Annotated in this window: 92 protein-coding genes and 2 pseudogenes (1 of these 94 running past the window's edge); 54 read left to right on the top strand and 40 right to left on the bottom strand. The window is 73.5% G+C overall.

Going from position 1 to position 115,343, the window contains the following annotated elements; genetic code table 11:
• Both IEZ07_RS20945 and IEZ07_RS20940 read left to right on the top strand, forming a co-directional pair.
• A protein-coding gene (locus IEZ07_RS20945) for a DUF6157 family protein (RefSeq protein WP_191896295.1) crosses the window boundary here: on the top strand, nt 1–298 show its 3' portion. 131 nt of this gene lie to the left of the window's left edge; only the last 298 of its 429 coding nucleotides appear in the window; the start codon falls outside the window, past its left edge; it ends in the stop codon at nt 296–298.
• 271 nt (nt 299–569) lie between these two features.
• On the top strand, nt 570–1,901 hold the full coding sequence (locus IEZ07_RS20940) for a glycoside hydrolase family 6 protein (protein ID WP_191896294.1): 1,332 nt from the start codon (nt 570–572) through the stop codon (nt 1,899–1,901).
• A gap of 163 nt (nt 1,902–2,064) precedes the next feature.
• Here IEZ07_RS20940 and IEZ07_RS20935 read toward each other — a convergent pair whose 3' ends face one another.
• Nucleotides 2,065–3,540 carry an alpha/beta hydrolase family protein gene (locus IEZ07_RS20935; RefSeq protein ID WP_191896293.1) on the bottom strand — a complete coding sequence of 492 codons (1,476 nt, stop codon included), beginning with the start codon at nt 3,538–3,540 and terminating at the stop codon, nt 2,065–2,067.
• 79 nt (nt 3,541–3,619) lie between these two features.
• On the opposite strand from IEZ07_RS20935, the gene IEZ07_RS20930 reads away from it, so the two are divergent.
• A complete protein-coding gene (locus tag IEZ07_RS20930) occupies nt 3,620–4,183 on the top strand; it encodes an ArsR/SmtB family transcription factor (RefSeq protein ID WP_191896379.1) in 564 nt (187 codons plus the stop codon).
• Nucleotides 4,184–4,193: 10 nt separating this feature from the next.
• Here IEZ07_RS20930 and IEZ07_RS20925 read toward each other — a convergent pair whose 3' ends face one another.
• From IEZ07_RS20925 to IEZ07_RS20910, 4 genes are all read right to left on the bottom strand, one after another.
• Complete coding sequence (locus tag IEZ07_RS20925; protein ID WP_191896292.1) at nt 4,194–4,370, bottom strand: hypothetical protein; 177 nt, start codon at nt 4,368–4,370, stop codon at nt 4,194–4,196.
• 140 nt (nt 4,371–4,510) lie between these two features.
• Complete coding sequence (locus tag IEZ07_RS20920) at nt 4,511–6,220, bottom strand: hypothetical protein (protein ID WP_191896291.1); 1,710 nt, start codon at nt 6,218–6,220, stop codon at nt 4,511–4,513.
• A gap of 64 nt (nt 6,221–6,284) precedes the next feature.
• Nucleotides 6,285–7,319, bottom strand: a complete 1,035-nt coding sequence (locus tag IEZ07_RS20915; RefSeq protein WP_191896290.1) for a carbohydrate kinase family protein — start codon at nt 7,317–7,319, stop codon at nt 6,285–6,287.
• Between the two features lie 6 nt (nt 7,320–7,325).
• Nucleotides 7,326–8,264 carry a pseudouridine-5'-phosphate glycosidase gene (locus IEZ07_RS20910; protein ID WP_204054495.1) on the bottom strand — a complete coding sequence of 313 codons (939 nt, stop codon included), beginning with the start codon at nt 8,262–8,264 and terminating at the stop codon, nt 7,326–7,328.
• A gap of 236 nt (nt 8,265–8,500) precedes the next feature.
• On the opposite strand from IEZ07_RS20910, the gene IEZ07_RS20905 reads away from it, so the two are divergent.
• The 7 genes from IEZ07_RS20905 (at nt 8,501) to IEZ07_RS20875 (ending at nt 17,725) form a co-directional block, all read left to right on the top strand.
• Nucleotides 8,501–9,406, top strand: a complete 906-nt coding sequence (locus IEZ07_RS20905) for a LysR family transcriptional regulator (protein ID WP_191896289.1) — start codon at nt 8,501–8,503, stop codon at nt 9,404–9,406.
• 220 nt (nt 9,407–9,626) lie between these two features.
• A complete protein-coding gene (locus IEZ07_RS20900) occupies nt 9,627–11,180 on the top strand; it encodes a phytoene desaturase family protein (protein WP_191896288.1) in 1,554 nt (517 codons plus the stop codon).
• A gap of 144 nt (nt 11,181–11,324) precedes the next feature.
• Nucleotides 11,325–12,035 carry a response regulator transcription factor gene (locus IEZ07_RS20895; RefSeq protein ID WP_191896287.1) on the top strand — a complete coding sequence of 237 codons (711 nt, stop codon included), beginning with the start codon at nt 11,325–11,327 and terminating at the stop codon, nt 12,033–12,035.
• Between the two features lie 7 nt (nt 12,036–12,042).
• Nucleotides 12,043–13,503: a HAMP domain-containing sensor histidine kinase gene (locus IEZ07_RS20890; RefSeq protein ID WP_191896286.1), complete on the top strand. Its 1,461-nt coding sequence runs from the start codon at nt 12,043–12,045 to the stop codon at nt 13,501–13,503.
• Nucleotides 13,504–13,732: 229 nt separating this feature from the next.
• Nucleotides 13,733–14,935 (top strand): bifunctional glycosyltransferase family 2/GtrA family protein, encoded by a 1,203-nt coding sequence (locus tag IEZ07_RS20885; RefSeq protein ID WP_191896285.1) that lies wholly within the window; start codon nt 13,733–13,735, stop codon nt 14,933–14,935.
• Nucleotides 14,932–16,977 carry a mannosyltransferase YkcB-related protein gene (locus IEZ07_RS20880; protein WP_191896284.1) on the top strand — a complete coding sequence of 682 codons (2,046 nt, stop codon included), beginning with the start codon at nt 14,932–14,934 and terminating at the stop codon, nt 16,975–16,977. Before IEZ07_RS20885 ends, IEZ07_RS20880 begins: the two co-directional genes overlap by 4 nt.
• Nucleotides 16,978–17,086: 109 nt before the next feature.
• Nucleotides 17,087–17,725 (top strand): TetR/AcrR family transcriptional regulator, encoded by a 639-nt coding sequence (locus IEZ07_RS20875; protein WP_191896283.1) that lies wholly within the window; start codon nt 17,087–17,089, stop codon nt 17,723–17,725.
• A gap of 90 nt (nt 17,726–17,815) precedes the next feature.
• Here IEZ07_RS20875 and IEZ07_RS20870 read toward each other — a convergent pair whose 3' ends face one another.
• The 9 genes and pseudogenes from IEZ07_RS20870 to IEZ07_RS20830 all read right to left on the bottom strand — a co-directional run bounded on the left by IEZ07_RS20870 (nt 17,816) and on the right by IEZ07_RS20830 (nt 29,871).
• The gene (locus IEZ07_RS20870) at nt 17,816–18,076 is read right to left on the bottom strand and encodes a hypothetical protein (RefSeq protein WP_068895636.1); all 261 of its coding nucleotides are present in this window, start codon (nt 18,074–18,076) and stop codon (nt 17,816–17,818) included.
• A gap of 66 nt (nt 18,077–18,142) precedes the next feature.
• On the bottom strand, nt 18,143–18,994 hold the full coding sequence (locus IEZ07_RS20865) for a helix-turn-helix domain-containing protein (protein ID WP_191896282.1): 852 nt from the start codon (nt 18,992–18,994) through the stop codon (nt 18,143–18,145).
• 128 nt (nt 18,995–19,122) lie between these two features.
• Nucleotides 19,123–19,329 (bottom strand): hypothetical protein, encoded by a 207-nt coding sequence (locus IEZ07_RS20860; RefSeq protein WP_068896153.1) that lies wholly within the window; start codon nt 19,327–19,329, stop codon nt 19,123–19,125.
• A 171-nt stretch (nt 19,330–19,500) separates the two neighbouring features.
• The gene (locus IEZ07_RS20855; RefSeq protein ID WP_191896281.1) at nt 19,501–21,258 is read right to left on the bottom strand and encodes an acyclic terpene utilization AtuA family protein; all 1,758 of its coding nucleotides are present in this window, start codon (nt 21,256–21,258) and stop codon (nt 19,501–19,503) included.
• Between the two features lie 194 nt (nt 21,259–21,452).
• A pseudogene (locus IEZ07_RS20850) lies at nt 21,453–22,244 on the bottom strand (enoyl-CoA hydratase-related protein); the annotation flags it as partial.
• Nucleotides 22,245–22,338: 94 nt separating this feature from the next.
• Complete coding sequence (locus tag IEZ07_RS20845; RefSeq protein WP_191896280.1) at nt 22,339–24,570, bottom strand: acetyl/propionyl/methylcrotonyl-CoA carboxylase subunit alpha; 2,232 nt, start codon at nt 24,568–24,570, stop codon at nt 22,339–22,341.
• A gap of 94 nt (nt 24,571–24,664) precedes the next feature.
• Nucleotides 24,665–26,197: an acyl-CoA carboxylase subunit beta gene (locus tag IEZ07_RS20840; RefSeq protein ID WP_191896377.1), complete on the bottom strand. Its 1,533-nt coding sequence runs from the start codon at nt 26,195–26,197 to the stop codon at nt 24,665–24,667.
• Between the two features lie 220 nt (nt 26,198–26,417).
• Nucleotides 26,418–28,415 (bottom strand): serine/threonine-protein kinase, encoded by a 1,998-nt coding sequence (locus IEZ07_RS20835; RefSeq protein WP_191896279.1) that lies wholly within the window; start codon nt 28,413–28,415, stop codon nt 26,418–26,420.
• Nucleotides 28,416–28,509: 94 nt separating this feature from the next.
• Nucleotides 28,510–29,871, bottom strand: coding sequence for an FAD-binding oxidoreductase (locus IEZ07_RS20830; RefSeq protein ID WP_239320320.1), 1,362 nt, complete (start codon nt 29,869–29,871; stop codon nt 28,510–28,512).
• Nucleotides 29,872–30,170: 299 nt separating this feature from the next.
• Here IEZ07_RS20830 and IEZ07_RS20825 point away from each other — a divergent pair, with 299 nt between their 5' ends.
• The 4 genes from IEZ07_RS20825 to IEZ07_RS20810 all read left to right on the top strand — a co-directional run bounded on the left by IEZ07_RS20825 (nt 30,171) and on the right by IEZ07_RS20810 (nt 36,024).
• A complete protein-coding gene (locus IEZ07_RS20825) occupies nt 30,171–32,948 on the top strand; it encodes an immune inhibitor A domain-containing protein (RefSeq protein WP_191896277.1) in 2,778 nt (925 codons plus the stop codon).
• Between the two features lie 131 nt (nt 32,949–33,079).
• Entirely contained in the window at nt 33,080–34,018 is a 939-nt protein-coding gene (locus IEZ07_RS20820) for a diacylglycerol/lipid kinase family protein (protein WP_191896276.1), read from the top strand.
• Nucleotides 34,019–34,177: 159 nt separating this feature from the next.
• Nucleotides 34,178–35,776, top strand: a complete 1,599-nt coding sequence (locus IEZ07_RS20815) for a methyl-accepting chemotaxis protein (protein WP_191896275.1) — start codon at nt 34,178–34,180, stop codon at nt 35,774–35,776.
• 77 nt (nt 35,777–35,853) lie between these two features.
• Complete coding sequence (locus tag IEZ07_RS20810; RefSeq protein WP_191896274.1) at nt 35,854–36,024, top strand: hypothetical protein; 171 nt, start codon at nt 35,854–35,856, stop codon at nt 36,022–36,024.
• A gap of 124 nt (nt 36,025–36,148) precedes the next feature.
• Here IEZ07_RS20810 and IEZ07_RS20805 read toward each other — a convergent pair whose 3' ends face one another.
• On the bottom strand, nt 36,149–36,607 hold the full coding sequence (locus tag IEZ07_RS20805; protein WP_231647233.1) for a MarR family winged helix-turn-helix transcriptional regulator: 459 nt from the start codon (nt 36,605–36,607) through the stop codon (nt 36,149–36,151).
• Between the two features lie 75 nt (nt 36,608–36,682).
• Between IEZ07_RS20805 and IEZ07_RS20800 the strand changes: the two genes are divergently transcribed.
• On the top strand, nt 36,683–37,708 hold the full coding sequence (locus tag IEZ07_RS20800; protein ID WP_239320322.1) for a hypothetical protein: 1,026 nt from the start codon (nt 36,683–36,685) through the stop codon (nt 37,706–37,708).
• A 57-nt stretch (nt 37,709–37,765) separates the two neighbouring features.
• On the opposite strand, the gene IEZ07_RS20795 is transcribed toward IEZ07_RS20800, so the two are convergent.
• The 3 genes from IEZ07_RS20795 to IEZ07_RS20785 all read right to left on the bottom strand — a co-directional run bounded on the left by IEZ07_RS20795 (nt 37,766) and on the right by IEZ07_RS20785 (nt 40,940).
• A complete protein-coding gene (locus IEZ07_RS20795; RefSeq protein ID WP_191896273.1) occupies nt 37,766–38,392 on the bottom strand; it encodes a Uma2 family endonuclease in 627 nt (208 codons plus the stop codon).
• Between the two features lie 131 nt (nt 38,393–38,523).
• Nucleotides 38,524–39,894 (bottom strand): rhamnulokinase, encoded by a 1,371-nt coding sequence (locus tag IEZ07_RS20790; protein ID WP_239320334.1) that lies wholly within the window; start codon nt 39,892–39,894, stop codon nt 38,524–38,526.
• Between the two features lie 44 nt (nt 39,895–39,938).
• Nucleotides 39,939–40,940, bottom strand: coding sequence for a LacI family DNA-binding transcriptional regulator (locus IEZ07_RS20785; RefSeq protein WP_191896271.1), 1,002 nt, complete (start codon nt 40,938–40,940; stop codon nt 39,939–39,941).
• Nucleotides 40,941–41,079: 139 nt separating this feature from the next.
• Between IEZ07_RS20785 and IEZ07_RS20780 the strand changes: the two genes are divergently transcribed.
• From IEZ07_RS20780 to IEZ07_RS20735, 10 genes are all read left to right on the top strand, one after another.
• Nucleotides 41,080–42,141, top strand: coding sequence for a Gfo/Idh/MocA family protein (locus tag IEZ07_RS20780; protein ID WP_191896270.1), 1,062 nt, complete (start codon nt 41,080–41,082; stop codon nt 42,139–42,141).
• Between the two features lie 321 nt (nt 42,142–42,462).
• Nucleotides 42,463–44,469, top strand: a complete 2,007-nt coding sequence (locus tag IEZ07_RS20775; protein WP_204054497.1) for a beta-galactosidase — start codon at nt 42,463–42,465, stop codon at nt 44,467–44,469.
• A 79-nt stretch (nt 44,470–44,548) separates the two neighbouring features.
• Nucleotides 44,549–45,169: a YesL family protein gene (locus tag IEZ07_RS20770; RefSeq protein WP_191896268.1), complete on the top strand. Its 621-nt coding sequence runs from the start codon at nt 44,549–44,551 to the stop codon at nt 45,167–45,169.
• Nucleotides 45,169–46,719 (top strand): extracellular solute-binding protein, encoded by a 1,551-nt coding sequence (locus IEZ07_RS20765; protein ID WP_239320324.1) that lies wholly within the window; start codon nt 45,169–45,171, stop codon nt 46,717–46,719. The genes IEZ07_RS20770 and IEZ07_RS20765 overlap by 1 nt, the downstream gene beginning before the upstream one ends.
• A 160-nt stretch (nt 46,720–46,879) precedes the next feature.
• Nucleotides 46,880–47,851, top strand: coding sequence for an ABC transporter permease (locus IEZ07_RS20760; RefSeq protein WP_204054498.1), 972 nt, complete (start codon nt 46,880–46,882; stop codon nt 47,849–47,851).
• Between the two features lie 12 nt (nt 47,852–47,863).
• Entirely contained in the window at nt 47,864–48,739 is an 876-nt protein-coding gene (locus IEZ07_RS20755) for a carbohydrate ABC transporter permease (RefSeq protein WP_068895610.1), read from the top strand.
• A 95-nt stretch (nt 48,740–48,834) separates the two neighbouring features.
• Complete coding sequence (locus IEZ07_RS20750) at nt 48,835–51,426, top strand: exo-rhamnogalacturonan lyase family protein (RefSeq protein ID WP_191896267.1); 2,592 nt, start codon at nt 48,835–48,837, stop codon at nt 51,424–51,426.
• Nucleotides 51,427–51,704: 278 nt separating this feature from the next.
• Complete coding sequence (locus IEZ07_RS20745) at nt 51,705–52,022, top strand: L-rhamnose mutarotase (RefSeq protein WP_191896266.1); 318 nt, start codon at nt 51,705–51,707, stop codon at nt 52,020–52,022.
• 10 nt (nt 52,023–52,032) lie between these two features.
• Entirely contained in the window at nt 52,033–53,193 is a 1,161-nt protein-coding gene (gene rhaI / locus IEZ07_RS20740; protein WP_191896265.1) for an L-rhamnose isomerase, read from the top strand.
• A gap of 217 nt (nt 53,194–53,410) precedes the next feature.
• Nucleotides 53,411–55,459: a bifunctional aldolase/short-chain dehydrogenase gene (locus tag IEZ07_RS20735; RefSeq protein WP_191896264.1), complete on the top strand. Its 2,049-nt coding sequence runs from the start codon at nt 53,411–53,413 to the stop codon at nt 55,457–55,459.
• 145 nt (nt 55,460–55,604) lie between these two features.
• Here the strand turns inward: IEZ07_RS20735 and mads6 are convergent, their stop codons facing one another.
• A complete protein-coding gene (gene mads6 / locus IEZ07_RS20730; RefSeq protein WP_191896263.1) occupies nt 55,605–57,062 on the bottom strand; it encodes a methylation-associated defense system protein kinase MAD6 in 1,458 nt (485 codons plus the stop codon).
• 200 nt (nt 57,063–57,262) lie between these two features.
• Here mads6 and IEZ07_RS20725 point away from each other — a divergent pair, with 200 nt between their 5' ends.
• The 9 genes from IEZ07_RS20725 (at nt 57,263) to plsX (ending at nt 69,797) form a co-directional block, all read left to right on the top strand.
• A complete protein-coding gene (locus IEZ07_RS20725) occupies nt 57,263–59,209 on the top strand; it encodes an ABC1 kinase family protein (RefSeq protein ID WP_239320326.1) in 1,947 nt (648 codons plus the stop codon).
• 89 nt (nt 59,210–59,298) lie between these two features.
• Complete coding sequence (locus tag IEZ07_RS20720; RefSeq protein WP_068895598.1) at nt 59,299–59,700, top strand: phage holin family protein; 402 nt, start codon at nt 59,299–59,301, stop codon at nt 59,698–59,700.
• Nucleotides 59,697–60,485 carry a DUF3618 domain-containing protein gene (locus IEZ07_RS20715; RefSeq protein ID WP_191896262.1) on the top strand — a complete coding sequence of 263 codons (789 nt, stop codon included), beginning with the start codon at nt 59,697–59,699 and terminating at the stop codon, nt 60,483–60,485. The genes IEZ07_RS20720 and IEZ07_RS20715 overlap by 4 nt, the downstream gene beginning before the upstream one ends.
• On the top strand, nt 60,486–61,490 hold the full coding sequence (locus tag IEZ07_RS20710; protein ID WP_191896261.1) for a YihY/virulence factor BrkB family protein: 1,005 nt from the start codon (nt 60,486–60,488) through the stop codon (nt 61,488–61,490). It abuts the gene before it with no gap.
• A 125-nt stretch (nt 61,491–61,615) separates the two neighbouring features.
• Complete coding sequence (locus IEZ07_RS20705; protein ID WP_191896260.1) at nt 61,616–63,754, top strand: PAS domain-containing sensor histidine kinase; 2,139 nt, start codon at nt 61,616–61,618, stop codon at nt 63,752–63,754.
• 160 nt (nt 63,755–63,914) lie between these two features.
• A complete protein-coding gene (locus IEZ07_RS20700; protein WP_191896259.1) occupies nt 63,915–66,170 on the top strand; it encodes an NACHT domain-containing protein in 2,256 nt (751 codons plus the stop codon).
• 104 nt (nt 66,171–66,274) lie between these two features.
• Complete coding sequence (gene crtI, locus IEZ07_RS20695; RefSeq protein ID WP_191896258.1) at nt 66,275–67,741, top strand: phytoene desaturase family protein; 1,467 nt, start codon at nt 66,275–66,277, stop codon at nt 67,739–67,741.
• A gap of 122 nt (nt 67,742–67,863) precedes the next feature.
• The gene (locus IEZ07_RS20690) at nt 67,864–68,796 is read left to right on the top strand and encodes a phytoene/squalene synthase family protein (RefSeq protein ID WP_239320328.1); all 933 of its coding nucleotides are present in this window, start codon (nt 67,864–67,866) and stop codon (nt 68,794–68,796) included.
• A 32-nt stretch (nt 68,797–68,828) separates the two neighbouring features.
• Nucleotides 68,829–69,797, top strand: coding sequence for a phosphate acyltransferase PlsX (plsX, locus tag IEZ07_RS20685; protein ID WP_191896256.1), 969 nt, complete (start codon nt 68,829–68,831; stop codon nt 69,795–69,797).
• A gap of 50 nt (nt 69,798–69,847) precedes the next feature.
• Here the strand turns inward: plsX and IEZ07_RS20680 are convergent, their stop codons facing one another.
• Nucleotides 69,848–70,678, bottom strand: a complete 831-nt coding sequence (locus IEZ07_RS20680) for a spheroidene monooxygenase (RefSeq protein WP_239320330.1) — start codon at nt 70,676–70,678, stop codon at nt 69,848–69,850.
• On the opposite strand from IEZ07_RS20680, the gene IEZ07_RS20675 reads away from it, so the two are divergent.
• Entirely contained in the window at nt 70,641–71,252 is a 612-nt protein-coding gene (locus IEZ07_RS20675) for a glycerol-3-phosphate acyltransferase (RefSeq protein WP_191896255.1), read from the top strand. The two genes, IEZ07_RS20680 and IEZ07_RS20675, sit on opposite strands and share 38 nt — an antisense overlap.
• Here IEZ07_RS20675 and IEZ07_RS20670 read toward each other — a convergent pair.
• The 4 genes from IEZ07_RS20670 to IEZ07_RS20655 all read right to left on the bottom strand — a co-directional run bounded on the left by IEZ07_RS20670 (nt 71,200) and on the right by IEZ07_RS20655 (nt 76,013).
• The gene (locus IEZ07_RS20670) at nt 71,200–72,654 is read right to left on the bottom strand and encodes a glycosyltransferase family 2 protein (RefSeq protein WP_239320331.1); all 1,455 of its coding nucleotides are present in this window, start codon (nt 72,652–72,654) and stop codon (nt 71,200–71,202) included. The genes IEZ07_RS20675 and IEZ07_RS20670 overlap by 53 nt on opposite strands.
• The gene (locus IEZ07_RS20665) at nt 72,651–74,090 is read right to left on the bottom strand and encodes a phytoene desaturase family protein (protein WP_191896254.1); all 1,440 of its coding nucleotides are present in this window, start codon (nt 74,088–74,090) and stop codon (nt 72,651–72,653) included. The genes IEZ07_RS20670 and IEZ07_RS20665 overlap by 4 nt, the downstream gene beginning before the upstream one ends.
• Nucleotides 74,078–74,839: a carotenoid biosynthesis protein gene (locus IEZ07_RS20660; protein ID WP_239320332.1), complete on the bottom strand. Its 762-nt coding sequence runs from the start codon at nt 74,837–74,839 to the stop codon at nt 74,078–74,080. Before IEZ07_RS20660 ends, IEZ07_RS20665 begins: the two co-directional genes overlap by 13 nt.
• Before the next feature lie 241 nt (nt 74,840–75,080).
• Nucleotides 75,081–76,013: an NBR1-Ig-like domain-containing protein gene (locus IEZ07_RS20655; protein ID WP_191896253.1), complete on the bottom strand. Its 933-nt coding sequence runs from the start codon at nt 76,011–76,013 to the stop codon at nt 75,081–75,083.
• Between the two features lie 577 nt (nt 76,014–76,590).
• On the opposite strand from IEZ07_RS20655, the gene IEZ07_RS20650 reads away from it, so the two are divergent.
• Nucleotides 76,591–77,898 (top strand): aspartyl protease family protein, encoded by a 1,308-nt coding sequence (locus tag IEZ07_RS20650; protein WP_191896252.1) that lies wholly within the window; start codon nt 76,591–76,593, stop codon nt 77,896–77,898.
• Between the two features lie 190 nt (nt 77,899–78,088).
• On the opposite strand, the gene IEZ07_RS20645 is transcribed toward IEZ07_RS20650, so the two are convergent.
• Together IEZ07_RS20645 and IEZ07_RS20640 are read right to left on the bottom strand one after the other, a co-directional pair.
• On the bottom strand, nt 78,089–78,430 hold the full coding sequence (locus IEZ07_RS20645) for a hypothetical protein (RefSeq protein ID WP_191896251.1): 342 nt from the start codon (nt 78,428–78,430) through the stop codon (nt 78,089–78,091).
• Between the two features lie 150 nt (nt 78,431–78,580).
• Nucleotides 78,581–78,928 (bottom strand): hypothetical protein, encoded by a 348-nt coding sequence (locus IEZ07_RS20640; protein ID WP_191896250.1) that lies wholly within the window; start codon nt 78,926–78,928, stop codon nt 78,581–78,583.
• Between the two features lie 311 nt (nt 78,929–79,239).
• Between IEZ07_RS20640 and IEZ07_RS20635 the strand changes: the two genes are divergently transcribed.
• From IEZ07_RS20635 to IEZ07_RS20620, 4 genes are all read left to right on the top strand, one after another.
• Entirely contained in the window at nt 79,240–79,737 is a 498-nt protein-coding gene (locus IEZ07_RS20635; RefSeq protein WP_191896249.1) for a MaoC family dehydratase, read from the top strand.
• A 74-nt stretch (nt 79,738–79,811) separates the two neighbouring features.
• The gene (locus tag IEZ07_RS20630; RefSeq protein ID WP_191896248.1) at nt 79,812–80,972 is read left to right on the top strand and encodes an acyl-CoA dehydrogenase family protein; all 1,161 of its coding nucleotides are present in this window, start codon (nt 79,812–79,814) and stop codon (nt 80,970–80,972) included.
• Nucleotides 80,973–81,121: 149 nt separating this feature from the next.
• The gene (locus IEZ07_RS20625; protein WP_191896247.1) at nt 81,122–81,673 is read left to right on the top strand and encodes a TetR/AcrR family transcriptional regulator; all 552 of its coding nucleotides are present in this window, start codon (nt 81,122–81,124) and stop codon (nt 81,671–81,673) included.
• Nucleotides 81,674–81,790: 117 nt separating this feature from the next.
• Nucleotides 81,791–83,980, top strand: a complete 2,190-nt coding sequence (locus tag IEZ07_RS20620) for an MMPL family transporter (protein ID WP_191896246.1) — start codon at nt 81,791–81,793, stop codon at nt 83,978–83,980.
• Between the two features lie 228 nt (nt 83,981–84,208).
• On the opposite strand, the gene IEZ07_RS20615 is transcribed toward IEZ07_RS20620, so the two are convergent.
• Nucleotides 84,209–86,056 (bottom strand): glycoside hydrolase family 43 protein, encoded by a 1,848-nt coding sequence (locus IEZ07_RS20615; protein ID WP_191896245.1) that lies wholly within the window; start codon nt 86,054–86,056, stop codon nt 84,209–84,211.
• A 288-nt stretch (nt 86,057–86,344) separates the two neighbouring features.
• On the opposite strand from IEZ07_RS20615, the gene IEZ07_RS20610 reads away from it, so the two are divergent.
• The 9 genes from IEZ07_RS20610 to IEZ07_RS20570 all read left to right on the top strand — a co-directional run bounded on the left by IEZ07_RS20610 (nt 86,345) and on the right by IEZ07_RS20570 (nt 95,549).
• A complete protein-coding gene (locus IEZ07_RS20610; RefSeq protein ID WP_068895566.1) occupies nt 86,345–87,541 on the top strand; it encodes a sensor histidine kinase in 1,197 nt (398 codons plus the stop codon).
• Between the two features lie 81 nt (nt 87,542–87,622).
• A complete protein-coding gene (locus tag IEZ07_RS20605; protein ID WP_191896244.1) occupies nt 87,623–89,053 on the top strand; it encodes an MFS transporter in 1,431 nt (476 codons plus the stop codon).
• A 56-nt stretch (nt 89,054–89,109) separates the two neighbouring features.
• Nucleotides 89,110–89,883: a LytR/AlgR family response regulator transcription factor gene (locus IEZ07_RS20600; protein WP_191896243.1), complete on the top strand. Its 774-nt coding sequence runs from the start codon at nt 89,110–89,112 to the stop codon at nt 89,881–89,883.
• Nucleotides 89,884–89,984: 101 nt separating this feature from the next.
• Entirely contained in the window at nt 89,985–90,491 is a 507-nt protein-coding gene (locus IEZ07_RS20595; protein WP_204054499.1) for a hypothetical protein, read from the top strand.
• Nucleotides 90,488–90,646, top strand: a complete 159-nt coding sequence (locus IEZ07_RS20590; RefSeq protein WP_191896242.1) for a hypothetical protein — start codon at nt 90,488–90,490, stop codon at nt 90,644–90,646. The genes IEZ07_RS20595 and IEZ07_RS20590 overlap by 4 nt, the downstream gene beginning before the upstream one ends.
• Nucleotides 90,643–92,373, top strand: a complete 1,731-nt coding sequence (locus IEZ07_RS20585; RefSeq protein WP_191896241.1) for a sodium/solute symporter — start codon at nt 90,643–90,645, stop codon at nt 92,371–92,373. The genes IEZ07_RS20590 and IEZ07_RS20585 overlap by 4 nt, the downstream gene beginning before the upstream one ends.
• A gap of 53 nt (nt 92,374–92,426) precedes the next feature.
• Nucleotides 92,427–93,401, top strand: a complete 975-nt coding sequence (locus IEZ07_RS20580) for a hypothetical protein (protein WP_191896240.1) — start codon at nt 92,427–92,429, stop codon at nt 93,399–93,401.
• 220 nt (nt 93,402–93,621) lie between these two features.
• A complete protein-coding gene (locus IEZ07_RS20575; RefSeq protein ID WP_191896239.1) occupies nt 93,622–93,951 on the top strand; it encodes a DUF485 domain-containing protein in 330 nt (109 codons plus the stop codon).
• Nucleotides 93,948–95,549 (top strand): monocarboxylic acid transporter, encoded by a 1,602-nt coding sequence (locus tag IEZ07_RS20570; protein WP_191896238.1) that lies wholly within the window; start codon nt 93,948–93,950, stop codon nt 95,547–95,549. Before IEZ07_RS20575 ends, IEZ07_RS20570 begins: the two co-directional genes overlap by 4 nt.
• Nucleotides 95,550–95,702: 153 nt before the next feature.
• Here IEZ07_RS20570 and IEZ07_RS20565 read toward each other — a convergent pair whose 3' ends face one another.
• Entirely contained in the window at nt 95,703–96,626 is a 924-nt protein-coding gene (locus IEZ07_RS20565) for an aldo/keto reductase (RefSeq protein WP_068895552.1), read from the bottom strand.
• Between the two features lie 104 nt (nt 96,627–96,730).
• Here IEZ07_RS20565 and IEZ07_RS20560 point away from each other — a divergent pair, with 104 nt between their 5' ends.
• Nucleotides 96,731–97,789, top strand: a complete 1,059-nt coding sequence (locus tag IEZ07_RS20560; protein ID WP_191896237.1) for an alpha/beta hydrolase — start codon at nt 96,731–96,733, stop codon at nt 97,787–97,789.
• A gap of 65 nt (nt 97,790–97,854) precedes the next feature.
• Nucleotides 97,855–98,460: a TetR/AcrR family transcriptional regulator gene (locus IEZ07_RS20555; RefSeq protein ID WP_068895549.1), complete on the top strand. Its 606-nt coding sequence runs from the start codon at nt 97,855–97,857 to the stop codon at nt 98,458–98,460.
• 152 nt (nt 98,461–98,612) lie between these two features.
• Here the strand turns inward: IEZ07_RS20555 and IEZ07_RS20550 are convergent, their stop codons facing one another.
• The 4 genes from IEZ07_RS20550 to IEZ07_RS20535 all read right to left on the bottom strand — a co-directional run bounded on the left by IEZ07_RS20550 (nt 98,613) and on the right by IEZ07_RS20535 (nt 105,687).
• Nucleotides 98,613–100,220, bottom strand: coding sequence for a WS/DGAT/MGAT family O-acyltransferase (locus IEZ07_RS20550; RefSeq protein WP_191896236.1), 1,608 nt, complete (start codon nt 100,218–100,220; stop codon nt 98,613–98,615).
• 241 nt (nt 100,221–100,461) lie between these two features.
• Complete coding sequence (locus IEZ07_RS20545) at nt 100,462–101,586, bottom strand: sulfite oxidase (protein ID WP_204054502.1); 1,125 nt, start codon at nt 101,584–101,586, stop codon at nt 100,462–100,464.
• A gap of 79 nt (nt 101,587–101,665) precedes the next feature.
• Nucleotides 101,666–103,354 (bottom strand): DNA polymerase/3'-5' exonuclease PolX, encoded by a 1,689-nt coding sequence (gene polX, locus IEZ07_RS20540; protein WP_191896235.1) that lies wholly within the window; start codon nt 103,352–103,354, stop codon nt 101,666–101,668.
• Between the two features lie 17 nt (nt 103,355–103,371).
• Nucleotides 103,372–105,687 (bottom strand): MMPL family transporter, encoded by a 2,316-nt coding sequence (locus IEZ07_RS20535; protein ID WP_191896234.1) that lies wholly within the window; start codon nt 105,685–105,687, stop codon nt 103,372–103,374.
• Between the two features lie 239 nt (nt 105,688–105,926).
• On the opposite strand from IEZ07_RS20535, the gene IEZ07_RS20530 reads away from it, so the two are divergent.
• Nucleotides 105,927–106,595, top strand: a complete 669-nt coding sequence (locus tag IEZ07_RS20530) for a hypothetical protein (RefSeq protein WP_191896233.1) — start codon at nt 105,927–105,929, stop codon at nt 106,593–106,595.
• Nucleotides 106,596–106,612: 17 nt separating this feature from the next.
• Here the strand turns inward: IEZ07_RS20530 and IEZ07_RS20525 are convergent, their stop codons facing one another.
• From IEZ07_RS20525 to IEZ07_RS20505, 5 genes are all read right to left on the bottom strand, one after another.
• Nucleotides 106,613–107,728: a class I SAM-dependent methyltransferase gene (locus IEZ07_RS20525; RefSeq protein WP_191896232.1), complete on the bottom strand. Its 1,116-nt coding sequence runs from the start codon at nt 107,726–107,728 to the stop codon at nt 106,613–106,615.
• A 290-nt stretch (nt 107,729–108,018) separates the two neighbouring features.
• Nucleotides 108,019–108,993: an aldo/keto reductase gene (locus tag IEZ07_RS20520; protein WP_191896231.1), complete on the bottom strand. Its 975-nt coding sequence runs from the start codon at nt 108,991–108,993 to the stop codon at nt 108,019–108,021.
• Between the two features lie 199 nt (nt 108,994–109,192).
• A complete protein-coding gene (locus tag IEZ07_RS20515; RefSeq protein ID WP_191896230.1) occupies nt 109,193–109,777 on the bottom strand; it encodes an HD domain-containing protein in 585 nt (194 codons plus the stop codon).
• A 12-nt stretch (nt 109,778–109,789) separates the two neighbouring features.
• Nucleotides 109,790–110,413 carry a transcriptional regulator gene (locus tag IEZ07_RS20510; protein ID WP_191896229.1) on the bottom strand — a complete coding sequence of 208 codons (624 nt, stop codon included), beginning with the start codon at nt 110,411–110,413 and terminating at the stop codon, nt 109,790–109,792.
• Entirely contained in the window at nt 110,319–110,936 is a 618-nt protein-coding gene (locus tag IEZ07_RS20505; protein WP_239320337.1) for a helix-turn-helix domain-containing protein, read from the bottom strand. The genes IEZ07_RS20510 and IEZ07_RS20505 overlap by 95 nt, the downstream gene beginning before the upstream one ends.
• Nucleotides 110,937–111,179: 243 nt before the next feature.
• Here IEZ07_RS20505 and IEZ07_RS20500 point away from each other — a divergent pair, with 243 nt between their 5' ends.
• Nucleotides 111,180–111,443: a hypothetical protein gene (locus tag IEZ07_RS20500; protein ID WP_191896227.1), complete on the top strand. Its 264-nt coding sequence runs from the start codon at nt 111,180–111,182 to the stop codon at nt 111,441–111,443.
• A complete protein-coding gene (locus IEZ07_RS20495) occupies nt 111,440–111,703 on the top strand; it encodes a hypothetical protein (RefSeq protein WP_191896226.1) in 264 nt (87 codons plus the stop codon). The genes IEZ07_RS20500 and IEZ07_RS20495 overlap by 4 nt, the downstream gene beginning before the upstream one ends.
• Nucleotides 111,704–111,782: 79 nt before the next feature.
• Here the strand turns inward: IEZ07_RS20495 and IEZ07_RS20490 are convergent.
• The 3 genes and pseudogenes from IEZ07_RS20490 to IEZ07_RS20480 all read right to left on the bottom strand — a co-directional run.
• Nucleotides 111,783–112,548, bottom strand: a pseudogene (locus IEZ07_RS20490) (transposase family protein).
• Between the two features lie 175 nt (nt 112,549–112,723).
• Nucleotides 112,724–113,830 (bottom strand): DUF6461 domain-containing protein, encoded by a 1,107-nt coding sequence (locus tag IEZ07_RS20485; protein ID WP_191896225.1) that lies wholly within the window; start codon nt 113,828–113,830, stop codon nt 112,724–112,726.
• 69 nt (nt 113,831–113,899) lie between these two features.
• Nucleotides 113,900–115,343: NucA/NucB deoxyribonuclease domain-containing protein (locus tag IEZ07_RS20480; RefSeq protein WP_301549335.1), on the bottom strand; the 1,444-nt coding region annotated here is incomplete at its 5' end.

Below are 115,343 nucleotides of genomic sequence, written 5' to 3'. Positions count from 1 at the left end.
CGGTCCGGGCGAGCTGACCCAGGAGGACGTGCTGTTCGAGACCTGGCTGAGGCGGCAGGAGGGCCTCGGCGCGGTGCCGGAGGCCGAGCGCGCGGAGCTGCGGGCACGTTTCTTCGCGAAGCCCCAGGCGTGCCTGCGGGCCTCGCCCCTGCCGAAGAAGTACGGCTGGGGCCTGCTGTTCGACGCACGGGGCCGCATCACGCTGTGCCCGATGGAGTCGGAGGACTACCGGCGGATCGCCGGAGGCTCGGTCCCGGACGTCACGGTCCGCAGAGCCATGCGCTCCCGCCGGGGCTGATCCTCGCGCGGTCCGTGCTCGCCGGGAGACCGGGAGGATCGGGTCACGGCTGCGGAACCCGTGACCCGATCCTTCCGGCCGCGACGCGGCCGCCGCCGAACGGGCCGGAGTCCGCGTGCCGTCGTCCGCGGTGAAATTTTCATCCCTCATGAAAGCCGTTCGCACAGCTCAGAGGGTCGCGAGGTGAGCGGGAAACCGCGCGTGACTAGGTGGGGGAGGGGTGTGCGGCTACTTTGGGAGCGCTCCCACCAACCCCCTAAGGAGCCGTTCGATGTCAAGAAAGTCCATTCTGGCCACGGTGTGCGCGGCGCTGGTCGTGGCCACCGGTGCCGCGGTCTCACTGGCCGCCGGAGCGTCCGCGGCCGATTCCTCCTTCTACGTCGACCCGGAGACCAGTGCGGCCAGGTGGGTCGCGGCCAACCCCGGTGACTCCAGGGCGGCCGTCATCCGCGACCGGATCGCCTCCGTGCCGCAGGCGCGCTGGTTCACCACGACCAACACCTCGACGGTCCGCTCGCAGGTGTCGTCGTTCGTCGGCGCGGCCGCGGCCGCGGGCAAGACGCCCATCATGGTCGTCTACAACATCCCCAACCGCGACTGCAGCGGCGCCAGCACCGGCGGGGCGCCCAACCACACGGCCTACCGGCAGTGGATCGACGAGCTGGCCGCCGGCCTGCAGGGACGCCCGGCCTCGATCATCCTCGAACCCGACGTGCTCCCGATCATGACCAACTGCATGAGCTCCTCCCAGCAGCAGGAGGTCAACGCCTCCATGGCGTACGCGGGCAAGAAGCTGAAGGCGGCCTCGAGCCAGGCGAAGGTCTACTTCGACATCGGCCACTCGGGCTGGCTGGGCGCGGGCGAGGCCGCGGCCCGGCTGCGGGCCGCGGGCGTCGAGAGCAGCGCCGACGGCATCGCGCTCAACGTCTCCAACTACCGGTGGACCTCCACCGAGACGGCGTACGCCAAGAACATCATCTCCGCCACGGGGATCTCCCGGCTCCGCGCGGTCATCGACACCAGCCGCAACGGCAACGGCCCGCTGGGCAGCGAGTGGTGCGACCCGGCCGGCCGGGCGATCGGCACGCCGAGCACGACGGACACCGGCGACTCGATGATCGACGCGTTCCTCTGGATCAAGCTTCCGGGGGAGGCGGACGGCTGCATCGCCGGAGCCGGGCAGTTCGTCCCGCAGCGGGCCTACGACATGGCGATGGCGGCTCCGAACACGCCCACGGCGACGCCGACCGTGACCCCCACGGTCACGCCCACGGTGACCCCCAGCTCCACCCCCATCGCCGGCCGGGCCTGCACCGCGGCCTACAAACTGGTCAACTCCTGGCAGGGCGGCTTCCAGGCCGAGGTGACCGTCAACAGCACCGGTAGCGCGGCGCTCTCCGGCTGGACCGTGACCTGGTCCTTCCCCAGCGGCCAGACCGTCAGCCAGCTCTGGAACGGCCGGCACACCCAGAGCGGCGCGAACGTCTCGGTGCGGAACGCCGACCACAACGGGAACCTCGCCGCAGGATCCTCGGCGTCCTTCGGATTCACCGGGACCGGGAGCGGCGGCGCGCCGTCCTCCGTGAGCTGCTCCGCCGCCTGACGGGCGGAGCCCGGGACCCCGGTACGGCCCGCGTCCGACGCGCATCCCCGCGGGCCGTACCGGACCCCGTCCGCGGGGTGCGGCACCGGTACGGGGCCGCGTCTCGGACCGGTCCCGCGTACGCGTGAGCCGGTCCGCCGAATGAGGATCGGGGGGTCCCCGCTCAGGGGAGCAGCAGGCCCCAGTAGAGCGCCCACGGGAGGAAGGCGGCGCCTCCGGTGATCAGGAGGCCGAGGCGGACCCGCTCGCTCCTCGTCTCCGCCTTCCGCCACGCCCGGACCGTCCATACGGAGGTGGCCACCGTGGTCAGCGCCGAGGCCTGCAAGGCGAGCCAGACGACCGGGCGGCCGAGCAGCACCGGCCCCGGCGCGGCCAGCTTGCCTCCGGTCATGATCAGGTAGGCCAGGAAGGCGAAGGACCCGAGCACCGCGACCAGCCCGGCGGCGCTCAGCACGCGCGGCGCGGCCGGCCTGGCCGTACGGGGCCGCCCGCGCAGCCGGCGGACGAGGGCGGTCAACGGGTAGGCGGCGAACGCGACGACCAGCAGCAGCATCACGGCCAGCTGCACCGGCGCCGACTCCCACGGCGCCGGACGGTCCACCGGCACGGTCGGCGTCGCCTGCTCGGGTGCGGGACCCGACGTGCTCGCCAGCGGCGGCCGTCCCGAGACGACCTCCTGGACCCAGGAGCCGACCAGGTCGGCGTAGCCGGGAGCGAGGGCGGGCAACCGGGTGACACCGCCGTCGGGGGTGAGATGGGCGGCGTGGTCCGCCCCGGGGAAGAACCGGATCGTGTAGTGCCGGTTGCCGCCCTTCTCCAGCGCCCGGGCGAAGATCGGCGGAGTCTCCTTGGGCGGCGTCAGCAGGTCGTGGACCCCCCAGATGGCGAGCACCGGCTGCCGCACCGCGGCGAGGACCGGCTCGGGATCGTACCAGGGCTCGGGGAACATGCCGCCGTCGGCGATCGTCCGGTACAGATTCGGCTCGGCCCGGTCCACCAGCGACCCCGCCACCCCCGCCTTGCGCAGGCCCGCGGCGACGGCCCAGGTCTGCTGCCGCAGCGGCGCGAGCGCGTTGGCGCCGACGACCACGACGAAGGCGACGTCCTGCGAGCGGGAGGCCGCGAGGGGCACGACCCAACCGCCCTCACTGAGCCCCCAGACGCCCACCTTCGCCGGGTCCACACCCGGCTGCGCCCGCAACGCGGCCACCGCGCCCAGCGCGTCGTCCGCGAGCGTCGAGTAGGACCGCTGGAAGAGCGAGTAGCCCTCCGACCTCTTGTCGTAGACCAGCACGGACATGCCTCTGCGGGCGAACCCCACGGCCTCGCCCAGGAGCTTGGCGCGCGGTGTGCCGGTGCCGGCCCCGTGGACGAGCACCACGCCGGGCCGCCCCGGCGACGCCTTCACCGGCGACAGCACGGTGCCGTGCAGGGTGAGGCCGCCGCCGCCCGGGAAACTCACCTCCCTTCCGGTCAGGTCGGCGGGAACGGCGACCGTCGCCTCCCCGGGGACGGGCGCGGGCACGACGGCGGAGGGCGGCCGGGCGGCGACGGCGGCTGCGGGGGGCACTGCGAGAGGCACTGCAGGGGTGGTCGTCAGGGTGAGGGCGAGGCCGGTGGCCAGGGCGATTCGACGCATATCGCCGAGATTAATCTGCAGATAACTCTCGGCAAAGACTTCTCTGCAGATATCGTTCTGAAGGACTAGGGTGATCCTCATGAAGGACGAGGAGCCGTTCCTGCTCGACGACCCGGCCCGCCTCAAGGCGCTGGCCCACCCCATGCGGCGCCTCATCCTGCGCCACCTCAACATCCACGGGCCCGCGACCTCCACGACGATCGGCGAGCGGCTCGGCGCGAAGACCGGCACGACCAGCTACCACCTGCGGCAGCTGGAGAAGTGCGGCTTCATCGAGGAGATCCCGGAACGCTCGGCCGGCCGGGAGCGCTGGTGGCGCAGGACCGAGAGCCCACGCGACATGCGCGCACCGACCCCCGGGCAGCTCGCGCCCGAGGACCGCCCGGTGCTGGAGGAGTTCCACCGCGTCGGCTTCGAGGAGGACCGGGCGCTGCTGGAGCGCTTCCCCGAGGCGTACCGGCGCGATCCCGACTGGGCCAAGGGCTCGCGCGGTCTCGGCCGGATGACCAAGGAAGAGTTCGCCGAGTTCTTCGACGCCTACATCGCGCTGCTGCTCAAGTACAGCCCCCGGGTGCAGGACGCGCCGCCGGATGCGCGGCCCCTGTACATCCGGATGTTCGCCTTCCCTGCCGACGAACCCTGAGTCCCCGGCCTCACGCGGCCCCGCCAAGAGCCCTGCGACCGGCATCGCCGTGAGAATGCCGCCCGGTGTCGGCCGGCACCGCGTCGATCAGCTCGAACGGCGGGCGCTGGGTGGGTTCGCCCAGGTGGCCGGGGGCGAAGACACCGTCGGTGACGGTGGCGGCGCGGGTGACAGAGCCGGGACGCAACGGGACCTCGGGACACGGGGGATCTCGGCGGAGCGTTCAGCCCCGGCCATGGCGGGACGTGCGAGTGGGCCCGCCCGCCTGCCGTACCGGCGCCTCGGCCGGATTCCCGGTCCCCGCCCCGGGTCGAGCGGGCGCGGTGGTCAGCTGGGCAGCTGGGCCTCCAGGCGGTAGCCGTCCACGGTTACGTAGACCTGGTCGCCCGGCCGGGCGTTCAGGCGCATCAGCACGGGCTGCAGCGAGTCGAAGACCGGGTGGTCCCGCCAGACGAGGACCACCGCGTTGTCGCCGGGGCCGGTCACCGACAGCAGCGTGCCGGGGCGCATCCCGAGCCGGGTGGCATACCCCTCGGGCACGGCCACCGGCGCCCCGCGCAGGTGCTCGCTGGTGACCTCGATCCGCTGCCAGCGGCTGGGATCGGTGGCCGGGTTGGGCGGCGGGGGCATCGGGGCGCGCTCCCGCTGGCTGGTGATCAGGTGCGGCCGGCTGTTGCCGGACAGCGCCGAGAGCGCCGCCAGGGCGGCGCGGGGGTCGATCGAGCCGGCGTCGACCTGGGGGATCGGCTGGCCGCCGCGGTGGTGGCCGTTGGCCCCCGGCGTACGGCGGGGCAGCTGCTTGGTGCCCGTGCCGTCGGACGCGGCGGAGGACTCCCCGGGCGCCGCGGACGCGGCGAGCGCGTCCAGCCACGCCTGCGCGGAGTGGGTGCGGATGCCGAGCTGGTGCTCCATGAGCGCGAAGACGTCGGCGTCGTCCGGTTTGCTCGCGAGCAGCTGGGTGGTCCGCTCCCGCAGGCCGCCCAGGTCGCCGACGACGAGCCAGCCGTCCTGGAGCCGCCGGTCGGGCATGAGGGTGACCAGGACCCGCCAGAGCGGGGTGCCGAGCGCGGGGACCTCGACGGGGTGCGCGGGGTCGGCGCCGATGAGCTGGTCCTCGGTGGCGGCGGCGCCCAGCCACTCGGTGAGGCCGAACATGTGGCCGGTCAGCGGGGCCGACTCGGAGGAGCGCAGCCAGAGCAGGATGCGCTCCTCGGCGGCGCGCTGGGCCGCCGAGAGGGCGCCCAGGTCGGCGTTGAGCTTGTGCGCCAGCGCGCGCAGGCTGATCGGGTCGACGGCGAACAGGCGGTCCACGGCGACGGCCCGCTCCAGCGGGCTCCAGTCGCGGAACATGTTGTCCACCAGGCGCACCAGCGGGTAGTCGCTGATGTCGACCCGGGGCGGGGCCGCCGGGACGGGCCGCTGGGGCAGCGGGGCCGGGGCGGTCTGCGCGGGGGACGTGGCCTGCGCGGGCACCGGGACGGTCGGCGGGGCCTGGGCCGGCACCGGGACGGTCGGCGGAGAGGAGACGGCGGGCGAGGCGGGAGCGGCCTGTGCGACGGCCGGGGCGGCCTGTGCGGCGGCGGACGCGGCCGGTGCGGCCTGCTCGGTGAGACCCGGGATCCGGCCGAGCACCTCGCGGAACATCGCGGTGACCACCACCTCGGGGGAGGCGGGCACGGCGGATCCGGTGAGGTCGCCGGCGGTCAGGCGGCGCAGCCGGGACCAGCCGCCCAGACCGGCGATGGCCGAGCGCGCGGGCTCCGGCCAGCCGGGGAGGGTGGGGTCGACGGTGTGCACGTGCAGGGCGGGCAGCACGTCGCTCAGCGGCAGGTGCTCCCACCGGGCGACCGAGAGCCGGGCCAGCCGGTCGCAGACCCAGTCGAGCCCGGCGGTGCCGAGGGCCTTGGGGAGGGTGACGGAGGACCACCAGCCCGCCGGCAGGCGGGGGTCGGCCAGGGCTTCGGCGACCTGCTGCTGACGGCTCCAGCGCAGGGCCGGGACCAGATCACTCAGGCAGATCGATGACTCGGCATCCATCGGTTGACCGCAACCTCCCCAAAGTGACGCATGTGGCTAATGGTGCAGCCTACGCCGCAAGCTATCAATTGGTCTTAAGAGGGTAAAGCTGGTTGGAACCCAGATCAGACCGTAGGATACGCGGACGACCACCGATGACCGTAACAGCTTCGGCGCCGGCCCGGCTCCCGGCTTCCAACGCGGCCTCGTCATCGGCCCCCGTCAGCAGGGCCGTCAGCAGCCCGGCGGCGAACGCGTCCCCCGCCCCGGTGGAGTCCACGGCCTGGGCGGCGACACCCGGGACCCGGGCGACGAGACGTCCCCGCCGGGCCAGCACGGCCCCCTGTGAGCCGAGTTTCACCGCCGCCGCGCCGTACCGGAGGCTGAGCCGCTCGGCCGCCCGCTCGGCGGAGGTCTCGCCGGTCAGCAGCAGCGCCTCGTCCCGGTTGGGGATCACCAGCCCGGCCGGTGCGGTCTCGCGGACGAACCGCTCGGTCCCGAAGGCCCGCAGGAAACCCGTCGAGGCGGGGTCCACGCTGCTGGACAGGCCGCGCCGGCCGGCCTCGGCCAGGACCAGGCGGGCCAGCAGCAGGCCGGGCTCGGCGAAGAGGAGATAGCCGGACAGGTGCAGGTGGGCCACCCCGTCGAGCAGGACCGGGTCCCAGTCGGCCACGCCCAGGCGCCCGCCCGCGCCCCGGTTGGTGAGCATGGACCGCTCCCCGGTCCCGTCGACCACGGCGATCACCACGGCGGTCGGCCGTTCCGGGTCCGTGCGCAGGTGCGGCCGGACCCCGGCCCGCCGCAGCTCCGCCTCGTGCCAGCCGCCGGTGTCGGCGCCGACCCGGGCCAGGAACCGCACGTCCGCGCCCAGGCGGGCGGCCCAGGCGGCGGTGTTGGCCCCCGAACCGCCCGGGCGCAGCTCGATGTCGGCGGCGGTGTCCGTGCCGGCGGCCAGACCGGCGAACCCGGCCTGGCCGTGCAGCGCGACGACGTCGGTGACCACGTCGCCGACCACCAGCAGGCCCCTGCCGCCCGCGGCGCCCGCAGCGTCCCCGGCGCCCGCAGCGTCCCGGGCGTTCCCGGGCCCCTCGGTCCTCCCGGGCCCCTCGGTGTCCTTCACGGGGTGTCAGTCCTCCCCGCTCCAGGACCGGGCGATCCTCGCGGCCAGGCGGACGTTCCCGCGCACGGCGGCCAGGTTCGCCTCCAGCGAGGCGCCGCCGGTGCCGCGCACCAGGTAGCCGAGGAGGAACGGGGTGATCGCCTGGCCGGTGACCTTCTCCCGCTCCGCCGCGGCGAGGGCCTCGGCGAGCACGCGGTCGTGCAGCTCCGGGTCGAGCTGCTGATCGCGGGGGACCGGGTTGGCCACGATCAGGGCGGTCTCCGGGCCGCCGAGGGCGTCCTGGGCCCGCATCGCGGCGGCGGCCTCGTCCGGGGTCTCGATCCGCCACTCGACCGGCTCGCCGGAGGTGTGCAGGTAGAAACCGGGGAACTCGTCGGTGCGGAACCCCGCGACGGTGACGCCCCGGGTCTCCAGCCGCTGCAGAGTGGCCGGGACGTCCAGAATCGACTTCACCCCCGCGCACACGACGGTGATGCGGGTACGGCTGAGCGCGTCGAGGTCGGCCGACTCGTCCTGGGTGGCGTTCCACTCGCGGTGGACGCCGCCGAGCCCGCCGGTGGCGAAGACGCGGATGCCGGCCCGGGCGGCCAGGAACGACGTCGCCGAGACCGTGGTCGCGCCGCTCGCCTCCAGCGCCGCGGCGAGGGGCAGATCGCGGAAGCCCAGCTTGCGCAGACCGGACCCGGTGGCGATCCGCTCGAGCCCGGCGGAGTCCAGGCCGATGCGTGCGACCCCGTCCAGCACCGCGATGGTCGCGGGCACGGCCCCCTCCTCGCGGACGATCTCCTCCAGCTCGGCCGCGACTTCCAGGTTGCGGGGCTGGGGGAGGCCGTGCGAGATGATCGTGGACTCGAGGGCCACGACGGGGGAACCCTGCGCCAGCGCCTCGGCCACCTCCTCGGAGGGGCGGAGCATGTCGTCGAGCGGCTGCTGGGTGGTATGCATGAGCGGGTTCTGTCTCCTGGATCCGGGGCCGGACGGCCGCCCGGCTGGAACGGCGCAAACGGTCGTTTCTGCTTCAAACAAGCACGTTACGGCATGGCAAGGCGGCCTCCGCCCGGAGCCTGAACGGAAGCCGGGGCGGGGCAACAAAGAATCTACATTGTAAAGGTCGGCGGCTGTCGCACATCCCGGCGACGACCGCGGACCCCGGCCGCGAGGCCACGCCATAGCCTGGGGCTATGAGCACACTGCCCGACCTGGAGTCCCTGCGGTTGCTCGTCGACGTCGAGAGACTGGGGAGCCTGGGGCAGGCGGCCCGGACGGCGGGCATCGCGCAGCCCTCGGCGAGCAAGCGGATCGCGCTCCTGGAGCGGCGCCTCGGCCTGACCCTGCTGGAGCGCACCCCCCGCGGCTCCACCCTCACCTCCCAGGGGACGATGATCGCGGCCTGGGCGGCGCAGGTGCTCGCCGCGGCCGAGGAGCTGATGCGCGGGGCGGAGGCCGTACGGCACGCGCGGGCGGCGCACCTGCACATCGCGGCCAGCATGACCGTGGCCGAGTACCTCCTGCCGCGCTGGCTCGGGGAGCTGCAGGGCCGGGAGCCGCAGGTCCAGGTCGGGCTGGAGGTGCAGAACTCCGCGGAGGTGGCCAGGCTCGTCGGAGGGGAGGCGGGCGGGATCGAGCTCGGGTTCGTGGAGGGTCCCTCGGTGCCGCAGGGGCTGGCCTCCCGGGTGGTGGCCGCGGACCGGCTGGTGGTCGTGGTCGCGGCGAGCCATCCGTGGGCGCGCCGCCGTACGCCGCTGCTCGCCGCGGAACTGGCCGCGACCCCGCTGGTGGTCCGCGAGCGCGGCTCCGGCACCCGGGAGACCCTCGACCGGGCGCTGGCCGGGCACGCCGTCGCGGCCCCCCGGCTGGAGCTCGGCTCGAACACCGCGGTCAAGGGCGCCGCCCGTGAGGGCTCGGCCCCGGCGGTGCTGAGCGGTTACGCGGTCGAGGGGGAGCTGGCCACCGGGCGGCTGGCCGAGGTGGCGACCGCCGGCATCGACCTGGAGCGCAGCCTGCGGGCGGTCTGGCGCCGGGGGCGCCCGCCCACCGGCCCCGCCGCGGTCCTGCTCTCCATCGCCCTCGGCACGGCCAGGGGCTGACCGCGCGGGCCGGTCGGCCGGGGGTGCGGCGGGACCGGTGGGGCGGGAGCCGAGGGGGCGGGAGCCGAGGGGGCGGGGCCGGGCATGAGGGGTCCGAGGGGGCGGGTGCCGGGCATGAGAGGGCCGCGGATCCGGCTCCGGCCCGGCGGCGGACCCACGGCCGCTCCGGGTGGGCGGGAGCTATAGACCTGTTTGTCTTTTTCGATATATGGTGCCCGGCATGGCACCCGCCGAGCCGACGCACCCGGTCCGCGCCCGCCGTGCCTCCCGATACGACGTCGTCGTCGCCGGAGGCGGGCACAACGGCCTGGTCGCCGCGGCCTACCTCGCCCGCGCCGGCCGCCGGGTGCTCGTCCTCGAACGCCTCGGCCACGTGGGCGGCCTGGCCGTCTCAGCCCGGGCGTTCCCGGGGGTCGACGCCCGCCTGTCGCGCTACTCCTACCTGGTCAGCCTGCTCCCTGCCAAGATCGTGAAGGACCTGGGGCTCGCGGTGGAGCTGCGCCGCCGCCGGTACGCCTCCTACACCCCGGTGGGGGAGACCGGCCTGCTGGTGGACGGCGGCGACGAGCACCGCACCGCCGCGTCGTTCGCCCGGGTCACCGGCGGGACCGCCGACCTCGAGGCCTGGCGGCGCTTCTACGCGATGACCGCGCAGGCGGCCGCCCGGATCGCGCCGACCCTGCTCGAACCCCTCATGAGCCGTACGGCGATGCGCGATCTGGTGGGCGGCGAGACCTGGCGCGAGCTGTTCGAGCGGCCGATCGGCGAGGTCGTGGACGAGCGGTTCGCCGACGACACCGTGCGCGGGGTGGTGCTCACCGACGCCCTGATCGGCACGTTCGCCGACCCGTGCGACGAGGGCCTGCTGGCCAACAGGTGCTTCCTGTACCACGTGATCGGCGACGGCACCGGCGAGTGGAACGTCCCGGTCGGCGGGATGGGCGCCGTCTCCGGGGCGCTGGCCGGGGCCGCGCGGGCGGCCGGGGCGGAGATCCGCACCGGGGCCGAGGTGGTGGCGATCGACCCCGGCGGGGAGGTGACCTTCCGCGACGGCGCCGGGGAGCACGCGGTCACCGGCGAGCGGGTGCTGGCCAACGTGCCGCCCGCCGTACTGGCCCGGCTGCTCGGCGGCGGGGACGGGCCCGCGCCGGAGGGCGCCCAGCTGAAGATCAACATGGTGCTGTCCCGGCTGCCCCGGCTCAGGGACCCGGAGGTCGACCCGGCGGCGGCCTTCAGCGGCACGTTCCACATCAACGAGGGCCGAGAGCAGCTCGCCCGCGCCCACGCCGAGGCCGCGCGGGGGGCGATCCCGTCCCTGCCCCCGGCCGAGGTGTACTGCCACTCGCTGACCGATCCCTCCATCCTCGGCCCGGAGCTGCGCGCGGCCGGGACCCAGACGATGACCCTGTTCGGCCTGCACATGCCCGCCCGGCTGTTCCGCGCCGACCCCGCCGGGGCGCGGGAGGAGGCGGTGCGCGCGACGCTCGCCTCGGTGAACCGGGTCCTCGCCGAGCCGATCGAGGACTGCCTGCTGCGCGACCCGGACGGCCGCCCCTGCCTGGAGGCGAAGACCCCGGTGGACCTGGAGGCCGAGGCGGGCCTGCCCGGCGGGCACATCTTCCACCGCGACCTGTCGTGGCCGTTCGGCGAGCCGGGTAGGTGGGGCGTGGAGACCGGTTTCGAGCGGATCCTGCTCTGCGGCGCGGGCGCCCGGCGCGGCGGCGGCGTCAGCGGCATCCCCGGGCACAACGCCGCGATGGCGCTGCTGTCCTGACGGCCGCGGGCCTTCGCGGGGGACACTGCGGTCGTGGGCCCTCGTGCGGGGATCCGCTGCCGCCCCGCCGGCCGCCGGTCTTTCCCGCGGGAACCTCAGGGGCCCTTCATGAGCCTCTCATGGTGGGTCTCTAGCGTTGCAGGCATGGGTGACGGTGAGGCGGCGCGGGTGCTGGTCGTGGACGACGAGCCCGCGCTCAGGGAGGCGCTGCAGAGCAGCCTGGAGTACGAGGGCTACCGGGTGGGCCTGGCCTGCGACGGGCAGGCCGCGCTGGAGGTCCTGGAGCGGGAGCCGTACGAGGTGGTGCTGCTGGACGTGATGATGCCCCGCCTGGACGGGCTGACCGCCTGCCGCAGGCTCCGGGCGGTCGGCAACCACGTGCCGGTGCTCATGCTGACCGCGCGCGACGCCGTGGGCGACCGCGTGTCCGGCCTGGACGCCGGGGCCGACGACTACCTGGCCAAGCCGTTCGAGCTGGACGAGCTGCTGGCCCGGGTCCGGGCCCTGCTGCGGCGCGGCGCCCTGGCCGCCCCGGCGGCGGAGCAGGACTCCGGCGTGCTCGTCTTCGGCGACCTGCGGATGGACACCGCCGGCCGGGAGGTCGTCAGGGCGGGCGTCCCGCTGGAGCTGACCCGGACCGAGTACCTGCTGCTGGAGCTGTTCATGGTGCACCCCCGGCAGGTCCTCACCCGCGAGCAGATCCTCAGCGAGGTGTGGGGCTTCGACTTCGAGCCGTCGTCCAACTCCCTCGACGTCTACGTGATGTACCTGCGGCGCAAGACCGAGACGGGTGGGCTGCCCCGGCTGATCCACACCGTCCGCGGTGTCGGCTACGTGCTGCGGACCTCGCCGTGAGGACGCCGTGAGGGCGGGTCCCCGCTCCCTGCGCTCGCGGCTCACCCTACTGGTCGCGACGGCCGTCGCGGTGGCGATCGCGGTGTGCGCGGGCGCCTGCTGGTTCCTCGTCCGCTCCGAGCTGCTGGACCAGGTGGACCGCTCCCTGCGGAGCCCGAAGGGGCCGCAGGGCGTCGAGTGGATCGAGCGGTACTGCTCCGGCGCGGAGCCGGACCGCCCGCCGCCGCCCCGGCTGGCCCTCCTCCAGCTGGTCGACGCGGCCGGCCGGACGTGCGCCGTCGGCACCGAGGTCGAGGTCGTCCCGGGCGACCGGGAACTGGCGGGGGCGCCCAGGGGCACGGGGGTGTTCCGGGACGGGGTGACCGCGGACGGGGACGAGGTCCGGGTGCTGGCCCAGAGCGTCGGAGGCGGCCTGGTGATGATGGAGTCCCGGCCGCTGGAGGAGTTCCGGTCCACGCTCACCGCGCTCGCCGGGATCCTGGCCGGCGTCGCCGCGCTCGGCGTGGTGGGCGCGGCGACCGCGGGCCGGCTCATCGCCCGTACGGCGCTGCGGCCGGTGGAGCGGCTGACCGGGGCCGTGGAGCACGTCGCCAGGACCGAGGACCTCGGCACCCGCATCCCGGTCGAGGGCACCGACGAGCTCGCCCGGCTCGGCGCCTCCTTCAACGCGATGACCGCCGCGCTGGCCGGGTCCCGGGAGCGCCAGAGGCGGCTGATCGCCGACGCCGGGCACGAGCTGCGCACCCCGCTGACCAGCCTGCGCACCAACATCGACCTGCTGCTGCGCAGCGAGGACTCCGGCCGCCCGCTGGAGCCCGCCCCCAAGCGCAGGCTGCTGACCGGCCTCAAGGCCCAGTTCGAGGAGATGTCCACCCTGGTCGGAGCTCTGCTCCAGCTCTCCCGGGGCGACAGCGAGCACGCGCCGCGTGTCGAGGTGGCCTTCCACGAGGTGGTCGGGGCGGCCGTGGGACGGGCCCGGCTCCGCGCCCGCGACCTGCCGATAGAGACCGACCTCGGGCCCTGGTACGTCCACGCGGACCCGGCCGCGCTGGAGCGCGCGGTGGTGAACCTGCTCGACAACGCGGTGAAGTTTTCCGCGGACCCCGGCCCCGGCGACGGCCCGGGAGACGCCCGCCCCGGTGGACCCGGAGGTCCTGATGGTCCCGGTGGTCCCGGAGGTTTCGGCGGCGAGGCGCGGGGGCCGGTGGTCGTACGGCTCCGCGACGGCGAGCTGACCGTCCGCGACCACGGTCCCGGCATCGGCCGGGAGGAACTGCCCTACGTCTTCGACCGGTTCTGGCGCTCGCCCTCGGCCCGGAGCATGCCGGGCTCGGGCCTGGGACTGGCGATCGTGGCGCAGGCCGTACGGGAGGCCGGGGGCGAGGTCGCCCTGGAGAACGCCGACGGCGGCGGGGCCGTCGCCCGGCTGCGCCTTCCCGGTTCCCCGGTGGCGGGCGGCGCGGGCTGAGCCTCCGCGGGTGAACCCCGGGCGGGGGCGGGACGGCCGCAGCGGTCCCGCCCCCTTCGTGTGCGTCGCCCCGTGCCGTCCCGTGTTCCGGGCGGCCGCCGTTTCCCGGCCCGGCCGCGGCGGGCCTGTTTTTCTCATCCCGCGTTAACGGTCGCCTCAGGATCGCCCAAGACCGCGTGCCGAGCCTGGGGGCCATGAGAGAGCAGAACCGCCGTCCGCGGAGGAGAACATGGATCAGCTGACGGTTCCGGCACCGGTCCGCACCCGGCTGGTCGAGGTCGTGGTGCCCGTCCACAACGAGCAGCGGGTGCTGGCCGAGAGCGTCCGCCGCCTGCACGCCTACCTCACCGGGACCTTCCCGTACGCCTTCCGCGTCACGATCGCCGACAACGCCAGCACCGACGGGACCTGGCGGATCGCCCTGGACCTGAGCCGGGAGCTGCCGCACGTGCACGCCGTCCACCTGGACGCCAAGGGCCGGGGCCGGGCGCTGCGCAGGGTCTGGTCGGAGAGCGCCGCCGACGTGGTCGCATACATGGACGTGGACCTGTCCACCGACCTGGACGCGTTCCTGCCGCTGGTGGCCCCGCTGCTGTCGGGCCACAGCGACCTGGCCATCGGCACCCGCCTGTCCCGGGGCGCGAACGTGGTGCGCGGGCCCAGGCGGGAGCTCATCTCGCGGACCTACAACCTGATGCTCCGCGGAGCGATGGGTGCGGGCTTCTCCGACGCCCAGTGCGGGTTCAAGGCGGTCCGCACCGAGATCGCCCAGGCGCTGCTGCCGGCGGTCGAGGACGAGGAGTGGTTCTTCGACACCGAGCTGCTGCTGCTCGCCGAGCGGCACGGGCTGCGCATCCACGAGGTGCCGGTGGACTGGGTGGACGACCCCGACAGCCGGGTGGACATCCTCAGGACCGTCATGGACGACCTGAAGGGCATGGCGCGCGTGGCCCGCAGGACGCTGTCCGGCCCGGCCCGCCTCCCCGTCCCGCCGCGGGTCGGGAACGCCCGGCTGCCCGGCGGGATGGCCCGCCAGCTGCCCGGTTTCGTCGTCATCGGGCTGGTCAGCACCCTGGCGCACCTCCTGCTGTTCGTCGCCCTGCGGCTGCTGGTGCCCGCCGTGGTCGCCAACGGCGTCGCCCTGGTCGTCACCGCCGTCGCGAACACCGCCGCCAACCGCCGTTTCACCTTCGGCGTCACCGGGCGCGCCGGAGCGCTGCGCCACCAGCTCGAAGGCGGTCTCACCCTGGTCGCCGGCCTCGCGCTGAGCACCGGCGGTCTGGCCCTGCTGGGCCTCCTCGTGCCGGACGCGTCCACCGCCGCAGAGATCGCCGCCGTCACCGCCGCCAACGCCCTCGCAACCCTGGTGCGCTTCCTGCTGCTGCGCGCCTGGGTCTTCCACCCCCGCCGGGTGAAGGAGGCCACCCGATGAACGGCCCCGTTCCCGCGACCCCCGCCGGTCCCGGCGCGGTGCCGGGAGTCCCCGCCGCTCCGGACGCCGTCTCCGGCGGGGCCTCCACCGCCCCGGACGCCGCCCCCCGCGTGCCGGACGTCCCGCGGGCCGCCCGGCACGGGGGCCCAGAGGCCGGCACGCCCCGGTGGGCGCGTCCCGGCCTCTGGGCCGTACTGGCGCTGGCGGCCTTCCTGCACACCTGGGCGCTCGGCCGGAACGGCGACGCCAACGACTACTACGCGGCCGCGATCCTGTCGGGCACGCAGAGCTGGAAGGCGTTCTTCTTCGGCGCGCTGGACGCCGGATCGTTCATCACCGTGGACAAGCCGCCGGTCGCGCTGTGGGTGATGGGCCTGTCGGCGAGGATCTTCGGTTACGGCACGTGGAGCATGCTCCTGCCCCAGGCGGTCGCGGGCGTCGCCGCCGTCTGGGTGGTGCACTCGGCGGTGCGGCGCTCCCTGGCGGAGCTGCCGGGCCACGCCTCTCAGGCCGCGGGGCTGGCCGCGGCCCTGGTGATGACGCTGACCCCGATCACGGTCGCGATCAACCGGGACAACAACCCCGACACGATCCTGGTGCTGCTCCTGGTGCTGGCCGCGTGGTTCTGCCTGGAGGCGGTCCGCGGCGGCCGGACGCGCCCGCTGGTCGTCTCGGCCGTCCTCATCGGTCTCGCCTTCAACACCAAGATGCTCCAGGCTTACCTGGTGGTCCCGGCCTTCGCCCTGGTCTACCTGGCGCTGGCGCCGGGCACGGTGGTGCGCCGGTTCGGACGGCTGCTGGCCGCGGGCGCGGCCCTGGCCGCCTCCAGCGGGTGGTGGATGCTCGTGGTCGACCTGTGGCCGGCCGGGAGCCGCCCCTACGTCGGCGGCAGCACCGACAACTCCGTCCGGGACCTGGTCATCGGTTACAACGGCCTCGGCCGGATCTTCGGCGGGAGCGGCCGGGGCAGCGGCGGAGGGGGCGGGTTCGGCGGGGAGCCGGGTGCGGGGCGCCTGTTCAACGAGGTGCTGGCCGGTCAGATCTCCTGGCTGCTGCCCTTCGCGGTCCTGGCGCTGGCCTGCGGCCTGGTCCTGGCCACCCGCCGGTCCCTGACCGGCGCCCGCGCCGCACTGCTGCTGTGGGGCGGCTGGCTGGTCGTGCACTACGCGGTCTTCAGCTTCTCCAGCGGTACCTTCCACCCGTACTACACCACCGCGATGGCCCCGGCCGTCGCCGCCCTCACCGGGATCGGCGGGGTGCTGATGTGGCAGGCCCACCGCGACTCCCCGGCGTGGGCGTGGGCGCTCCCGCTCGGGGTCGCGGTCACCGGCGCGTGGTCGTTCACCGTGCTGCGCCGCAGCCCGGACTTCGTGCCCTGGCTGGCCTGGGCCGTGGCGGGGATGAGCGCGGTGGCGGCGCTCGGTCTGGTCGCGGCCCGCCTCGGGCGGCGGAGCAGGCTGCGGATCGCCGCGGTCGCGCTGCTCGTGGGGGTGATCGGCGGCCTGGCCGGTCCCGCGGCCTACGCGCTGACCCCGCTCGGTGCGGCCGTCAACGGGACGAACCCGACCGCGGGCCCGGCCGGAGGCGGTGGTCCCGGCGGCCTGCGGGGTTTCGACGGGATGCCGGGCGGCGCCGTACGCGGCGGGATGCGGGACGGCGGTCCCGACAGGTTCCTGAGTGCGGAGATGATCGCCTACCTGAAGGAGAACCGGGGCGGGGCGACCTGGCTGGTGGCGGTGGGCGGCGCGCAGAGCGCCTCCTCGGCCATCCTCTCGACGGGCCTGCCCGTCATCGCGATGGGCGGCTTCACCGGAGGCGACCCCGCCATGACCGTGGACCGGCTCCGGGAACTCGTCGCCTCCGGGCGGCTGGGGTACGTGATGCCCGGAGACGGGCGGCGCGGTCCCGGCGGTGGGGGCTCCTCCGAGGTGAGCACCTGGGTGCGGGCCGAGTGCACCGCCGTCGCCCCCTCCGAGTACGGCGGCGCCGGCGCCGCGGAGGGCACCACCGGTACCGGCCCGTCCCTCTACCGCTGCGGTTGAACCGGGTGCCTCCCCCGTCCCCGGCGTACCTGCCGGACCGTCCGCACCGGCGGTCCCGGTGGCCGTCGCCGGACGGGGCGGGGGAGGCGTGCTGCTGTAGTCTTGCGCCGTGCAGAGCGGAGAAGGGGCGCGCGGCAGCCGCGCGGACCAGGCGGACCAGCGGCGGGCGGAGCTGCTCGAAGCCGCCCGGAGGGTCGTGCTGGAGCGGGGGCTGGCCGGCACCCGCGTCGCCGACATCGCCAGGGCGACGAACGTGAGCGGCGGACTGATCCACTATCACTTCGCCACCAAGGACGACCTCATCACCGAGATGCTCCGCAGCACGACCGAGTCGGAGATCCAGCGGCTCAGGGAGATCGTCGAGGGCCCGGGGACGGCGGTGCAGCGGCTGGACAGCGTCCTGCGCCTGTGCATCCCGGCCTCCCGGGACGACCAGGGCTGGATCCTCTGGCTCGACGCCTGGGCGGTCGGGGTGCGCGAGGAGCACGTCCGGACCATCCTGCTGGAGTTCGAGGGCGCCTGGATCGAGATCCTCCGCGAAGTGATCATGCAGGGCGTGACGCTGGGGGAGTTCGTGTGCGACGACCCGCAGGGCGCGGCCGAGCGCCTCGACGGCATGCTCGACGGCCTGGCCATCCGCTACACCCTGGACGCCGGGAACATGTCCAGGAGCCGGCTCCTGCACCACGCCCGCGTCGCCGCGGCCCGCGAGGTGGGCCTGGACCCGTCGGTCTTCCCCGTCTCCTGAGCGGGACCGCGCGCGCCGGAGGACGGGCCTTCCCGGGCGCGGACGTCCGGCGGGCACGGGGTCCTGCCGGCGGGGCCGCGGGCGCCGCGCTCAGGCGGGCATGGCCGCCAGGAGGTAGGCCAGCCGGGCCGCGGCGGCCTCGACGTCGTCGGCGCTGCCGAGCCGGTAGCCCCACGAGGTGATGAAGCCGCCGTCCGGCGCGCAGGTGACGGTCTCCGACAGGGTCTCGCTGAACCGGTTGCGGACGCGGACGTAGGCCGGATCGCCGAGCGACACGCCCGACAGGGACAGGTCGGCGTGCGAGCGGGTGGCCGTGGCGAACCTCTCCAGACAGGACAGCGTGTCGAGCATCGTGCCTCACCTCCGTCCCGTCGAGGATTGCACGATCTTCAGAACTTAATCAAGCAATTGCGGCGATCATTCGGTCGATTGCCGGGTCAGATCGTCCAGCACCCGGACGATCACTGCCCGCGCGTTCTCGCGGAAGGCCGCCACCTCGCAGAACTCCTCGAAGGACCGCTCGTAGAAGGTGACGTCCTCCGGGTCGCGCAGGACCAGGTTCCTGGTGCGGGTAGGCACCGCGACCTGCTCCCGGTCGTAGATCCAGAAACCGTTGAGCAGGGCGGACGGCAGGGGCGCCTCGAAGGGGACCACGCCGAACTCCACGTTCGGCAGCGCGGTCACGGCGAGCAGCCGGTCGAGCTGGCCGCACATCACGTCCAGCGGCGCCAGCCGGTAGCGCAGCACCGCCTCGGGCACGATGAACCGGAACCGCTTGCGCTGGTCGTAGAGGATCTCCTGGCGCTGCATGCGGACCCGGATGGCCGAGTCGATCTCGTCGGGGGCGTTGTAGAGGCGCTTGAGCCGGGTGAAGACGCTCCGGGCGTACTCGGTGGTCTGCAGCAGGCCGACGACCAGGCCCGGCTCGAACGCGCGCAGCAGCGTGGTCCGCGCCTCCAGGTCGCGGATGTCCTCCTGGAGCGCGGCCAGGCCGCTGCGGTGCCGCTGCCGCCAGGAGTCCTGGCGCTCCAGCAGCCCGGTGAGCTCCTCGGTGAGCTCCTGGACGATCTCGGGGGCGGCCCCGACGGCCCGCCCCCACGCGCCGATGTCGTCGACGGTGGCGGTCTGGCGGGCGTTCTCGATCCGGGAGACCTTGGAGGCCTGCCAGCCCAGCCGCTCGGCGAGTTCCTTGCCCGACAGGCGGGAGGCCTCCCGCAACTGCCTGAGCTGCACGCCCATCCGGGTGCGGGCCTGCTGGAACTCGCTCATTCCTCGTCCTCCTGGTGGGCGGCCTGCACGAGGGTAGACGCCGGGTGCGGATCATGCCATAGGGCGGGTGCAATCGTGATCGACATGTGCGGCGGGGGTTCCGCCGCCGGTCCCGGGGGCGCCGCGGCTCAGGAGAGCACCCGCCGGGCGATGTCCACGAGCAGCTCGCGGGGGACCTCGACGGCGGTCTCCCCCTCCAGGACGTGCCGGAGCCCGGCCAGGGCCTCGGCGTCGGTCACCTGGAGCCCCTGGACGACGACGGTGCCGCGGTCGGTCTCGTAGAGGGAGGGGCAGGCGCCCGCCTCCGACGTGGAGCCGAGAAACCGCAAACGCATGATGGGTCCTTCCCCGAACGGCATTCGCAACGCAATTGCGCGCAATCCTAAATGGATCAAAGGGGAAAAACAGTACCGATCGTCGAACTCCCAGGAACCCGGGGGCGGCGGCCCGGCCCGGAGGCGTCCCGCGGTCCGCGCACCCGGTGCGCGGCGGGCCGCGCCGGACGCTCACAGCAGGGCGCGGGGGATGTCCGTCACCGCGGCGCGCAGTTCCTCACCCAGCGCCTTGGCCTGGGCGTCCATCCGGGGGCTGGAGGCGACGCCCCGGCCGAGGAGGCCGTGGACGACGAAGTTGAGGGCGAGCAGGTTGGGCAGGTCGAAGCGCTCGACCACGAGACCGGCCGTCTCCGGGAGGAGCTCCCGCAGCCGCCCGGCCGTCAGGTGCTCCGAGAGCCACGCGAACCGCTCGGCGGTCCCGGTCCAGACGCCGAGGTTGGCGTTGCCGCCCTTGTCGCCGGACCGGGCACCGGCGATCGTCCCCAGCGGAGCCCGCAGGGTCGGCCCCCCGTCGGCCGGGAGGGACGCCCGCACGACCTGCCGGGGGGACGGCCGTACGGCCTGCGGGGAGGACGGTCGCACGGTCTCGGGCGCGGGCGGGGGGACCGCCGCGCCGGAGGCACCGGCGGGCGAGGGCGGCGGGTCGGCGGGCACCTCCCGGCCGTCGAGCAGGACCCGCGGGCGGACGGCGTCCGCGGGCACCAGGCACGGCCAGTAGACCCCGTACGGCGAGGCGTCCCCCGGCGGGGCCAGGCCGTGGAAGCCCGGATAGGAGGCCAGGCCGGTCTCGACCACGGCGGCGGAGAAGGCGCGGCCGGCCTTCCCGCGGTCGGGGTCCATCACGGTGACGCGCAGCAGCGCGGTGCCCGCGAGCGGGGTGAGCTCGACGTGGACCTGCTCGAAGGAGTCCCGCGGCACGCGGACCCAGACGGCGTCCAGTGCGAGCCGGGCCTTGGCCTCGATGTCCAGGCCGGTCAGCACCATGGTCATGGTGTTGCGGTAACCGGCGGGGTAGGTGACCGCCACCTTGAGCGTCTCCGGCGGCGCCTCGCCGCGCACCCCGGAGATCCGGACGCGGTCCGGGCCCTGCTGCTCCAGCCGGATCGTGTCGAACCGGGCCGTGACGTCCGGCCCGAGGTAGCGCGGGGAGCCGATCTCGTAGAGCAGCTGGGCGGTGACCGTGCCGACGGACACGGTGCCGCCCGTGCCGGGGTGCTTGGTGACCACGCCGGACCCGTCGGCCTCCAGCTCCACCAGCGGGAACCCGCAGTGCGGCAGGTCGGGCACCTCGCCGAAGAACGCGTAGTTGCCGCCGGTCGCCTGGCAGCCGCACTCGATGACGTGCCCGGCGACCACCGAGCCGGCCAGCGCGTCGTGGTCGCCGGGACCCCAGCCGTACCGCCAGATCCCCGGCCCGGTGACCAGCGCCGCGTCGGTGACGCGGCCGGTCACCACCACGTCCGCCCCCGCCGCGAGCGCGGCGGCGATCGGCCGCCCGCCCAGGTAGGCGTTGGCGGTCAGGGGCGTCGCGGTGAGCTTCTCGCCGGTGTCGGCGTTGACCGCGTCACCGAGGACGCCGAGGTCGCCGGTGAGGTCGTCACCGGTCACGCAGGCGACCCGGACCCGCAGCCCGAGCCGGTCGGCCAGCTCCGACACCGCCGCGGCGCACCCGGCTGGATCCAGCCCGCCGGCGTTCGACACGATCCGGATGCCCCGCTCCAGGCAGGTGCCGAGGACCTGCTCCAGCTGCGCCAGGAACGTCGGCGCGTAACCGGGACGGCCGTTGCGCCGGTTGCCCGCCAGGATCAGCATGGTGAGCTCGGCCAGCCAGTCACCGGTGAGCACGTCGATCGGCCCGCCCTCGACCATCTCCCGGGCGGCCGAGAGGCGGTCGCCGTAGAAGCCGGAGCAGTTCGCGACGCGGAGCATCAGGCGCCCCGGACGGGCTCTCCGCCCCCGGCGGCCTCCGCCGCCCCGCCCCCGGTGGTCCCGGCGGGCACCGCGCCGGCGGCTCCGGGCTCCCCGGCGGCCTCCCCGGAATCCGCGGCGGCCTCCCCGGAATCCGCGGCGGCCTCCCCGGAATCCGCGGCGGCCTCCCCGGAGTCCGACGGCTCCGGCCGCGGGACCCAGGACGGCAGGCGCTTCGCCATGAAGGCGGCGATGCCCTCCTGGCCCTCGGCGGAGGTGAACCGCTGGGCCGACAGCTCGGCCATCCGGCGCATGCCCTCCTCCACCGGGAGGGCCGGCACGGTCCGCACGAGCTGCTTGGTGATCGCCAGTGCCTCGGGGCCGCCGCGCAGCAGCATGTCGGCGTAGCGGGCGACGGTGGCGTCCAGCTCCTCCGCCGGGACGGCCCGGGTGAGCAGGCCGATCTCCTGGGCGCGGGCGGCGTCGAAGACCTCGCCGGTGAGGAGGTACTCGGCCGCGGCCCGGGGGTCGAGCCGCCGCAGCACGGTCACCGCGATCATGGCGGGCACCACCCCGAGGCGGACCTCGGTGAACGCGAACGAGGCGGAGTCCGGTGCGATCGCGAAGTCGCACGCCGCGACCAGGCCGAGCCCTCCGGCGCGCGCGGTGCCGTTCAACCGGCAGATGACCGGCTTGGGGCTCTCCCAGATCATGCCCATGATCTCCGGGAAGGACGCCGTAACCGGCGCCTCGTGCGCGCCGCCCGGCGCGGAGCGCTGCTCCTTCAGGTCCGCTCCGGCGCAGAACACCGGCCCGGTCCCGGTCAGGACGATCACCCGCACGCCCTCGTCGGCCAGCGCCCAGTTGAGCCGGTCCTCCAGGTCGCCGAGCAACCGCACGGACAGCGCGTTGCGGTTGCGCGGCGAGTCGAGCGTGATCGTGGCGACCCCGCCGGACACCTCCTTGCGCACCAGCCGCTCCACCGGCCAACCCCCGTCGGTGTTCATTGCGCCCACTTCCCTCTCCGGCGCGCCGCGGACGGGCCGTCTCCCGTCCCGCGTGGCGCGTTCACCAATCGTCTTCAGTGCGGCGGCCCGGCCTTCAGGCCGGGGTCCCCGACTCCGGCTCCCCGATCACGGCCAGTACGGCTCCCGCCTCGACCCGCCGGCCCGGCGCCGCGTCCAGGCCGGTCACCGTGCCCGCGGCGGGCGCGGTGATCCGGTGCTCCATCTTCATAGCTTCCAATACCACGACCACCTGCCCGGCGGTGACCTGATCGCCGGATGCCACCTCGACGCGCAGCACGGTACCGGGCATGGGCGCGAGCAGCGAGCCGGGGGCCGGGCGCTCGACCGGCTCGGGCAGGCGGGGCAGGGGCGTGAGCCGTACGGAGCCGAGGGGGGAGTCCACGTACGCCACGCCGCCGTGGTGGGCGACCTCGAAGCGGTGCCGTACGCCGTGGGTCTCCAGGACCACCAGGTCCGGTGCGGCGCCGATCAGGACGGTGTCCGGGAAGCCGTCGGCCCGCAGGCCGTCCCTCGTGATCCGGTAGGCGACCGTGCGGACGGCGTCGCCGCCGGACGGGTCCAGGTCGGTCGCCCCCGTCGCCCCCGTCGCCCCCGCCGTGCCCGCCGTGCCCGCCACGCTCACCGCGCCCCCTGCACCGACCGCGAAGGCGGCGTGCTGCGGCTGGGAGACCACGTTGCGCCACCCGCTCGGCAGCCCTGCCTGCACGGTCGCCGCGGCCCGGTTCGCGGCGGCCCGGGCGAGGGCGGCGGCCAGGGCGGAGAACGAGACCGCGTCCGGGCCGCCCGGACCGGCGGACGCACCGGACCGTCCGGGGCCGGCCGGCTCTCCGGAGGCGGTGGACCCGCCGGGTCCGCCGGAGGCTCCGGGGACGGGACCGGCCCCGGACGGTCCGGACGGCCTCCGGTCCGCGACGGCGAGGCCGTGCCGCTCCAGGAAACCGGTGTCGGTCTCGCCGGCCAGGAACGCCCCGTGGCGCAGCACCGCGACCAGCAGGTCCCGGTTGGTGACCGGGCCGTGGATCCTCGCCCGGGCGAGCGCGCCGGCGAGCCTGCGGGCGGCGTCGGCGCGGGTCGCGCCGTGGGCGATCACCTTGGCGAGCATCGGGTCGTAGTGCACGCCCACCTCGGAGCCGTCCTCGACGCCGGAGTCCAGTCGCAGGCCGCCGGAGACGGGGGCGAAGCGGGCCGTGACGCCGGGGACGTCGAACCGGTGCAGGACGCCGCTCTGCGGGAGCCAGCCCAGCGCGGGGTCCTCGGCGTACAGGCGGGCCTCGATCGCGTGGCCCGAGGGAGCGGGGGGCGTCTGCGGCAGGGCTTCGCCCTCGGCGATCCGCAGCTGGAACCCGACCAGGTCGAGGCCGTACACGCACTCGGTGACCGGGTGCTCGACCTGGAGCCGGGTGTTCATCTCCAGGAAGGCGACCGTGTCGTCCCGGACGAGGAACTCGACGGTCCCCGCCCCGACGTAGCCGACGGCCCGGGCGGCGTCGGCCGCCGCCGCGCACAACCGGGCGCGCAGCGCGGGGGAGACGGCGGGGGAGGGGGTCTCCTCGATCACCTTCTGGTGCCGCCGCTGGATCGAGCACTCCCGCTCGCCCAGCGTCCAGACCGTGCCGTGCGCGTCGGCCAGGACCTGCACCTCGATGTGGCGGGCGCCCTCCAGCAGGGGCTCGACGAAGACCGCGCCGTCGCCGAAGGCCGACTCCGCCTCGCGCCGGGCCGACTCGACCGCCCCCGGGAGGTCGTCGGTGAGCCGGACGATCCGCATCCCCCGCCCGCCGCCCCCGGCCGAGGCCTTCACCAGCAGCGGGATCGCCCAGCCGGACGCGTCCCCGCTCATCCGGGTGAAGACGGCGTCCAGGTCCCGGTCGAGGTCCTCCATCGAGTAACCGGGGCCCGCGGTGAAGTGGGGCAGGACCGGCACCCCGGCCTCGGCCATCAGCGCCTTGGCCCCGATCTTGGAGCCCATGGCGGCGATGGCCTCGGGACCCGGACCGACCCAGGTCAGCCCGGCGCCGAGGACGGCCCGGGCGAGGTCCGCGCTCTCCGACAGGAAGCCGTACCCGGGGTGGACGGCGTCGGAGCCGGTCCGCAGGGCGGCCTCGACGATCTTCCCGATCGACAGGTAGGTCTCGGCGGGCGCGACGCCGGGCAGCCGTACGGCGTGGTCGGCCTCGGCGGTGTGCGGCGCGTCGGAGTCGGCGTCGGAGAAGACCGCGACGGTCTCGATGCCGAGGTCGCGGCAGGTGCGGAAGACTCGGCGGGCGATCTCGCCCCGGTTCGCGACGAGCAGGCGGCGGATCACGGCTCGACCCCTCGTGACGCCGGGGACACCGGGGACACCGCAGGGATCGGGGGCGCCGCGGGGGATCGGGACGACGAGGACGCTGGGAGCACGGTCACATCCGGAAGACGCCGAAGCCCGCGGGCTCCGGAACGGGGGCGTTGTTGACGGCCGACAGGCACAGGCCCAGGATGGTGCGGGTGTCGCGGGGGTCGATGACCCCGTCGTCGTAGAGCCGCCCGGACAGGAAGAACGGCAGCGACTCCGCCTCGATCTGCGCCTCGACCGCCGCGCGCATCGCCGCGTCCGCCTCCTCGTCGTACGGCCTGCCCCGGGCCTCGGCGGCGGCCCGGCCGACGATGGACAGCACTCCCGCGAGCTGCGCCGGGCCCATGACGGCCGACCTGGCGCTCGGCCAGGTGAAGAGGAACCGGGGGTCGTAGGCCCGCCCGCACATGCCGTAGTTGCCCGCGCCGTAGGAGGCGCCCATGACGACCGTGAGGTGCGGGACGGTCGAGTTGGAGACCGCGTTGATCATCATGGCGCCGTGCTTGATGATGCCGCCCTGCTCGTACTCCCGGCCGACCATGTAGCCGGTCGTGTTCTGCAGGAAGAGCAGCGGCGTGCGCGACCGGTCCGCCAGCTGGATGAACTGGGCGGCCTTCTGGGCCTCCTGGCTGAACAGCACGCCGCGGGCGTTGGCCAGGATCCCGACAGGGTAGCCGTGCAGCCGCGCCCACCCCGTCACCAGGCTCGGGCCGTACAGGGGCTTGAACTCGTCGAACTCGCTGCCGTCCGCGATCCGCACGATCACCTCGCGCGGGTCGAAGGGGATCCGCAGGTCCTCCGGCACGATGCCCAGCAGCTCGTCGGGGTCGTGCAACGGGTCCCGCACGGGGCCGGGCGCGCGGCCGCGCTTGACCCAGCCGAGCCCGCGCACGATCCGGCGCCCGATCCGCAGCGCGTCGTGCTCGTCGGCGGCCAGGTGGTCGGCGAGGCCGGAGACGCGGGCGTGCATCTCGGCGCCGCCCAGCGACTCGTCGTCGGACTCCTCACCGGTGGCCATCCTCACCAGCGGCGGCCCGCCGAGGAAGACCTTGGCCCGCTCCCTGACCATGACCACGTGGTCGCTCATCCCGGGCACGTAGGCGCCCCCGGCGGTGGAGTTGCCGAACACCAGGGAGATCGTCGGGATCCCGGCGGCGCTCAGCCGGGTCAGGTCGCGGAAGATCCGCCCGCCCGGGATGAAGATCTCCTTCTGCGTGGGCAGGTCCGCCCCGCCCGACTCGACCAGGTTGACCAGCGGCAGCCGGTTCTCCATCGCGATGTCGGCGGCGCGGAGCGTCTTGCGCAGGGTCCACGGGTTGGACGCGCCGCCCCGCACGGTCGGGTCGTTGGCGACGACCACGCACTCGACGCCCTCGACCACCCCGATGCCGGTGACCACGCTCGCGCCGACCGGGAATTCGCTGCCCCAGCCGGCCAGCGGTGAGAGCTCCAGGAAGGCGGAGTCGGGGTCGACCAGCAGCTCGATCCGCTCCCGCGCGAGCAGTCCGCCGCGCGCCCGGTGCCGCTCGACGTACCTGCCGCCGCCGCCCGCCACGGCCTTGGCCTGCTCGGCATCCAGCTCGGCCAGCCTGGCGAGCATCGCCTCGCGCCGGGCCCGGTACTCGTCCGAGGAGGTGCGCAACCCGCTCACCCTTCCTCCCTCGCGGCTCCCGTCGGCGCGGTGGGTCCGGCCGGTCCGCCGGGCCCCGCCGGCCCGGATGTCCGCAGTGTGGCACACCGGGCGGCCGGTCCGCCTCCGTCAGTCCGGTGCCGTCGGACCGGTGCCGTCGGTCCGCCTCCGTCGGTCCGGTGCCGTCGGGTCAGCCGCAGTGGCTCCAGCCGCTCTTCCAGGACAGCGAGCCGTGCGAACCGCCCCAGATCACGCACTTCTTGGCGGCGGTGAGCCGCACCGGGCCCGCGTAGGCGGTGAAGTTGCCGGGGTTGCTCCCCGACGAGCCGCCCCGCACCTGGAGGATCGCGTTCATCTTGACCTTGCCCGGATGGACGTACCGGGACAGGGTGACGACGCAGTTCTGCTTGCTGGTGGCGTTGTAGAGCAGGTGGATCGTCGCGCTGCCGCCGAGCGCGTGGGAGTTGATCTGCTTGAAGCCCGACCCGCACACCTGGGCCGCGGTGAAGGTGTTCGGCTTCAGCGCCGGCTTGGAGGTCGGCTTGGGCGTCGTCTTCGTGGTGGCCGCGGGCCTGGCCGTCGGCTTCGCGGTGGTCCTGGCCGGGGAGGGGGAGGGCTCGGAGGCACCACCGATCTCCGTCGGCTGCGACGCCTCACCGCCCGGCTCCAGGGTCCCGTCGTCCGGGCGGGAGGTGGCCTTCCGCGTCGGGCGCGGCGTCGGTTTCGCCGCCCGCCCGTCGTCGTCCGTACGAGACCGGGAGTCGCCCGCCGCCGGTTCTCCGGAGTCGGCCGGGCCGCTCGTGGGTTCCGGTGCGGGGCTCTTCTTCTCGGCGGCCGGGGAGGGGGAGGCCGAGGCCGCGGGCGGCTCGTCGGGGGTGAGCTCGGTGACCGGCTCCCCGACGGGCTCCGCGGCGGGCTCCTGCCGTTCCGCGGAGGAGGCCGCCGGGCCGGCGGCCCTGGAGGCGGCGGCCTTCTCGTCGTTCTGCAGGACGACCACGGTCCCGGTGGCCACGCCGAGGGCGGCCACGGCGGCCACCCCGGCCAGCAGCAGGCCCATCGGGCGCCGCGGCCGGGACGGCCGTTCCGCGGAACCGGCCGCCTGCGCCCCGCCCCGCCCGGGGGCTGCGGCCTGCGCTCCGCCCGGCCCGGGAGCCGCGGGCCGCGGGCCGACCGCCCCGGAGGGCCCGGGGCCGGGGGTCCCCGAAGACCCGCCCTGTCCAGGAGTCCCTGGAGCCCCGCCCTGCCCGGGAGCGCCCGGGATCCCGGACGGTCCGCCCGGCCCGGGAGCGCCCGGGGCCCCGGACGGTCCGGCGTGCCCGGACGGTCCGGCCTGCCCGGGAAGCCCGGCGGGTCCGGGAGGCGGGACGCGGAGCGCCGGGGCGGTGCCCGACATGAGGTGGCCGACGAGCTGCTCGGCGGTGGGCCGCATCGCCGGGTCCTTGGCCAGGGCGGCGGCGATCAGGTCGCGCAGCGGCCCGGGATCCATCCGGCCCAGGTCCGGTTCGACGGTCAGGATCCGGTTCATCACCACGGGGATGGAGTCCTGGCCGAACGCGGGCGTCCCGGTGGCGGCGAAGACCATGGTCACGCCCCAGGCGAACACGTCGACCGCGGGCGTGGCCTCGCCGCCGCTGAGCTGCTCGGGCGCCAGGTAGGAGGGCGTTCCCACGGACGTCCCGGTGGCGGTCGTACCGGGGGAGTCCAGGGCCCTGGCGATGCCGAAGTCGATCACGACCGGGCCCTCGGGGCCCATCAGCACGTTGGCGGGCTTGAAGTCGCGGTGCAGGATGCCCGCGCGGTGGATGGCGGACAGAGCGGTGGCCGTGCTGACGGCCAGGCGCTCCAGGGAGGCGCCGCGGCGCGGCCCCTCGGTGTCGACGAGCCGGCGCAGCGACGGGCCGGGCACGTACTCGCTGACGATGTACGGCCGGCTGCCGGCCAGGTCGGCGTGCAGGACCGGCGCGGTGCAGAACCGCGCCACCCGCCGGGCGACCGAGACCTCCCGCAGGAAGCGCGCGCGGGCGTCGGAGTCCGTCGTCAGCCCCTGGTGGAGGAGCTTGACGGCGACCTCCTCGCCCTGAGGCCCCCGCCCCAGGTAGACGACTCCCTGGCCGCCCTCGCCGAGGCGTCCGGTGAGCTCGAACGGTCCCAGCCGCCGAGGATCCTCCGCCGTGAGCGGCTGTACCACGATGACCCCCCGGCAAAACCTGAAAATTCGGTTATGTGGGGCAGCACGCTACCAGTGCGGGAGGGGAGGCGGATGATCTACCGGTTCCCCGGCCTCAGATGGCCTTGCCCGGGTTGAGGATGCCGAGCGGGTCGAAGACCCGCTTGATGCCGAGGTGGACCTCCTCGGCGACCGGCCCCGCCTCCAGCGCCAGCCAGCGCCGTTTCAGCAGCCCCACCCCGTGCTCCCCGGTGAGCGTGCCGCCCCGGTTCAGGGCCTCCCGGAAGACCTCGTCGGCGGCGGCCCAGACGTTGGGCGGCGGCTCGGGCAGCCCGCGGTCGAAGACGAAGACCGGGTGCAGGTTGCCGTCCCCGGCATGCGCCACCGTGCAGATCAGCACGTCGTGCCGGACCGCGATCGCCTCGATGGCGGAGATCATGTCCGGCAGCGCCGAGCGCGGCACGCACACGTCCTCGACCAGGCAGGCGCCGAGCCGCTCCTTGGCGTGGTAGGCCAGCCGCCGCAGGCCGATCAGCTCCTCGGCCTCCTGGGGACCGGCCGCCACCGCGACGAACGAGGCTCCGTTCTCCTCGCACAGCTCGCGCATCCGCTCGGCCACCGCCGGCCCGTCCGGCGCGTCGGACTGCGCGATCAGCATCGCCTGGACGGCCGGCTCCAGGCCGATGTTCCGCCAGTCGTCGATGGCCTTGAGGGTGGCCCGGTCGAGCATCTCCAGCAGCGACGGCTGGCAGCCGGCCGCGATGACCGCCGCCACGGCCGCCGCCGCGTCGCGCAGGGAGCCGAACTCCGCGGCGATGGTCGCGGGCGGGGCCAGCGGCGCGCGGCGCAGCCGTACGGTGGCGGAGGTGATCACGCCGAGGGTGCCCTCGGACCCGACGAACAGCCCGGTCAGGTCGTAGCCCGTCACCCCCTTGACCGTCCGCCTGCCGGTGGTGAGGATCCGCCCGTCGGCCAGCACGACCTCCAGGCCCAGCGCCGAGTCGCGGGTCACGCCGTACTTCACGCAGCGCAGGCCGCCGGCGTTGGTGGCCAGGTTGCCGCCGATGGTGGAGATCTCGTAGGAGGAGGGGTCGGGCGCGTACATCAGGCCGTGCTCGCGGGCCGCGCGGTCCAGGTCGGCGGTGATGACGCCGGGCTCCACCACGGCGATCTCGTCGGCGGGGGAGAGCTCCCTGATCGCGGTCATCCTCTGCAGCGCCAGCACGACGCACCCCTGCACGGCCGTCGCGCCGCCGGCCAGGCCGGTCCCGGCCCCGCGGGGGACCACCGGCACCCGGTGCCGGGTGGCCCACTCCATGACGGCGACCACGTCGGCGGTGCTCTCGGCGAGCACGACGGCGAGCGGGCCGCCCGGCTCCAGGAACGTCCGGTCGCGGGCGTAGGAGTCCGTGACGTCGGGGTCGGTCAGCACCTTCCCGGAACCGAGCGCGGCGGTGAGTTCAGCGATAGCGGTCACACCCGGACTGTACGGCCCGCGGGCCCGGTCCCCGTACCGCCCGTAAGCCCGGTTTCGGACCCGCCGCCCGCGCACATCCCAGCCCGAAGTCATCGTCCGGCATCGTGTCGTTAATTAATACTCGTCCCCTATGTCCCAGTTGTGAGATATCTTCCAACAAACCGATTGATCACATTTTTACAACATCAGTCGGACGGTTTACCTCTGCTTTATTCCGTCCTCTAACGTCCCGCACGGTGCGCAAATAGGCGCGCCGGGGAACGTCCGCGCCCGGCGAACCCGGGCAGGGAGGGTATCCGTTGTCCAGCAGAGGCAGAGGCGCGCGCAAGCGCCTTCTCGCGATCGTGCCCGTTCTCGGGCTCGCCGCCGCGGGACTGTCCGTCAGCGGCGTGTCGGCCCAGGCCGACAGCTCAGCCGCACGATACGTCCCGTCGTCGAGCGACTACTACATCAACTACGCGCCGCCGCGGATCCAGAGCGACAGCACGGCCATCGACGAGCGGTTCCAGCGCGGCGCCGCCAAGCGGTCGGGCCTGGCCCACGCCCAGGAGGTCGACCGGAAGTTCGCCGAGGGCAACCCGGTCGCCGCCAAGACGCTCGCCTCGCGGGAGACCCGGGCGATCAGGACGGGCAAGAACCCCTTCGACTTCATCTTCAAGAAGGCGGGCAAGACCCAGCAGGCGAAGCTGCTCACCCTCCTCATCGAGTTCAACGAGAACGCCAACGACGACTTCTCCGGCTTCAGCCGGCCCAAGTCGACCGACGACGTCAACGACTGCGTGACCGAGCCGCCGGGCACCAAGCTCAACGGCCCGCTGCACAACCAGATCCCCGACCCCGCCTCCTCCGGCGCCGGCAGGGACAACAACACCATGTGGGTTCCGGACTTCAGCCCGGAGCACTACAACAAGATGCTCTACTCGGACAAGGGGATCACCAAGCGCGTCCGGATGGACCTCACCGACCCCCGGGACGGTAAGAAGGGCATCGACATCTCCGGCCACACCATGAAGAAGATGTACGAGGAGATGTCCAAGGGCGCCTACACCGTCACCGGTGAGGCGATCGGCTGGATCAAGGTCCCGCACTCGGAGGCCTGGTACGGCGCCGGCCGCTGCGGCACCATCCCGCAGGACATGTCCGGCCACCCCGACAACCCGGCCGGCCCCGCCGCGCTGGGCGTCGACGCGGTCAACGTCCTGGCGCAGCAGAACCCGGACTTCCCCTGGGCCGACTACGACATCGAGGACACCGGCGACGCCGACGGCGACGGCAACACCCTGGAGCCGGACGGTGTGATCGACCACCTCGTCCTGGTCCACGCGGGCGCCGACAAGTCGGGCGGCGGCGGCGCCGAGGGCCCCTACGCCATCTGGGCGCACTCCAGCGCCATCGCCGGCGGCTACACGATCCCCGGCACGGACAAGAAGATCTCCAACTACATCGTGCAGCCCGAGGACTCCGGCGTCGGCGTCTTCGCCCACGAGTACGGCCACGACCTGGGCCTGCCGGACTTCTACGACGCCTCCGGCGGCGGCGACACCAGCGTGGACTTCTGGGACCTGATGTCCTCCGGCTCGCACGCCGGCCCGATCATGCAGTCGATGCCGACCCACATGGGCCTGTACGCCAAGTGGGTGCTCGGCTGGGCCGACCCGAAGATCATGAACCCGGGTGACCGCAAGCAGCTGGTGACCATCGGCCAGGCCTCCCGCACGCCCAAGCACACCGCGGACGGCGTGCGGATCAACCTGCCCGACAAGAACGTCACGATGGCCGTCCCGCACAGCGGCGGCAAGCTGTGGTGGTCCGGCAACGACCAGAGCTGGGCCGACGTCAAGCTGACCCGGGAGATCCAGGTCCCCGCCGAGGGCGACCCGCGCTTCTGGATGTGGAACCAGTACGCCATCGAGGCCGACTGGGACTACGGCTTCGTCGAGGTCTCCGCCGACGGCGGCGCCACCTGGGCCGAGCAGAAGGTCTACGACGAGGCCGGCACGCTGGTCACCACCGACGACGGCTACGACGACCCGAACAGCCGCATGCACGACTACGGCGACAAGAAGTACGGCCTCACCGGCGCGACCGACGGCTGGCGGCACGACTACGTGAGCCTGGCGCCGTTCGCCGGCAAGACGATCCAGATCCGCCTGCGCTACGCCACCGACGCCGGGTTCGAGGACACCGGCTGGTTCGCCGACGACTTCTCCGTGACCGCCGGCGGCGCCACGGTGTGGAGCGACGACGTCGAGGGCGGCGACAACGGCTGGACCGCCGTCAAGGGCACCTTCACCGACACCTCCGGCGCCGGCTGGCACACCCACAGCGGCAGCCTGCAGACCGCCCAGTACTACCTGGCCGAGTGGCGCAACTACGACGGCTTCGACAAGGGCCTGCAGTACACCTACGACACGACCTGGTCGCACGAGAACGCCTGGAAGGTCGAGCGGATCAAGTACAACGCGCCCGGCCTGCTGGTCTGGTACCGCGACGCGGCCTACCCGGCCAACAACGGTGACGCGCACACCTTCGCGCTCCCGTCGGTCGGGCCCAAGGGCGAGATCCTCGTCGTCGACTCGCACTACGAGCCGCTCCGCCGCAGCGGCGAGGCGGCCGAGAAGGACCCGTCGGCGCTGAAGAACATCCCGTCGCGCCCGCAGTCCTCCAACGCGGCCTTCACCTTCGGCAGGACGTACCCGTTCACCGAGTGCATCGAGGGCGAGCCGTTCACCGAGTACTGCACGAAGTTCCCGGCCCTCCCGGCGGTGAAGACCTTCACCGACGCCAAGACCTGGTACCCGGGTCTGGAGGTCCGTGACGGCAACCTGTTCTACCGCCACCGCGACGCCTCGGCCGTCGTCCCCTCCAAGGGCGACCAGCCGTACTCCACCCGGGTCGTCAACCCCGACGGCACCCCGGCCACGGAGCTGTACGGCACCGACATCGGCGGCGGCCACGTCCTCGGCACCGGCAACCCGGGCGACGAGGGCAAGGCGCTGGGCGTGGAGCTCAAGCTGATCTCCCCGCTCCCGGCGAACCTGGGCGTCATCGTCCAGGTGACCCCGGCGAAGAAGTGAACCCGGTGGTGACACCGGGCAGGTAGACCCGCAGGACCGCAGGAAGGTCCGGCACGGGATCAGGGCCACGCCGTCCACGCGACGGCGTGGCCCTACGATTTGCAGGGAGCAGCGCGACGAAGAGGGGCAGAGTGGGAGAGCTTCGCAGCAAGGCCGAGCACACCGAGGCCGTCCGGACCGGCCGGCGGGCCTGCGTGGTGGTCAACACGCGCTCGCGCCGCGGCCGCCGCCGCTACCCGCAGGTGCTCCGCACGCTCCGGGCCGAGGGCTTCGACCTCCTCGGCGTCTTCCCCGTGGACGACCCGAAGCGGCTGCGCGAGATCCTGGACGCCGCCCTCGAGCCCGGCCCCGACCTGCTCGTCGTCGGCGGCGGGGACGGCACGCTCAGCGCCGCCGTCAAGCACGTCGCCCACCGCGACGTCGCCCTCGGCGTGCTGCCGCTGGGCACCACCAACAACTTCGCCCGCAGCCTCGGCCTCCCGCTGGACCTGACCGGCGCGATCAGGGTGCTGCGCACCGGCAAGGTCGCCGACATCGACCTCGGCATCGCCGGGGACCGGGAGTTCGCCAACCTGGCCAGCTTCGGCGTCTCGGTCGAGGTCGCCGGGACGGTCAGGCCGTGGCTGAAGCGCCTGCTCGGCCGGGCCGCCTACCCGCTCACCGCCCTGACGATCCTCCCCGGCCACCGGCCGTTCCGCGCGTTCATCACGGTCAAGGGCCGCCGCCACGAGCTGCTCACCCACCAGCTCAACATCGCCAACGGCCGCTTCCACGGCGGCTGGCAGGTCGCCCGCGACATCAGCATCGACAACGGCCTCCTGACGGCCTACCAGCTCGGTTCGGGCAAGCGGCTCCGGCTGCTGGTGGAGACCCTGGTCCGGGCCGCCACCGGGCGCTGGCGCAGCCTCGCCGGCGGCCCCTTCGTCATCGGCACCGAGATGTACCTCGAGACCGACCCCCCGATGGCCGCCGACGTCGACGGCGAGGTCCGCCTGATGACCCCCCTCACGATCAGGACCGTGCCCAACGGCCTGCGCGTGATGGTCCCCGAGGACTTCGTCGACTCCTGAGCCGCCCGGCGCCGGGCGGCACCGGGCGGTCGAGCCCGGACGGCGGATCTTCTCCGCGGATCTCCTCAGCTGCGCGCCGGACCCGTCGATGGGAGGACACCCGGCAGCGGGCCCGCGGGCCCCTGCCGCGGGTCACGCCTCTATCGACGGGATTTCGACGTGAAGATCTCCAATCTGCCGATCAGCCGGAGACTGGGTGCCGGCTTCCTCGTGGTCGTGCTCAACATGGTGCTGCTCACGGCCTTCGGCGTGCTGCAGGTGGAGCGGATCAACGACCGGCTGACCACCATCAACGACCTCAACGCCGTCAAGCAGCGCTACGCCATCAACTTCCGCGGTAGCGTGCACGACAGGGCCATCAGCCTGCGCGACGTCGTGCTGGCGCCGACCCCCGAGCAGGCGCGGCCGGAGATCGAGCAGATCGAGAAGCTGGCGGACAAGTACACCGAGTCGGCGGCCAAGATGACGGCGATCTTCGCCGACGCGGGCAGGGTCGGCGCGGAGGAGAAGGCCGCGCACGCCGAGATCGAGCGCATCGAGCGCGAGACGCTCCCGCTGATCGACCGGGTCGTCGAGCTGCGGATGGCCGGCGACACCGGCCAGGCGCTGAAGGTGCTGACGGAGCAGGCCAAGCCTTTGTTCGTCGACTGGCTCGCGGCGATCAACGTGCTGATCGACCTCGAGGAGTCGATGAACCAGGCCGAGACCGCCCACGCGCGCGACACCGCGGAGGGCTTCCTGACCGTCATGCTGCTGATGTGCGCCCTGGCGATCGTGATCGCGGTCGCCGTGGCCTGGTGGATCACCCGCGGCATCACCCGGCCGCTGGCCGAGGCCGGCACGGTCATGGCCGCGGTCGCCGACGGCGACCTGACCCGGCGCGTGAACGTCGCCTCCGGGGATGAGGTCGGCCGGATGGGACGGTCGACCAACGCCGCCCTGGACAGGATCGGCGACGTCATGACCGCGTTCGCGCACAGTGCCGGCGAACTGGCCGGCACCAGCGAGCGGATCGGCATGCTGTCGCACCGCATCGCCGACGGAGCCGAGGAGTCCTCGGCGCAGACCGGCGTCGTCGCGGCAGCCGCGAACGAGGTCTCGCGCAACGTCCAGACCGTCGCGGCGGGCTCGCAGGAGATGGGCGAGTCCATCCGCCAGATCGCGCACAACGCCACCGAGGCGGCGGCGGTCGCCGCCCGCGCGGTGACCGCCGTGGAGACCACCACCGCCACGGTGTCGCGGCTGGGCGAGTCCAGCCGGATGATCGGCGACGTGGTGAAGGTCATCACCTCCATCGCCGAGCAGACCAACCTGCTGGCGCTGAACGCGACCATCGAGGCGGCGCGCGCCGGGGAGTCGGGCAAGGGCTTCGCGGTGGTCGCGGGCGAGGTCAAGGACCTGGCGCAGGAGACGGCCAAGGCCACCGAGGACATCTCCAGGCGGGTGGAGGCGATCCAGGCCGACACCGCCGGGGCCGTGACGGCGATCGCCGACGTGGCCCAGGTGATCGCCCGGATCAACGACTACCAGACCACCATCGCCACGGCCGTCGAGGAGCAGACCGCGACGACGAACGAGATGAACCGGGGCGTCGCGGAGGCGGCCGCGGGGTCGGGGCAGATCGCCGAGAACATCACCGGCGTGGCCTCCATCACCAGGGCCACCAGCGAGTCGGTCGGGGAGTCCCAGCGCGCGGCGCAGGACCTGTCGCAGGTCTCCGAGCGGCTGCGGTCACTGGTGGCGGGGTTCCGCTTGTGAGGCCGATCGGGCGGCCGGCCGCCTGATTGGGACGCGCCGTCCCGGGTAGCCGTACCTCCTCGACAGATGGAGGAGACATGGCGTCCCTGATAGCCCGCATCCGCACCTACCTGAGCAGCCCGCAGGGGCGGCGGAACCTCGAGAAGGCCAAGACGATGGCGCGCGACCCGCGCAACCAGCAGAAGGCGCGCGGGCTGCTGGCCCGGCTCCGCGGCGGCCGGAGCCACCACCCGACGAACCGCTGGTAGGTCCTCGGCCCCTTCGGCGGGACCGGGGACCGGGGTCGCGGACGGCCGCGGTCCCGGCCCCGCCTGAGGCTCAGCCGGCGAACGGGTCGCGCCGCCGGAAGGGGGCCAGGGCGAAGCGGGCGGCTCAGACCGAGGTGATCAGCGTGATCAGCTGCTCGCGGAACCCGGAGTAGTCCTCCAGCACGCCGAAGAGCGTGTCGGAGCCGCGCTCCTCCTCGCGCGCCTCGGCCAGCACCCGGAGCCCCGAGGCGGTGATGCCGACGAGGGCGCGGCGGCGGTCCCGCGCGTCCGTCTCCTTGACCACGTGGCCGCAGCGCCGCAGGTGGTCGATGGTCCGGCTCATGGTCTGGTCGGTGACCCGGCACAGCACGGCGAGCTCGCGCTGGGTCAGCCTGCCCTCCGCGACGTGGTGCAGGACGATCAGCCCCGCATGGGTCAGGCCGTGCGCCGCCAGGAAGGCGTGGAAGCGCCCCTCCACCACACGGGCCGCCACCGAGAGCAGGCGGCCGGTGGGCCAGGAGCGGATGTCGGCGCGCACCGCGTCCGGATCCTGCGCGATGTACTGCTCGTCCCCTTCGGCCACCGGCCCATTGTCCCAGACGCACGTCCCCGGCCTCCGCCGTTGTTCAGCCCGCTGATCGATCGGATAATATTCAGCATGCTGAATATTTCGGACGAGCGCAACGCCCGCCGTGCCCTCCTGCTCGGCATCGCGGCCAGCGCGGTGCTCACCGGGATGGTGTGGCTGCTCGGCCAGCGCCTGCACGGCATCCGCCTCCTGCCCGACCAGGGCGCGTCCTGGTACTACTGGAAGCTGCCGGAGCCGACCGTGTGGACCCGCGCCTCGGCCTGGCTGGGCTACGCGGCCCACCAGGCGGCGCTGTGGGGGCTGATCTACTACGCCCAGACCCGGGTCCGCCGCTACACCTCCGGCCTGCACCCGGTCAACGTCGCGGCCCTCGCGGTGAACTTCGGCTTCGTCCTCCTGCACACCCTGCAGACCCACCTGTTCTACGACGGCCTGGCCCAGGACGTCTCGATCTTCAGCTCGCAGGGGTCGGTGGTCCTGCTGCTGGTCGCGGTCCTGCTGATGGAGAACCGGCGCCGGGGCCTGTTCCTCGGCAGGCCGGCGCCGATCGGCGAGCGGGTGACGGACTTCGTCCGCCGCTACCACGGCTACCTGTTCGGCTGGGCGGCCGTCTACACCTTCTGGTACCACCCGATGGAGGCCACCAGCGGGCACCTGATCGGCTTCTTCTACATGTTCCTGCTCCTGCTGCAGGGCAGTCTCTTCCTGACCCGGGCGCACACCGGCCGCTGGTGGACCTTCACCCTGGAGGCCATGGTGGCGGTGCACGGCACCCTCGTGGCCGTCGCGGCCTCAGGCCCCGGCGGCGCCTGGCCGATGTTCCTCTTCGGCTTCCTCGGCGTCTTCGTCGTCACGCAGATGCACGGGCTCGGCCTGTCCGCGGCCGCCAGGTGGCTGCTCGCAGCCTGCTACGCGGTCGCGGTCCTGGTGGTGTACGGCGTGCGCGGCTTCGGCACGGTCGACGAGATCGTGCGCATCCCGGTGATCGAGTACCTGCTCGTCGGCGTGCTGGCCGCGCTGGTCTGGGCGGGGCTGCGCGCGGCCGGGCTCGCGCGCCGCCGGAAGCCCGCCGGCGCGTCGCAGGACGAGGGGTGATCCCGTACCGGCCCCGGTGATACGACCACCGGGGCGGGCGATGCCGGTCGTTCAGGATCAGAACTGCAGTTCCGACCAGTCGATCATGATGGGGATCGGGTTGCTGACGCTGGGAGCGTCACCGGGCTCGTCCTTCATGAACGTGCCGATGTGCTTGTAGAGCATCGCGGCCCGGTCCAGCCGGTAGCGTTCGATGATCGACACGCCTGTGCGGTCGAGCCGGACGATCCAGTAGTGCGGGATGCCGGCCTTGGCGTACTCCCCGAGCTTGTCGGTCGTGTCCTGGGTCTCGGACCCCGGTGACACGATCTCCACGACGAGCAGGGCGTGCTCGGCGCGGAGCCGTTCGCCCCGCCCTCGATCCAGGCACCGGTAGAGCGCGACGTCGGGCCGCCGGTTGAGCAGTGGCAGGTCCCTCAGCCGCAGGTCGACGTCGTTGTTCACGGTGAGGCACTCATGCCCCTTGCTCATCGCGGCACGGGCATGCCTCTCCAGCAGGTTGGCCAGTCGCCTGCCGGCCGTCTGGTGATCGGGTGTGGGCGCCGCGCAGTAGACCACGTAGCCGTCGACGATCTCGATGGCCTTGGCGATCTCCTCGGGAAGCGCCTCGTACTCCTCGGCGGTGACGCGGGCGGGCTGAGGACGAATGCTGAGAAGCCAGCTGTCATCCGGCAAGGCTGTCATCCGGGATCTCTCCTCGTCATGGTCCGCTCGTCGCGCCAAGCCTACGGTCTGTCCTGCCACCTGTGAGAGCACGCACAGGACGGAGAGCCGCCGCCGGTTCGGACGTGAAGGCATCCGGCCCGGCGGAGCTCTCAGATCGTCTTGTGCGCCGATCCCAGCCGGGCCTCCGCCTCGTCCCAGGCGGAGGCGTCGACGGAGGGCTCGTAGCGGCGCAGCGGTTCGACCCGCGCCGCCAGGGCGCGCATCTCGGCGAGGCCGGCGACCTCGCCGGCCGCCCGCGCCTGGACCAGCACGTTGCCCAGCGCGGTCGCCTCGGCGGGGCCGGCCACCACCGGCAGACCGCAGGCGTCGGCGGTGAGCCGGCAGAGCAGCGCGTTGCGGGAGCCGCCGCCGACCAGGTGGACGGCCTCCACGTCGCGGCCGGACAGGGCGACCGCCTGGCGGATCGCCCGGCGGTGGCCCAGGGCCAGGCTCTCCAGGACGCAGCGGACGAACGCCGGGGGGGAGGAGGGCGGCTCCTGGCCCGTGCGGCGGCATTCGGTCGCGATCCTGGACGGCATGTCGCCCGGGGGCAGGAAGACGGGGGCGTCCGGGTCGACCAGCGCGGCGAACGGGCGCTCGCGCTCCGCCGCCTCCAGCAGGCCGCCGAGGCTGGCGCCGGGCCAGGCCCGCACCGACTCCTGCAGCAGCCACAGGCCCATGACGTTGCGCAGGTAGCGGACGGTGCCGTCGATCCCGGCCTCGTTGGTGAAGTTCGCCGCCCGCCCGGCCTCGGTCAGCACCGGGGCGGGCAGCTCCACCCCGGCCAGCGACCAGGTCCCGCAGGAGACGTAGGCGAAGCGCGGGCCCGGGGCGGGCACCGCGGCCACCGCCGAGGCCGTGTCGTGGGAGGCGACCGCGGTCACCCGGCAGGTGCGGCCGATCTCCGCGGCCGCTTCGGGCAGCAGGGGGCCGATCGGGTCGCCGGGCCGGCGCAGCGGCGGGAAGATCCGCGCAGGGAGGCCCAGCCGCTCGATCAGGCCGGTCGCCCAGGACCGGGTGCGCACGTCCAGCAGCCCGGTGGTCGAGGCGTTGGTCACCTCCGCGCCGATCTCCCCGGTGAGCAGGTAGGCGATCAGGTCGGGGACGAGCAGCATCGTCGCGGCGCGGCCGAGGTCGTCGGCGAGCAGCTGGTAGACCGTGTTGAACGGCAGCACCTGCAGCCCGGCCACGTCGTACAGAACCTCGGCGCCGATCTCGGCCGCGACCCGCTCGGCGACGCCGCCGGTCCGCTCGTCGCGGTAGTGCACCGGGTCGCCCAGCAGGGATCCGGAGGAGTCGAGCAGCCCGTAGTCGACCGCCCAGGAGTCCACGCCGACCGAGGCGACCGGCCCGGCGCGGCGCAGGCCGTGCAGGACCTCCCGGTAGAGGCCGCGCAGGTCCCAGCGGAGCCCGCCGGGCGTGCGGACCGGGCCGTTGGGGAAGCGGTGCGCCTCGGTCAGGGTCCGGCCGTCCCAGACCATGACCCGTCCGCTGGAGGCGCCGAGGTCCACGGCGGCGAAGCGGCTCACCGGGTCGACTCCCTGGCCACGAGCTCGGGCTGGAACATGATGTGCTGGTGGGCGTGGGTCTCGGGGTTCTCGCACTCGTCGAGCACCAGCTCGGTGGCGATGCGCCCGAGCTGGTGGGTGGGCTGCCGCATGGAGCTGAGCGAGACGGCCGAGGCGGCGGCGAACTCGATGTCGTCGTAGCCCATCAGCATCACGTCGCCCGGCACCCGCACCCCGGCCTGGAGCAGCGCGCGCAGCACGCCGAGGGCCAGCAGGTCGTTGGCGCAGAAGACGGCGTCCGGCAGGCCGCCGGCGAGCAGGTCGGCCGCGGCCTTCTCCCCGGCGCGCGCGTTCATCGCGGCCATCTCGGCGACCCGCAGCCGGTCCGGGCCCAGCCCGGCGGCCTCCAGCGCGGCCAGCGCGCCCTGCCGCCGCTCCAGGCACTGGCGGATCGTCAGCGGACCGGACACGTAGGCGACGCTCCCGGCGCCGCGCGCCAGCAGGTGCGCCACCGCGGTCCGGCCGCCCGCCACGTCGTCGACGGCCACCGCGCACTGGTCGGGCCGGTGCGCCGGGTGGTCGACCAGGACGACGCTGATCCCGTGCTCTCGCAGCCGGTCCAGCCGGCTGAGGTCCTCGTCCGTGGGGATGATCAGCACCCCCCGGACCCGCTGCTCGGCGAGCACGCGCAGGTTGCGCTCCTCCTTGGCGCGCGACCCGGCGGAGTTGCCGAGGATCACGGCGTAGCCGCGCTCGCTCGCCGCGTCCTCTATCCCGGCCGCCACGTCGGTGAAGAAGGGGTTGCCGATGTCGATGACGCTCAGGCCGAGGGTCCTGCTGTGGCCGGCGCGCAGGGTGGAGGCCGAGCCGTGGCGGACGAAGCCGAGCTCGCGGATCGCCTCCTCGACCCGCTCCCGGGTGGCGGGGGCGACCTTGGCGGGCCGGTTGAGCACGTTGGACACCGTGCCGGGGGAGACGCCCGCGCGGGCGGCGACGTCCTTGATACTGACCGTGGTCACGGTCCCTGATTAAAACGTATCAACGCTTCGGGCGCCAGTCGCGGCCATCGCGGAGCGGGTGGTGGGCGTTGACAGTCCGCGAAATGCCACCCTACCGTCCCCGGCTGTCAGTAAAACGTTCTACATGCGAGGTCATCCCATGATCCGAGCCGCCATCGTGGGCGCGGGCGCCATCGCCGCGCACGGGCACATCCCCGCTCTCCGCGCCCACCGGGACCGCGTCCAGCCGGTGGCCGTGGTCGACGTCGACGGGGCCAGGGCGCGGGCGTTCGCCGCCGAGCACGGCATCCCGGCCGTCCACACCGGCCTGACCGGGATGCTGGCGGCCGAGCGGCCCGACCTGGTGCTCGTCTGTACCCCGCCGCACCTGCACGCCGGCCAGGCGGTCGAGTGCCTGGAGGCCGGGGCCTGGGTGTGGTGCGAGAAGCCGCTGTGCCGCTCGCTGGCCGAGTACGACCGGATCCAGGCCGCCGAGGGCTCCGAGGACCCCGAGGGCGCAGGCGGCCCCTATCTGACGGTCGTCTACCAGCAGCGTTTCGGCTCCGGGGCCGAGCACCTGCGCGAGCTGGCCGGGTCCGGAGCGCTCGGCCGCCCGCTGGTGGGCCTGTGCACCACCGCCTGGCACCGCGGCGAGGACTACTACGCCGTGCCGTACCGCGGGCGGTGGGAGACCGAGGGCGGCGGCACCACCGTGCTGCACGGCATCCACCAGATGGACCTGATGCTCTCGGTGTTCGGCGACTGGGCGGAGATCCGCGCGATGGCCGGGCGGCTGGACCGGCAGATCGAGACCGAGGACGTCTCGATGGCGGCGGTGCGGTTCGCGAGCGGGGCGATGGCGAGCGTGGTCACCAGCGTGCTCTGCCCCCGGCAGGAGAGCCACCTGCGCTTCGACTTCGCCGGCGGCACGGTCGAACTGCGCCACCTGTACGGCCACCGCAACGAGCACTGGACGTCGAGCTCGCCGCTGTGGGCCCCGCCCCGGGACGTGCCGAGCGGGCACGAGGCGCAGCTCGGCACGGTGCTCGACGCCTTCGCCCGGGGAGAGCGCCCGCCCGCGAGCGGTGCCGACGGCCGGCGGGCGATGGAGTTCGTCACCGGGCTGTACGCCTCGGCGCTGACCGGCCGCCCCGTGCGCCGGGAGGAGATCACCCCGGACAGCCCCTTCTACCACCGGCTCGACGGAGGCCTGGGGCTGTGAGCGGACGCGGGGGATTGAAACGTTCTTCCCCAGCGGGCGCCGGACCGGGAATCCGGCATCCCGCGGATCTGTAACGTTCGGGTAACCCGGGCGGGGGAGGGGACGACCGCGGATTGCCGGATGACCGCCACTGCCTGGGGAAACGCTTCCCGGTACGGCTCCGCCGCATGGCCGCGTCGGCGGGCGGCGGGCGGGCGGCGGGGAAAGGGGTCTTGTGCGCCAGATAGAGGAACGTTTTAATCCCCGGTTAAGCGAACGTGACACGTTCGTGTGAGCGATCACACCCCTGCGATGACTGCGACGTGAAGGGCGGTGGACGGCGTGCGCGGCGGTATCGCCTACGGCGGGGACTGGAACCCCGAGCAGTGGCCCGAGGAGACCTGGCCGCAGGACGTCGCGCTGATGCGCGAGGCCGGGGTCACCCGGGTGAGCGTCGGGATCTTCGCGTGGTCGGTGCTGGAACCCGCCGAGGGCGTCCACGACTTCGGCTGGCTCGACCGGGCGCTGGACCTGCTGGCCGGCGCGGGCATCGAGGCCTGCTTGGCCACCCCGACCGCCGCCCCGCCGCCGTGGTTCGGCCACACCTACCCCGAGGCCCTGCCGGTGGACGCCGACGGGCGGCGGCTGCACCACGGGAGCCGCCAGGGCTTCTGCCCCAGCTCGCCGGTCTACCGGGCCAAGGCCCTGGAGATCGCCGAGCGGGTCGCCCTGCGCTACGCCGATCATCCGGCGCTGGCCCTGTGGCACGTGCACAACGAGTACGGCTGCCACAACGCCCGCTGCCACTGCGACGTCTCCGCCGAGGCGTTCCGCGGCTGGCTGCGCGAGCGGTACGGCACGCTGGAGGCGCTCAACGACGCCTGGGGGACGGCGTTCTGGTCCCAGCGCTACGGGGACTGGGACCAGATCCTGACGCCCCGCGCCACCCCGAGCTTCACCAACCCCGGTCAGCAGCTCGACTTCCGCCGGTTCAGCTCCGACACCCTGGTCGGGCTCTACACCGCCGAGCGCGACCTGCTCAGGAAGATCACCCCCCGGGTGCCCGCGACCACGAACCTGATGGCCGGCGTGCACTGGGACATGGACTGCTGGGACTTCGCCGCCGAGCTGGACGTGATCGCCACCGACCACTACCTGGCCGGCGAGCGCGCCGACCCGCACATCGACCTGGCCTTCGCCGCGGACCTCGCCCGCTCCCTGGGCGGGGGCCGCCCGTGGCTGCTGATGGAGCACTCCACCAGCGCGGTCAACTGGCAGGGCCGCAACCTGGCCAAGACCCCCGGCGAGCTGCGCCGCAACTCCCTGGCCCACCTGGCCCGGGGCGCCGACGCGGTCATGTTCTTCCAGTGGCGGGCCTCGCGGGCCGGGGCCGAGAAGTGGCACTCGGCGATGCTGCCGCACGCGGGCACCGAGACCAAGATCTGGCGGGAGACGGCCGCGCTCGGCGCCGAGCTGGCGGGCCTGGCAGAGGTGGCCGGGAGCACGGTCCGCGCCGACGCGGTGATCCTGCTCGACCACGCCAGCGTCTGGGCCCAGGACCACCCCGCCCAGCCCACCGCCGACCTGGACCCGGTCGAGGAGGCCGAGCGCTGGCACGCGGCGCTCTGGCGGGCCGGGGTCACCTGCGACCTGGCCCGCCCCGAGGCGGACCTGTCCGGCTACCGCCTGGTGCTGGTCCCCGCGCTCTACCTGGTGAGCGACGCCGGGGCGGCGAACGTGGCGGAGTTCGCGCGGCGCGGCGGCACCGTGGTCGTGGGACCGTACAGCGGGATCGTGGACGAGTGCGACCGGGTCCGGCTCGGCGGCTACCCGGGGGCGTGGCGGGAGCTGCTCGGCGTGACGACCGAGGAGTTCTTCCCGCTCCGGCCGGACCGCCCGCTCCGGCTGACCGGCGGCGGGACCGGCCGGATCTGGAGCGAGGCGGCCCGCGCCACGACCGCCGAGACGCTCGACGCCTACGCGGACGGTCCCCTGGCCGGCTCGCCCGCCTGGACGCGCAACGCGTGGGGCGCGGGGGCGGCCCACTACCTGACCACCCGGCTCGACGACGCCGCCCTGTCGGCCGTGCTCGCCGCGGCCCGCACCGAGGCGGGGGTGGAACCGGCCGCCGCGGCCCCGCCCGGGGTGGAGGTCGTCCGGCGCTCGCACCCCGACGGCCGGTCCTACCTGTTCGCGGTCAACCACACCGGCGCCGAGGCGGTCGTCGCGGCCTTGGGCACCGCCCTGCCGGGCGGCGAGGCCGTGGACGGCGCGCTGAGGGTGCCCGCCGGGGGCGTGGGCGTGCTCCGCGAGACCGGCCCGGCCGGACGCCGATCGGCGCACCCGTGAGCCGCCGCACTCAGGAGAGACGGCGGCACGCCGTACCGCAACCCCACTCCACTCCTCGGGGCGCGTCCGGCGGTGCACGATGACCGCCTGGTCGATCAGGCTCTACGCGGCCTGCGACGAGCTGCTCTGGGCGGCCAGGCTCAACCTCGCCTGGATCGCCTTCACGCTCGCCGGAGGGGTGGTCCTGGGCGTCGGCCCGGCGACCGTCGCGGCGTACACGCTGGCCCGCCGGCACGCCGGGCACGAGTCGTTCCCGCTGTGGCGGGAGTTCGCGGCCGTCTACCGGAGGGAGTTCCTGCGCGGCTCGCTGCTGGTGCTCCCGCCGATCGCGGCGGCCGCCGTCCTGGCCGGCAACCAGCTGTACTTCTCGGCCCTCGGGCCGGGGGCGGGGCCGCTCCGGGCGGCGACCCTCGCGGCGCTGGTCGCGCTGGCCGCCGTCACCGCCTACCTGCTGCCGATGTACGTCCACTACGACCTGCCGCCGCTCGCCTGCCTCCCCCGGGCGTCGCGGCTGGTGCTGGCCCGTCCCGCGTCCTCGGTCCTGCTGCTGTTCACCCTCTCCGCGGTGGTGTTCGCGGCCGCGGCCCTCCCGGTCCTGGCGCTCACGCTCGGCGCCGGGGCCTGGATCCAGCTGAACACCTGGCTCTGCCTGCGCTTCTTCGAGGAGAACGAGGCGTTCCTGCACCCGAAAGGCGACTGATGAAGACCACCCCCCGCCGGCTCCTGGCCGGAACGATCGCGCTGACCACGGCGCTCCTCGCCGCCGCCTGCGGCGGCGAGGACGCGGGACGGCAGGCCGCGAGCAACGAGCTGACCATGATGGTCCCGCTGTTCGGCACCGCCCCCGACCCCGCGGGCGAGGTGCAGCAGGCGGTCGAGAAGATCGTCGGCAAGAAGCTCAAGATCAGCTGGGTGCCGAACGCCGAGTACGGCGACAAGACCAACGTCGTGCTCGCCTCCGACAAGATCCCCCAGGTCATGGTCGTCCAGGGCAAGACCGCCGCGTTCGTGCAGGCCGCGCAGGCCGGGGCCTTCTGGGAGCTCACCGACAGGCTGGACAAGTACCCGAACCTCAAGGCCAAGTCCGAGCAGTCCGAGCTCAACGCCTCGATCAACGGAAAGGTCTTCGGCATCTACCGGGTGCGCCCGCTGCTCCGCTCGGCCGTGCTCTACCGCAAGGACTGGCTGGACAGGCTCGACCTGAAGATCCCGGAGACCGTCGACGACCTCTACGAGGTCGCCAAGGCCTTCACCGAGAAGGACCCGGACGGCAACGGCAAGAAGGACACCTACGGGCTGATCATCCCCAAGTGGCCCACCCCGGTCTTCTGCAGCTCCAGCCCCTACAACGTGATCGAGACCTGGTTCGGCGCCCCCAACTGCTACGGCGACCGCGGCGGGAGGCTCACGCCGACCTTCGACACCGAGGAGTTCTACGCCGCCAACCGGTGGCTGAAGAAGATGGTCGACGAGGGCCTGGTCAACCCCGACTTCGCCACCCTCGACTCGGCCAAGTGGAACGACCCGTTCTACCAGGGCAAGGGCGGCATCATCATCGACGTCAACGTCCGCGCCAGCCAGATGTACGGCCTGCTCAAGGAGCAGGACCCGGAGAACTACGGCGACAAGCTGGCCATGGGCGGCAACCTCAAGCGCTCCGACGGGCAGAAGTTCTCCCACCCCTTCGACGGCTACAACGGCTTCCTCGCCGTCTCCAAGCAGAGCGTGCGCACCGAGGCCGAGCTCGACGACGTGCTGAAGGCCCTGGACCGGCTGGCCACCAAGGAGGGCCAGGCCCTGCTGGCCAACGGCATCGAGGGGCGTAACTTCAAGCTGGAGAACGGCTTCGACGTGCCGATCAACGACGACGACCCGGCGGTCAAGACGATCAACAACGACGTCGACTTCGCCTTCGTCCAGCTCGGCACCTGGGCCACCATCGGCATGGGCGTCTACGAGCAGATGCCGACCAACGAGGCCGAGCGGGAGAACCTCAGGCTCCGCAAGGAACTGGTGGAGCTCGACCTGCAGACGGCCGTGCACAACCCCGCCCTGCCGATCGTCTCGCCCGCCTACGTCAGCAAGGGCGCGGTCCTCGACCCGATCGTCTCCGACGCCCGGGTGAAGTTCCTGGCCGGTGAGATCACCGAGGAGCAGCTGCGGGCCGAGGTCAAGCGCTGGCACGAGAGCGGCGGCGACCAGGTCGTCGCGGAGATCAACGACCTGCACGCCAAGCTCGGCGGCAGCTGAGCCGGTCCGGCCCGGACCGCCCCGGACCGCCCCGGGTCGGTCCCGGGCCGATTCCGAGCTGATCCCGGTCTCGCCCTGAGCCGATTCCGAGCCGATTCCGAGCCGATCCACCGGGGCCCGGCGCGACCGCCGGGCCCCTCCCGAGAGAAAGGAGGCCGCTTTGGCCACCGACCTGGCGAAGCCTCCCGTGGAAACGGCCCCCGAGCCGGGGCGCGCCCCCGGCAGGGTGCCGCTCCGCACGGCGCTGCCGCGCTACCGCTGGCTGTACCTGATGCTCGTCCCGGGCCTGGTCTACTTCGCGGTCTTCAAGTACCTGCCGATGTACGGCCTGACGATCGCGTTCCAGGACTTCGTGCCCTTCCTCGGCTACTCCGGCAGCGAGTGGGTCGGCCTCAAGCACTTCGAGGCGCTGTTCACCGGGCCCGACTTCGGCCGCCTGATGTTCAACACGCTCTTCCTGGCGGTGCTGACGGTGCTCTTCGTCTTCCCGGCCCCGATCATCGTCGCGCTGATGCTCAACGAGCTCCGGGTCAACGTGCTCAAGCGCTCGATCCAGTCGCTCATCTACATCCCGCACTTCCTGTCCTGGGCGATCGTCGCCTCCCTGACCTACCTGCTGCTCGCGGTGGACTTCGGGGTGATCGCCCGGTTCGTGCACGATCTGGTCGGCGGTCCCAGGGTCGACTACGTGGCGCAGCCGGACTGGTTCCGGCCGATCATCATCGCGCAGACGCTGTGGAAGGCGACCGGCTGGGGCACGATCATCTACCTGGCCGCGCTGGCGGGGGTGGACCCGAACCTCTACGAGGCGGCCCGCATGGACGGCGCGGGGCGCCGGCGGCAGTTCTGGCACATCACGCTGCCCGCCATCCGCCCCACGATCGTGGTCATGGCCATCCTCACCTCGGGCAACCTGCTCGACTCCAGCTTCGAGCAGATCTGGCTGATGACCAACTCACTGAACCGCTCGGTGGCCGACGTGTTCGACACCTACGTCTACTACATCGGCATCACCCAGGGCGCCTTCAGCTACTCCACCGCCGTCGGCCTGTTCAAGGGCCTGGCCGGCGCCGTGCTGATCTTCGGCTCCAACTGGCTGGCCAAGCGCCTGGGCCAGCGCGGACTGTTCTAAGGAGCGCAGGCGATGTCCGTCAACCACTACAAGTCGCCCGGCAGCCGGGTGTTCGACGCGCTCAACATCTTGCTGCTCACCGGCCTGGCCCTGATCATGGTCCTGCCGCTGCTGTACGTCCTGGCCGGGTCGTTCGCCACCGAGTCGGAGATCGCGACCCGGCCGTTCTTCCTCTGGCCGGAGAAGTTCGTCACCGACACCTACGCGTACATCTTCGGCACCGACACCTTCGTGCGCGCCCTGATCACCACGATCTGCGTGACGGCGGTCGGCACGGCGGTCCAGCTCATGCTGACGCTCACCATGGCCTACCCGCTGGCCAAGCGGTACCTGCCGGGTCGCACGCTGGTGCTGAACCTGGTCATCTTCACGATCGTCTTCGGCGGCGGCATGATCCCCACCTACCTGGTCGTCCGCGACCTGGGGCTGCTCGACAGCTACTGGGCGCTGATCCTCCCGCTGGCGATCAACCCGTTCTACCTGATCATCGTCAAGAGCTTCTTCCAGGAGCTGCCGCAGGCCCTGGAGGAGGCGGCGCGCATCGACGGCTGCAGCGAGATGGGCGTCTTCTTCAGGATCGTCCTCCCGCTCTCCAAGCCGGTCATCGCGACGTTCGCGCTGTTCTACGCGGTGGGCATCTGGAACGACTACATGTCGCCGCTGCTGTACATCGACGACTCCAGCAAGTGGACGCTGCAGGTGCTGGTCCGGCAGTTCACCAGTGCCGACGCCGAGAACGCGCTCGCCCAGCTGGACTCGGTCTTCTTCCCGGCCGAGGGCCTGAAGTTCGCGGTCGTCGTCATCGCGACGCTGCCGATCCTGTTCTTCTACCCCTTCCTGCAGAAGCACTTCGCCAAGGGCGTGCTGATCGGATCGGTGAAGGAGTGACGGCGGCGGAGGCGGCGGCCGGACGAGCCGCGCCTGGACCAGCCGCGCCCGGAGGCACGGAGGCGGCCGGTGCGGAGGGGGCCGGGGGAGCGACGGTGCTGCGCTGGCTGGAGCGGCCGTGCCGGCAGGGCGTGGCCTGGGGAGTGCCCTGGCCGCGCGGTGCGCTGCGGCCCGGGGTCCCCTTCGCGCTCGCCGACGGCACCCCGGTGCAGAGCTGGACCACCGCGACCTGGCCCGACGGCTCGGTCAAGTGGTCGGCCCACGCCATCGGGCCGCAGGCCGTACCCGCCGGGTCCTACGAGCTGGTCCCCGGGGCCGAGCCCGCCGCGCCGGACGACCCGGTGACCGTCGCCCGCGCCGGCGACGGGCTGCGGGTCGCCACCGGACCGGTCGCCTGGATGCTGCCCGGGCCGGGCGGGACGGACCTGATCGCGTCCGTCGAGCACGGCGGCACCGAGATCGTGCGCGGGGTGCGCCTGGTCAGCCTCCGCCAGGACACCCCCGACGAGGACGGCTCGCGCGTCCGCGTACCCGCCGCCGGCGTCGTCTCGGCGGTCGCCGTCGAGCAGGACGGCCCGGTGCGCGCGGTGGTGCGGCTGGAGGGCCGGCACGTCGAGGAGGACGGGAGGTCCTGGCTGCCCTTCACCGTGCGCCTGTACTTCCACGCCGGGGCGCCGGACGTGCGCGTCGTGCACAGCTTCGTCTGGGACGGCGACGCCTCCGCCGACTTCCTCGCCGGGCTGGGCCTGCGCGCCGAGGTGGTCATGCGCGACGAGCCGCACGACCGGCACGTCCGGCTGGCCGGGGCGGAGGGCTTCCTCACCGAGGCCGTCCGGGGCCTGACCGGCCTGCGCCGCGATCCGGGCGAGGCCGTACGGCGGGCGCAGACCGAGGGCCGGCCGGTCGGCGCGATCGGGAACCCGGAGGTGGCCGACCGGCTGCACCTGATCCCGGCCTGGAACGACCACACCCTGGAGCAGCACAGCGCCGACGGCTTCACCCTGCGCAAGCGCACCGCGCCCGGGCACGCCTGGGTCACCGTCCCGGCGGGCACGAGGTCGGAGGGCTACGGCTACGTCGGAGGCGTGAGCGGCGGCCTGGGCTTCGGCCTGCGCGACTTCTGGCGGCTGCACCCCACCCGGCTGGACGTGCGCGGCGCCGCCGTGGGGGCGGGGGAGGCCGCCGAGGTCACGGTCTGGCTCTGGTCGCCCGGCGCGCCCCCGATGGACCTGCGCTTCTGGCACGACGGGATGGGCCAGGACACCCACGCCGGGCAGCTCGAGGGCCTGGAGATCACCTACGAGGACCACGAGCCGGGCTTCGGCGACCCGCACGGCGTCGCCCGCACCCACGAGCTGACCCTGCGGGTCCACCCGGCCACCCCGCCGAACGCGGAGCTGGCCGAGCACGCCGCGCTGCTGCAGGCCCCCGGCCTGCTCACCGTCGCGCCCGAGCGGCTGCGCGCGGCGGGGGTGTTCGGCGTCTGGGCGCCGCCCGACAGGTCGGACCCGGCCGCCGCGGCGATCGAGGACCGGCTGGACTTCCTGTTCGGCTTCTACGTGCGCCAGCGCGAGGAGCGCCGGTGGTACGGGTTCTGGGACTACGGCGACGTCATGCACGCCTACGACCCCGACCGGCACACCTGGCGCTACGACGTGGGCGGCTACGCCTGGGACAACTCCGAGCTCTCGCCGGACCTGTGGCTGTGGTACCAGTACCTGCGCACCGGGCGGGCCGACGTCTTCCGGTTCGCCGAGGCGATGACCCGGCACACCGGCGAGGTGGACGTGTACCACCTGGGCCGCTGGAAGGGGCTGGGGTCGCGGCACAACGTGCAGCACTGGGGGTGCAGCTGCAAGCAGCTGCGCGTCTCCAGCGCCGTCTACCGGCGCTTCTTCCACTACCTGACCGCCGACGAGCGCACCGGGGACCTGCTCGACGAGCTCACCGCGCCCGAGGAGACGTTCCTGGCCGTCGACCCGCTGCGCAAGGTCCGCCGGGACGCCTACACCCCCGACCCCGCCGCCCTGGCGGTGGGGCTCGGCGTGGACTGGGGGGCGCTGGCCGCGGCCTGGCTCACCCGCTGGGAGCGGCACGGTGACGAGCGGGCCCGGGACCGGCTGCTGGGCACGATGGCGGACATCGCGGCGCTGCGGCACGGCTTCCTCACCGGGGAGGCCCGCCTGGACCTGGCGACCGGGCGGTTCGACACCACCCGGGAGGCCGTCGAGGTCTCCCACCTGTCGGCGGTGTTCGGGCTGCCGGAGGTCTGCGCCGAGCTGATCGACCTGGACCTGGGCGTGCCCGGCTTCGAGGAGGCCTGGCTGGACTACTGCCGGCTCTACCTCGCCGGGGCCGAGCGGCAGGCCGCCGAGCTGGGCCGGGCGCTGGAGGGCGTCTCGCTCGTCCAGGCGCACAGCAGGCTCGCCGCCTACGCCGCGGCCCGCACCGGCGACGCGGAGCTCGCCCGGCTCGCCTGGCGCGCGTTCTTCCGGGACGAGGGCGACCGGCTCAACGTCAACCCGCTGCAGCGCGAGCGCGACTGGCGGCTGACCGAGGTCCGCGGCCCGGCGGTGCTCATGCCGGTCACCGAGGCGCCCTTCGTCTCCACCAACGACGCCGCCCAGTACGGCCTGGCCGCCATCCAGAACCTCGCCCTGCTCGGAGACCGGATCACCGCCCCCTGACCCGCCTGCGACCGCCGCGCCCCGGACGGAGCACGGACGACCCCGTGGACCCCCTCCGGAGGCGGGTGCGGCGGTCGCGGGCGTCCCTGGGCCGCCGGTCCGGCCGGTCCGGCCGACGGCGCTTGCCTCGTCGACTGCTTAAAACGTGTCACCTCGCATTGCCGTCCGATTCAGTAGAGCTTCACACCGTATTACCGATTTAGCCGCATTGACAGGGCGGTGCGTACGCCGTACCTTCCTGGAAGTTCTTAAAACGTTTTGAGAAATCTGGAGCCCGTGTGCAGCGCGTCTGCTTCCTGCTGAAGGTCCGGCCCGAGCGGCTGGAGGAGTACCGGGAGCGGCACCGGGAGGTGTGGCCGGAGATGCTCGACGCCCTGCGGCAGGCGGGATGGCGCAACTACTCGCTGTTCCTGCGCCCCGACGGGCTGCTGGTGGGCTACCTGGAGACCGAGGACTTCGCGGCCGCCCGCGCGGCGATGGCCGGGACCGAGGTCAACGCCCGCTGGCAGGCCGAGATGGCGCCGTTCTTCGAAGCCCTCGACGGGCGCCCGGACGAGGGCATGAGCCCGCTCGACGAAGTGTTCCACCTGGACTGATCGGGAAGACATGACCACCGACATCAAGGCCGCGCTGCGGGCGCAGGCCATCGAGACCCCCTCCTGGGCGTACGGCAACTCCGGCACCCGCTTCAAGGTGTTCGCCCAGCCCGGGGTGCCGCGCGACCCGTTCGAGAAGCTGGCCGACGCCGCCCAGGTGCACGCGTTCACCGGGATCGCGCCCAGCGTGGCGCTGCACATCCCGTGGGACCGGGTGGACGACTACGCGGCGCTGTCCGCGCACGCCGCCGGCCTGGGCGTGCGGATCGGCGCGATCAACTCCAACGTGTTCCAGGACGACGACTACCGGCTGGGCAGCGTCACCAACCCCGATCCGCGGATCCGGCGCAAGGCGACCGACCACCTGCTGGCATGTGTGGACATCATGGACGCCACCGGATCCGACACGCTCAAGCTCTGGTTCTCCGACGGGATCAACTACCCCGGCCAGGACGACCTGCGGGCCCGCCAGGACCGGCTGGCCGAGGCCCTATCGGAGGTCTACGACCGGCTCGGCGAGGGCCAGCGGTTCCTGCTGGAGTACAAGCTGTTCGAGCCGGCGTTCTACGCCACCGACGTGCCCGACTGGGGCACCGCCTACGCGCACTGCGTCCGGCTCGGGGAGAAGGCGCAGGTCGTCGTGGACACCGGGCACCACGCGCCGGGCACCAACATCGAGTTCATCGTGGCGTTCCTGCTGCGCGAGGGCAGGCTCGGCGGCTTCGACTTCAACTCCCGCTTCTACGCCGACGACGACCTGATGGTCGGCTCGGCCGACCCGTTCCAGCTCTTCCGGATCATGTTCGAGGTGGTCCGCGGCGGCGGGTACGGCCCGGACTCGGGCGTGGCGTTCATGCTCGACCAGTGCCACAACATCGAACCGAAGATCGCCGGTCAGATCCGCTCGGTGATGAACGTGCAGGAGGCCACGGCCAAGGCCCTGCTGGTCGACACCGGCGCGCTGGCCGCGGTGCAGGCGGCCGGGGACGTGCTCGGCGCCAACGCGGTGCTGATGGACGCCTACAACACCGACGTGCGGCCGCTCCTGGCGGAGCTGCGCGCGGAGGCGGGCCTGGAGCCCGACCCGATGGCCGCCTACGCCCGGTCGGGCTACTTCGAGAAGGTCTGCGCCGAGCGGGTCGGCGGCACGCAGGCCGGCTGGGGCGCGTGAGCGCCGGGTGCCCGGGCCGGAAGCCCGCCGCGAGGGCCCGGCCGAGGCGCCTGCTCCGCCCCGGGGACGCGGCTTCGCGGACACGGCTCACGACCACTCCGAGAAGACCGCTCCGAGGAGACGGCCGTGCGGACACGGCCTTGCGGACACGGCCTTGAGGAGACGGCCTTGAGGACACGGACGATTCGTTGAAGGACTCGTTGGGGGACACACTGTCATGACGTCACCGGTCGAAGAACTGCTGCGGCGCTCGCACGCGCTCGGCGCCGACCCGCGCAATACCAACTACGCGGGCGGCAACACCTCCGCCAAGGGCACCGCCGCCGACCCGGTCACCGGCTCCGAGACGGAGCTGATGTGGGTCAAGGGCTCCGGCGGCGACCTGGGCACGCTGAGCGAGGCGGGCCTGGCCGTGCTGCGCCTGGACCGGCTGCGCGCCCTGGCCGGGGTCTACCCGGGGGTCGAGCGCGAGGACGAGATGGTCGCCGCCTTCGACCACTGCGCCTTCGGCCGGGGCGGCGCCGCGCCCAGCATCGACACCGCGATGCACGGCCTGGTCGACGCCGCCCACGTCGACCACCTGCACCCCGACGCGGGCATCGCGATCGCCACCGCCGCCGACGGCCCCGAGCTGACCCGGCGGATCTTCGGCGACCGGGTGGTCTGGGTGCCCTGGCGGCGGCCCGGCTTCCAGCTCGGCCTCGACATCGCCGCCGTCAAGGCCGGCAACCCGCGGGCGATCGGCTGCATCCTGGGCGGTCACGGCATCACCGCCTGGGGGGACACCTCCGCCGCGTGCGAGGCCGGCTCGCTGGAGATCATCCGCACCGCCGAGGCGTACATCGCCGAGCACGGCCGCCCCGACCCGTTCGGCGCGGTGCTGCCCGGCTGCGAGCCGCTGTCCGGGCCCGCCCGGCACGAGCGCGCCGCCGCGCTGCTCCCGCTGGTGCGCGGCCTGGCCTCGACCGACGCCCCGCAGGTCGGCCACTACACCGACACCCCCGAGGTGCTGGATTTCCTGGCCCGCGCCGAGCACCCCCGCCTGGCCACGCTGGGCACCTCCTGCCCGGACCACTTCCTGCGCACCAAGGTCCGGCCCCTGGTGCTCGACCTGCCCGCCGACGCGCCCCTGGAGGCGGTGACCGCGCGCCTGCGTGAGCTGCACGCCGCCTACCGGGCCGACTACGCCGCCTACTACGAGCGGTACGCCACGCCGGAGTCCCCGCCGATGCGCGGCGCCGACCCGGCGATCGTGCTGGTGCCCGGGGTCGGCATGTTCTCCTTCGGCAGGGACAAGCAGACCGCCCGGGTGGCCGGCGAGTTCTACGTCAACGCGATCAACGTGATGCGCGGCGCCGAGGCGCTGTCGTCGTACGCGCCGATCGAGGAGTCGGAGAAGTTCCGCATCGAGTACTGGGAGCTGGAGGAGGCCAAGCTCCGCCGGATGCCCGTACCCAGGCCGCTGGCCGCGCGGGTGGCGCTGGTCACCGGGGGCGGCTCGGGCATCGGCGCGGCCACCGCCCGGCGGCTGGCCGCCGAGGGCGCGTGCGTGGTGGTCGCCGACCGCGACGCGGCCGCCGCGGAGAAGGTCGCCGCCGGGATCGGGGCGAAGGCCCACCGGACGGGCGACGCCGCGATCGCGGTGGAGATGGACGTCACCTCCGAGGAGCAGGTCGCCGCCGCGGTACGGCAGGCCGTCCTGGCCTTCGGCGGCGTGGACCTGGTCGTCAACAACGCCGGCCTCTCGCTGTCGCGGTCGCTGCTGGAGACCACGGCCGCCGACTGGGACCTGCAGCACGACGTGATGGCCCGGGGCTCCTTCCTGGTCTCGCGGGAGACCGCCCGGGTGATGATCGACCAGGCGATGGGCGGCGACATCGTCTACATCTCCTCCAAGAACGCCGTCTTCGCCGGCCCGGACAACCTGGCGTACGGCGCGGCCAAGGCGGACCAGGCGCACCAGGTGCGGCTGCTCGCCGCCGAGCTGGGCGGGCACGGCATCCGGGTCAACGGCGTCAACCCCGACGGGGTGGTGCGCGGCTCGGGCATCTTCGCCTCCGGCTGGGGTGCCAACCGGGCCGCGGTCTACGGGGTGGAGGAGGAGAGGCTGGGCGAGTTCTACGCCCAGCGCACCCTGCTCAAGCGCGAGGTCCTGCCCGAGCACGTCGCGGCGGCCGTCTTCGCGCTGACCGGCGGCGACCTGGGCCGCACCACGGGACTGCACGTCCCGGTCGACTCGGGGGTGGCGGCGGCCTTCCTGCGCTGAGCCCCGCCCCTCCCGTCCGCGCCGGGAGCGGCGGGGGCCCGGCCCCGGCCTCCGGGGCCTCCCGCCGCCGTCTCCCGCGTGCCGCGGGGCGGGCTGGATCCTCGCGACGGAGGTCCGGCCCGCCTTCACGTCCGCTCGGGGACCCTCACGCCGACCTGCCCGAGATGCGGCGCAGCGCCTCCCGGAACCGGCCCGGCCGGGCGGGCTCCGGCCGTACGCGGGGTGCGGGGGCCAGCCCGTCGCGGGCCCGCAGCAGGTCGGCAAGGGCCTCGGCGGCGGAGGGGCGCTTGGCCGGCGTGTGGTCGCGCATCCGGCGCAGCAGGTCCATCACCTCCGGCGCGATCCCGGGCGCGGCGTCACCCGGTGCGGGTTCGGCGTCCGGGCTCGCGGGCGGCAGCGCGCCGGTGAGCAGCCGGAAGGCGATCACCCCGGCCGCGTAGACGTCGGAGGCCGCAGTCATCAGCTCCGGCCTGGCCTGGCACTCGGGGGCCACGTAGTGGGTGTCCAGCACGTTGGGCAGCTCGTTGGCCACGGTGTGCGCGCGCGGGCCGGGCTTGGCGTAGTCGAACCCGGTCAGCATCGCGCGCCCGTCCTCCGCGACGAGCACGCAGGCGGGACTGAGCGCCCGGTGGACCACGTTGTTGGCGTGCACGTGGGCCAGGCCGTCCAGCATGTCCTCCACGATGCCCACCAGCATGCCGAGCCGCTGCGCGGCGGGCGGCGCGTGCCGCCCGGAGGCGCCCAGGTGCAGGTGGAGCGCGCGGCCGTGCACGTCGTCGAGGACCAGCACGAACCGGCTCTCGTCGTCGACGGCGAAGAAGTCGCGGGAGCGGACGACGCACGGGTGCGGTGGGATCCGGGTCAGGGCCTGGTAGGCGTTGGTGATCAGCCGCCGCTCGGCCTCCCGCGGCCCCTCCTCGGCCAGCGGGTCGGCCCGGTAGACCCGGAGCAGGACCGTCTCGCCGCCGCGCACCGTCGCGTTGACCGCGCGGTACTCGGTGACCCGGTTGTCCCCGCCGAGCTCCTCCTCCACCTCCCAGTTGCCGAACCTCGGGGGCGCGGTGGAGCGCCGGACGCTCCCGTTCAGCGCCTCGATGATCGCCGTCCGGTACGGCCCGGTGTCGGTGCTGTAGCCGCGCCGGACCCGGGAGGCGTCGCCCAGCGTCGCGATCAGCCCCGACAGGTCCGTGACGTGCCGGGAGTCGCGCCCGGCCGGGTCGACCAGCTCGGCGCCGGCCCCGGTCAGCACGACGACGCTGTCGACGTAGACGCGCTCCAGCTCCCGGCGCGCCCGCATCAGCAGGCCCTTGAGCGCCCGCCCGTTGCCCCGCAGCTTGCTGACCGGGGAGCCGAAGGCGCTGCGCCGCTCCGGGAACCACCGGGTCCCGGCCACCTCGATCCGGCCCCGGGTGCCCTTGACGTCGATGACGCACAGGGAGTGGCCGGTCAGCACGACCAGGTCGACCTCGAAGGAGTCGTCCTCGCGCGGCACCTCGATGTTGTGCAGGAGCAGCCAGTCGCCGGGCGCGTTGTCCCGCAGGTGCGCGATGACCCGCCGCTCGGCGTCGTTGACCGGGCGTCCGCCCCCGACGATCTGTGCCATGTCGAGCGTGCCGCCTTCCTCGCCGCGTTCCGGGCCTGACGTCGGATCCCGGGTGGAGTCCGTGTCCCGGGTGGGACCCGGGACCGGAACGGAACCCTCATCCCGGACGGAACAAGGTTCCCATCCTCGCCTGTATACCTGCATTTCCGCCACTCGCTAGTCTGGCCGCCGGGAATCGTGATCAAGACGGGCGGGGACCGGTGGACTTCCTGGTGGTGGTGGGCCTGGCGGCCACGGTCGCGGTGATGCTGGCCGGATTCGCGGTGGCCGCGCGGCGCGTGCTCGGCCTGCGCTTCGGCACGGTCCGCACGCTGCTGGCCGGGGCGCTGGTGATCGCCATCGTCGGGCCGCTCATGCAGGCGTTCGCCGGGACCGTGGACCCCGCCGACACCGGCATCACCCCGCTGTGGTTCTTCGTCCTGGCGGTGCTGTGCGCACTGCTCGCCGGTCTGGTGTTCCTGGTCGTCGCGGAGGCGCTGGTGCCGCCCGGCTCGCTGCCGGGGCCGCTGGAACTCGTCCGGGCGGTGCGCCGCAGGGCGGTCAGGTCGCGGCGCTACCTGCAGATCACCCGCATCCTGATCCGGCACGGCCTCGGTCCCTACCTGCGCGGGCGCGATCCCGGCCCGAGCGCCCCGGCCGGCCGGGCCCGGACCGCCGAGGCGCTGCGCCTCGCCCTCGACGAGGCCGGCGTCACCTTCGTCAAGCTCGGCCAGATCATGTCCACCCGGAGCGACCTGCTTCCCCCGGAGTTCGTCGAGGAGCTGCGGCTGCTCCAGGACCGGGCGGCCCCGGCCCCGTGGGCGGAGATCGAGCGGGTGCTCGCCGCCGAGCTCGGCGGGCCGGTGGAGGAGGCGTTCGCGGAGTTCGAGCGCGAGCCCCTGGCGGCGGCCTCGATCGCGCAGGTCCACCGGGCGCGCCTGACCGGCGGCGAAGAGGTGGTGGTCAAGGTCCAGCGCCCGGGGATCGCGGCCGTGGTGGAGCAGGACCTCGACATCGTGGCGCGCCTGGCCCGGTCGCTGGAGCGGCGGACCGGCTGGGGGCGGGCGTTCGGCGTGGGCGAGCTGGCCCGGGGGTTCGCCGAGGCGCTGCGGGAGGAGCTCGACTTCCGGGTCGAGAGCGCCAACATGGCCGCCGTGGCCGCCGCCGCCGCGGGGGAGCCGGTCCACGTCCCCGCGCCCCGGCCGGAGCTATCCTCGCGGCGGATGCTGGTGATGGAGCGGCTGGCGGGCATCCCCTTCGGCGGCGCCGTACCGGAGGGGGCGGACCGGCAGGGGCTCGCCAGGACCCTGCTGGAGACGCTGCTCCGCCAGATCATGGTGCACGGCGTGTTCCACGCCGATCCCCACCCCGGCAACATCATGCTGCTGGAGGACGGCCGGCTGGGGCTGCTGGACTTCGGCTCGGTGGGACGGCTCGACGCCGCGCTGCGCGGTGCGCTGCAGCGCCTGCTGGCCGCCCTGGACCGGGGCGACCCGCTGGGCGTGAGCGACGCCCTGCTGGAGGTCGTGGCGCGCCCCGACGAGATCGACGAACGCGAGCTGGAGCGCGACCTCGGCCGGTTCATGGCCCGTCACCTGGTCACCGGGGCCGCCCCCGACATGCGGATGTTCTCGCACCTGTTCCGCGTCGTCTCCGCGCACGGGCTGTCGGTGCCGCCCGAGGTCGCGGCGGTCTTCCGGGCGCTGGGCACCGTCGAGGGGACACTGGCGCGGCTCGCCCCCGGATTCGACATCGTCGCCGAGGCCCGGGCCTTCTCCGCCCGCCACCTCGCCGAGCGGGGCGGCCCGGAGGGGATCCGGGAGGCCGCGGCGCAGGAGATGCTGCACCTGCTGCCCATGCTGCGCCGCCTGCCCCGCCGGGTGGAGCGGATCGTCGGCGCCGCCGAGCACGGCCGGTTCGGGGTGAACGTCCGGCTCTTCGCCGACGAGCGCGACCGGCGCTACGTCACCGGGGTGCTGCACCAGGTGCTGCTGACCGTCCTGGCGGCCACCACCGGGGTCATGGCCGTCCTGCTGCTCGGCACCGAGGGCGGGCCGTCCGTCACGCCCGGGGTCGGCCTCCTCCAGCTCCTCGGGTACAACCTGCTGGCGATCAGCGCCATGCTGGGACTGCGCGTCCTGGTGCTGATCTTCCGGTCGGAGCGCTGACCCGGCGGTCGTCGCCGGGCGGTCCCGGCCGCATGTTTGCCGTGGCAGGAGAGGGTAGCGCCTACCTCTGTAGGGAGGAGGCGCGTCACATGGCGAACAGTACGAAAGATGGCCTTTCCACCGGCGAGCTGATCAAGCAGATCTCGGAGGAGGTCTCCCGGCTGGTCAGGGACGAGATCCGGCTGGCCAAGATCGAGCTCGGGGAGAAGAGCCGGCACGCGGGACGGGGCGCGGGAATGGTCGGCGGGGCGGGAGTCATCGCCCTGTTCGGAGGCGGCGCACTGGTCGCCGCGGTCATCCTGCTCCTCGCCCAGGCGATGCCCGCGTGGGCGGCCGCGGCGGTCGTCGGCGCGGTGCTGCTGCTCGCGGCCGCGGTGCTCGGGCTCCGCGGCAAGCGCCAGGTGTCCGCGGCGGGCTCGCCCGCCCCACAGCGGACCATCCGCAGCGTCAAGAACGACATCGACGCCGTGAAGGAGAGGGCACACCGATGAGTGAGACCGACCCGGGTCGCGGCAGGGACGTCGCTCCCGCGGGCGCGACCGGTTCCCGCAGGCAGGAGATCGGCACCCCGGTGCCCCCGGACGAGCGCGGGTCCCTGAACATCCCGCCGAACGAGCCGAGGGGGGCCGCCGGCTCCCGGGGCGAGGGGACGCCCACCGACGACCTCGGGCTCCCGCCCTGGGAGAGCGACGGGACGCCCGAACTGCTCAGACGCGACAGGGGTTCCACCCGTGGGCCGGAGACCCCCGAGGAAGCCGTGCGGCGGGAGATCGAGGAGACCCGCCGGGAGCTGGGAGACAGTGTGGAGGCACTGGTGCACAAGACCGACGTGAAGGGCCGGGTCCAGGAGAAGGCGGCCCACATGGGCGACGACCTCAAGCGCATGGGCGCCGCCACGGCCGGTACGGCCACCGGCATGCTGGACCGTGTCAAGGGCGCGGCGCCCGAAGTGCTGGACAAGGCCCGGCAGGCCACGCCCGCCGAGGTCAGGCACGCCGCGGAGAAGGTCTCGACGGAGGCCGGCCGGCGGCCCTTCGCGACCCTGGCGGTGGTCGGCGCCGTCGCGCTGGCCGTCGTCCGCGTCATGCGGCGCAGGCGGACCGCGCGGTCCGAGCCGACCGGCGTCCTGGGCCTCTGGAAGGGCAAGCAGGTCGACGTCGCCCGCGTCCCCTGGCTGGGGAAGGGCAGGCAGGTCTCCGTCGCCCGCGTCCCCTGGGTCAGGAGGGGTCCCGGAGCCGGCACGGCCCGTGTCCCGTGGGTGAGGAAGAACCGGTAGATGAGCGCAGCGCGAGCCGCCGGGGCCCCCGGGAAGGCGGGCCCCGGCGCCCCCGAGACGCCCGCGCAACTGCCGCCGAGGGCCTGGTGGGGGGTTCTCAAGCGGACGGTCGGAGAGTTCCGGCGGGACAACGTGGCGGACTGGGCCGCCGCCCTCACCTACTACGCGGTGCTGTCGGTCTTCCCCGCCCTCATCGTCCTGGTCTCGCTGTCCGGCCTGGTCGGGCAGGACGTGATCTCCACGATCCTCAGCCAGGTGGCGGCGATCGCGCCGCAGGACGTCACCAACCTGGTCGAGCAGCAGGTGGGTAACCTGCGGCGGAGCGGCGGCACCGGCCTGGTGGCGATCTTCGGTCTGCTGGTGGCGCTCTGGTCGGCGTCCGGCTACATCGCGGCCTTCGTCCGGGCGGGGAACGCCATCTACGACATCGAGGAGGGCCGGCCGTTCTGGAAGCTGACCCCGCTGCGGGTCGGCCTCACGCTGGTGTTCGTCGTCCTGATGGCCGCCAGCGCGGTGATCGTCACCTTCACCGGCGAGCTCGCCCGCGTCGCGGGCGAGGCCCTCGGATTCGGGGAGACCGCGGTCACGATCTGGAGCTACGCCAAGTGGCCCGTCCTGATGCTCATCGTCTCGGCCCTGGTGATGCTCCTGTACTGGGCCGCGCCCAACGTCCGCCAGCCCGGGTTCCCCTGGATCAGCCCCGGCGGCGTGCTGGCGGTGCTGCTGTGGATCGTGGTCTCCCTCGGATTCGCGGTCTACGTGGCCAACTTCGGCTCCTACAACAAGACCTACGGCACGCTCGGCGCCGTGGTGGTCTTCCTGGTCTGGCTCTGGCTGTCCAACATGGCGATCCTGTTGGGCGCCGAGTTCGACGCCGAGCTGATGCGGGCCAAGAAGATCGCCGCGGGGCATCCGCCGACCGCCGAGCCGTACGCCGAGCCCCGCGATCCCGCCGAGGAGGACCCCGGCCACCCCGAGGACGACGGGGTGTCGCGGCTCGGCTGAACGCCCGCCGCCGCCGAGCGTCCGGCACCGCCGCGCGGCTCCGAACTGAAGATCCGCATCCATGATCCCCGGCACCCGTCCCGGACTGCGGGCCGGTCGGATGCCGGGGTTCGGGAGGAGTCACCATGAGGCAGACAGGCCGCGTCCACGGCTCCCGCCGCTCGCGGGCGGCGGAGGCCGGGAACGCGCTGCTCTCGGCCCGGCAGGAGGTGCTGCGGCTGCGGGAGATCCTCGACCGCGGCCCCGACGCGTTCATCTCGGCCGACGCCGCGGGAAGGGTGCGGGGGTGGAACTCCGTGGCCGGCAGGCTTTTCGGCTGGTCCGCCGCCGAGGCCGCCGGGCGGCCGCTGGGCGAGCTGATCCTCTCGTCCCGGGCGCGGTACGAGTACGGCGAGAGCCTCCGCCGGATGCGTGAGGGCGTCGCCCGGGACTCCCCCGGAGTCCGGCTGGAGCTGACCGCGGTCGACCGGGCCGGGCGGGAGTTCCCCGTGGAGATGGCGTTGCGGGTCGACGTCGAGGGAGGCGAGCAGGTCTGCCGCATGTTCGTGCACGACATCGCCGACCGGCGCCGGGCCGATACGCTGCGTGAGACCCGGTACGCCGTGGCGCAGGTGCTGGCCGAGGCGGGCTCCGCCGAGCAGGCCGCCGCGGGCGTGGTCGCCGCGGTGGCCGACACGCTCGGCTGGACCTGCGGTGAGTACTGGCAGGCGGGCTCCGACGCCGGCGTCACCCGTATCGGCTCCTGGGTCCGGCCCGGCCGGGACCTGTCCGCCTTCACCGGTGACCGGACGGTGACGTTCCGGCCGGGGCAGGGACTGCCCGGCACGGTGTGGGTCACCGGTTGCCCGGTCTGGTTCTCCGACCTGACCGCGGATCCGGAGGAGTTCTCCCGCAAGCAGGCGGCGCTCCGGTGCGGCCTGCGCACCGCCATCGGACTGCCGGTGCGCAGCGGCCACCGGGTGCTGGGCGTGCTGGTCTTCTGCACCGACGCCGTCCAGCGGGCCGACGACGATCTCGCCGCCCTGCTCGACGACGTCTGCGCCTGCGTCGGGCGTTACATGGAACGCCGCCGCGCCGAGGAGCTCGCCCTCGCGCTGGCCACCGACCGCCGCCAGTTCAACGAGATCGTCACCCACGTCAACGAGGACGTGTGGACCGTCGAGATCACCTCCGAGGGCAAGGCCCGCCCCGTCTACGCCAGCTCGTTCGGGTCCAGCGTGCTCGGCGAGGAACTGCCGGCCGACATCGGGGACGACCTGATCGACCACGTCAGCCGGCACGTCCATCCCGACGACGCGGCGGACTTCTCCGCCTTCTGCGCCGCCCTCGTCTCCGGCCGGCCGGGGACGGTCGAGTTCCGCGCCCTCGGGCGGGACGGGATCACCCGGTGGATCTGGATCCGGGCCATGCCCCGCCGCGAGGTCGACCGGCTCTTCGTCGACGGCATCTCCACCGACGTCACCGAACGCCACCGGATGGCCGAGGAGCGCGAGCGGCTGCTCGCCCAGGAGCAGCGGCAGGTGCGCCACCTGCAGGAGCTCGACCGGATGAAGGACGAGCTGATGGCCGTGGTCAGCCATGAGCTGCGCAACCCGATCGGGGCCATCCGCGGCTACACCGAGATGCTCCTGGACGATCCCGGCCTGACCGGTGAGAGACGGTCCTTCGCCGACGTCATCGACCGCAAGAGCGAGCAGCTGCAGCGGCTGACCGACGATCTGCTGGACCTGGCGCGCATGGACAGCGGGCACATCAGCGTCGAACCCCGGCGGGTCTCGCTGACCCCGCTCATCCACCAGGCGGTCCAGGACCACGGGCCCGCCGCCGCGGCCAGGCGCCTGACCGTTACCGCGGACGTGGCCGGCGAACTGCCCGTGCACGCCGACCCGGCACGGTTCCGCCAGGTGCTGGACAACCTGCTGTCCAACGCGATCAAGTACACCCCTCCCGACGGCGCCGTCACCGTGACCGCGAGGCGGGACGACGACGGCTGCCAGGTGGTGGTCGTCACCGTGGCGGACACCGGCATAGGCATCCCCGCCGAGGAGTACCCGCAGTTGTTCACCCGGTTCTTCCGCGCCTCCACCGCCAAGGACGCCGGGACCAAGGGCACCGGCCTGGGCCTGGCCGTCGCCAAGGCGATCGTCGACGCGCACGGCGGCAGCATCACCGCCTGCCCCGGGGAGAACGGGGGCACCGTGTTCACCGTCCGCCTGCCCGCCGCGGATCCGGAAACCCAGGACGGCCCGGACCTCCGGACTTAGGAAAAAGTCGGGCACATCATGACATTTGAGAAGTCGTGTGCCTGGTCCTGAGAGAGCCTGGAGGGGAGGGCAGCAGGATCCGGTTCCGATCCCGGATCCGCCGGAGGCGTGACCGGACCGCGCCGGCCACGTCGCGCAGACCGGAAGGGAGTGAGGGGGCATGCCCCTCCCGGACATGCGCGGGCGCCGGGCGCGGATCGCCCTGGTCCTCGCGATCCTGACATCCGCGGCTCTCGCCACGGTGATGCTGTTCGGCAGACTGGACCCGGGCAGGAAGGTGGGTCCCGACCTCCTCAACGAGCTGGTCGGCGGCGTCCTCATCGGGATCGGGGGAGCCGTGCTGAAGTGGGTCTACGAGTGGGCCTGCAGGCGCCGGCCGCCGCCCCCCGTGCCGGACGTCGCCGTCGCCAAGACGGCGCTGGCGGGCCTGGTGAACCGGCAGTGGAGGGAGGAGGCCCGGATCCGGGCGCTGGGCGACCCCGAACCGATCCCGGTCGCCTGGAACCTGACCAGCAAGCACGCGCTGATGGACCACCCGAGCCTGATCGCGGTGGAGGAACTGTCCTTCAGCGGCTGCGCCGGCGACGTCCGCAGGCTGGCCGGGCAGTTCCGCCGGCTGCGCTGCCGGCGGCTGGTCATCGCCGGCGGCCCCGGCATGGGCAAGACCACCCTGGCCGTCCAGCTGCTGCTGGAGCTGATCGCCACCCGCACCGACGACGAGCCGGTCCCGGTGCTGCTGTCGGTCGCCGGATGGGACACCGGCCGCCACCCGCGGCTGCACGAGTGGCTGGGGGCCCGGCTGGCCGCCGACTACCCGGCCCTGTGCGCCGCGGAGTACGGCGGCGCCGGCACCCCCGCGGCGCTGGCCGGGCAGGGGCACGTGCTGCCCGTCCTGGACGGGCTGGACGAGCTGCCCCCGCCGGCCCGGGCGCAGGTCATCACGGCGTTGAACGGCTCGCTGACGGACCGCGACCAGGTGATCCTCACCAGCCGCACGAGCGAGTTCGCCGCCGCCGTCCGGAGCGCGGGAGCCGTGCTGACGGCCGCGGCCGTCATCGTCCCGGCGGTGCTCACCCCCTCGGCCGCCGCCGCCTACCTGAGGGACTGCCTGCCGCCCGTGCCCGCGCACGACTGGTCGGAGGTGCTGGCGGCCGTGCGCTCGGGCTCGGCCCCCGGGCTGTCGGCGGTGGCCGGCACCCCGCTGGGCCTGTGGCTGCTCCGCATGGTCTACGTCGTGCCCAACGCCGATCCCACCCCGCTGCTCGGGGGACTCGGCGCCGACGCGAAGGTGCTCCGGGCCGGGCTGCTGGACCGCCTGGTCGGGACGCTCATCCGGGCCCGGCCGCCGACCGGGGAACGGTCCGACCTCTTCCGTCCCCGGCGGGCCTGGAATCCCGCTCAGGCGTACACCTGGCTGGGCGACGTGGCCGTGCTGCTGACCCGCGACGGCACCCGGGACCTGGCCTGGTGGCGGCTGGCCCGCCAGGCCGCCTCCCCGGCCGTTCGGCGCCGCCTCCAGGCGGTGGCCGGGCTCGCGGCCGGGGCCGTCAGCTGGTCCGCGTTCACGGCCTGGCTCGCGGCCACCGGCCCCGGCGCCCCCCTGGTACGCGCGTCCGTCCTCGCCTCCGTCTTTGTCGTCGCGTTCGCCCTCGGGGCGGGGCGGTGGTTCCACGAGACGCCGGGATTCGCCGAGGTACGGCTGCGCCGCCTGGTCCGCGTCCCCGTCCGGGGGATCGTGGGAGGGCTCGTGATCTGGGCGGTCACCGTGCTCGTCGCCGGAGGGGCGTGGGTGCTCCTGGAAGGGGCGCCGGGCCGGACTCCCTGGGGCCGGTCCGTCCTCGTCCTCACGGAGGCCGTGTTCTATCTCGGCCTCATGGTCGGGCTCGCGGCGATGCTCGTCCCCTGGGTGAGGCAGGTGGAGCACCCCACCTCCCTGGTCGCCGCGAGCACCCCCGCCTCGGTCTGGGCGGCCGACAGGAACCTCACCCTCGTCCGCACGATCGTGCTCACCGGCGGATTCGGCGCCGCGTTCGGGTTGCTCCTCTGGCGTGTGGCGGGGGATCCCGCCGACGTGCTCGGGGCCGGTCTCGCACTCGGGCTCACCGGAGGGCCGGCCGCCGCGCTCCTCTTCGGGCACCACCACGCCTGGCTGGCCTGCGTGCTCCTCCTGCGCACCCGCGCCACATCCCTGCCCGTCAGGCTGATCCCGTTCCTCGACGACATGCACCGCCTCGGCCTGCTGCGCACCACCGGTCCGGTCTACCAGTTCCGCCACGCCGAGCTGCACGACCACCTGGCCGCCGCGGCCGGCCTGCGTCGCGGACTTTCTCCGGGGCACCGGGTGCATCCGCGGGACGGGTCCCGGCCGAAGACCCGGATAGTGATCGCACGCTCTTTGCACGATTCCGGGAGATGAACGGGCCGGAAGCGGGCAGGGGCACGGAGCGGCCACCCGCGGGCCGACCCGGCCCGCGGACCCGGCGGGGAGTCCGCCGGTCCGGTGGAGAGCGAGGAGCGCGCATGGGCCCGACCGTGGTGATCGGAGCCGGGCTCGGTGGCCTGGCCGCGGCGATGCGGCTGGCCGCCGCGGGACGGGACGTGACCGTGGTGGAGGCCCGCGACGTGCCCGGCGGCTGCTGCGGGACCGCGCGGCTGGGAGAGTACCGCTTCGACACCGGGCCGTCGGTGCTCACCATGCCCGGCGTCCTGGCGGACGCCTTCGCCGCGGCGGGCGAGGATCTGGAGTCCTGGCTGCCGCTGCGCCGGCTGGACCCGTACTACCGGCTGCGCTACCACGACGGCTCCCACCTGGACGTGGTGGCCGGCGAGGACGCGATGGCCGAGGAGGTGCGGCGGCTGTGCGGGGCGGCGGAGGCGGGCCGCTACCGGCGCTTCCGCGCCCGCCTCGCCGAGCTGTTCGCGGCAGAGTGGGACGCCTTCATCGACCGGGACATGACCCGGCTGCGGAACCTGGCCCGCCCGGCGGCCCTGACCCGGCTGGCCCGGCTGGCCGCGCTGGGCGGTTTCCGGCGGCTGGACCGCCTGGTGGCGGGCCACCTCACCGACCCCCGGCTGATCAGGGCGCACACCTTCCAGGCGCTGTACGTCGGCCTCTCGCCCCGGCAGGCGCTCGGCATCTACGCGGTGATCGCCCACATGGACACGGTAGGCGGCGTCTACTTCCCCCGTCACGGCGGCATGCACGCCATCCCCCAGGCGATGGCGGCCGTGGCGGAGAAGGCCGGGGCGCGGCTGCGGTACGGCGTGCGCGCCGTCCGGGTCGAGGCCGGCTCCTCCGGGGTCAGCGGCGTCCGGCTCGACACCGGCGAGCGCCTCGCCGCCCGCGACGTCGTGGTCGCCTGCGACCTGCCGTACGCCCACGCCGGGCTGCTGCCGCGCGGCGCGGGCGACTGGCGGCTGCGCCGGCCCCGCTACTCGCCCTCCTGCCTGGTGCTGCACTTCGGCCTCGACCGGCGCCTGCCCGGCCAGGCGCACCACACCCTGCACTTCGGCCGGGAGTGGCACTCCTCTTTCGCCGACCTGGCCCGGGGCAGGCCGCAGGGCGATCCGAACCTGCTCGTCACCTACCCCGAGTCCGACTCCGGCGCCGCGCCCGCCGGGCACGCCACGCTCACCGTGCTGGAGCCCGCGCCCAACCTGCAGCGCGCCCGCTGGGACGGGCTCACCCCGCGCCTGGAGGAGCGCCTGCTGGGCAGGCTCGCGGACCTCGGGTACGGCGACCTGTCCGGAGCCCCCCGGCTCGGCTTCGACCCGCCCGGCTGGGCCGGGCTCGGCCACTCGGCGGGCACGCCGTTCGCGCTGGACCACCGGTTCCGGCAGACGGCCTGGTTCCGCCCGGCGGGCGCCGCCCGGCGGGTCCCCGGCCTGCACTTCGCGGGCATGTACACCGCGCCGGGGGTGGGGGTCCCCCCGGTGCTGATCTCGGGACGGCTGGCCGCCGAGCGCATCCTGGAGGCCCGCCGATGACACCGCCGCCCACCCCGCCGCGAATTCCGTCCCCGCCGCGCGTCCTGTCCTCGCCCCAGCCCCCGCCCTCGTCTCCGTCCCCGCCGCGCGTCCCGTCCGTGCCCGCGCCCGGACGCCCTCCCGTGTCACCGCCTCCCGTCCCGCTGACCCGCAGCTACGAGCTCTGCCGCCGGCTGAACGCCCGCCACGGCCGCTCCTACTACCTGGCGACCCTCCTGCTCCCGGCCTGGAAGCGTCCCCACGTGCACGCGCTGTACGGCTTCGCCCGGCACGCCGACGAGATCGTCGACTCCTTCACGATGACCGGCGACCGCGAGGCCGCGCTCGACGAGCTGGCCGGGCGCCTGGCCCCCGCGCTCGCCGGGGAGGCCACCGGCGACCCGGTGCTGCCCGCCTTCGCGCAGACCGTGCGCTGCTTCGGCATCGACCACGGCGACGTCGAGGCGTTCCTGGAGTCGATGCGGGCCGACCTGACCGTCACCCGCTACGACACCTACGACGACCTGCTCGGTTACATGGAGGGCTCGGCCGCCGTCATCGGCACGATGATGCTGCCCGTGCTCGAACCCCTGCCCGGCATGGCGGAACGGGCGCGCGAACCGGCCCGCCAGCTCGGACTGGCCTTCCAGCTCACCAACTTCCTGCGCGACGTCGCCGAGGACCTGTCGCGCGGCCGGGTCTACCTGCCCCTGGCCGACCTGGACCGGTTCGGCGTCTCCGTCGCCGACCTGGGCCGGAGCGCGCCCACCCCGGCTCTGCGCGACCTGCTGGCCTTCGAGGCCGAGCGGGCGCGCGCGCACTACCGGCGGGCGGCGGAGGGCGTGGCCCTGCTCACCCCCTCCTCCCGGCCGTGCGTGCGCGCGGCCCACGAGCTGTACGGCGGCATCCTCGACCGGATCGAGGCCGCCGGTTACGACGTGCTGGGCGGCAGGGCGACCGTGCCCCGCCGCCGCAGGCTGGCCGTCTTCGCCCGCCACCTGTCCGCGGCCGCCGCGGCGGGCCGGGCGGAGCGCCGGGCGGCCGGGGCGCTGCGGCCCGGGTGGGAGGGCCGCTGACCACCATCCATCACCGTTGCCAGGAGGACACGATGCCGGAACCGGTCGTCGTCGACGCGATGGGCGGGGACCACGGGCCCGCCGAGACCGTCAGGGGAGCCGTGACCGCCCTGCGGGAGCACGGGGTGCCGGTGCTGCTCGTCGGCCGGGCCGAGGAGATCCGCCGGGAACTGGCGCGGTACGGCGCCTCCGGTGAGATCGAGGTGGTCCACGCCGAGGAGGCCGTCCCGATGGGGGAGCGGGGCCCGGGGGCGCTCTCCGGGACCTCCAGCATCACGGTCGGCTGCGAGCTGCTGAGCCGGGGCGCCGGGGCCGCCTTTGTCTCGGCCGGCTCCACCGGGGCGGTCGTCTCGTGCGCGATCCGGCGCGTCGGCCGGGCGGAGAGCGTGCTCCGGCCCGCCCTGGCCATCGCGCTGCCCCAGGTCACCGGCGGTTCGAGCGTGCTGCTCGACGCCGGGGCGACCGCCGACCCCACGCCGGAGATGGTCGCCGGCTTCGCGCTCCTCGGCACCTCCTACGCCCGGCTCGTGCTCGGCACGGCGGAGCCGACGGTGGGCCTGCTCTCGATCGGCTCCGAACCGGGCAAGGGCAACCGGCTGACCCGCAGGACCGAGGAGCTGCTCCGGCGGCTGCCGCTGCGCTTCCACGGCACCGTCGAGGGCCACGACGTGCTGGCGGGCGTCGTCGATGTGATCGTCACCGACGGCTTCACCGGCAATGTCGTGCTCAAGAACGTCGAGGGGGCGGTCAGGACGACCCTGTCCATGATCGCGCACGCCGGGATCGCCCGGCCGGACGAACTGCGGGAGGTGGCCGGCCGCTACGACCCCGAGACGCACGGGGGAGCCGCGCTGCTCGGGCTGAGCCGCACCGTCGTCGTCGCGCACGGCTCCTCGCGCGCCCGCACGATCGCCCGGGCGTGCGTGGTGGCACGCGACCTCGCCCGGGGAGGGAAGCCGGTCCGGGCACCGGGGCGCCGCGCGGCGGAACCGGCCCGGTGAGCCGGCTGCGGCCGAGGGCCGGGGGAGGCGGGGGAACGGCGGTGAGCCGGCTACGGGCGGGGGCCGGAGGAGGCGGGGGACCCCGCCAGGGGGTCGGTCCCGTTCCAGGTCCCCGCGCTGCCGTAGGGGGCGAACCGGGTGAACATCTCCTCCGCGTACCAGCCCTCGTCCCGGGTCCGCCCGATCACCCGGCGGTGCGCCCGGCCCCGGTGGGCGAAGTCCCGGACCGCGGCGGCGTCGCGCCAGAGCGAGAACGTGGCCTGCCGGGCCAGCGGCCACTCCCCGACGCCGACCGAGGCCAGGCAGCCGTCCTGCTCCCGGAGCAGGGCGTCGACGGCGGGGACCGAACGGTAGAACGCGACCAGCCGGGACGGCCGGATCGACGCCCTGGTCAGCACGGCGACCGGACCGGAGCCCTCCCGCGGGCCCGGCGGCCCGTCCCGGCCGGCGCCGTCCCCGGCCGATCCCGTTCCGGCGGGTCCGGTTCCGGCTGGCCCGGTTCCGGCCGGGCCGTCCGCGATCGGACCGAACGGGTCCACCCCGCCCCAGCTCCCGCGCGAGGCCAGCGGCGCGAGCCGTACCTGCCAGGACTCCACGGCCTCGTCGCGCCAGCGCGCCGCCACCGGAGAGCGGGCGAGGAAGGCGTCCAGGTCCCGCTCGGCGCGCCAGACCGCGAACAGCGCCCAGCGGCGCAGGTCCGCGCCGAGGCTCATGGACGCGCCCCGGCCGGATCCCAGCAGCCGCCGGAACACCAGTCCGGGGGTGCGCGCCAGCACCGGCCGGTCGAACGCCATGTGCCGCATGGCCCCCAGATCCGCATACCTGACGAGGTGGAACGAGGCGATGGTTCCCGTGCCCCTGCCCCTGCCCGTGGCCGTCATCGGCGCCTACCTTCTCGGATCCGTGCCGGTCGCGGTGCTCGTCGCCCGCGCGCACGGCTTCGACCCGCGCGCGGTCGGTGACCGCAACCCGGGCTTCTGGAACATGAAGGAGCGGCTCGGCGGGAGGGCCGCCGCGCCGGTCTTCGCCGGTGACATGCTCAAGGGGGCCCTCGCCGCGCTGCTCGCCCTCTGGGCGAGCGGCGGGCACACGGCCGGGTCCGGCGCGGTCTCCGGCGCCAGCACCGTCCCGGTGTACCTCGCCGTGGCGGCGGCGATGGCCGGGCACGCGTGGCCGGTGTTCGCCGGGTTCCGCGGCGGGCGCTCGATCCTCACCTTCGCGGGCGGCTTCGCGGTCGTCTGCCCGCCCGCCTTCCTGCTGGGCCTCGCCGTCCTGGTCGGCACCGCCCTGGCCGCCCGCTCCTTCGCGATCGGGGCGCGGGCCGGGGTGTTCGCCCTCCCGCTGCTGCAGCTGCCGTTCGCGCCGGTCGCGCACGTCGCCGGGACCGGCGCGCTGATGTGCCTCATCGGGTTGCGCTTCGGTCAGGCCGCGCGGACCGCCCGGCGCCCGTCGTGACCTTCCGGACGGGCCGCCCCGCCCCCGGCCCGACGGCCGTCCCCGGTCCGCCGGGGGCGGCGGCCGGAGCGGTCCCGGGGACGGCTCCCGCGGCGGCCGCCGGGTAGGACCGGCCCCGCCAGGTGCGGACGGGCCGCAGGGTCGCCGCGGTCAGCCGGAAGGCCGCCAGCGGGTCCAGCAGGGGGGAGAGCAGCGTGCCGGGCCCCGGCCGGGTGTAGCTGCCGCGCAGCGCCCCGGCCAGCAGCAGCCGGACCGCCAGCAGCGCGAGGTCGAGCCGGGTGGGCCGGCCCGCGACCAGCCGGATCGGGGGCAGCGCGGCGGTGAGCCAGAGCACCGCCAGGTCGGCGGCCTGGCGTCCCGGGGAGGTGACGTCCCGCAGCGGGAGCGAGCGGCCCCACTCCCGCCACACCTCGGCCGCGGACTCGTGCATGTCCACCTCCAGCAGCCCGCCCGAGTCCAGGAATCCCACCGACCAGCCGTCCGCGGCCAGGGTCCTGGCCAGCGCCACGTCGTCGGTCAGGTGCCCGCGGACCCGGGTGAACCCGTCGGCGGCCAGCATCGCCGTACGGCGGAAGGCCGTGCACTGGCCGTTGGCCACCACCCGGTGCGGCGGCGGAGGGGAGGACGGGCCGATCGGGCCGAACCGGTAGACCAGCGTGGACAGGAACGCCGAGTGCAGCGCCTGCTCGGCGATCCCGTCGCAGACGAACCGGGGGCCCACCGTGACCAGGTCGTAGGCGTCCAGGGCGGCCGCCACCGCCCCGAACAGGCCGGGCGCGGGGCGCGCGTCCGCGTCGAGGGTGACCACGACGTCGCCGAGGGCCGCCTCGGTCCCGTGCCGCAGCGCCCACTGCTTGCCCACCCAGTCCGGCGGCAGGGGAGGGGCTGCCAGGACCTTCGCGCCGAGTCCGGCGGCCAGCCGGGCCGTGCCGTCGCGGGAGCCGTCGTCGACCACCACGACCTCCGCGACGGCCGGGTCGGCGAGCGCCGCCGACACGCACGGCCCGATGCGGTGCTCCTCGTCGCGGGCCGGGACCACCACGGAGATGCGCGGGCCGCGCCCGGGATCGGCCGCGGGGGACGGCCGGCCGGGCCCGGGACCGTCCGCCGGGGAGGGCCGGCCGTCCCGGGGACCGGCCACGGGGGAGAGCGGGGGCAGGCGGGTGCGCCCGCGCGCCAGCCGTACGGCGACCACCACCGCGGCGGCGGCCTGGCACGCGGTGAGCGCGGCCAGGGCGGCCCGGACCGGACCCCGACGGCCGGTCCGCGCGGCGGCGGCGCTGACTGGGACTGCGGTCCGGCGGCGGGTCCGCGCGGCGGCGGCCCGGGCGGTGGTGGTGAGGGCGGTGACCGGGACGGCGCCGATCGGGACGGCGGTCCGAGGGCGGATGGAGCGGGTCACCGGGGGAAGTCCTCGGCCACCAGCGACGCCACGATGCGTCCGCCCATCGCCACCAGCGGCAGCCCGCCGCCGGGATGAGCCGAGCCGCCCACCAGGTACAGGCCGCGCAGCGGCCCCCGGTTGCCGGGGCGGCGCAGCGGGGCCAGCGGTCCCGCGTAGGCGCCGCCGTAGATCGCCCCGCCCCAGGCGCCGTAGCGGTCGCGCAGGTCGGCGGGGGTGAGCAGGTCGACGAAGCGGAGCCGGCCCGACAGGTCGAGGCCCCGGCCGGCCAGGCGTTCCAGCACCAGGTCCCGGTAGGCGTGCGGGGACATCGGCCACCGGCCCGGGTCGCGGGCCGGGACGTTGACCAGCATGGTCCAGTTCTCGCAGCCCTCCGGGGCCTGCGACGGGTCGTCCACCGCCGAGCAGCCGACGTAGACGGTCGGGTCCTCCGGCGGGCGCCGCCGGTCGAAGACGTCGGCGAACTCCCGCTCGTAGTCGGCGGAGAAGAGCACCGTGTGGTGGGCCAGCCCCTCGGTCCGGCCCTCCACCCCGGCCATCATCAGGAACGCCGAGGAGGACAGGCCGAGCGAGGCGGTCCGCCGCAGCCGCCGCCGGTCGGGCAGCAGCCGCCCGTAGAGCGCCGCCGCGTCGGTGTTGGCGACCACGACCGAGGCGTGCTCGCGCTCGCCGGAGGCCAGCCGTACGCCCAGCACCCGGTCGCGGCCGGCGAGCACCCCGGTGACCTCGGCGCCGAGGACGACCTCCACGCCGGCCTTCTCCAGGGCCGCGGCGAGCGCGTCGGCGAGCCGGGGCAGCCCGCCCGCCACGTACCAGCCGCCCTCGCCGTGCTCGATCGCGGGCACGCAGGCCAGTGCGGCGGGTGCCCGGTAGGGGCTGGAACCGGCGTAGGTGGCGTAGCGGCCGGCGTACTGCAGCAGGCGCGGATCGGTGAAGAAGCGCCGGGCCAGCCCGTGCAGGGTCCGGCCGGGCGCGACCGCCGCCAGGTCGGACAGGCTCCCGCGCGGCGCGGACCGGGACAGGGAGACCGGCGGCCCGGCGAAGAAACCGCGCGCCGACGCCTCGTAGCACCGCCGGGCCCAGGCGTGGAACGCCCGCCAGCCGGCCCCCTCACCCGGCGCGAGCCGCTCCACGGCCCCGGCCATCCGCTCCGGGTCCCGGGGCGCCGTCAGCACCGAGCCGTCGGCGAAGCGGTAGCGGCACAGCTCGCGCGGTTCCACCAGGTCGAGCTCCAGCCCCAGGCCGGTGAACAGGTCCGGTAGGGTGAGCAGGGACGGCCCTTCGGAGAAGGTGAAACCGTCGCGCCGGTGCTCGGCGAGCTTGCCGCCCAGCCGGGGCAGCCGCTCGTAGAGCCGGACCCGGTGCCCCCCGCGGGCCAGCAGCAGCGCGGAGACCATCCCCCCGACGCCGCCTCCGACCACGATCACTTCCGCCATCGACGCCTCCAGGCGAGCAGGACGAACACACCCATGCAGATCCCCCCGGCGGCGGCGACCAGCGGGTCGGGCGGGTCGAAGACCACCGCGAACCCGATCGTCTCCATGACCGCCATCACCGTGTACAGCGCGGCCAGGCCGGTGCTGCGCGCCGCCGGGTCCGGCAGGGAGAGGTCGATCAGCACCATCACCAGCAGCGACACGGCCAGCCAGCCGGCGAAGTTGCCGAGCGGGACGCCCCGGTAGGGACCGGGCTCGTGCCACACCCACAGGCCCAGCCGGATCATCTGCGGATCCAGGAACAGGTCCCACGCGGTGAGCGCCGCCGCGCCCAGCGCGACGCGCGCCGCCCGGCTCGCCGGCGCCGCCGCGGAGGCCGCCGCGTGGGCCGCCAGACCCATGCCGCCCCAGGCCAGTGCGACGATCACCGGGACGCCGCCGGGCTGCGGCACGAGCAGGCCGGTGTAGTGGTAGTCGCCGAACGGCACCCCGGTCCTCGTGCCGATCCACTCCGCGGCGTAGCCGGCCGCGACGGCGGCGGCGAAGGCCGCGGCCGCCCGCGGGAGGGTGTGGACCGCCGCGGCGAAGGCGACCGCGGCCGCCGCCAGCAGCAGCACGACCACGCTGGTGAGCAGGATCGGCCGCGGCTGCAGCCCGGTCGCCACCTGCGCCGCCACCATGGCGGCCAGCAGCGCCGCCCCGGCCCGGCCCGCCGCCGAGGGCGCGGCCGGAATCCCCGTCGCGGTCACCGCACACCCCTCCCCGCTCCCGGCCACTCGTGCGCGTCTCCCACGGAGACTCCTTCGAGTGGTTCTCTCCTCCCGGACGCATTCCGCACCCCACCGGGGGATCTTCTTCGGGAAGAGCTTCGGGAAGGTTCGGCGTCCGCCGTCCGCCGGGCCGTACGAGCTCCGACGCCGACGCCGACGCCGGCCCCGACACCGACGCCGCACGGACGCCGACGCCGGAGCGGCCGGTCCGCGCTCGCGGTCACTGCACGCTGACGTCCAGGAAGATCGGCTTCTTTGCGGGGAACAGCGGGGTCCCGTCCTCGCTGGTCATCTTCCAGAAGATCTTGCATCTGGCCGGGCCGGCGGCGGCGCGGACGCGCACCGCTATGTCGGTCGTCCTTCCCGGCGCGGTCGGCTCGATCGCGATCCGCTCGGGGGCACGGCACGGCGTGCTGTTGATCCGGGTGAGATACCGCCCCTCCCAGGGGACGGTTCCGGCGTTGCGGATCCGCCACACCTTGGTGAAGTGCGCCTTCCTGCGCACCGTGCTCCCATCCGGGTAGGTGACGTCCCCCTCGAAGACGGAGTCGTCACTCGACTGCGCCGTCCATGCCGGTGATTCGTGCGGCACGGCCTTGTCCGGCGCCTTCTCGCCGCCGAACGGCGAGAACGCGGCGACCACCGCGCCGGCGCCACCGGCGAGTACGGCGGACAGCACGCCGAGGACGACGGGCCTGCCGATGCGGATGCGGAGCGACCGCGCGGCCGGAGCGGGACCGTCCGCCACGGGCCCGCCCTCTGCGAGCCCGCTCTCCGCCGGTCCGGCCACCGTTCCCGTCCGCGCCGGTGTGTTCTGCGCCGGTCCGGTTCGCGCCGGTGTGTTCTGCGCCGGTCCGGTCTGCGCCGGCTCGCTCTCCGCCGCGGGGGAGGCCGGCGGACCCTGGGTCCTGGCCTGCTCCCAGTACGACCGCCACTCCCGCTCGGTCTCCCGCTCGTCCTGTCCCAGCCGGCCGACCGCGAGGACCCGGACGAACTCCCACGTCGTCTCCCAGGTCGGGAGCGTCCGTCCCCGGGCGGCGGCGGCCAGCGACGACTTCGAGGCCGCCGCTCCCAGACGGGAGGACATCTCCGCGAAAGACGGGTCGCCCGCCCTCTCCTTGAGCTCCCAGAGCCGGTGCGCGAGCAGCGCCACCGGACCGGACCCCGGATCGGGCCGGGCGGGCCTCCGCCCCCGTCGGGACCCCGGCTTCTCCGGGAGCGAATCTGGCGACCTGTGCACGTCCGGTGACTCCGGCATCCCCTACCCGTTCTGGTCGGCACCGCCCGGCATCCGCGTCCGCGGATCCGGCGCGACCCTTTCCGGCAACACGCTTTCGAACGGAGTAGGTTACCGGAAGCCGCCGGACGCCTCCGATCGGCGTCGCGGACGCCCCATGGCACCGCCAGGACTCTCGTCGGCCGGTCAGTCGGAACGCCGCCGTCGACCGGTCATCGGCACGCCGCCCTGGACGGCCGGTCCGACCGGCGATCGACACGCTCGCGTGGTCTCCGGGCGCGACGAGAGCCGCCGTCTCCTCCCACGCGATGTCGCGCCGTCCGCACGAGCACGCCGCGACGCACCCCGTCGCGGGTACGGCGGCGCCGTCGCCGATCGCGGCCGTGACCCGACCATGACACGGCGCGGACGAGGCGAGGACACGGCCCGGAGACGCTGTAACCGTCCGTCGGACCGAGAGCCGCGGCGAATATGATCACGAATGGGAGAGGGCATGGCTGACGACAGGCGATGGGACCGGCGCTCACTGCTGCGGGGCGCCGCCGTGCTGGCCGGTGCGGCCGCGACGGTGCCGCTGCTCGGTGAGGCGGCCACGGCACGAGCCGGCGGTGGTGACGCGGACGCGCTGTTCAAGGCCGGGAGGTTCGAGCAGGCCGGCCGCGCGTACGAGGAGATCCTGAGAAAGGACCCCGAGAACCTGCACGCGGCCCGTCGGCGCGGCTACGTCGGGCTGCTGGCCAACCGGTTCCGTGACGCGGAGAGATACCTCAAGCTGGCCGTCGCTCTGGCGCCCGACGACAGGGACGCCAACCGATTCCTGGCCGACTGCTACATCCGGCAGGACAGACTCTCCCTCTCGGCACCGCACTGGCGAGCCGCCGGCCAGGAGAGCTACGCCGAATGGTTCGCGACGTTCTCCGGCGAGCCGTACCAGGTCCGCGGCGACACCGCGCAGCTGCCCTGGAAGCAGATGGATCCGGAGCCGCTGGTCGAGGCCTCGGTCAACGGCGGGCCGCCGAAGCGCTTCACGTTCTACACCGGCGCCCCGTCGCTGCAGGTGTCGGCGACGGTGGCCAGGGAGGCCGGGCTGAGGCCCGTCGCCAGTGAGAAGATCGATTACTTGAACGGCACCGTATGGATGCACTACGGGGCGCTGGACTCGTTCCGGTTGGGCGGCATCGAGCTGCGCAACGTCCCCGTGAGCTGGTCGGCGACGGAGTCGGGCGCGGACGTCGACACCGACACCGACGGCATGATCGGCATGTGGGTCTTCTACCACCTGCTGACCACCTTCGACTACGCGGGCCGGCGGCTGGTCCTGCGGCGCCGGACCCCCGAGACGGCCGGCGAGGTACGCGCCGCCGCCGAGCGGGCGGGCACCGCGCCCCTGCCGATGTGGCTGGCCCGGGAGAACGCGCTCCACACCAGGGGCAGGGTCGCCGGCGCCGCCGGCTCCGGTACGGGGGTGGTGGGTGTGCTCTTCGGCGGACACAGCGAGGTCGCCGGGATCGTGAACGGGGCGACGGCCGAGCGGTTGCAGGTCCGCGTGGACCGCGACCGCCCGGTCGAGACCTTCGCCGGCAGCCACCCGGTCGTCGCCTATCCCTGCTATCCGAAGGAGATGCGCCTGGGCGGAGTCGCCGCCGACGGCGTCTACTGCTTCACGAACCCGGACGCACCCCTCGCCCCCAACGGGTTCGACGTGGCGGCCGCCTTCTTCCACAGCTTCCACAAGCCCAGCACCGTCACCCTCGACTTCACCGACATGAACCTCTACGCCACCCGCGGGCAGGCCGCCTGACCGCTGCGGCGCGGCGCTGTACACCGGGCGCGGCACCGCCGGGCGCCGCATCAGCCGATCAAGGAACGGCGCGGGCCCGCCTTCCGTTTCGGCGGGGTCCCGGCCGGTTCCCCGGCCAGGACCCCGCCTGCGCGGCGCGATCCGCGGACCTGCGGCTTCCGGCTCACCTCATGATCCGGACTCCGAGCGGCTAGGCCCGGCCTCCGTCGGCGATGGACACGATCGAGGCGGTCTGGAACTTCTTGTGGCCCTTCCCGTTGGCCCCGACGACGGCCGTGTAGGACTTGGTGGTCCAGCCCAGGCTGTACTTGATGTTCAGCTTGCGCTTGTTGTTGCACCGGTTGCTCCAGTACACCGTCACGGAGGTGTTCCCGTCCCCCCACGACCAGGCGAAGCAGCCGGCGACTCCGCGGTGGACGTCCGCCGACGCCGGAGCCGCGGTGCCGACGCCGAGACCGGCGGCGGCGAGGGAGGCGGCGGCGAAGACGGCGGCGCGGGTGCGCAGGCCGGTCCTGCGAGACGACATGGGCATGAAGGTCTCCTCATCCGGTGAATGTGTTCGTTCGACTGCGGTCACCGCACCGAGCGGGCCGGTCCGGTGATCTTCGTTGCGGCTCCGCCCGCGGGGCGGAGCGGGACATCGGGCGCTTCCCCCGGCTGCGGGTGCCGGGGGATGCGGGCCCTAGCAGCTGCCGGGCAGCGTCACCTTGTTGGGCATGCTGTGGTCGATCTTCTTGCTGCCCTTGCTCCGGGCGCCGACGGTGAAGCACTTGTAGAAGATCGTGCCGTTCTCGCGGACGAACTGCAGTTTGACGGCCCGCTTCTGGTTGCAGTGGTTGTTGTAGTACACGGTGGTGGTCACGTTGCCGTCACCCCACGAGACGTTGATCTTCTTTCCGCTGGGCGACGCGCACGCGGCGGACTTCCGGTGGACGTCGGCGGAGGCCCCCGCGGTCCCGGCACTGGCGACGGACGGGACGCACAGCACGGCGAGAGCGGCTACGGCGGGCACCAGTTTCCTGTACTGCAAGGTGGTCTTCCTTCGTTCTCCGACACGGACCCGGCCGGTTCGGCGACCGGCGGGGGAGGGCGCACCGCGGTCGGGGACCGCGGGCGCCGAGGACTCGATCAGCTTGCCCGCCGCCCCCGTCCCGGCCAAGCGATCTTCGTCCAGAGCTGCGGCTTCGGACTTTCGGACGTCGGATTTTGGACTTTGGACAAATGGGAAGCCGCCCCGGACGCCGCCGGGAGCTGGTGCGACGACCTCGTCGGTGGAACAATGTTCCGGTCTGACGCCGCCGGGATGCCGGGCGACGCGGGGACCACGGCGGAGGGGGAGGCATGCGGTTCGGGCGCACCTACGAGGAGTTCGAGGTCGGCGCCGTCTACAGGCACTGGCCCGGGAAGACGGTGACGGAGTACGACAACCACCTGTTCTGCCTGCTGACCATGAACCACCATCCCGTCCACCTGGACGACAACTACGCGGCGACCACGGACCACGGCCGGAACCTCGTCGTCGGCAACTACGTCTACTCCCTGCTGATCGGCATGTCCGTGCCCGACGTCTCCGGGAAGGCGATCGCCAACCTCGAGGTCGAGTCGCTCAGGCACGTCGCCCCCACATTCCACGGGGACACGCTCTACGGCGAGACGACCGTGCTGGACAAGCGGCGGTCGGCCTCGAAGGAGGACCGCGGCATAGTCCGCGTGGAGACCAGGGGGCACAAGCAGGACGGCACCCTGGTCTGCGTCTTCCGCCGCAGGGTCATGGTCCCGACGGCGGTCTACCTGAAGGAGCGCGGCGAAGAGCCGGGACGTCCGGTCCCCCTCGCCTGAGGCCGGGACCGGTCCGACGGCGATCCGAGGACCGCGCCCGCCTCCCCGTGCCACGATCGAAAGGACGTCCAGGGGTGGACTTCGAGCTGAACGACGAGCAGCGGCTGTTCCAGCGGACCCTGCGGGAGTTCGTCGACTCCGAGATCGTGCCGGTCGCCCCGGAGTGGGAGCGCACCGGCCGCTACCCGGCCGAGATCGTCGACCGGTTCCGGCAGCTGGGGCTGTTCGGCATCACGATCCCCGAGGAGTACGGCGGGCTGGCGCTGGACCGGGTCTCGTTCGCCCTGGTCTTCGAGGAGATCGCACGCGGCTGGATGGGCGTGGCCGGGGTGCTCGGCTCGCACTCCCTGGCCGCGTGGATGATCGCCCGGTACGGCACCGAGGAGCAGCGGAAGGCCTACCTGCCGGACCTGGCCACCGGCGCCCGCCGTACCGGGATCGCGCTGACCGAACCGGGGGCGGGCACGGACCTGCAGGGCATCCGGACCCGCGCGGTCCGCGACGGCGACCACTACGTGGTCAACGGCACCAAGACGTGGATCACCAACGCCCGGCACGCCGACCCGATGCCCGTCCTGGTCAAGACCTCGATCACTGAGCCCGCCCACCGCGGGATGTCCCTGATCCTCGTCGAGGCCGGCACCCCCGGCTACACGGTAGGACGCGACCTGCCCAAACTCGGCTACCGGGGCACCGAGACCTGCGAGGTCGTCCTCGACGACGTGCGCGTCCCGGCCTCGGCGCTGCTCGGCGGGACGGAGGGCCGGGGCATGCAGCAGGCCCTGTCGGCGCTGGAGCTCGGCCGGATCAACATCGCCGCCCGCGCGGTGGGCGTCTCCCAGTGCGCCTACGACGCGGCGCTGGCCTACTCGCGCGAGCGCCACGCCTTCGGCAGGCCCATCTCCGACTTCCAGGCCATCCAGCTCAAGCTCGCCGACATGGCCACCGAGATCCAGGCCGCCCGGCTGCTCACCTACTGGGCGGCGGTCCGCTCGGAGGGCGGCGCGGTGACGGCCGAGGCCGCGATGGCCAAGTACTTCGCCTCGGAGGTCGCGCTCCGGACGACCATGGAGGCCATGCGGGTCCACGGCGGCTACGGATACTCCCAGGAGTTCGTCGTCGAGCGCCTCTACCGCGACGCGCCGCTCATGGCCATCGGTGAGGGCACCAACGACGTCCAGCGGATGGTCATCGCCCGGTCCCTCGTCGCGGGCGACTCCACGGTCGGCTGGTGAGCCGGGCGGGAGCCCGCCGGGACGGAGCTTGCTTCCGCGACAGAACGTGCCACCGGTGCGAAATGTGAGGTAACCCACTCCGGAAAACTGTCCGATCGGTCAAACCCTGACCGATCGGACAGGCATTCTTGAGGAGGAGGTGGGTTTCGATGTCTCGCAGCGCCCGCTCGGGCACCCGGGAGGAGATCCTGGACGCGGCGTCCTGGCTCTTCGCCGCGACCGGTTTCAAGGGCACCTCACTCCAGGACATCGCCGGGGCGGTCGGCTGCTCCAAGGCCGCCCTGCTGTACCACTTCGACGGCAAGGACGCGATCCTCGCCGAACTGCTGGCACCCGCGGTGGAGGCGTTCGAGACGCTCGACGCCCGGCTGGCCGCCCTCGGCGACGAGGCCGTACGGCGCGCGGCCGTCGAGGGGTTCGTGGACCTCGTGATGCGCTTCCGGCGAGAGGTCACCGTCCTGTACGGCGACCTGCCCGACCTGCTCCAGCGCCCGGCCTTCGCGGGGGTGCAGGAGATGACGGACCGGCTCCTGGCCGCGCTCACCGGCCGCTCGGCCGAGCCCGCGGCCCGCGCGGCGGCGCTGCTGGTGCTCGGCGGCGTCCCGGTCGCCTGCATGGAGCCGTGCGGGATCGGCGACGACGAGCTCCGCTCCGCCCTGGTCCGCAGCGCGGCCCGGGCCCTCGACCCCACCGGTGCCTGACGGCGTCCCCGACCCCACCGGCGCCTGACGGCGTCCCCGACCTCACCCGCGCCCGGCGGCGTTCCCGCCGCCTTCCGCTCTTTCCAAAGATCCCGACATTTCCGACAAGGATGCTTCATGGCAACCCTGCTCTACCGGCTCGGCCGGGCCTCGTTCCGCCGCCGGCGGTTGGTCCTCGCCCTGTGGCTCGCCGTACTGGCCGCCCTCGGCGGGTCCGCCGCCGCCTTCATGGGGCCCATGGCGAGCAACTTCTCGATGCCGGGCACCGAGGCGCAGCGCGCACTCGACACCCTGGCCGAGGAGTTCCCGCAGGCCTCCGGGGCGACCGGCACCATCGTCGTCGCCGCCCCCGAAGGCCGGCAGCTGGCCTCCCCGCAGGACCGGGCGACCCTGCAGGCGCTGGTCAAGGAGGCCTCGGCGCTGCCCGGCGTGCTGGCCGCCCTCGACCCGTTCCAGACCAAGGCGCTCTCCCCGGACGGCCGCTACGCCCTGATCCAGGTGCAGTTCGCCGCCCGCGGTGACGAGGTGACCGACGCCCAGCGCGACGCCTACGCGAAGGTGGGCGCCGCCGCCGAGGCCACCGGCCTGCGGGTGGCGGCCGGCGGCGAGGTGACCAGCGCCGAACCGGAGATCGGCTCCACCGAGGCCCTCGGCGTCCTGGTGGCGGCGATCGTCCTGGTCATCACCTTCGGCTCCCTGGTCGCCGCCGGGATGACCCTGCTCAACGCGCTCATCGGCGTCGGCGCCGGCATGGCCGGGCTCTACGCCCTCAGCGGCGCCGTCGAACTGACCACCACCGCCCCCATCCTCGCCCTCATGCTCGGCCTGGCCGTCGGCATCGACTACTCGCTGTTCATCACCTCCCGGCACCGGCAGAACCTCGCCGACGGCCTGGAGCCCGAGGAGGCCGCCGCGCGCGCCGTCGGCACCGCCGGATCGGCCGTCGTCTTCGCCGGCGCCACCGTGGTCATCGCGCTCGCGGGCCTGACGGTGGTGGGCATCCCGTTCCTGACCATCATGGGCCTGGCCGCCGCGGGCACCGTCGCCGTCGCCGTGCTGGTGGCGATCACCCTGCAGCCCGCGCTGCTCGGCTTCGCCGGCCGCCGCGTCCTGCCCCGCAGGCAGCGCGCCGCCGCGCCGGAGAACGGCGCCGCCGGGAAGGAGGAGGCCCGGCAGCCCCTCAGCTTCCGCTGGGGCTACTTCGTCACCCGCCACCGCCTGCCGTTCATCCTCGCCGGCGTGCTCGCCCTGGGCGCGCTGACCGTCCCCGCGGCGGACATGCGCCTGGCGCTGCCCGACGCCGGCACCGCCCCGGCCGGCTCCTCCCCCCGCGAGGCCTACGACCTCACCGCTGAGGGCTTCGGCCCCGGCTTCAACGGCCGGCTGGTCGCCGTGATCACGGCCGACTCCGCGCCGGCCGCCCAGCAGGCCGTCGCGCAGGCCCAGCAGCTGATCCAGAGCACGCCCGGCGTCCTCGCCGCCGCCCCGCAGGGGTTCAACGCCGCAGGCACCACCGCACTGCTGTCCGTGATCCCCAAGACCGGCCCGACCGACGAGGCGACCGAGACGATGGTCCACGAGATCCGCGAGCGGGTCTCCGGCGTCTCCGGCGCGGAGATAGCCCTGACCGGCGTCACCGCCGTCGGCATCGACATCTCCGAGAAGCTCTCCGACGCCCTGCCGGTCTACCTGCTGCTGGTCGTGGGGCTGTCCATCCTGCTGCTGATGCTGGTCTTCCGCTCGGTGCTGGTGCCGGTCAAGGCGGCCCTGGGCTTCCTGCTCACCGTCGGCGCCACCTTCGGCATCACCGTCGCGATCTTCCAGCAGGGCCACCTGGCCGGCCTGGTCGGCCTGGACACGCCCGGCCCGCTGGTCAGCTTCCTGCCGATCCTGCTCATCGGCATCCTGTTCGGCCTGGCCATGGACTACCAGGTCTTCCTGGTCTCCCGGATGCGGGAGGACTTCGTGCACGGCGACACCGCCCGCCAGGCCACCGTCAACGGCATGGGCCACGGCGGCCGCGTCGTCACCGCCGCCGCGCTCATCATGATCTCCGTCTTCGGCGGCTTCGTGCTCATGGACGACCCGATCATCAAGTCGATGGGCTTCGCCCTGGCCATCGGCGTCGCCATCGACGCCTTCGTGGTCCGGATGACGATCGTGCCGGCCGTGATGTCCCTGCTCGGCGACGGCGCCTGGTGGCTGCCCCGCTGGCTGTCGCGCGCCCTGCCCAACGTCGACATCGAGGGCGAGCAGCTCCGCGCCCACCTCGACCGGGAGAACACGAAGGTCCCCGCGGGCGTCTGACCCGCGCGACCGATCGCGGTGCCGCGCGGTCTGGAGGTCCCGCCCGCGCGACCGATCGCGTGACCGCGCGGCCCGGCGGGAGGTCCCGCCCGCGCGGTCCCTCGCGGGGCCGCGTCCCGGACTCCGGGGCGCGGCCCCGCTCGGCGGTGACGTCACCGGGGCGGGTGCGGGCCGGGCGCTCTTCCGGTCCGCACCCGCCCGGTCGCGACCCCGCCCCTCCGCCGCGGGTCAGCGGCGGTGCAGGCGGAAGTAGTCGAACTCGGCCGTGGCCCCCGCGCCGCCCAGCGAGATGAGCCCGACGCGCAGGTCGGCGTCGGCCGACAGGGTCCACACGCCGCCGAAGACCCACCTGCGGCCGTCGCGGCTGGTGGCCGCGCGCAGTTCGTGCTCGCCGTTGCGCCGGTCGACGCGGTGGATCAGGCGCAGCCAGGTCTCCTCGGCGGGCGGCCCGACGATCGTGCCGCCGTAGGCGATCCGGCCCTCGTACGGCATCTCCTTGCCGAACTCGGTCTGGCGGGTGTTCCAGATCGCCGCGTGGACGAGCTTGGTGTAGAGGTCGTCACCGGCGTAGGCGATGAGGCCCGCCTGCTGGTAGTTGCGGACGCTGTCGGTCCCCAGGTCGATGCGGAGCCTGGTCTCGGCGGTCCAGTCGCCCTCGGGGACCTCGCGCAGCAGGACGGAGGCGGTGTTGTCCTCTCTGTTCAGCTCGGCGGCCTGGGTCGGCCAGCGCAGCGCCCCGCCGGTGACCTCGCCCTGCGGCCCGCGCACCCAGCTCCAGCCGGAGCCCAGCCCCGTGCCGTCGAACTCGTCGCTGCGGCGGCGGTCGACCGGGCCCGGGCGGGGAGTGGGCGCGACCTTCACGGGGCCGGTGCGGCCGGGCGCCCGCTGCGGGTCCTCCGAGGCCCACGCGCCGCCCCGGACGGTCGGCCAGCCGTCGATCCAGTCGAGCCGGTCGATCAGCATGGGCCGCTCGTTGATCCCGAACGGCTCGTCGAGGTAGGGGTCGGCGCGGTCGATGGCGTGGTACACCAGCCAGTCCTGACCGGCGGGATCGGTCACGACGGCGTTGTGCCCGGTGCCCACCCAGCGGTTGCCGTTCGGCGCGATGACGATCGTGCCGCCCGCCCGCGAGACGGTCAGCGGCACCTTCTCCCGGTCGAGGTAGGGGCCGGTGATGGCGCGCGAGCGCCCGGCGTAGACGCTGTAGCCCGTGGTCGGCCCGGCGCAGCAGTCGGCCGAGGAGGCGAACAGGTACCAGTAGCCGCCGCGGCGCACCAGGTAGCCGCCCTCGAACTTGTTGTCGATGGCGATCATCGTGGGCTCGCCCACGGCCTTCCTGCCGGTGGGGTCGAGGCGCGTGATGAAGATCCCGCCGTAGTAGGAGCCGTAGACGAGGTACTCGGTCCCGTCGGTGTCGACCGCGTGGGCGGGGTCGAAGGTCCACTTGAAGTCGCCGGAGGCGCCGGCGCCCCGGCGCGGCCCCACGACCGGGGCGCCCGAGTCGGTCCACGGGCCGGCCGGCGTCGGCGCGGTGGCCATCCCGATCGCGTTGTCACCGGGCTCCGGTGTGACGGTGGTCTGGGTGACCACGTAGTACAGGCGGTACTCGCCGTCCACGCGCCGGATGTCCGGCGCCCACAGGCTCGCGCCCGCCGCGGCGTCGGCCCAGGCGGGCAGGGTCCGCTCGGTGAAGGCGTCGCCGACGTAGGACCAGTCGACCAGGTTCCGCGAGCGGGAGATGGGCAGGTGGTGGCGGGTCCCCTCGCCCTCGCGCAGGGGGTCGCTGGTCCCGAAGGCGTACCACCAGCCGTCCTCGCCCCGGACGATCGCCGGATCGGCGAAGGTGTCGGAGAAGGAGCCGCTGACCGGGTTGGTGTAGGTGCCGGGCCCGCGTCCCGCGTCCGGTCCGCCCGCGGCCGGTCCGGTCGGAGCCCGTTCGGAGGAGGCCGGGGACCGGCCGGCGGCCTCCGGGGCGGGGGCGGGATCCGCCGCCTCCGCGGCCCGTGCGGGATCCGCCGCCTCCGCGGCCGGGGCCGCCGCGAGCAGGCAGGCCAGCCCCGCCAAGGTGACGATCATGCGTCGAACGACTCTGGCACCCATGAAGACCTCTTCCGCTGCGCCTCGCACGTGTCCCCGACCGGACGCCCCCGTTCCCAGATCTTTCTACAACGTTGTATTCAACGTTGTACATAGTCGGCGGCCACCATCCTGGCGCGAACCTCACCGCGCCCCGCCCGCCTCGGTCAGCCCTGCCCGCCCGCGCCGGCCCCGCCGGCCCCGCGCCCGAGTCGGCGGGGCCGGCGCGGGCGGACGGCCCCGGAAGAAGGTGCCCGGCACGGCCGGGGGGCGGATAGGGTCCGGGGCGTGGAACCCGTCGTGGCCGTGCTGCTGGTCGTCGTCCTGGTCGGCGTGCCCGCCCTGGTGCTCTGGAGGGTGCTGCGCGGGCGGCGGGAACTGGGCAGCAGCCCCGCCGAGCGGGCCACCTTCGAGACCCTGCACACCGCCTCGCTCGCGGCCCCGCCGCTGCGGGCCGGGCTGACCGAGGCGGGCGCCCAGAAGGCCTCCCGGCACCTGCGCGCGCTGCTCGGCTCGCCGGCGCTGGCGGTCGCCGACGAGCAGCGGCTGCTGGTCTACGACGGCGAGGGCGACCACCACGCCCGCGAGGCCTTCGAGCACGCCGGCAAGACCCTGGCCGACGGCCGGACGCAGGTGCTCGGGCCGGAGATAGTCTCCTGCGACCTGCCCGAGTGCCCGATCCGGTTCGCCGTCGTGGTGCCGCTCACCACCGACGGCCGGGTGGTGGGCTCGCTGGCCGCCTACGGCGGCCACGCCTCCGCGGGCCTGGTCCGCGCCGCCCACGAGGTCGCGAACTGGGTGAACTCGCAGCTGGAGCTGGCCGAGCTCGACCGGTCCCGGACGCGGCTGATGGAGGCCGAGGTCCGGGCGCTGCGCGCGCAGATCTCCCCGCACTTCATCTACAACTCGCTGACCACGATCGCGAGCTTCGTCCGCTCCGACCCCGACCGCTCCCGGGAGCTGCTGCTGGAGTTCGCCGACTTCACCCGCTACTCCTTCCGCAGGCACGGGGAGTTCACCACGCTCGCCGAGGAACTGCGCTCCATCGACCGCTACCTGACCCTGGAGCGCGCCCGCTTCGGCGACCAGCTCCAGGTCACGCTCCGCATCGCGCCCGAAGTGCTCGCGGTGGCGGTGCCGTTCCTGTGCCTGCAGCCCCTGGTGGAGAACGCCGTACGGCACGGCCTGGAGAGCAAGCCCGGCGTGGGGCGGATCTCGATCCTCGCCGAGGACTCGGGGGCCGAGTGCCGGATCAGCGTCGAGGACGACGGGGTCGGCATGGACCCCGAGCGGCTCCGCCGCATCCTGGCCGGTGACGCCGACGCGCGGTCGGGGACCGGGGGAGTGGGCCTGGCCAACGTGGACGAGCGGCTGCGCCAGGTCTACGGCGACGAGTACGGCCTGGTGGTGGAGACCGGCCGGGGCGCCGGGACGAAGGTGAGCGTCCGGCTGCCCAAGTACCATCCCGGAGTGTCCGCCGACTGACCCCGCCCTCCGCGGACCCGGAGCGTCCGCGGACCGACCCGGCCCTCCGCCGACCGACCCGCCCTCTCCCCCGGAGGATCGATGACCGCAGGCCGTACGGACGCCCCAGGACCGGCGACCGCCCCGGACGCCGGGAAGACCCCGCTCCCGCGCGGGCTGGGGCGGCGGTTCTGGATCCTGTTCGCCTCCAGCACCGTCTCCAACCTGAGCGACGGCGTGGGCAAGGTCGCCCTGCCGCTGCTGGCGGTCACCCTCACCCAGGACCCGGTGCTGGTCGCGGCGCTGACCTCGCTGACCATCCTGCCGTGGCTGATGTTCGCGATCGTCAGCGGCGCCCTGGTGGACCGGGTCGACCGCCGCCGGGCCATGATCGCCGCCCAGTTGGTCAGGACTGTGATCGTCGGACTGCTCGCGGCGGCGGTGCTGGCCGGGCAGGCGGCGCTGTGGATGCTCTACGCGGCGGCCTTCACGCTGGGCGCCGTCGAGACGCTCTACGACAACGCGGCCCACTCGATGACGCCCTCCGTGGTCCGGCGCGACCAGCTGGAGAAGGCGAACGGCCGGGTGGAGGCCGCGTCGGTCGTCGCGGACGGCTTCCTCGGCGCCCCGCTGGCGAGCGCGCTGTTCGTGGTCGCGGCCGCCTGGCCGTTCCTGGCGAACTCGCTGGGCTTCCTGCTGGCGGGGGTGGTGCTGCTCCTGCTGCCCGGCCGCTACCGGGCCGGGCGGACGGCGGAGCGGGCGGACGGCCATGCGGCCGGGCCGGAGGGCGGACGGGGGAGCGGACACGCGGCCGGCGGAGCGGACGGGCACCCGGCCGGGCACCCGGGTGAGCCGGAGAGCGGGCAGGCGGGCGGAGCGGTGGAGGGGCGGTCCGCGAACCTGCGCGCGGAGATGGCCGAGGGCCTGCGCTGGTTCTGGAACCACCGGCTGATCCGCGGGCTCACCGTGGTGGCGAGTCTGACCGGGGCGGCGTTCCAGGCGATGATGTCGGTGATGGTGCTGTTCGTGACGGACGTGCTGGAACTGCCCGCCGCCGCGTTCGGCTGGTTCGTGCTGGCCTCGGCCGCCGGCGGGGTGGCGGGCGGGCTGGTCGTGCCGGTGCTGGTCCGCAGGTGGTCGCGGGCCGTGGTGATGGGCGTGGCGCTGACCGTCCCCGGCGCCTGCTTCGTGCTCATCGGCGCCTTCCCGTCCCCGGCGGCGCTGGCGGTCGCGATGGCGCTCGGCGGCGGGGCGCTGCTGGTCTGGAACGTCCTGGTCATGTCGGTCCGCCAGGCCCTGGTCCCGCCGCACCTGTTCGGCCGGGTGCTGGGGGCGATCCGCACGGTGCTGTGGGGCCTCATGCCGCTCGGCGCGCTGGCCGGCGGGCTGGTGGGCAGGGCGTACGGCCTGCAGACCCTCGCGGTCGTCTGCGGGTGCCTGCTGCTGGCGCTCATGGTGCCGCTCTCCCTGACGCTGCACCGCCACGGAGCGCTGCTCCGTGCGCTGAGCAGGCCGGATACTGTTGACACGTGATGTCTGATTCATCACCCTCTAGGGATTCCCCTGACGCACGACCCGGAGGAGCGAGCGTGACCGGCCTGCGTGTTCTGGCGGTGGACGACGAGCTGCCCGCGCTCGAGGACCTGGCCTACCTGCTGCGCGACGACCCCCGCATCGACGAGGTCTCCCTGGCCAGGGACGGCGCCGCGGCGCTGCGCGTGCTGGACCGCGCCATCGCCGACGGGCGGCCGATCGACGCCGTCTTCCTCGACATCCGGATGCGCGGTCTGGACGGAGTGGTGCTCGGCAGGCTGCTCTCGCAGTTCGCGAACCCGCCCCGGGTGGTCTTCGTGACCGCCTACGAGGAGCACGCGGTGGACGCCTTCGAGATCAAGGCGGAGGACTACCTGCTCAAACCGGTTCGCCCGGAGCGGCTGGCCGAGGCCATCCGGCGGGTCTGCGTCTCGGCGGAGCTGCCGGACGGGGGCGGCGACGGCGGCGGTGCGGGCCGTACCGACCCGCAGACGATCCCGGTGGAGCTCGGCGGCGTGACCCGGTTCGTCTCCAGCACCGACGTCCGCTACGTGGAGGCACAGGGCGACTACGCCCGCCTGCACACCGCGGGCGGCAGCCACCTGGTCCGCATCCCGCTGGCGACCCTGGAGGAGCGCTGGGCCTCGGCCGGGTTCGTCCGGGTGCACCGTAGCCACCTGGTCGCGGTCAAGCACATCGACGAGCTGCACATCGACTCGGGCCGCTGCGTGGTCCGCATCGGCGAGACCGAGATCCCGGTCAGCCGCCGCCACACCCGCGAGCTGCGCGACCTGCTGGTACGGCGCGCCCGCAGGGGCAGGTCCGAGTGACGGCCGGGCGGGGCGCGGGCGACGGCGGAACGGGCCGGAACCCGAGCGGGAGTACGAGCCGGAACCAGGGTCGGAGTACGGGCCGGAGCACGGACCGGAGTGTGGACCGGAGCACGGACCGGAGTGCGGAGCGGGACGCCGGGAGGGGACCCGGCGAGGGGGGCGACGAGGAGCGGGGGACCGCGCCGCGGCGCCGCAGCGACCGAGCGCTGCGCGTGGCCGACCGCTTGGTACGGCCCGGCGAACGGCCCCGCCGCGAGGTGGTGACCAGCCCCAGGACCCAGGCTGCCCGCCGCTCCCGGTACCCCGCCACCCGGGAGATCGACGAGCAGACCCGCCTGGGCGAGGTGTACATGCGATCCCTGGTGCGCACCCAGTTCCGGCTCGCCCTGTTCGTGTGCACCGTGCTCGCCTGCGTGGTGGGCGGCCTGCCGCTGCTGTTCCTGCTCGTGCCGGAGCTGCGCGAGGTGCGGCTGCTCGGCGTGGGCCTGCCCTGGGCGCTGCTCGCCGGGCTGGTCTACCCGGGGTTCGTCGCCGGAGCCTGGCTCTACGTACGGCAGGCCGAGCGCAACGAGCGCCACTTCGCCGACCTGGTGGAGCGGCAGTGACCGCGAAGCCGGCGGGGCGGACGGCGGCGGGGACCGGGACGACCGTGGGACGGGCGGCGGAGGCCCGGACGGCGGCGGGACGGGCGGCGGAGGCCGGGACCGCGGGGGAGACGGCGGCCGGGGTGGACGGCGGCCGGACCGGGGGCCCGGAGTGAACACCGCCTACGGGGTGTCGGCGGTCGTCGTCGTGGTGCTGGCCGCCGTCCTCATCGGGATCTTCGGCCTCCGGCTGTCGCGCACGACCTCCGACTTCTACGTGGCCTCCCGCACGGTCTCGCCGCTGTGGAACGCCTCCGCGATCGGCGGGGAGTACCTGTCGGCCGCGTCGTTCCTGGGCATCGCCGGGCTGATCCTGGCCTACGGCGCCGACATGCTCTGGCTGCCGGTCGGCTGGACGGGCGGCTACCTGGTGCTGCTGGTGCTGGTCTCCGCGCCGCTGCGCCGGTCGGGCGCCTACACGCTCCCGGACTTCGCCGAGGCCCGCCTGGAGTCGATGATCGTGCGCCGCAGCGCCAGCGTGCTCGTGGTGCTGATCGGCTGGCTGTACCTCATGCCGCAGTTCCAGAGCGCCGGGCTGGTGCTGCGCACGATCACCGGCGCGCCGGTGTGGGCCGGCGGCCTGCTGGTGGCCGTCGTCGTCGCGGTCAACGTGCTCTCCGGAGGCATGCGCTCCATCACGTTCGTGCAGGCCTTCCAGTACTGGCTCAAGCTCACCGCGCTCGCCCTGCCGGTGGTCTTCCTGCTGCTGGCCTGGCGAGCGGACGGCGCCCCCGCCCCGGGCGGGGAGACGCCCCCGGTCTTCGCCGAGCGGACCACGGTCACCGTCGCCGTGGACGTCACCGTGCGGGTGGCCGAGCCGGTCGAGGTGACCGTCACCGGCCGGCTGGACGGGCGCCCCCTCGACCGGGCGCGGATCACGCTGACCCCCGGCCCGCACACCGTCGCCCACGAGACGACGGTCACCTTCCCGGCGGGCGCCGCGGTGCCGCACGCCGAGAACCTGCCCGCGCTCACCGACCGCCAGTGGGCGCTGCCGCTGGAGAGCAGGGACTACCCCCTGTACTCGACCTACTCGCTGATCCTGGCGACCTTCCTGGGCACCATGGGCCTGCCGCACGTGCTGGTGCGCTTCTACACCAACCCCGACGGCCGGGCGGCCCGCCGTACCACGCTGGTGGTGCTCTCGCTGCTCGGCGCCTTCTACCTGCTGCCGGCGGTCTACGGCGCGCTCGGCCGGATCTACGCCCCCGAACTGCTGATGACCGGCCGCACCGACGCGGTGGTGCTGACCCTGCCGGGCCGCCTGGTCGGCGGTACGGCGGGCGACCTGCTCTCGGCGCTGGTGACGGCGGGGGCGTTCGCCGCGTTCCTGTCCACCTCGTCGGGGCTCACGGTCTCGGTGGCGGGGGTGATCGGGCAGGACATCCTGCGCGGCGGGGTGCGCTCGTTCCGGCTGGCGACGGTGCTGGCGGTGATCGTCCCGCTGGTGCTGGCCACCGCGGCGCGCTCGCTGCCGGTGGCGGACGTGGTGGGCCTGGCGTTCGCGGTCGCCGCCTCGTCGTTCTGCCCCCTGCTGGTCCTGGGCATCTGGTGGCGGCGGTTCACCGACGCGGGCGCGATGGCGGGGCTGCTGACCGGCGGGGGGCTGGCATGCGCGGCGGTGCTCGCCACGATCGTGGGCGGACCCTACCGCGGCCTGCCCGGCGCGCTGCTGGCCCAGCCGGCCGCCTGGACCGTCCCGATCGCGTTCCTGGTCATGGTCGTCGTCTCACTGCTCACGCCGGGCCGGATCCCGAAGGGCGTGGCCCGCACGATGGTGCGCCTGCACACCCCCGAGGCGCTGAAGGTGGACCGGGGCGACTGGCGTCCGCGCGGTACCTGACGTGTCCGGATGGTTGCACAGGGTAACTGTCCGGACACGGGGGTGAGTTCGTCATGGGGAGACCGAGATCGCGGATCGCCGCGACCGGACTGGCGGGTCTGGCGGTTCTGCTGGCGGTGGGAGCACAGGGCGGATGCGGCGGGGGCGGCGGCACCGAGACCGAGACCGGGACCGGGACCGGGACCGCCGTGGCCCCGACGGACGACCTCGTCTCGGCCCGGAACGAGGAGGGCGTCGCGGGGTTCGTGCACCGGCTGCTCCGCAAGTGCGGCGAGCAGCTGCGCAACGGGCAGAACGAGGAGCTGGCCGAGTGGACCGGCAAGGTCAGGGCCCTGGACGGGCCGGCGGACCGGCGGGGTCCGGTGCCCGCGGATTCGGGCCGGCGCGCCGCCGTCCCTCCCTCACCGGAGGCCCAGTCCGTCTGCCGGGTCTGCGGAGGGACGGCGGAGGTCAACCTCGGCCGCTACGAGGAAGGGCTCGCGGAACTCCGCGAGGCCGAGGAACTGCGTGCGTACTTCCCCGGCCCGGTGTCCGAGGACCTGACGGAGCTGATGCTCCGTTCCGAGGTGGTGGGATACGCCGGGGTGGGGGACCAGGTCCGGATGCAGGAGGCCCTCGACGAGCTCGTCGAGGTCGACCCGGCCTCCGCCGCGGCGTACGTGAAGGAGTGCGAGCAGGCGGTGCCCCCGGGCTCGGGGCTGCGCTGCGGGAGCCCGACTCCGGTCCTCTCCCCGGGCGGTCCGTCGCCGGGGCCGCGGACGACCTCCCCGGCGGTCCCTCAGACGACGCCCCCCGGCCCCACTGACACCGGTCCGGAGACCACCGACGGCCCGGGACCGACCGACGGGGAGACCGGCGGCGAGGAGACCACCGACGGCCCGGGACCGACCGACGGGGAGACCGGCGGCGAGGAGACCACCGACGGCCCGGGACCGACCGACGGGGAGACCGGCGGCGAGGAGACCACCGACGGCCCGGAGCCGACCGACGGGGACGGGAGCGACGGTCCGGAGCCGGACTCGACCTGATCCGGGGTGCTGAACGGCGGACCGGCCCGGAGAAGACGGCCGGACCAGGCGGGCCGCTCGCCGTTCGGCGCACGGGAAGGACCTTTCACCGCAGACCGTATCCAGCTGAACGCGGCCGGGCGGCGGCTGGGCGAAGAACGCGTGCGGGGGTCTCCTCGCGGGGTACCCGCCGCTCCTACGGTAGCCGTGATCCAGATCACATTCATGGGAGGTCTCCCCCTTGACCACCAGACAACATGACGCATCGGTTTACGAACAGGCGCAGGCGAGTGAGCGCTTCCAGGAGCTGAAGCGCCGCTTCCGCGCCTGGACGTTCCCGATGACCGCCGCCTTCCTCGCGTGGTACCTGCTCTACGTGGTGTTGTCCGGCTGGGCGCGCGACTTCATGGGCACCAAGGTGCTGGGCAACATCAACGTCGCCCTGATCTTCGGCTTCCTGCAGTTCGTCTCCACGTTCGGCATCGCCTGGGCCTACTCGCGGCACATGGAGAAGAAGATCGACCCGATCGCAGACGAGATCCGCCACGAGATCGAGGGGCGGACCGAATGAGCTCCCAGACCCTGTCGACCATCCTGTTCCTGGTCTTCGTCGCCGCGACGCTGGGCATCACGTTCTGGGCCAGCCGGCAGACCAAGACCGCCGCCGACTACTACGCCGGCGGCCGGTCCTTCAGCGGCGCGCAGAACGGCCTGGCGATCGGCGGCGACTACATGTCGGCCGCCAGCTTCCTCGGCATCGCCGGCATCATCGCCCTCTCGGGCTACGACGGCTTCCTCTACTCGATCGGCTTCCTCGTCGCCTGGCTGGTGGCGCTGCTGCTGGTCGCGGAGCTGATGCGCAACTCCGGCAAGTTCACCATGGCCGACGTGCTGGCCTTCCGGATGAGCCCGCGCCCCGTCCGCACCGCGGCGGGCGTCTCCACCATCGTCGTGTCGATCTTCTACCTGCTGGCCCAGATGGTCGGCGCGGGCGCGCTGGTCACGCTGCTGCTCGGGGTCACCTCGGAGACCGGCAAGGCGCTGACGATCGTGGGCGTCGGCGTCCTGATGATCATCTATGTGGTCGTCGGCGGCATGAAGGGCACCACCTGGGTGCAGATCGTCAAGGCCGTGCTGCTGATGGGCGGCGCGACCCTGGTCACCCTGCTGGTCCTGGGCAAGTACGGCTTCAACCTCTCCTCCCTGCTGGGCGACGCCGCCGCGCAGAGCGGCAAGGGCGAGGCCTTCCTCAAGCCCGGCCTGAAGTACGGCACCGAGGCGCAGGGCCTGGCCGGCAAGCTCGACCTGATCAGCCTGGGCCTGGCCCTGGTGCTCGGCACCGCGGGCCTGCCGCACATCCTGATCCGCTTCTACACCGTGCCCACCGCGAAGGACGCCCGGAAGTCGGTCCTGTGGGGCATCGGCATCATCGGCAGCTTCTACCTGCTCACCCTCGTGCTCGGCTTCGGCGCGGCCGCCCTGGTCGGCAGCAAGGCGATGGACGCGGCGGGCAACACCGCGGCGCCGCTGCTCGCCCAGAAGATCGGACAGGAGATCTTCGGCGAGGTGGGCGGCACGATCCTGCTGGCGATCATCGCGGCGGTCGCCTTCGCGACCATCCTCGCGGTCGTCGCCGGCCTGACGCTGGCCTCCAGCTCGTCCTTCGCCCACGACCTGTACGCGCACGTCTTCAAGCGCGGCAACGTCACCGACAAGGAGGAGGTCCTGGTCGCCCGGGTCTCCGCCTTCGTCATCGGAGCGTTCTCCATCGGGCTCGGCATCCTCGCGCAGGGGCAGAACGTGGCCTTCCTGGTCGCCCTGGCCTTCGCCGTGGCCGCCTCGGGCAACCTGCCGGCGATCCTCTACAGCCTGTTCTGGAAGGACTTCAACACCGCGGGCGCTACCTCGGCCATCTACGGCGGCCTGGTCTCCGCGCTCGTCCTGGTGATCTTCTCGCCGGTGGTGTCGGGCGGCAAGACCTCGCTCTTCCCCGGTGCGGACTTCGCCTGGTTCCCGCTGAGCAACCCGGGCCTGCTCTCGATCCCGATCGGCTTCCTGGCCGGCTGGATCGGCACCAAGCTCAGCAAGGAGTACAACTCGGCCAAGTACGCCGAGATCGAGGTCCGCGCGCTCACCGGCGTCGGCGCGGAGAAGGCCGCCGAGCACTAGCCCGGCGCACCGGACGTCCGGCGGTCCCCGCCACGGGGATCACCGGGCGGGTCCCGGGCCCCGGCCGCGAAGACCGCCGGACGGGTCCCGGGTCCCACCGGAGGGCCCGGCCGCCTCGGGGCGGCCGGGCCCTTCACCCGTTCGGCGGCGGCCCTAGCGGGAAGCCTCGTCCAGCAGGGCGAGCTCCTCGGCGGTCAGCTTCACGTCGGCGACCGCGAGCAGCGGCCGGAGCTGCTCGACGCTGCGGGCGCTGGCGATCGGCGCGGCGACGGTGGGCTGGGCCGCCAGCCAGGCGAGCGCGATCGTGGCAGGGACGGCGCCGTGCGCGGCGGCCACCTCGTCCAGTGCGGCCAGCACCCGCGGGCCGCGCTCGGTCGCGAGGTACTCCGACGCCTTGGCCGCCCGCGGGCTGTCCACCTGGGCCCCCGGCCGGTACTTGCCGGTCAGGAAGCCCCTGGCCAGGCCGTAGTACGGCGTGCTGGTCAGGCAGCCCTCGACGACCGTGTCGCGCAGCGCGCCCTCGTAGCCGCGCTCCATCAGGTTGTAGTGCTGCTGGAGCACCCCGTAGCGGGCCAGGCCCTTCTGGTCGGAGATCTCCAGCGCCTCGGCCAGCCGGCCGGCGTCGTAGTTCGAGGCGCCGATGTTGCGGACCTTGCCCTCGCGGACCAGCGCGTCGAACGCCTCCAGGGTCTCCTCCAGAGGAGTCTCCGGGTCGTCGAAGTGCGCCCAGTACAGGTCGATGTGGTCGGTCCGCAGCCGCCGCAGCGAGTCCTCCGCGGCGGCGCGGATGTTCGCCGCGGAGAGTCCCGGACGGGTCGAGAGAGAGCTGACCTTGGTGGCCACCACCATGCGGTCGCGGTTGCCCCGGGAGGCCATCCACTCGCCGATGATGGTCTCCGATTCGCCGCCGACATGGCCGGGGACCCACTCGGAGTAGGAGTCCGCGGTGTCGATGAAGTTGCCGCCCGCCTCGGCGTAGGCGTCCAGGACGGCGAAGGACGCGTCCCGGTCGGCGGTCCAGCCGAAAACGTTGCCGCCCAGGCAGAGCGGGAAGAGGTTCAGCTCAGAAAGGCTCATGCCAGCCACTCTATTCCCCGGCGTTCGCTCACTTCCTGAGCATCCGGGGAGATCGTCCCGGGATTAGCATGTGCCGGGTCGGCGCACGGGCGGAGGCGGCTCGCATGGCACCCGGTTCACGGCTACGAGGGCTCCTCGTCGGGGCCGTGGCCGTCACCGGGTTGCTCGTCCTGGTGGTGGCCGCGACGATCGCACTGATCACCGCTCAGCGCCGCCCGGGCGCCGAGCCGACGGGCGCCCCCGCCACCGGGGAGCCGCGGGCGAGCGCGACCCCGGAGACCCGCGGGACCCCCGGGGCGCCGGCGGGGATCGAGGTCGTCAGGGAGCGGCGGCTGGACGGCCGCCGGATGGACCTGACCCTGCGCTCGGCCGCACTGGACGACGTCACCACGGTACGGCTGCTGCTGCCCGAGGGCTGGTCGGCCGGTTCCGGGCGGACCTGGCCCACCCTGTGGCTGCTCCACGGCGGGCTGGACGACCACCGGGGCTGGTCGAGGTCGGACGTCGAGCGGCTGACCGCGGCCGCCCCGGTGATCGTCGTGATGCCCGACGGCGGCAGGTGCGGCAGCTACTCCGACTGGTACAACGGCGGCCGCGGCGGACCGCCCCGATGGGCCACCCACCACCTGGAGGAGTTGCTGCCCCTGCTGGAGAGCCGGTACGGCGCGGGCGGCGACCGGGCGATCGCCGGATACTCGATGGGCGGCCAGGGGGCGATGCTCTACGCCGCGACGGGCAGGTTCAAGGCCGCGGCCTCCTTCAGCGGCGCCGTGCACACACTGCTGCCCGGCGTCGACCTCGCCGTCATGCTCGGCACCACCGCGGGCTGCTTCGGCACCGACTGGAAGCGCATCTGGGGCGACCCGCACGGCGACCGGAGGGTCTGGGAGGAGCACAACCCCTACCACCGGGCCGCCGAGCTGCGCGGAGTCCGCCTCTACGTGGCCGCGGGCGACGGACGCCCGCGACCGGGCGAGCTGTTCGGCGACGTCACCGAGGAACTGGCCCGCAAGGCGGCCACCGCCTTCGCCGGCCGGCTCGGAGAGCTGGGCATCCCGGTCGAGACGCACTTCTACCGGGGCAGGCACAACATGACCTACTGGAACAGGGAGCTGCGCCGCGCGCTGCCCATGCTCCTGTCCTCCGTCGGGGCCGGTGACTGAGCGCGTACGGCCCTGTTCCCCCGGCGACATGGAATCCGCCCGGCCCGCGAGGTTATCGTCGGGCTGTGGGAAGCCTCCGTCACCGCGCCAGGAGATCGCGGCGCCCCGGCGGCCCCGGCGGGACGGGGGAGCCGGATGCGCGCGCCCGCATCCTGGACGCCGCCGAGGAGCTGTTCGCCCGCGACGGCTACGAGGCGACCCCCACGGCTGAGATCGCCCGCCTGGCGGACGTCCCCAAGGGTCTCGTCTTCCACTACTTCCCCCGGAAGATCGACGTGCTGGTCGCACTGGTCGACGAGCGCACGCTGGTGCTGGAGGAGTCCCCGGAGGCCGAGGCCGTCCCCGGCGACGCGGCGGGCGCCCTGTCCCGGCTCGCCCGCCGCCTGCCGATCAGGGCCTCCCCGGCCATGCGGCGCATCCTGTTCCGCGAGGCCGACACGCACGGCTCGGTCCGCGCCCGGCTCGGCCACCTCAACGGTGAGATCATCCGCCGGGCCAGGTTCGCGCTGGAGCTGGCCCGGCCCGGCGCCCGGGGCGACGCCGCCCGGCTCGAGGTCGCGGCGGTCACCTTCGCCGCCGTCCTGCTCCACCAGGAGAACCTCTGCCAGCTCACCGGCCACCACATCGACCCCGACGCGGTGGCCGAGCTGATCGTGCACGCCCTGGCGTGACCACCGCGACCTGCCGGCCGTTCCCGGCCGGGAGGGCGCGGCACGCGGGCGTGCGGCTCGGATCGGGCCCGGCGCGGACGCGCGGTCCAGGCCGGGCTCAGGCCGGGAGAGCAGGCTCGGACCGGGGGACCGGACTCACCGGGAGACCGGGTTCAGACCGGGCTCGACTCCGCGACCGAGGCGGAGGCCGCCACGGCGGCCGGGACCGGGATCGCAGCAGGAGCGGCGGCCGCAGCAGGAGCGGCGGCCGGAGCGGGACCGGCCAGTTCCACCAGCTCGTCCATCGCCTCCTGGAGGTGGCCCATCAGCCGCCAGACGTCCTCGACCCGGTCCGGGCAGGCGACGACGCCGAAGTCGAGCGAGCCGTCGTAGGAGAAGCAGGTGATGCTGAGCCCGCCGGTCGCGTCGCTGAGCACCGACAGCGGGTGGTAGCCGAGCACCCGGGCCCCGCACAGGTACAGGGGGAACTGCGGCCCCGGCACGTTGGAGACGATCAGGTTGACCGGCGGGGCCCCCATCGAGGCCAGCCGGAAGAGCGCGGGCGTGGCCAGGGCGGTCACCGGCGCGGGCATCATCGAGGTCAGCTCGCTGGGCCAGGCGGACGGGGAGCCGGCGAAGCGGCGCTTGGCGGTGCGCATCGCCGTTCCCACGGCCTGCAGCCGCTCCCGGGGGCAGGCGACGTCGGTGGGCATCGGCGTGATCATGGCGGAGATCTGGTTGCCGACGGCGCCCTGACCGCCCTGACCGCCCTGGCCGTCCTGTTCGCTCCGGCCGCCCTGCCCGCGCCGGTCGCCGCGGACGCGTGCCGTGCGGACCGAGACCGGGACCGCGGCGATCAGCGGCCGGTCCGGGAGCGCGCCGCGCTCCTCGAGCCAGGAGCGCAGAGCCGAGGTGCACAGGGCCATGACCACGTCGTTGACGCTGATCCCGGACGACCTGGCCACCCGCCGGACGTCGGCCAGCGGGACGGAACCGTACGAGAAGCGCCGGTGGGCGCTGATCGGGCCGTTGAACGGGGTGCGCGGGGCCGCCAGCGAGGGCAGCGCGGGCAGGTCCCTGGTCGTCCCCCGGATCATCCGGGTCGTGGCGGCCACCAGGCGGGCCCCCGGCAGGGTGGCGGCGAGCGGGATCGCGTCGAGGTCGGCCGCGGCCCGGCCGAGGGAGCGCAGCGCCCGCAGCGGATGGGTCGCCGACCGGGTGACGGCCCCGGCGAGCATCGTGACGATCCCCGGCGCGGCGGTCGGCCGGCGCTCCGCGGGCGGCTCGACCGCTCGCGGCTCGGGGGTGAGGTCCAGCAGGGCGGCCAGCGTCTCCGCGCCCGACACCCCGTCGATGGCGCAGTGGTGGACCTTGACGTACAGCGCGGCCCGGCCGCCGGTCAGGCCCTGGATCAGGTGCATCTCCCAGAGCGGGCGGCGGCGGTCCAGCCGCCGTTCGTGGAGCCGGGCGACCGCTTCGGCGAGCTGGGCGTCGTCGCCCGGCATCGGCAGGGTCGTCTCGTGCACGTGGTGGGAGACGTCGAAGGAGGGGTCCTCCGCCCAGTACGGATGGTCGAGGCCGAACGGCACGCTCACCAGGCGCAGCCTGAGGGCCGGGGCCAGGTGCAGCCGGTCGCGCAGCAGCGCGATCAGTGCCTCGCGGGTGATCCTGCCCTCGGGGGTGCGGCTCGGATCCAGCACGGCCACCCCCGCGACGTGGGCGGCGGTGGTCGCCGACTCGGCGTGCAGGAACTGCGCGTCGAGCGGGGTCAACTGGCGCATCGGCTGGCCTCTCGGCGGAGAGAATGGGAACGGACCGTTGGAACGGACTCTGTCATCATCACCCCGGTTCGTTTCGTCTGCGTTTCCGTGGAGCAACCGGAGGAGTCTTTCAGATGAAATCCGCAATAGCGAACGCCGATTTCGGTAACGTGTCCTGCCTGATCAACGCATGCGGAGGTCATGCGGGTGCGGTGGCCGTTTTTCCCGTTGGGATTGCGTTTCCGTGCCGCTGGCGGTTTCGCTAGACGTTTATGACCCGCACCGGGCAGCGCACAACCGCGTTAAAGAGATATCCCAATTCGTTGTAAGGGCTTTCCATGGGCTGGGTGGCGCCGGTCTCGTCGGTCGCGCGGGCGAGCAGGGTGTACGAACCGCTCGCCGGGGGGTTCCAGGTGACGTGCCAGCGGGTCCAGGCGCGGGCGACGTGCGCGCCGTGCAGCAGGGCCGGCCGCCAGGAGGCGCCGCCGTCGACGCTCACCTCGACCGAGGTGATCCGGCCGCGGCCGGACCAGGAGCGGCCGCGCAGCACGTGCGGGCGCCCGGCGGCCAGGACGGCCCCCCACGGCAGCTCGAAGGCGCTCTTGGCGTCGTGCACGGTCAGCGGGGGACCGCCCCCCGGCGGGTGCTCCCCGCCGAGCATCCGGTAGAACTCCGTGGTCCACGGCGAGGACAGCGGCTCGGCGGAGACCTCGATGTCGCCCACCCACTTGACCGAGGCGAGCCCGATCCACGACGGCACGACCAGCCGGACCGGGTGCCCGTGGTCGGGCGGGAGCGGCTCGCCGTTCATCTCGTAGGCCAGGATGACGTCGTCGAGCGCCTTGGCGACCGGGATCGGCCGCCGCACCCGGCCGTGGTCGACGCCGTCGGCCACGTAGCACGGATCGAGCCCGCGCGGCATCACGTCGACGGCGCCGGGGGTGATCCCGGCGAGCTCCAGCACCGCGGCCAGCGGCACCCCGCGCCAGCGGGCCACCCCGGCGGCGCCGAGCCGCCACGGGGTGCCGGAGACCTCCTGGTGCTGCTGGTCGGTGAAGAACCGCCGGCCGTTGCCCGCGCACTCGATCAGCACGTCCCGGGTCACGGAGGGCAGGGCGAGCAGCTCCCGGTAGCCGAAGCTCCTCGGCGCGCGCAGGCCCGAGCCGTGCAGCTCCAGCCGCCAGGCCGCCGCGTCGATCACCGGGGTGCGGGTGTGGTTGCGCACGAAGAACCGGTCGGCGGGCACGTGGTAGCCGACGCCGCGCATGGCCTCCCAGCGCATCTCGGCGCAGGAGCCGTGCACGTCGAACAGCTCCGGCGGCAGCGGCTTGACGATGGGTCCGACGGCAGGTTCGACGGTGGGTTCGACGACGGCCTCGTCCGGCATGCGGCACCATCCCCTCCATTGCTGCTATTACCTACTAGGAAAGCATGCAATCTCGTGGGGGGTGCGGGTTCGCGGATCCTCAGCGGCCCAGGAAGGCCAGCAGCCGCTCCAGCGGCCAGGCGTTCACCACGTCCTCCGGGGTCAGCCAGGCGCGCTGGGCGATGCCGACGCCGAAGCGCTGTCCCGCCAGGTGGGGCACCGCATGGGCGTCGCTGTCGATGGAGAAGACCACGCCGTGGTGGCGCGCCAGCCGTACCAGGTCGTCGGGGAGGTCGGAGCGGTCGGGCATGGAGTCGATCTCCATCGCCGTGCCGGTGCGGGCGGCCGCGCGGAAGACCTCGTCCCAGTCGGCGTCCACCGGCTCGCGCCGGCCGATCAGCCGGGTCGTGGGATGGCCGATGACGTGGACGTGCGGGTTCTCGCACGCGGTGACCAGCCGCCGGGTCATCTCCTCGCGGGACTGCCCGAAGTGGGAGTGCACGCTCGCCACGCACACGTCGAAGCCGGCCAGGATCTCGGCCGGCCAGTCGACCGAGCCGTCCGGGCCGATGTTGAGCTCGGTGCCGTGCAGGAGCCGCATGTCCGGATATCTACCCTGAAGTCGCTTGATCTGTTCGCGCTGCTCCAGCGCCTTCTCCAGCGTCATCCGGTGCATGGCCAGGTCCGGGGCGTGGTCGGTGATCGCGTAGTAGGAGTGGCCGCGCGCGGCGGCGGCGGCCACCATGTCCTCCAGCGAGGCGATGCCGTCGGTCAGGTCGGTGTGGGTGTGCAGGTCGCCGCGGAGATCCTCCAGCGTGACCAGCCGGGGCAGCCCGCCCTCCAGCGCGGCGGCGACCTCCCCGCCGTCCTCGCGCAGCGCCGGCGGGACCCACTCCATGCCGAGCGCCCGGTAGACGTCCTCCTCCTCGGCCGCCGCGATCACCCGGTCGCCGTCGAAGAGGCCGTACTCGGAGAGCTTCCAGCCCTTCTTCACGGCGATCTCCCGCAGCCGCACGTTGTGCGCCTGCGACCCCGTGAAGTACAGCAGGCCGGCGCCCCACGACTCGGCCGGGATCAGCCGCAGGTCCACCTGCACGCCCTGGTGGGTGCGGATCGAGGTCTTCTTCCCGCCCGAGGCGATGACCTCCGCGACGTACGGCTTGGCCTTGAAGTCGTCCATCAGCGACTCCGGCGCGACGGCCAGCACGTCGACGTCGCCGGCGGTGTCGCGCATCCGGCGCAGCGACCCGGCGTGGGCGATGCGCTCGGCCCCGTCCCGCAGCGAGGCGACGACCCGCTCGGCCAGCTCCATGGCCACGCCGACGTGCACCCGCGCGCTGGTCCGCTCCAGCTGCTCGACGCCCCGCAGGAGGTTCTCCTCGGTCTTGGGACCGAAGCCCTTCACCCCCTTGAGCCGGCCCGCCCTGATCGCCTCGGCGAGCGCCTCGGGGGAGTCGACGCCGAGCTCCTGGTAGAGGAAGACCGCCTTCTTCGGCCCGAGCGAGGGCACCCGGGTCAGCCTGCGCACCCCCTCGGGGACCTTGGCGCGCAACTCGTCGAGCTGCCGGAAGCCGCCCCGCTCGAGGTATTCCTCGACCTTCTTCGCGATCGCCTCGCCCACGCCCGGCACGCTCCGCACGGCCGTCGAGGCGATGTCCTCAGGGAAGCCAGCGATGGCCTTGGCGGCCTTCTGGTAGCTGCGGACCCGGAACGCGTCACCACCCGTCATCGCGAACAGCTCGGCGTACTCCTCCAGGGCGGCGGCCACATCGTCATTCGCTCGTGTCACGGGCCCACCCTAGGAGATCACACCGACGGTTCCGTGCCCGCGGCGACACCGGGCCCGGCGGGCGGCAGGAGCCGTGCCAGCGGCGCGGGCAGCCACCAGCTGCCCCGCCCCAGCAGCCGCATCAGCGCCGGCACCATGACCAGGCGGATCAGGACCGCGTCGATGGTGATCGCCGCGGCGACGGCGAAGCCGAGCTGTCGGACCTCCTGCCGGTGCCCGGCGAGCAGCCCGGCGAAGGTGACGACCATGACCGCGGCGGCCAGGGTCACGGTCCGCGCGCTGTGCTGCAGTCCCAGCGCGACGGCCGCGGTGTCCCCGGCGCCCGCGCGGCGGTACTCGGCGATGCGATGGATCACGAACACCTCGTAGTCCATCGACAGGCCGAACACCAGCGTGAGCAGGGCCACCGGCAGCACCGCGGAGACCGCCGGAGTCCCGGACGGTCCCTGGAACACCCAGACCGTCAGCCCGAAGGCCGCGGCGACGGTCAGCAGGTTCAGCAGCACCGCCTTGAGCGGCAGCAGCAGACTGCGGAAGGCCACGGACAGGAACAGCAGCGAGCCGGACAGCACCAGGGCCGCCACCTGCCAGAGCCGGTCGGTGCTCGCGGCGCCCAGGTCGGCGGTCATCGCGGCGGGCCCGCCGACCAGCACCCGCTGCCCGGCGGGTAGCAGGCCCAGGGCGGGCGCCCGCGCGATGCGCTCGTTCAGCGCGGCCGCGCCCGCGCGGTCGGGCGCCTGGTCGCTCAGCACCACGACGACGGTCAGGTCGCGGCCGTTGTCGGCGGGCACGGCCAGCGCCACCCGCGGATCCGCGCGCAGCGCGGCCACCAGCGCGGAGGTGTCCACCGGAGGGCCGCCCGGCGGGTGCGGCAGCAGCACCGCCGTCAGCCCCGCCACCCCATCGGCCTCCATCCGGGCCAGGCCGCGCCCCGCGTCCGTGCCGGCGACGGACGCCCGGTCGACGTCCATGCCCAGCCGGAGACCCGGCAGCGGGGCGGCGGCCAGCAGCAGGAGCGCGGTCGCGCCGGCGAGGTACGGCCACGGGTGGCGCATCAGATGCCGCGCCCAGCGCGCCCACCCGCCCTCTTCACCCTCGTGGGCCACACCGTGTCCCCCGGTGGCCCGGCCGGTCCTACGAATCCGGCCGGGCAGGCCGGCGCGGCCCGAACCGCGCCGGGGCAGGGCGCCGAATCCCAGGAAGCGGTCGCATCCGGCCAGCAGGGCCGGCAGCAGCGTCAGCGCCGCGGCCGGTGCCGCCACCGCAGCCACCACGGCGGGCAGGACCAGCGAGCGGACCGGGCCGACCCGTACGGCGAGCAGGGCGCACGCGGCGAGGGCCACCGCCACCGCGCACCAGCACACCGTCGTCCCCGCCGTGGCCGTCGCCGTCCCGGCCGCTGCGAACCGGTCCAGGCCCCGGCCGCGCGCCTGCCGGTACCGGAACGTGATCAGCAGCGCGTAGTCCATGCCCAGCCCCAGCGCCACCGAGCAGGCGACCGTCAGCGTCAGCGTGTCCGGTCCGGCTCCCAGCCCGGGACCCGCCGCGGCGAGCACCCCGGCGGTGACCGCGACGGCGGCCCCGGCGACGACCAGCGGCACCAGCGCCGCCCCCAGCGACCCGAGCCCGGCGGTGAGGATCAGCAGCGCCAGCGGGACGGCCACCGCTTCGGCGGTCCGCAGGTCAGCCAGATCGACCTCCTTGACCTCCGCGAACAGCGGCGTCACCCCGACCAGGGACGCACCGACCGCGCCGCCGGACGCCCGCCCGGCCGCCTCCCGCAGGACGGACGCCTGGTCCGCCAGCCGCCGATGCCGCGCGGCCTCGTCCCCGGTGAGCCCGACCAGCGCGTACAGGTTGCGCCGGTCCTGCCCCGGTGTCGGCGGCAGGACCTGAACCGCGCCGACCCCCGGCCGTCCGGCCAGCGCCCGCAGCGCCGCGCCCACCGCGCGCAGGTACGCCGGATCGGAGGCCGCCGGGCCGGTCGGGGCGGTCGGCGTGCTCGGGCCGGTCTGGGCCGCCGGGCCGGTCGGGGTGGTCGAGGTGAAGGCGGCGACCACCTGCTCGGAGCCCATCTCCGGGAACCCGCGCTCCAGCAGCGCGGCGGCCCGCGCCGAAGGGGAGCCCGTCACCTCCAGCGAAGGGCCGCCCAGGGTGCGGACCAGCCCCGGCAGCAGCGCCAGCGACACGACCACCGCCAGCAGCCACACCCCGGCCACCGGCCGGCGGTGCCGCGCCGCCCACGTCCCCAACCGGCCCGCGGGCCCGGGAGGCCGCTCCGGCGGGTGGGGCGGGGCGGGCCCGGTGCCGAGTCGTTCGGCCGGCAGCGTCATCGATCGTCTCCGGGGTGGGCCCCGGCCTCCGGGCCGAGGGTGCAGGACGGGGAACCGGTCCGCGGTCTCCGCCGGACGCCGCCCGAACCGGTCGGAAGCCGATCGGGCGAACCGGCCGAGGGGCCCGTTCGCCCGCGCGCTCCGTGCGAACCCGCGGATCGCCTCCAGGGATCACCACCGCATGCTACAGATGGTCTCGATAGAACTACTCAGGGTAATGAGAATCACCGAGGAGAACCATGACCGTCCCATCCCGGACCGCCGGCCGTACCCGCCGCGACGGGCGCCGCACCCCGCGCCGGGCGGTGCCCGGCCCGATCACCGCGCTCACCGCAGTACTCGCCGCGACGCTCGCCGCGACGGCCCCCTTCGCCCCCGCCGCGACGGCCCGCACCGCGCAGGCCTCCGCCGCGCCCGCCCTCACCGACGCCCGCATCTCCGCCGCCCCCGCCAAACTGGTCTGCACCGCGGCCACCGAGCCGGGGCGGCCGGTCACCTTCACCCCGGCGGTCGGCCTGCTACCCGCACCCGTCGAGACCAAGGGCACCCTGCGGCTGAGCTCCTGCACCTCTCCCGACGGCTCCCAGTCCCGCCTCAAGAGCGGGCGGCTGGCCATGAAGGGCTCGGGCCGGGCGAGCTGCACCGGGGTCTCCGGCCTGCGCAGCCAGGGCACCATCACCTGGTACGACTCCCGCGGCCGGGCCGCGGGAACCTCCAAGATCCGATCAGGGTCCCGCGAGCTGTCCGGGACCAACCCCGCCGACGCCCTCCTGGTCGGCAAGGTCGTCTCCGGCCCGATGAAGGGGCGCCGCGTCGCGGGCAGCGCCACCCCCACCACCGACCTCACATCCTGCACCGTCAGCGGGGTGTCCGCCGTCGAGGGCAGCGGCCGGCTGACCGTCTCCTGACGACCGGTCCCCTCGCGTCAGGGACGCACCTGGTAGACGTGGTTGACCGGGGTCGAGGCGACCAGGCGCACGTCGGTGAAGCCCGCCTCCTCCAGCACCCGGCGCAGCGCCTGCCCGCCCGCCTGCGCGCCCATCGCCGAACCGCCCTGGGAGACGGCGTTGGGCACGCACATGTAGGTCGAGGCCGCGTAGAACATGCGCCCCATCGGATGGAGGTTGTCCTGGACCCGGTCCCCGGCGGCCGGCTCCACCAGCAGCCAGGTCCCGCCCTCGCCCAGCGCCTCGCGCATGCGCCGGGCCGCACCGACCGGGTCGCCGTAGTCGTGCAGGGCGTCGAAGGTGCAGACCAGGTCGTATCCGCCCGCAGGGATCCCGGTGGCCGCGCAGACCGTGAACCGCGCCCGCTCGGAGACGCCCGCGGCCTCGGCGGCCTTGCGGGCCCGCTCGATCGAGACGTCGTGGTAGTCGTAGCCCTCGAACTCCGAGGCCGGATAGGCCTGGGCCATCAGGATCGTGGTGACCCCGTATCCGCAGCCGACGTCGGCCACCCGGGCGCCCGCGGTGAGCCGCTCGTGCACGCCGTCCAGGGCCGGGATCCACTCGGTCACCAGGTGCGCGGCGTATCCGCTCCGGAAGAAGTCGGCGACCGACGCGACGAGCTCGTCGTCCTGCTCGTGCCAGCCGATGCCCTCCCCGCTGCGCATCGCCGCCTCAAGCCGGTCGAGCCCGGTCAGCGCGCGTACGGCGAAGCGGAACATCGTCCCGAGGTTCAGCGGCCCCCGCGGGTTGAACGCCAGCGCGTGCTCGGGCGACATGCCGTACCGGTCGCCTTCCGGGTCGTGGGTGAGGTAGCCGCCGGCGGCCTGGGCCCTGACCCACTCCCGCACGTAGCGCTCGGCCGTACCGGTGCGCCCGGCGAGCTCGGCGGTCGTCAGCGGGCCGCCGGCCAGCGCCTCGTAGAGGCCGAGCCGCATGCCCAGCACGACGAGGCCTGCGGAGGTCGTGGCCCCGGCGTCGACGATCGCCCTGCCCAGCAACTCGTCCAGCCGCTCGGAGTCGACGTCCAGCGAGGCGGGGTCCGGCCACCCGCCGCCCGTCTGCGGGCCCGCGGCGGTGGTGTCGAGATGGGACATGATCAGGTCCTTTCCGGTGAACGGTCGCCCGGAAGCGTGTCCGCGATTCGGGGCCCCCACCATGGCCTTCTCCACACCCGCAGTGCGTACTACGACACGGCGCCGGGGGCGTTCCGGGGGAAAACTTCAGTGGGGGATGCGCCGCCCGTGCACTCCCGCAGACCCGTCTCCGCCCCGGCCGGGCCCCGGCGGCCCGTCGCCGAGGCGCCGGGACCCCGCCGTCTCCGCTCCGGCCCGTCACCGAGGGGCCGGGCCCCTGTCGCCTCCGGCGCGCCGCCCGTCCGGCCCGCTCAGAGGCTGACGGGACGGGGCCGGTACGGCTCGGCGAGGAAGGCGAGCTCCTTGTCGGTCAGGGCCAGCTCCACCGCGGCGACGGCGTCGTCCACGTGCCGGTCCTTGGTCGCGCCGACGATCGGGGCGGTCACACCGGGCTGGCGGAGCAGCCAGGCCAGCCCCACCTGCGCCGCCGGGACCTCGCGCTCGCGGGCGACCTGGGCGACCCGGTCGAGGACCAGCCGGTTGTTCTCCTCGTCGGCGTAGAGGGCGGCGATGCGCGGGTCGCTCCCGGTGCGGGCGGTGTTCCCGCCGGAACCCGCGCGGGCGATCAGGCCGCGCGCCAGCGGGCTCCACGGGATGACCCCCACGCCTTGGTCGGCGCAGAGCGGGAGCATTTCACGCTCCTCCTCACGATAGAGAAGATTGTAGTGATTCTGCATCGATGCGAACTTTGTCCAGCCGTTGGTCTCGGCGACGTGCTGGGCCTTGGCGAACTGCCAGGCGGCCATGCTGGAGGCGCCGAGGTAGCGGGCCTTGCCCGCCTGCACGATCTCGTGCAGGGCGTGCATGGTCTCCTCGATGGGCGTCTCGTCGTCCCAGCGGTGGATCTGGTAGAGGTCGACGTGGTCGGTGCCCAGGCGGCGCAGGGAGTCGTCGACGGCGGCGTGCAGGTGCTTGCGCGACAGGCCGCGGTCGTTGGCCCCTTCGCCCATGGGGAAGAAGACCTTGGTGGCCAGGACGTAGTCGTCGCGGCGGGGGAACAGCCGGGCCAGCAGCCGGCCGGTGACCTCCTCGCTGGCGCCCCGGGAGTAGACGTCGGCGGTGTCGAAGAACGTCACCCCGGCCTCCACGGCCCGCCGCACGATCGGCTCGGCGGCGGCCTCGTCCAGCACCCACTCGCCCCACCGGGTGGGGTCGCCGTAGCTCATCATGCCCAGGCAGATCCGGGAGACCTTCAACCCGGTCGTCCCCAGCCGTACGTACTCCATCCCATCCTCCTGATCTTGGTGGTCGCCCCAGCCTACGGCCGCCGTACGGCCCGGCATCCGCTGACCGGGCGGACGTGGAAGCAGACCGACGGCAGGGCGACTTCCACGATCAGTGCAACGGCCCGCGGTGAATCGGCAACGTGATGTGATCGAGTGACGGACTCAGGTGCTCGTAGCCGTCTTCCGCGCCGGAGGCACGTCAGGTGTCCTGGTCTCCGTTGAGGATGCGCATCATCCACTCCAGGGAGCCGGTGCCGAGTGCCTCGTCGGCCAGGCGCTTGGCCGACGCCGTCGTGAGGGCGGCAAGGGAGCTGTCGATCCACGGCTGGACGTTCTGGTGGCCCTGCTCGCGGTACTCGATGGCCTGGATCAGGCACTCCAGTTTGTCGGCGTCGCGGGCGCAGACGGCCTCCAGGCTGGTCTTGCCCTCGTACTCACCGACCGCACCGCCGATCATCCGGGCCACGGCCTCCGGGACGCCGCGCGTCTGGTCGGCGGTGACCTGCTCGTTCGGGGCGGCCTTCAGGTAGCGCTTGCCGATGTAGGGGATGTCGGTGACGCGGGTCTCCTGGGTGTCGTGGAACAGGCTCATGAACGCCGCGCGCTCGGGGTTCCCGCCCTCCATGGCGGTGATCACGGCAGCGATGATCGCGGCGCGGAAGGAGTGGTCGGCGATGCTCTCGGGGTCCCGGACGCCCGCGACCAGCCATCCCGTGCGCTTGTACCGCTTGAGCAGGCCGATCTCGTACAGCAGCCCGGTCACCCTGGCCAGTTCCTCCGCCATGGAAGTCCCTTCTCACCCTCGGTGGATCATGCGCAGAGCGTAGATGATCGCCTCAAGCTCCCGCTGGGACTGCGGCGACACGGTGGCCTCCTCCAGCGTGCGGACGGCGGCTTCCTTGAGGTCGCCGGCGGTGCGCGGATCCAGCGTCGAGGGACGCAGCATGACCAGCGCCCACAGCGTGTGCGCGACCACGTCGACATAGGGATTGGTGGAGTACAGCTTGCCGACCAGGTGCCGCAGCAACCCGGTCCCGCGCCAGGCGTCCAGGTCCAGCTCGACCATGAACGTGTCGGCCACCTGCGGTTCGCTGACCTCGCCGAGCCAGTAGGCCCAGTAGGCCCAGTAGTTGAGATTGGCGATCTCGCAGACCTCATCGGTCAGCCGGGTCCGGATGAAGTGCTGCAAGCCCTCGCGGTCGCCGAACCGGGCCATGGAATGGGCGCCGGACCGCACGACCGCCCATGACGGGCTCCACTCATCGGTCCGGCTCATCCGGTGTTCTTCGATGCGCTGCATGGTCGCAAGCCAGTCGGCGGTGTCGTCACTGTCGTCGAACCCGGCCACGTAATGCGCCTGCCGGCGGAGCATCATGCCGTCCACCCGGTCGACGTCGGCGTTCTCGGCTGCGGTTCTCATATGGGTGAAGAAGTGCGCGCTCGTCCGGCAGGAGGGACGGCGCTGTCGCGACCGGTCCGCGACGGCCGGTCGCCCGTGCCGCGCCTTCCAGGCCGGACGGGGTGGCCGCCGTGAACGGCCACGCCACGAGATCGGTGAACGGACGCGTGATCACCCATGATGCGAGCGGGTGATCTGCGGCCGCGGGCTTGTCGGCCTTGGTGCTGAGCACGTAGCCGACGAACCGGTCCGCCTCAAGAGCCATGTCCAACTGCGCGAGCAACTGCGACCGCACACCGAACCGCAGAAGCGCATGCCGCAATGACAGGTAGGCGCCCGTGGAGACCGCCATCAGCGGCCGGCGTCCGGACTCCCACCCCTGAACCGTCGTGACGTCGACGGCCAGACGCTCGGCGAACCGATCCTGAGTGAGCCCTGCGGACTCACGGATGACCTTGAGAACGTATCCGGAGATGCGGCCTTCCCGAGCGTGTTCGCCGTTACCCCGACCGGCGGTCAGAGTTGTCGTCCCACGAAAGGTCATCACAGGTGGTCACCGCCGTCGGTACTCGTACTTCCGGTCAGTTCTGCGGCATCCGCGCGATTTCTAGCGTTGCTACCAGCACGGATAAGCCCATCCAGCCTATCCCGCAAGGGCCTGGGGCGACCGACTCATCCGGTGGGAGTAATGGAATCGCCGCCCAGAACAACGATCGTCAGAGGTTCCGTCGACGGCTCGGCACTCCGCCCGCCCTGGACCGCTTCCGCAGAGCGGTTGAGGTCCGCGTTGCACGACCTCGGCGTTGCCGCCGACATCCACGAGGGCGAGGGCATCGCACTGGTGTCGGTGTGGGTGGACCGCGTCGTGTGGACAGATGGCCGCTGGTACAGGTGGTGGACTGGACAGACCTCGGCGAAGACCGGTCGACGGCTCTACCGGGTCTACGGCATCGACAACCCGGTCACTGCGGCGCGAGCTGTAGCGATACGGCGCGTCGAACTCCAGAAGGCTCGCCCGTCGGCGGAACCGATCCTGATGAGTGCTTCGTGATCGTGCTGGAGGACAAGTGCTTCAGCCCACACGTGGCCATGGCCCAGCGTGACCACATCCGACTCGACTGGCGGATGCCTTACCGCACTGTGGAAAGGGTGCGGCCGGTGGCCTGGACGTGCATTTGCCGCGCCACGGTCTACGAACTGTGCCAGGGCGGGGGACAGGCGTTCATCCGGCGCACCGTGCAACTCGACGGCGCGCCCGAGGCACGCGAGACCCCGCGCTGGCTGGTCAATATCCCGAAAGATCAAGGTTAGGAGAGCGGCTTCGCGAGCTGCGAGCATAAGACGTGACCTGCAGGAAGGCGCGATATAACAGGCATTCCTTGAACCCTTTTCATCGTCGGGCGACCTCGTAGTTCTGCAGGACGGCGATGGCCTTGCACCGGTGTCCGGCCTTGCTGGGGCTGCAGCGGAGCCGGCGGAGGATGCGCCGGCTCTTGAGCTGGGCGTCGGCGCGCTCGCCGGGACCGCGTAGCCGGGTGTGGGAGCGGTTGGCCTGCTTCTGCGAGACGGGCTTGTTCCGGCCCTTGCGCGGCGTGACGACCGGACCTTCGGCACCCTGGTAGCCCTTGTCGGCAAGGGCGACGATGCCGGTCCGTTCCAGCGCGCGCAGGATGCCCCGGATACGGTCGGCGGTCAGGTCATGGATCTTGCCGGCAGGGCGCCGGAGGTCCAGATGATCCTCCCGTCCGGAGAGGTGATCACCTGGATGTTCATGCCATGGACACGGTGTTTGGCCGAGTGGTACGGCCGGTCGGCCTTCACCCGGTCGGTGCGGACCAGCGTGCCGTCCAGCACCAGGTAGTGCAGGCCGTCCCGCCTGGCCTTCCCAGGGCCCGGTCGAGTTTCGGAGAGCGGGTCGACAGCAGGCGCACGGTCTCCTCGACGTAGCGCCAGGCGGCCACCGAGACACCGAAGCCGCCGGTGATCTCAGTGGACGTCTCGCCCTTGCGCAGGTAGACGAGGACGAGGAGGGACTGTCGGCCGGGGTTGAGCCGCCGCCAGGGGGTGCTGATCGTCTTGCGGTGCCGCCAGATGACTCCGGCCGCGTAGGTCAACGTTGGACGCGACAAACCGACCGCGACGCGGTGGAACAGCACCTGAAGCTCCTGGCTGCGACGGATGTGATTGTGGTGATCAACCCGTCTACCAGGAGCTTCTCTACGTCATCAGACGGATGCCGTACCCGCGATCATGCTGTGACCAGCAGGCGTCCCGTCCAGGGATGAAAAAGGTTCCTTGATCATCCCGCACGCGGCGCACAGGTTCCCGCAGTCACCCCTGGTCGTAAATGTGATGCGCCACCAGCAGCAGGGCCCGTAGACGCCCGGCGTCGCCATTGGCAGTGTTCGGGTGGGTCGCATAGGCCTGGCTAGCCGTCTTGTAGGCGACATAGGCCGGATCGTCGTCCGTCAGAGCCCTTATTAGGGTTTCTACGGCCGCTGCCTGCAGCTTCAGGCGGCCATGGGCGGTCCCGTGGCCGGGAAGCACGTGTCCCGTTTCTCCGGATGACGCAAAGGCCTCGTTCGCCTGATTGGTCAGGTCGTTGCTCCAGACACGGAGCTGACTGCACACTTCTGCTGAGTCGTTGCGGTTGTCGGGGCTAGCCATGATCAACTTAAATGCGCGGTCGAGCAGAGGGCGTCCGGGCAGGTTTGCGGAGGAGACCGCGATCCGTGCGATGAGTTCGGTGATGAGTGGAAGCTTGTCCTTCGTGGGTTCGGCGATCGCTGCTGCGATCCGGGGGTCTTGCTGGGCAGCGGCGAGTTCGTCGTCCTCAAGGTCAAGGTAAGAGACTGCGGTGCTGGTGACTACGGCACTCCGGCGAACAACGATGGCCCGGTGGCCAGCTCGCAACCAGTTCGCATCAAGGCGGTTCGACGAGAGGTGCTCACCGAGCGCCAGGCATGCCGCCATCCAGTCGGCCGCCCATTGCGGGGACGTTATGGGGAGTTCCTGCAGCCATTCCTCCCCGGATTTCGGCTGGACGCCTGCAAGATCTATCGGATCGAACCTTGCGACGATTTGACCGCCAGAGGCGTAGGTGACCCACACGTCGTGATTCACGGTCCAGCTCACATTGAGGGCAGCGCTGTGTGCGGAGAATTGTTGGAGCGTGCGTGGGTCGAAACCGCAGAAAGGGGCTGGCTCGAAAAGGACTGTCCACTTGCCCCGCTGGGAGACGAGTATGATTGCCTCGTCATCGGAAAGGTCCATGGCAGCTGCGCATACATCGTCCACGGTGACGCCGGAGATCTCTTCGGCAGGGTTTCCCAGTGATTGCACGGGGATCTCCGTCTCAGTGACGCCGACCCAGGTGATCGACCCCTGATCGGGGAGACGGTCTCGCATGTTGGTATAAGAGGCGAAGAGGTCGGTCATTACCTTTCCCTGTATCAGGAGATGGTGAGGTCGGGGCGGAGTTCCCGCCCCGACCTCGATGGGCTTGTCTTATTGGGGCGGGATAGGACCGATGAATTCGCCGACGCCATCTATCGTGCATCGGTCGAAGTAATCGGCTTCATCAGGCAGGGGATCCGTCACGATCACACCGGGCGCGCCACTAATCGGCCGGGTCTGACCGAACGGAATCACGTCCACTGCGAACGGTGATCCTTCCCTGATCCGGTTCCGCATATACCAGACCCCTAGGCGTGACCCCGAAGAACAGTTGTCCTTCACATCGATCAACTCAACCGAGTACTGATTGCTCGTGCTGGCCGCGCCCTCATGCGTGGATGCGAAGGGGAACTCGTCGCAGCTTTGCGGGCTCCTATAGCCTGACCACAGCGTCCGGCACATGGGGATCGCAACCGCACGGTTATTGCTGATCGTTGAGTTTATCCGCGTTCGATGAAGGCAACCGCTCGGCTTGCCGGGGCTGGAGCCGCATCCGCTGTTTGCTGAATCGAACTTTCCTGGGATCCGCTTGGCGGTCCCAGGATTGGGGTTGGTCGTGCCCGGCGCATAAAGAGCTTTGATGATGTGCGCCGCGGTTTCCCTCACAACGTACTTGTTTTTCTTCTTTTCGTTGGCATTGAGGACGAACACCGGGCGGACGTTGCTGACGATGCAACCCCCGCTGTATGCGGTGATCCAAGCGGCACTGTCACAGATGAACGCCATGGTCACGCGTTCAGTCGAGTCAGCTTTCTTTTTCGGTGTGAGAATCCGGCCACGATCAGTGGCGTCTGGATTGTCGAGATACCAGATCGTGGGCAGGATGCTGCAGATGCTGACCTTGTCCGGATCCATCAAGATCGGACCATTCGCGTTCAGGACCATCTCTCGTGGCACACCGTTGCGCCATTGGGAGACGCTGCCTTCATGGGAGGGCGAGGATGTGCAGCCGTTGGCCCTCAAGTCGATCTTGAATCGGCGCTCCAACCAGTCATCGTCCATCTCATCGCCGCCATCAACGCGGATTGAGACTCTGATCTGACGGCTGTTGGTGACGGCGCCCACCGGGTTTCGAGCAGCGGTGTTGGGCACGCCGTTCTTGGCTGCCTTACCTACAAACGTGTTGACGATGATCGTCATTCGTGCCCACCATCGTGCGTCGCTGGAGAGTGGATCTCCCCATTGGGGTTGTGCGTCCCCGTCGTCCTCGCGTTCGCCGATCCATCCGGCCCAGCAGAGGCTGAAGGAGTTCTTTGAATACCAGCCTCGCTGGTGGTAAGAGTCGGCGGCATGGGGATTGTTCATCTTTGCCACGTTGGTGAGGCACTCGTCATGGGTGACGTGCTCGTACGGGAATTTCTTCGCGGCCATCGCGGTTGTTGCCGCAGTACGCTTCACGCTTCCGCCGCCTGCCGATAACTGAATCGAAAGAGGGTGCCAGGTGGTCCAGGCGCCGTTGACGCCTGCGGCGGTGGCGCGGGCGCGCCAGCGGATC

The organism is Planomonospora parontospora (assembly GCA_014647935.1).
Lineage (GTDB): Bacteria > Actinomycetota > Actinomycetes > Streptosporangiales > Streptosporangiaceae > Planomonospora > Planomonospora parontospora.
This window is presented reverse-complemented; position numbering and strand designations above follow the sequence as displayed.

Coding starts and splice junctions, on each gene's coding strand:
- IEZ07_RS20570 (WP_191896238.1), top strand. CDS start 93,948: ATGAGCTCCCAGACCCTGTCGACCATCCTGTTCCTGGTCTTCGTCGCC.
- IEZ07_RS20900 (WP_191896288.1), top strand. CDS start 9,627: ATGGCACCCGCCGAGCCGACGCACCCGGTCCGCGCCCGCCGTGCCTCC.
- IEZ07_RS20515 (WP_191896230.1), bottom strand. CDS start 109,777: ATGGCGGAGGAACTGGCCAGGGTGACCGGGCTGCTGTACGAGATCGGC.
- IEZ07_RS20545 (WP_204054502.1), bottom strand. CDS start 101,586: ATGCCGGACGAGGCCGTCGTCGAACCCACCGTCGAACCTGCCGTCGGA.
- crtI (WP_191896258.1), top strand. CDS start 66,275: ATGGGCCCGACCGTGGTGATCGGAGCCGGGCTCGGTGGCCTGGCCGCG.
- IEZ07_RS20765 (WP_239320324.1), top strand. CDS start 45,169: ATGAAGACCACCCCCCGCCGGCTCCTGGCCGGAACGATCGCGCTGACC.
- IEZ07_RS20910 (WP_204054495.1), bottom strand. CDS start 8,264: ATGCATACCACCCAGCAGCCGCTCGACGACATGCTCCGCCCCTCCGAG.
- IEZ07_RS20680 (WP_239320330.1), bottom strand. CDS start 70,678: ATGACGGCCACGGGCAGGGGCAGGGGCACGGGAACCATCGCCTCGTTC.
- IEZ07_RS20855 (WP_191896281.1), bottom strand. CDS start 21,258: ATGCTCCGCGTCGCGAACTGCTCCGGCTTCTACGGCGACCGCCTCTCG.
- IEZ07_RS20940 (WP_191896294.1), top strand. CDS start 570: ATGTCAAGAAAGTCCATTCTGGCCACGGTGTGCGCGGCGCTGGTCGTG.
- IEZ07_RS20770 (WP_191896268.1), top strand. CDS start 44,549: ATGACCGCCTGGTCGATCAGGCTCTACGCGGCCTGCGACGAGCTGCTC.
- rhaI (WP_191896265.1), top strand. CDS start 52,033: ATGACCACCGACATCAAGGCCGCGCTGCGGGCGCAGGCCATCGAGACC.
- IEZ07_RS20790 (WP_239320334.1), bottom strand. CDS start 39,894: ATGGTCTGGGACGGCCGGACCCTGACCGAGGCGCACCGCTTCCCCAAC.
- IEZ07_RS20510 (WP_191896229.1), bottom strand. CDS start 110,413: ATGAGAACCGCAGCCGAGAACGCCGACGTCGACCGGGTGGACGGCATG.
- IEZ07_RS20920 (WP_191896291.1), bottom strand. CDS start 6,220: ATGGATGCCGAGTCATCGATCTGCCTGAGTGATCTGGTCCCGGCCCTG.
- IEZ07_RS20645 (WP_191896251.1), bottom strand. CDS start 78,430: ATGCCCATGTCGTCTCGCAGGACCGGCCTGCGCACCCGCGCCGCCGTC.
- IEZ07_RS20780 (WP_191896270.1), top strand. CDS start 41,080: ATGATCCGAGCCGCCATCGTGGGCGCGGGCGCCATCGCCGCGCACGGG.
- IEZ07_RS20485 (WP_191896225.1), bottom strand. CDS start 113,830: ATGACCGACCTCTTCGCCTCTTATACCAACATGCGAGACCGTCTCCCC.
- IEZ07_RS20715 (WP_191896262.1), top strand. CDS start 59,697: ATGAGTGAGACCGACCCGGGTCGCGGCAGGGACGTCGCTCCCGCGGGC.
- IEZ07_RS20620 (WP_191896246.1), top strand. CDS start 81,791: ATGGCAACCCTGCTCTACCGGCTCGGCCGGGCCTCGTTCCGCCGCCGG.
- IEZ07_RS20615 (WP_191896245.1), bottom strand. CDS start 86,056: ATGATCGTCACCTTGGCGGGGCTGGCCTGCCTGCTCGCGGCGGCCCCG.
- IEZ07_RS20525 (WP_191896232.1), bottom strand. CDS start 107,728: ATGTCCCATCTCGACACCACCGCCGCGGGCCCGCAGACGGGCGGCGGG.
- IEZ07_RS20885 (WP_191896285.1), top strand. CDS start 13,733: ATGGATCAGCTGACGGTTCCGGCACCGGTCCGCACCCGGCTGGTCGAG.
- IEZ07_RS20650 (WP_191896252.1), top strand. CDS start 76,591: ATGGCTGACGACAGGCGATGGGACCGGCGCTCACTGCTGCGGGGCGCC.
- IEZ07_RS20810 (WP_191896274.1), top strand. CDS start 35,854: ATGGCGTCCCTGATAGCCCGCATCCGCACCTACCTGAGCAGCCCGCAG.
- IEZ07_RS20930 (WP_191896379.1), top strand. CDS start 3,620: ATGAAGGACGAGGAGCCGTTCCTGCTCGACGACCCGGCCCGCCTCAAG.
- IEZ07_RS20865 (WP_191896282.1), bottom strand. CDS start 18,994: ATGAGCGAGTTCCAGCAGGCCCGCACCCGGATGGGCGTGCAGCTCAGG.
- IEZ07_RS20700 (WP_191896259.1), top strand. CDS start 63,915: ATGCCCCTCCCGGACATGCGCGGGCGCCGGGCGCGGATCGCCCTGGTC.
- IEZ07_RS20665 (WP_191896254.1), bottom strand. CDS start 74,090: ATGGCGGAAGTGATCGTGGTCGGAGGCGGCGTCGGGGGGATGGTCTCC.
- IEZ07_RS20705 (WP_191896260.1), top strand. CDS start 61,616: ATGAGGCAGACAGGCCGCGTCCACGGCTCCCGCCGCTCGCGGGCGGCG.
- IEZ07_RS20675 (WP_191896255.1), top strand. CDS start 70,641: ATGGTTCCCGTGCCCCTGCCCCTGCCCGTGGCCGTCATCGGCGCCTAC.
- IEZ07_RS20560 (WP_191896237.1), top strand. CDS start 96,731: ATGGCACCCGGTTCACGGCTACGAGGGCTCCTCGTCGGGGCCGTGGCC.
- IEZ07_RS20550 (WP_191896236.1), bottom strand. CDS start 100,220: ATGCGCCAGTTGACCCCGCTCGACGCGCAGTTCCTGCACGCCGAGTCG.
- IEZ07_RS20755 (WP_068895610.1), top strand. CDS start 47,864: ATGTCCGTCAACCACTACAAGTCGCCCGGCAGCCGGGTGTTCGACGCG.
- IEZ07_RS20565 (WP_068895552.1), bottom strand. CDS start 96,626: ATGAGCCTTTCTGAGCTGAACCTCTTCCCGCTCTGCCTGGGCGGCAAC.
- IEZ07_RS20870 (WP_068895636.1), bottom strand. CDS start 18,076: ATGCTCGACACGCTGTCCTGTCTGGAGAGGTTCGCCACGGCCACCCGC.
- IEZ07_RS20720 (WP_068895598.1), top strand. CDS start 59,299: ATGGCGAACAGTACGAAAGATGGCCTTTCCACCGGCGAGCTGATCAAG.
- IEZ07_RS20605 (WP_191896244.1), top strand. CDS start 87,623: ATGACCGCAGGCCGTACGGACGCCCCAGGACCGGCGACCGCCCCGGAC.
- IEZ07_RS20530 (WP_191896233.1), top strand. CDS start 105,927: ATGACCGTCCCATCCCGGACCGCCGGCCGTACCCGCCGCGACGGGCGC.
- IEZ07_RS20535 (WP_191896234.1), bottom strand. CDS start 105,687: ATGACGCTGCCGGCCGAACGACTCGGCACCGGGCCCGCCCCGCCCCAC.
- IEZ07_RS20880 (WP_191896284.1), top strand. CDS start 14,932: ATGAACGGCCCCGTTCCCGCGACCCCCGCCGGTCCCGGCGCGGTGCCG.
- IEZ07_RS20520 (WP_191896231.1), bottom strand. CDS start 108,993: ATGGAGTACGTACGGCTGGGGACGACCGGGTTGAAGGTCTCCCGGATC.
- IEZ07_RS20795 (WP_191896273.1), bottom strand. CDS start 38,392: ATGACAGCCTTGCCGGATGACAGCTGGCTTCTCAGCATTCGTCCTCAG.
- IEZ07_RS20505 (WP_239320337.1), bottom strand. CDS start 110,936: ATGACCTTTCGTGGGACGACAACTCTGACCGCCGGTCGGGGTAACGGC.
- mads6 (WP_191896263.1), bottom strand. CDS start 57,062: ATGGCACAGATCGTCGGGGGCGGACGCCCGGTCAACGACGCCGAGCGG.
- IEZ07_RS20735 (WP_191896264.1), top strand. CDS start 53,411: ATGACGTCACCGGTCGAAGAACTGCTGCGGCGCTCGCACGCGCTCGGC.
- IEZ07_RS20710 (WP_191896261.1), top strand. CDS start 60,486: ATGAGCGCAGCGCGAGCCGCCGGGGCCCCCGGGAAGGCGGGCCCCGGC.
- IEZ07_RS20625 (WP_191896247.1), top strand. CDS start 81,122: ATGTCTCGCAGCGCCCGCTCGGGCACCCGGGAGGAGATCCTGGACGCG.
- IEZ07_RS20800 (WP_239320322.1), top strand. CDS start 36,683: ATGCTGAATATTTCGGACGAGCGCAACGCCCGCCGTGCCCTCCTGCTC.
- IEZ07_RS20580 (WP_191896240.1), top strand. CDS start 92,427: ATGGGGAGACCGAGATCGCGGATCGCCGCGACCGGACTGGCGGGTCTG.
- plsX (WP_191896256.1), top strand. CDS start 68,829: ATGCCGGAACCGGTCGTCGTCGACGCGATGGGCGGGGACCACGGGCCC.
- IEZ07_RS20635 (WP_191896249.1), top strand. CDS start 79,240: ATGCGGTTCGGGCGCACCTACGAGGAGTTCGAGGTCGGCGCCGTCTAC.
- IEZ07_RS20860 (WP_068896153.1), bottom strand. CDS start 19,329: ATGCGTTTGCGGTTTCTCGGCTCCACGTCGGAGGCGGGCGCCTGCCCC.
- IEZ07_RS20935 (WP_191896293.1), bottom strand. CDS start 3,540: ATGCGTCGAATCGCCCTGGCCACCGGCCTCGCCCTCACCCTGACGACC.
- IEZ07_RS20840 (WP_191896377.1), bottom strand. CDS start 26,197: ATGCTCGCCAGGCTGGCCGAGCTGGATGCCGAGCAGGCCAAGGCCGTG.
- IEZ07_RS20905 (WP_191896289.1), top strand. CDS start 8,501: ATGAGCACACTGCCCGACCTGGAGTCCCTGCGGTTGCTCGTCGACGTC.
- IEZ07_RS20895 (WP_191896287.1), top strand. CDS start 11,325: ATGGGTGACGGTGAGGCGGCGCGGGTGCTGGTCGTGGACGACGAGCCC.